The sequence below is a fragment of the Ligilactobacillus sp. ESL1201 genome (assembly GCF_058503265.1).
This window is the reverse complement of record NZ_CP196362.1, coordinates 1,844,267-1,959,609: the sequence shown is the minus strand read 5'-3', so window position 1 is coordinate 1,959,609 and position 115,343 is coordinate 1,844,267. Positions and strand designations below refer to the sequence as shown.

General features: G+C 43.2%; 99 protein-coding genes (2 of these 99 running past the window's edge). 72 read left to right on the top strand and 27 right to left on the bottom strand.

The window, feature by feature from the left end; genetic code table 11:
- Both ACSYSK_RS09430 and ACSYSK_RS09425 read left to right on the top strand, forming a co-directional pair.
- A protein-coding gene (locus ACSYSK_RS09430; RefSeq protein WP_491714885.1) for a hypothetical protein crosses the window boundary here: on the top strand, positions 1 to 925 show its 3' portion. Its footprint begins 179 nt before the window's first position; the window shows 925 of its 1,104 coding nt (coding positions 180-1,104); its start codon lies beyond the left edge, outside the window; its stop codon occupies positions 923 to 925.
- Positions 909 to 1,742, top strand: coding sequence for an alpha/beta hydrolase (locus ACSYSK_RS09425; protein WP_491714884.1), 834 nt, complete (start codon positions 909 to 911; stop codon positions 1,740 to 1,742). The genes ACSYSK_RS09430 and ACSYSK_RS09425 overlap by 17 nt, the downstream gene beginning before the upstream one ends.
- A gap of 128 nt (positions 1,743 to 1,870) precedes the next feature.
- Here ACSYSK_RS09425 and ACSYSK_RS09420 read toward each other — a convergent pair whose 3' ends face one another.
- The 3 genes from ACSYSK_RS09420 to ACSYSK_RS09410 form a co-directional block, all read right to left on the bottom strand.
- Entirely contained in the window at positions 1,871 to 3,226 is a 1,356-nt protein-coding gene (locus ACSYSK_RS09420; protein ID WP_491714883.1) for an amino acid permease, read from the bottom strand.
- Between the two features lie 128 nt (positions 3,227 to 3,354).
- Positions 3,355 to 4,686: an amino acid permease gene (locus ACSYSK_RS09415; protein ID WP_491714882.1), complete on the bottom strand. Its 1,332-nt coding sequence runs from the start codon at positions 4,684 to 4,686 to the stop codon at positions 3,355 to 3,357.
- A 235-nt stretch (positions 4,687 to 4,921) separates the two neighbouring features.
- Complete coding sequence (locus tag ACSYSK_RS09410; protein WP_491714881.1) at positions 4,922 to 6,289, bottom strand: amino acid permease; 1,368 nt, start codon at positions 6,287 to 6,289, stop codon at positions 4,922 to 4,924.
- Between the two features lie 526 nt (positions 6,290 to 6,815).
- Between ACSYSK_RS09410 and glpK the strand changes: the two genes are divergently transcribed.
- From glpK to ACSYSK_RS09385, 5 genes are all read left to right on the top strand, one after another.
- Positions 6,816 to 8,312 carry a glycerol kinase GlpK gene (gene glpK, locus ACSYSK_RS09405; RefSeq protein ID WP_491714880.1) on the top strand — a complete coding sequence of 499 codons (1,497 nt, stop codon included), beginning with the start codon at positions 6,816 to 6,818 and terminating at the stop codon, positions 8,310 to 8,312.
- Between the two features lie 218 nt (positions 8,313 to 8,530).
- Positions 8,531 to 9,922 (top strand): glycoside hydrolase family 1 protein, encoded by a 1,392-nt coding sequence (locus tag ACSYSK_RS09400; protein WP_491714879.1) that lies wholly within the window; start codon positions 8,531 to 8,533, stop codon positions 9,920 to 9,922.
- A gap of 12 nt (positions 9,923 to 9,934) precedes the next feature.
- On the top strand, positions 9,935 to 11,227 hold the full coding sequence (locus ACSYSK_RS09395; protein WP_491714878.1) for a PTS sugar transporter subunit IIC: 1,293 nt from the start codon (positions 9,935 to 9,937) through the stop codon (positions 11,225 to 11,227).
- Positions 11,228 to 11,446: 219 nt separating this feature from the next.
- On the top strand, positions 11,447 to 12,091 hold the full coding sequence (locus ACSYSK_RS09390) for a hypothetical protein (protein WP_491714877.1): 645 nt from the start codon (positions 11,447 to 11,449) through the stop codon (positions 12,089 to 12,091).
- Between the two features lie 75 nt (positions 12,092 to 12,166).
- Entirely contained in the window at positions 12,167 to 13,372 is a 1,206-nt protein-coding gene (locus tag ACSYSK_RS09385) for a multidrug efflux MFS transporter (RefSeq protein WP_491714876.1), read from the top strand.
- A 165-nt stretch (positions 13,373 to 13,537) separates the two neighbouring features.
- On the opposite strand, the gene ACSYSK_RS09380 is transcribed toward ACSYSK_RS09385, so the two are convergent.
- From ACSYSK_RS09380 to asnB, 3 genes are all read right to left on the bottom strand, one after another.
- The gene (locus tag ACSYSK_RS09380) at positions 13,538 to 14,239 is read right to left on the bottom strand and encodes an ABC transporter (RefSeq protein ID WP_491714875.1); all 702 of its coding nucleotides are present in this window, start codon (positions 14,237 to 14,239) and stop codon (positions 13,538 to 13,540) included.
- Between the two features lie 32 nt (positions 14,240 to 14,271).
- Positions 14,272 to 14,910: an ABC transporter ATP-binding protein gene (locus ACSYSK_RS09375; protein ID WP_491714874.1), complete on the bottom strand. Its 639-nt coding sequence runs from the start codon at positions 14,908 to 14,910 to the stop codon at positions 14,272 to 14,274.
- A 781-nt stretch (positions 14,911 to 15,691) separates the two neighbouring features.
- The gene (gene asnB, locus ACSYSK_RS09370) at positions 15,692 to 17,578 is read right to left on the bottom strand and encodes an asparagine synthase (glutamine-hydrolyzing) (protein WP_491715886.1); all 1,887 of its coding nucleotides are present in this window, start codon (positions 17,576 to 17,578) and stop codon (positions 15,692 to 15,694) included.
- A gap of 441 nt (positions 17,579 to 18,019) precedes the next feature.
- Here asnB and ACSYSK_RS09365 point away from each other — a divergent pair, with 441 nt between their 5' ends.
- The 12 genes from ACSYSK_RS09365 to ACSYSK_RS09310 all read left to right on the top strand — a co-directional run bounded on the left by ACSYSK_RS09365 (position 18,020) and on the right by ACSYSK_RS09310 (position 28,877).
- Complete coding sequence (locus ACSYSK_RS09365; protein ID WP_491714873.1) at positions 18,020 to 18,925, top strand: ABC transporter ATP-binding protein; 906 nt, start codon at positions 18,020 to 18,022, stop codon at positions 18,923 to 18,925.
- Entirely contained in the window at positions 18,912 to 19,676 is a 765-nt protein-coding gene (locus ACSYSK_RS09360; protein WP_491714872.1) for an ABC transporter permease, read from the top strand. The genes ACSYSK_RS09365 and ACSYSK_RS09360 overlap by 14 nt, the downstream gene beginning before the upstream one ends.
- Positions 19,666 to 20,790 carry a sensor histidine kinase gene (locus tag ACSYSK_RS09355; protein ID WP_491714871.1) on the top strand — a complete coding sequence of 375 codons (1,125 nt, stop codon included), beginning with the start codon at positions 19,666 to 19,668 and terminating at the stop codon, positions 20,788 to 20,790. Before ACSYSK_RS09360 ends, ACSYSK_RS09355 begins: the two co-directional genes overlap by 11 nt.
- Positions 20,791 to 21,396, top strand: coding sequence for a response regulator transcription factor (locus ACSYSK_RS09350; RefSeq protein WP_491714870.1), 606 nt, complete (start codon positions 20,791 to 20,793; stop codon positions 21,394 to 21,396). It abuts the gene before it with no gap.
- A gap of 490 nt (positions 21,397 to 21,886) precedes the next feature.
- Positions 21,887 to 22,324 carry a CopY/TcrY family copper transport repressor gene (locus ACSYSK_RS09345; RefSeq protein ID WP_491714869.1) on the top strand — a complete coding sequence of 146 codons (438 nt, stop codon included), beginning with the start codon at positions 21,887 to 21,889 and terminating at the stop codon, positions 22,322 to 22,324.
- A 9-nt stretch (positions 22,325 to 22,333) separates the two neighbouring features.
- Positions 22,334 to 22,705, top strand: coding sequence for a cupredoxin domain-containing protein (locus tag ACSYSK_RS09340; protein WP_491714868.1), 372 nt, complete (start codon positions 22,334 to 22,336; stop codon positions 22,703 to 22,705).
- 15 nt (positions 22,706 to 22,720) lie between these two features.
- On the top strand, positions 22,721 to 22,990 hold the full coding sequence (locus ACSYSK_RS09335; protein WP_491714867.1) for a cupredoxin domain-containing protein: 270 nt from the start codon (positions 22,721 to 22,723) through the stop codon (positions 22,988 to 22,990).
- Entirely contained in the window at positions 22,991 to 24,919 is a 1,929-nt protein-coding gene (locus tag ACSYSK_RS09330) for a copper-translocating P-type ATPase (protein ID WP_491714866.1), read from the top strand.
- Positions 24,920 to 25,273: 354 nt separating this feature from the next.
- Positions 25,274 to 27,448, top strand: coding sequence for an anaerobic ribonucleoside-triphosphate reductase (nrdD, locus tag ACSYSK_RS09325; protein ID WP_491714865.1), 2,175 nt, complete (start codon positions 25,274 to 25,276; stop codon positions 27,446 to 27,448).
- Entirely contained in the window at positions 27,441 to 28,112 is a 672-nt protein-coding gene (gene nrdG / locus ACSYSK_RS09320) for an anaerobic ribonucleoside-triphosphate reductase activating protein (RefSeq protein ID WP_491714864.1), read from the top strand. The genes nrdD and nrdG overlap by 8 nt, the downstream gene beginning before the upstream one ends.
- Before the next feature lie 212 nt (positions 28,113 to 28,324).
- Positions 28,325 to 28,636 carry a type II toxin-antitoxin system RelE/ParE family toxin gene (locus ACSYSK_RS09315; RefSeq protein ID WP_491714863.1) on the top strand — a complete coding sequence of 104 codons (312 nt, stop codon included), beginning with the start codon at positions 28,325 to 28,327 and terminating at the stop codon, positions 28,634 to 28,636.
- 127 nt (positions 28,637 to 28,763) lie between these two features.
- On the top strand, positions 28,764 to 28,877 hold the full coding sequence (locus ACSYSK_RS09310; protein WP_491714862.1) for a type II toxin-antitoxin system mRNA interferase toxin, RelE/StbE family: 114 nt from the start codon (positions 28,764 to 28,766) through the stop codon (positions 28,875 to 28,877).
- Positions 28,878 to 28,896: 19 nt separating this feature from the next.
- Here the strand turns inward: ACSYSK_RS09310 and ACSYSK_RS09305 are convergent, their stop codons facing one another.
- Positions 28,897 to 29,811: a metal ABC transporter solute-binding protein, Zn/Mn family gene (locus tag ACSYSK_RS09305; RefSeq protein ID WP_491714861.1), complete on the bottom strand. Its 915-nt coding sequence runs from the start codon at positions 29,809 to 29,811 to the stop codon at positions 28,897 to 28,899.
- Positions 29,812 to 30,066: 255 nt separating this feature from the next.
- Here ACSYSK_RS09305 and ACSYSK_RS09300 point away from each other — a divergent pair, with 255 nt between their 5' ends.
- Together ACSYSK_RS09300 and ACSYSK_RS09295 are read left to right on the top strand one after the other, a co-directional pair.
- Positions 30,067 to 31,041 carry a DUF3644 domain-containing protein gene (locus tag ACSYSK_RS09300; RefSeq protein WP_491714860.1) on the top strand — a complete coding sequence of 325 codons (975 nt, stop codon included), beginning with the start codon at positions 30,067 to 30,069 and terminating at the stop codon, positions 31,039 to 31,041.
- Positions 31,042 to 31,568: 527 nt separating this feature from the next.
- Positions 31,569 to 38,258: a mucin-binding protein gene (locus ACSYSK_RS09295; protein WP_491714859.1), complete on the top strand. Its 6,690-nt coding sequence runs from the start codon at positions 31,569 to 31,571 to the stop codon at positions 38,256 to 38,258.
- 69 nt (positions 38,259 to 38,327) lie between these two features.
- Here ACSYSK_RS09295 and ACSYSK_RS09290 read toward each other — a convergent pair whose 3' ends face one another.
- Both ACSYSK_RS09290 and ACSYSK_RS09285 read right to left on the bottom strand, forming a co-directional pair.
- Entirely contained in the window at positions 38,328 to 38,873 is a 546-nt protein-coding gene (locus tag ACSYSK_RS09290; protein WP_491714858.1) for an ECF transporter S component, read from the bottom strand.
- A complete protein-coding gene (locus ACSYSK_RS09285; RefSeq protein ID WP_491714857.1) occupies positions 38,873 to 39,718 on the bottom strand; it encodes a PfkB family carbohydrate kinase in 846 nt (281 codons plus the stop codon). The genes ACSYSK_RS09290 and ACSYSK_RS09285 overlap by 1 nt, the downstream gene beginning before the upstream one ends.
- Positions 39,719 to 39,911: 193 nt before the next feature.
- Between ACSYSK_RS09285 and ACSYSK_RS09280 the strand changes: the two genes are divergently transcribed.
- The gene (locus ACSYSK_RS09280; protein ID WP_491714856.1) at positions 39,912 to 40,628 is read left to right on the top strand and encodes a hypothetical protein; all 717 of its coding nucleotides are present in this window, start codon (positions 39,912 to 39,914) and stop codon (positions 40,626 to 40,628) included.
- 28 nt (positions 40,629 to 40,656) lie between these two features.
- Here ACSYSK_RS09280 and ACSYSK_RS09275 read toward each other — a convergent pair whose 3' ends face one another.
- Together ACSYSK_RS09275 and ACSYSK_RS09270 are read right to left on the bottom strand one after the other, a co-directional pair.
- Positions 40,657 to 41,502: a YitT family protein gene (locus ACSYSK_RS09275; RefSeq protein ID WP_491714855.1), complete on the bottom strand. Its 846-nt coding sequence runs from the start codon at positions 41,500 to 41,502 to the stop codon at positions 40,657 to 40,659.
- Between the two features lie 408 nt (positions 41,503 to 41,910).
- On the bottom strand, positions 41,911 to 43,191 hold the full coding sequence (locus tag ACSYSK_RS09270; protein WP_491714854.1) for a nucleobase:cation symporter-2 family protein: 1,281 nt from the start codon (positions 43,189 to 43,191) through the stop codon (positions 41,911 to 41,913).
- A 208-nt stretch (positions 43,192 to 43,399) separates the two neighbouring features.
- Between ACSYSK_RS09270 and ACSYSK_RS09265 the strand changes: the two genes are divergently transcribed.
- Complete coding sequence (locus ACSYSK_RS09265) at positions 43,400 to 44,551, top strand: ArgE/DapE family deacylase (RefSeq protein WP_491714853.1); 1,152 nt, start codon at positions 43,400 to 43,402, stop codon at positions 44,549 to 44,551.
- A 203-nt stretch (positions 44,552 to 44,754) separates the two neighbouring features.
- Here the strand turns inward: ACSYSK_RS09265 and ACSYSK_RS09260 are convergent, their stop codons facing one another.
- Both ACSYSK_RS09260 and ACSYSK_RS09255 read right to left on the bottom strand, forming a co-directional pair.
- Complete coding sequence (locus tag ACSYSK_RS09260) at positions 44,755 to 45,672, bottom strand: magnesium transporter CorA family protein (protein WP_491714852.1); 918 nt, start codon at positions 45,670 to 45,672, stop codon at positions 44,755 to 44,757.
- A gap of 160 nt (positions 45,673 to 45,832) precedes the next feature.
- Positions 45,833 to 46,186: an iron-sulfur cluster biosynthesis family protein gene (locus tag ACSYSK_RS09255; RefSeq protein ID WP_491714851.1), complete on the bottom strand. Its 354-nt coding sequence runs from the start codon at positions 46,184 to 46,186 to the stop codon at positions 45,833 to 45,835.
- A gap of 553 nt (positions 46,187 to 46,739) precedes the next feature.
- On the opposite strand from ACSYSK_RS09255, the gene ACSYSK_RS09250 reads away from it, so the two are divergent.
- From ACSYSK_RS09250 to ACSYSK_RS09185, 14 genes are all read left to right on the top strand, one after another.
- Positions 46,740 to 48,200 carry a BglG family transcription antiterminator gene (locus ACSYSK_RS09250; protein WP_491714850.1) on the top strand — a complete coding sequence of 487 codons (1,461 nt, stop codon included), beginning with the start codon at positions 46,740 to 46,742 and terminating at the stop codon, positions 48,198 to 48,200.
- Complete coding sequence (locus ACSYSK_RS09245; RefSeq protein ID WP_491714849.1) at positions 48,193 to 48,600, top strand: hypothetical protein; 408 nt, start codon at positions 48,193 to 48,195, stop codon at positions 48,598 to 48,600. The genes ACSYSK_RS09250 and ACSYSK_RS09245 overlap by 8 nt, the downstream gene beginning before the upstream one ends.
- 13 nt (positions 48,601 to 48,613) lie before the next feature.
- Entirely contained in the window at positions 48,614 to 49,072 is a 459-nt protein-coding gene (locus ACSYSK_RS09240; RefSeq protein ID WP_491714848.1) for a PTS sugar transporter subunit IIA, read from the top strand.
- Between the two features lie 15 nt (positions 49,073 to 49,087).
- The gene (locus ACSYSK_RS09235; protein WP_491714847.1) at positions 49,088 to 49,912 is read left to right on the top strand and encodes a class II fructose-bisphosphate aldolase; all 825 of its coding nucleotides are present in this window, start codon (positions 49,088 to 49,090) and stop codon (positions 49,910 to 49,912) included.
- Between the two features lie 13 nt (positions 49,913 to 49,925).
- Positions 49,926 to 50,609: a triose-phosphate isomerase gene (locus ACSYSK_RS09230; protein WP_491714846.1), complete on the top strand. Its 684-nt coding sequence runs from the start codon at positions 49,926 to 49,928 to the stop codon at positions 50,607 to 50,609.
- Positions 50,609 to 51,127, top strand: a complete 519-nt coding sequence (locus tag ACSYSK_RS09225) for a YjbQ family protein (RefSeq protein WP_491714845.1) — start codon at positions 50,609 to 50,611, stop codon at positions 51,125 to 51,127. Before ACSYSK_RS09230 ends, ACSYSK_RS09225 begins: the two co-directional genes overlap by 1 nt.
- A 29-nt stretch (positions 51,128 to 51,156) precedes the next feature.
- Complete coding sequence (locus tag ACSYSK_RS09220; RefSeq protein ID WP_491714844.1) at positions 51,157 to 52,488, top strand: PTS galactitol transporter subunit IIC; 1,332 nt, start codon at positions 51,157 to 51,159, stop codon at positions 52,486 to 52,488.
- A 23-nt stretch (positions 52,489 to 52,511) separates the two neighbouring features.
- Positions 52,512 to 52,799 carry a PTS sugar transporter subunit IIB gene (locus tag ACSYSK_RS09215; protein ID WP_491714843.1) on the top strand — a complete coding sequence of 96 codons (288 nt, stop codon included), beginning with the start codon at positions 52,512 to 52,514 and terminating at the stop codon, positions 52,797 to 52,799.
- Positions 52,800 to 52,835: 36 nt separating this feature from the next.
- Complete coding sequence (locus ACSYSK_RS09210; RefSeq protein WP_491714842.1) at positions 52,836 to 53,432, top strand: SIS domain-containing protein; 597 nt, start codon at positions 52,836 to 52,838, stop codon at positions 53,430 to 53,432.
- Between the two features lie 28 nt (positions 53,433 to 53,460).
- Positions 53,461 to 54,144: a fructose-6-phosphate aldolase gene (locus ACSYSK_RS09205; RefSeq protein WP_491714841.1), complete on the top strand. Its 684-nt coding sequence runs from the start codon at positions 53,461 to 53,463 to the stop codon at positions 54,142 to 54,144.
- A gap of 211 nt (positions 54,145 to 54,355) precedes the next feature.
- Positions 54,356 to 56,293, top strand: a complete 1,938-nt coding sequence (locus tag ACSYSK_RS09200) for a glycoside-pentoside-hexuronide (GPH):cation symporter (RefSeq protein WP_491714840.1) — start codon at positions 54,356 to 54,358, stop codon at positions 56,291 to 56,293.
- Complete coding sequence (locus tag ACSYSK_RS09195) at positions 56,290 to 58,488, top strand: alpha-galactosidase (protein ID WP_491714839.1); 2,199 nt, start codon at positions 56,290 to 56,292, stop codon at positions 58,486 to 58,488. The genes ACSYSK_RS09200 and ACSYSK_RS09195 overlap by 4 nt, the downstream gene beginning before the upstream one ends.
- Positions 58,489 to 58,846: 358 nt before the next feature.
- Positions 58,847 to 60,049, top strand: a complete 1,203-nt coding sequence (locus ACSYSK_RS09190; RefSeq protein WP_491714838.1) for an MFS transporter — start codon at positions 58,847 to 58,849, stop codon at positions 60,047 to 60,049.
- A 316-nt stretch (positions 60,050 to 60,365) separates the two neighbouring features.
- Positions 60,366 to 61,577, top strand: a complete 1,212-nt coding sequence (locus tag ACSYSK_RS09185) for an IS110 family RNA-guided transposase (protein WP_491714837.1) — start codon at positions 60,366 to 60,368, stop codon at positions 61,575 to 61,577.
- 342 nt (positions 61,578 to 61,919) lie between these two features.
- Here ACSYSK_RS09185 and ACSYSK_RS09180 read toward each other — a convergent pair whose 3' ends face one another.
- Positions 61,920 to 62,099, bottom strand: coding sequence for a transcription repressor (locus tag ACSYSK_RS09180; protein WP_491714836.1), 180 nt, complete (start codon positions 62,097 to 62,099; stop codon positions 61,920 to 61,922).
- A gap of 344 nt (positions 62,100 to 62,443) precedes the next feature.
- Here ACSYSK_RS09180 and cytX point away from each other — a divergent pair, with 344 nt between their 5' ends.
- The 8 genes from cytX (at position 62,444) to ACSYSK_RS09140 (ending at position 71,956) form a co-directional block, all read left to right on the top strand.
- The gene (gene cytX, locus ACSYSK_RS09175) at positions 62,444 to 63,640 is read left to right on the top strand and encodes a putative hydroxymethylpyrimidine transporter CytX (RefSeq protein WP_491714835.1); all 1,197 of its coding nucleotides are present in this window, start codon (positions 62,444 to 62,446) and stop codon (positions 63,638 to 63,640) included.
- A gap of 196 nt (positions 63,641 to 63,836) precedes the next feature.
- A complete protein-coding gene (gene guaD, locus ACSYSK_RS09170; RefSeq protein ID WP_491714834.1) occupies positions 63,837 to 65,192 on the top strand; it encodes a guanine deaminase in 1,356 nt (451 codons plus the stop codon).
- Positions 65,182 to 66,534 (top strand): uracil-xanthine permease family protein, encoded by a 1,353-nt coding sequence (locus tag ACSYSK_RS09165; protein ID WP_491714833.1) that lies wholly within the window; start codon positions 65,182 to 65,184, stop codon positions 66,532 to 66,534. The genes guaD and ACSYSK_RS09165 overlap by 11 nt, the downstream gene beginning before the upstream one ends.
- 456 nt (positions 66,535 to 66,990) lie before the next feature.
- The gene (locus tag ACSYSK_RS09160) at positions 66,991 to 67,740 is read left to right on the top strand and encodes an ABC transporter ATP-binding protein (protein ID WP_491714832.1); all 750 of its coding nucleotides are present in this window, start codon (positions 66,991 to 66,993) and stop codon (positions 67,738 to 67,740) included.
- A gap of 14 nt (positions 67,741 to 67,754) precedes the next feature.
- Positions 67,755 to 68,495, top strand: coding sequence for an ABC transporter permease (locus ACSYSK_RS09155; protein WP_491714831.1), 741 nt, complete (start codon positions 67,755 to 67,757; stop codon positions 68,493 to 68,495).
- Between the two features lie 3 nt (positions 68,496 to 68,498).
- A complete protein-coding gene (locus ACSYSK_RS09150; protein ID WP_491714830.1) occupies positions 68,499 to 69,446 on the top strand; it encodes an ABC transporter permease in 948 nt (315 codons plus the stop codon).
- Between the two features lies 1 nt (position 69,447).
- A complete protein-coding gene (locus tag ACSYSK_RS09145) occupies positions 69,448 to 71,247 on the top strand; it encodes an MFS transporter (protein ID WP_491714829.1) in 1,800 nt (599 codons plus the stop codon).
- A 73-nt stretch (positions 71,248 to 71,320) separates the two neighbouring features.
- On the top strand, positions 71,321 to 71,956 hold the full coding sequence (locus ACSYSK_RS09140) for a TetR/AcrR family transcriptional regulator (protein WP_491714828.1): 636 nt from the start codon (positions 71,321 to 71,323) through the stop codon (positions 71,954 to 71,956).
- Positions 71,957 to 71,994: 38 nt separating this feature from the next.
- Here the strand turns inward: ACSYSK_RS09140 and ACSYSK_RS09135 are convergent, their stop codons facing one another.
- Positions 71,995 to 72,963 (bottom strand): AEC family transporter, encoded by a 969-nt coding sequence (locus ACSYSK_RS09135; RefSeq protein WP_491714827.1) that lies wholly within the window; start codon positions 72,961 to 72,963, stop codon positions 71,995 to 71,997.
- A 369-nt stretch (positions 72,964 to 73,332) separates the two neighbouring features.
- On the opposite strand from ACSYSK_RS09135, the gene ACSYSK_RS09130 reads away from it, so the two are divergent.
- Positions 73,333 to 74,370, top strand: coding sequence for a PTS sugar transporter subunit IIC (locus ACSYSK_RS09130; RefSeq protein WP_491715885.1), 1,038 nt, complete (start codon positions 73,333 to 73,335; stop codon positions 74,368 to 74,370).
- Positions 74,371 to 74,501: 131 nt separating this feature from the next.
- Here ACSYSK_RS09130 and ACSYSK_RS09125 read toward each other — a convergent pair whose 3' ends face one another.
- The 4 genes from ACSYSK_RS09125 to ACSYSK_RS09110 form a co-directional block, all read right to left on the bottom strand.
- Entirely contained in the window at positions 74,502 to 74,618 is a 117-nt protein-coding gene (locus ACSYSK_RS09125; RefSeq protein WP_491714826.1) for a type II toxin-antitoxin system mRNA interferase toxin, RelE/StbE family, read from the bottom strand.
- Between the two features lie 75 nt (positions 74,619 to 74,693).
- Complete coding sequence (locus ACSYSK_RS09120; RefSeq protein ID WP_491714825.1) at positions 74,694 to 74,969, bottom strand: type II toxin-antitoxin system RelB/DinJ family antitoxin; 276 nt, start codon at positions 74,967 to 74,969, stop codon at positions 74,694 to 74,696.
- Between the two features lie 332 nt (positions 74,970 to 75,301).
- Positions 75,302 to 76,759 (bottom strand): PTS galactitol transporter subunit IIC, encoded by a 1,458-nt coding sequence (locus tag ACSYSK_RS09115; protein ID WP_491714824.1) that lies wholly within the window; start codon positions 76,757 to 76,759, stop codon positions 75,302 to 75,304.
- A gap of 198 nt (positions 76,760 to 76,957) precedes the next feature.
- Positions 76,958 to 77,143, bottom strand: a complete 186-nt coding sequence (locus tag ACSYSK_RS09110; protein ID WP_491714823.1) for a hypothetical protein — start codon at positions 77,141 to 77,143, stop codon at positions 76,958 to 76,960.
- A 107-nt stretch (positions 77,144 to 77,250) separates the two neighbouring features.
- Here ACSYSK_RS09110 and ACSYSK_RS09105 point away from each other — a divergent pair, with 107 nt between their 5' ends.
- From ACSYSK_RS09105 to ACSYSK_RS09095, 3 genes are all read left to right on the top strand, one after another.
- Complete coding sequence (locus ACSYSK_RS09105; protein WP_491714822.1) at positions 77,251 to 77,904, top strand: HXXEE domain-containing protein; 654 nt, start codon at positions 77,251 to 77,253, stop codon at positions 77,902 to 77,904.
- A gap of 99 nt (positions 77,905 to 78,003) precedes the next feature.
- Positions 78,004 to 78,450, top strand: a complete 447-nt coding sequence (locus ACSYSK_RS09100) for a MarR family winged helix-turn-helix transcriptional regulator (RefSeq protein ID WP_491714821.1) — start codon at positions 78,004 to 78,006, stop codon at positions 78,448 to 78,450.
- 46 nt (positions 78,451 to 78,496) lie between these two features.
- Entirely contained in the window at positions 78,497 to 78,739 is a 243-nt protein-coding gene (locus ACSYSK_RS09095; protein ID WP_491714820.1) for a hypothetical protein, read from the top strand.
- Here ACSYSK_RS09095 and ACSYSK_RS09090 read toward each other — a convergent pair whose 3' ends face one another.
- The 3 genes from ACSYSK_RS09090 to map are packed head-to-tail and all read right to left on the bottom strand — an operon-like array spanning position 78,740 to position 82,649.
- Positions 78,740 to 79,852: a DUF2325 domain-containing protein gene (locus ACSYSK_RS09090; protein WP_491714819.1), complete on the bottom strand. Its 1,113-nt coding sequence runs from the start codon at positions 79,850 to 79,852 to the stop codon at positions 78,740 to 78,742.
- 34 nt (positions 79,853 to 79,886) lie between these two features.
- Positions 79,887 to 81,821, bottom strand: coding sequence for a GTP-binding protein (locus tag ACSYSK_RS09085; RefSeq protein ID WP_491714818.1), 1,935 nt, complete (start codon positions 81,819 to 81,821; stop codon positions 79,887 to 79,889).
- Between the two features lie 30 nt (positions 81,822 to 81,851).
- Positions 81,852 to 82,649, bottom strand: coding sequence for a type I methionyl aminopeptidase (gene map, locus ACSYSK_RS09080; RefSeq protein WP_491714817.1), 798 nt, complete (start codon positions 82,647 to 82,649; stop codon positions 81,852 to 81,854).
- A gap of 140 nt (positions 82,650 to 82,789) precedes the next feature.
- Here map and ACSYSK_RS09075 point away from each other — a divergent pair, with 140 nt between their 5' ends.
- Positions 82,790 to 84,430 carry a peptide ABC transporter substrate-binding protein gene (locus ACSYSK_RS09075; protein WP_491714816.1) on the top strand — a complete coding sequence of 547 codons (1,641 nt, stop codon included), beginning with the start codon at positions 82,790 to 82,792 and terminating at the stop codon, positions 84,428 to 84,430.
- A gap of 459 nt (positions 84,431 to 84,889) precedes the next feature.
- On the opposite strand, the gene ACSYSK_RS09070 is transcribed toward ACSYSK_RS09075, so the two are convergent.
- Positions 84,890 to 85,771: a YitT family protein gene (locus ACSYSK_RS09070; protein WP_491714815.1), complete on the bottom strand. Its 882-nt coding sequence runs from the start codon at positions 85,769 to 85,771 to the stop codon at positions 84,890 to 84,892.
- Positions 85,772 to 85,922: 151 nt separating this feature from the next.
- On the opposite strand from ACSYSK_RS09070, the gene dhaK reads away from it, so the two are divergent.
- The 7 genes from dhaK (at position 85,923) to ACSYSK_RS09035 (ending at position 92,402) form a co-directional block, all read left to right on the top strand.
- Entirely contained in the window at positions 85,923 to 86,918 is a 996-nt protein-coding gene (dhaK, locus tag ACSYSK_RS09065; protein WP_491714814.1) for a dihydroxyacetone kinase subunit DhaK, read from the top strand.
- An 18-nt stretch (positions 86,919 to 86,936) separates the two neighbouring features.
- Complete coding sequence (dhaL, locus tag ACSYSK_RS09060; protein ID WP_491714813.1) at positions 86,937 to 87,521, top strand: dihydroxyacetone kinase subunit DhaL; 585 nt, start codon at positions 86,937 to 86,939, stop codon at positions 87,519 to 87,521.
- Positions 87,518 to 87,886 carry a dihydroxyacetone kinase phosphoryl donor subunit DhaM gene (gene dhaM, locus ACSYSK_RS09055; RefSeq protein WP_491714812.1) on the top strand — a complete coding sequence of 123 codons (369 nt, stop codon included), beginning with the start codon at positions 87,518 to 87,520 and terminating at the stop codon, positions 87,884 to 87,886. Before dhaL ends, dhaM begins: the two co-directional genes overlap by 4 nt.
- Before the next feature lie 545 nt (positions 87,887 to 88,431).
- Positions 88,432 to 90,249: an FAD-dependent oxidoreductase gene (locus tag ACSYSK_RS09050; protein ID WP_491714811.1), complete on the top strand. Its 1,818-nt coding sequence runs from the start codon at positions 88,432 to 88,434 to the stop codon at positions 90,247 to 90,249.
- 150 nt (positions 90,250 to 90,399) lie between these two features.
- Positions 90,400 to 91,089, top strand: a complete 690-nt coding sequence (locus tag ACSYSK_RS09045; protein ID WP_491714810.1) for a Fic family protein — start codon at positions 90,400 to 90,402, stop codon at positions 91,087 to 91,089.
- A 222-nt stretch (positions 91,090 to 91,311) separates the two neighbouring features.
- Complete coding sequence (locus ACSYSK_RS09040; protein ID WP_491714809.1) at positions 91,312 to 91,764, top strand: DUF3290 family protein; 453 nt, start codon at positions 91,312 to 91,314, stop codon at positions 91,762 to 91,764.
- A 2-nt stretch (positions 91,765 to 91,766) separates the two neighbouring features.
- Positions 91,767 to 92,402 (top strand): DUF421 domain-containing protein, encoded by a 636-nt coding sequence (locus tag ACSYSK_RS09035; RefSeq protein WP_491714808.1) that lies wholly within the window; start codon positions 91,767 to 91,769, stop codon positions 92,400 to 92,402.
- 219 nt (positions 92,403 to 92,621) lie between these two features.
- Here ACSYSK_RS09035 and ACSYSK_RS09030 read toward each other — a convergent pair whose 3' ends face one another.
- Positions 92,622 to 93,089 (bottom strand): arginine repressor, encoded by a 468-nt coding sequence (locus ACSYSK_RS09030; protein WP_491714807.1) that lies wholly within the window; start codon positions 93,087 to 93,089, stop codon positions 92,622 to 92,624.
- A gap of 411 nt (positions 93,090 to 93,500) precedes the next feature.
- On the opposite strand from ACSYSK_RS09030, the gene ACSYSK_RS09025 reads away from it, so the two are divergent.
- The 11 genes from ACSYSK_RS09025 (at position 93,501) to ACSYSK_RS08975 (ending at position 107,311) form a co-directional block, all read left to right on the top strand.
- Positions 93,501 to 94,508, top strand: coding sequence for a LacI family DNA-binding transcriptional regulator (locus ACSYSK_RS09025; protein WP_491714806.1), 1,008 nt, complete (start codon positions 93,501 to 93,503; stop codon positions 94,506 to 94,508).
- Between the two features lie 51 nt (positions 94,509 to 94,559).
- Positions 94,560 to 95,978: a tagaturonate reductase gene (locus ACSYSK_RS09020; RefSeq protein WP_491714805.1), complete on the top strand. Its 1,419-nt coding sequence runs from the start codon at positions 94,560 to 94,562 to the stop codon at positions 95,976 to 95,978.
- Positions 95,978 to 97,477 carry a UxaA family hydrolase gene (locus ACSYSK_RS09015; RefSeq protein WP_491714804.1) on the top strand — a complete coding sequence of 500 codons (1,500 nt, stop codon included), beginning with the start codon at positions 95,978 to 95,980 and terminating at the stop codon, positions 97,475 to 97,477. The genes ACSYSK_RS09020 and ACSYSK_RS09015 overlap by 1 nt, the downstream gene beginning before the upstream one ends.
- A 69-nt stretch (positions 97,478 to 97,546) precedes the next feature.
- Positions 97,547 to 98,965 carry a glucuronate isomerase gene (uxaC, locus tag ACSYSK_RS09010; protein WP_491714803.1) on the top strand — a complete coding sequence of 473 codons (1,419 nt, stop codon included), beginning with the start codon at positions 97,547 to 97,549 and terminating at the stop codon, positions 98,963 to 98,965.
- Between the two features lie 253 nt (positions 98,966 to 99,218).
- On the top strand, positions 99,219 to 100,574 hold the full coding sequence (locus tag ACSYSK_RS09005; protein WP_491715884.1) for a glycoside-pentoside-hexuronide (GPH):cation symporter: 1,356 nt from the start codon (positions 99,219 to 99,221) through the stop codon (positions 100,572 to 100,574).
- Positions 100,575 to 100,595: 21 nt separating this feature from the next.
- Positions 100,596 to 101,474, top strand: coding sequence for an aldose 1-epimerase family protein (locus ACSYSK_RS09000; protein ID WP_491714802.1), 879 nt, complete (start codon positions 100,596 to 100,598; stop codon positions 101,472 to 101,474).
- 5 nt (positions 101,475 to 101,479) lie between these two features.
- Complete coding sequence (locus ACSYSK_RS08995) at positions 101,480 to 102,721, top strand: hypothetical protein (RefSeq protein ID WP_491714801.1); 1,242 nt, start codon at positions 101,480 to 101,482, stop codon at positions 102,719 to 102,721.
- A 167-nt stretch (positions 102,722 to 102,888) separates the two neighbouring features.
- Positions 102,889 to 103,344, top strand: coding sequence for a Panacea domain-containing protein (locus tag ACSYSK_RS08990; RefSeq protein WP_491714800.1), 456 nt, complete (start codon positions 102,889 to 102,891; stop codon positions 103,342 to 103,344).
- On the top strand, positions 103,331 to 103,759 hold the full coding sequence (locus ACSYSK_RS08985; RefSeq protein WP_491714799.1) for a hypothetical protein: 429 nt from the start codon (positions 103,331 to 103,333) through the stop codon (positions 103,757 to 103,759). Before ACSYSK_RS08990 ends, ACSYSK_RS08985 begins: the two co-directional genes overlap by 14 nt.
- Positions 103,760 to 104,003: 244 nt before the next feature.
- Entirely contained in the window at positions 104,004 to 106,034 is a 2,031-nt protein-coding gene (locus ACSYSK_RS08980; protein WP_491714798.1) for a right-handed parallel beta-helix repeat-containing protein, read from the top strand.
- Positions 106,035 to 106,069: 35 nt separating this feature from the next.
- Entirely contained in the window at positions 106,070 to 107,311 is a 1,242-nt protein-coding gene (locus tag ACSYSK_RS08975) for an MFS transporter (protein WP_491714797.1), read from the top strand.
- A 93-nt stretch (positions 107,312 to 107,404) separates the two neighbouring features.
- Here ACSYSK_RS08975 and ACSYSK_RS08970 read toward each other — a convergent pair whose 3' ends face one another.
- On the bottom strand, positions 107,405 to 107,614 hold the full coding sequence (locus ACSYSK_RS08970; protein WP_491714796.1) for a hypothetical protein: 210 nt from the start codon (positions 107,612 to 107,614) through the stop codon (positions 107,405 to 107,407).
- 55 nt (positions 107,615 to 107,669) lie between these two features.
- Entirely contained in the window at positions 107,670 to 108,176 is a 507-nt protein-coding gene (locus ACSYSK_RS08965) for a hypothetical protein (protein ID WP_491714795.1), read from the bottom strand.
- A gap of 169 nt (positions 108,177 to 108,345) precedes the next feature.
- On the opposite strand from ACSYSK_RS08965, the gene ACSYSK_RS08960 reads away from it, so the two are divergent.
- From ACSYSK_RS08960 to ACSYSK_RS08945, 4 genes are all read left to right on the top strand, one after another.
- A complete protein-coding gene (locus ACSYSK_RS08960; protein ID WP_491714794.1) occupies positions 108,346 to 109,713 on the top strand; it encodes a sugar porter family MFS transporter in 1,368 nt (455 codons plus the stop codon).
- A gap of 89 nt (positions 109,714 to 109,802) precedes the next feature.
- Positions 109,803 to 111,146 carry a xylose isomerase gene (xylA, locus tag ACSYSK_RS08955; protein WP_491714793.1) on the top strand — a complete coding sequence of 448 codons (1,344 nt, stop codon included), beginning with the start codon at positions 109,803 to 109,805 and terminating at the stop codon, positions 111,144 to 111,146.
- A gap of 120 nt (positions 111,147 to 111,266) precedes the next feature.
- Positions 111,267 to 112,772, top strand: a complete 1,506-nt coding sequence (gene xylB / locus ACSYSK_RS08950) for a xylulokinase (RefSeq protein ID WP_491714792.1) — start codon at positions 111,267 to 111,269, stop codon at positions 112,770 to 112,772.
- A gap of 179 nt (positions 112,773 to 112,951) precedes the next feature.
- Positions 112,952 to 114,130: an ROK family protein gene (locus ACSYSK_RS08945; RefSeq protein WP_491714791.1), complete on the top strand. Its 1,179-nt coding sequence runs from the start codon at positions 112,952 to 112,954 to the stop codon at positions 114,128 to 114,130.
- Positions 114,131 to 114,228: 98 nt separating this feature from the next.
- Here the strand turns inward: ACSYSK_RS08945 and ACSYSK_RS08940 are convergent, their stop codons facing one another.
- Positions 114,229 to 115,343 carry the 3' portion of an MFS transporter gene (locus tag ACSYSK_RS08940; RefSeq protein WP_491714790.1) on the bottom strand. It continues 124 nt past the right edge of the window, so 1,115 of the gene's 1,239 nt are visible here — the last part of the coding sequence; the start codon falls outside the window, past its right edge; it ends in the stop codon at positions 114,229 to 114,231.

Below are 115,343 nucleotides of genomic sequence, written 5' to 3'. Positions count from 1 at the left end.
GTTGACTGCGGCCAGTCGTACTTTAGAAATTTTGGTGTTGCTGCTTTTGGGCTATTTGTTGACCGCTAAATTTAGTGCGCGGCCCCAGGTGATGTTAAATAGCTGTACGGTTTTGATCTTATTGTTTGCCCTGCGCCCGGACCTAGCGACGCCCCGACCGCCGCGTTTGTTGATGGTCGTAGTCCTGAGCTTTTTAGTCGCTCAAATTTTGGGACGGCTGCCGTTTTCTTTTTTGCAACTAGCCGTGGCATTAGCTTTGGGCTTATTTTGGGGGCAAAGCGGCCGGTTTAACCTGCTTAATCAATTGCCCTTTAGCAATCTAAGTCATCTTAATTGGTGGCAGCTGCTGTTATTATCGTTAGCGGTGGGATTATATAATTGGCTGGGGTTAGGTGATCCGTTTGGGATGGTCAAACAGTCATTCAATTCTAAAATGGCGGTCGCTAATCTGACGGCCGCGTTGTCGCACCATAATTTATTTGCGCTACCTTACCCACTAAATATGCATTCACTCTACTTGGGTTACGCTTTTTTGGGGGGCGTGGGGTGCACGTTGGGCTTGTTATTTGCCTTATTGTTATGCCATCAAGATAAAATCGTCTTGCAAAATTTAGTTCCCAGCATGTTTGGCATCGGCTCGCCGTTGTTTTTTCGGTTACCGCTGTTGCTGAATCCGTGGCTGTTGGTGCCGTATTTATGCAGTCCGTTAGTGAGCATGGCAGTCGGGGCGTTTTTGATTAAGTGTAAATTAGCCGCCCCCGCTACTTTCCAGATCTTTACGGGCACGCCGGTCTTTTTGGCTAATTTTTTGGGGACCAACGGCAACTGGGGCGCGCTGTGTGCTACACTGCTGGCGTTAATGTGTACGACATTTTGTTACTTACCTTTCGTTTATTATGAGGTGCGCCATGAAAAAATGGATTAGTGCGTTACTGGTATTGTTTGCGGTGCTGATTTTTCCGGCACAACACGCGATCAAACAAGCGGTCGCCCACGAACGGGTTTTTCACAATTCGACGATGTCGCCGGTGATCTTTGTGCCCGGCAGTTCGGCGACGCAGGAACGTTTTAACGGTTTATTTAAGCAACTTAACCGGACTAAAAATAAGCACAGCGTCTTAAAACTGACTGTCGGTACTGACGGGCGCGTCCACGCCAATGGAACGATCGCGGCTAGAGACCAGCGGCCCTTGATCGTCGTTGCCTTTCGCAACAACAAGGATGGCTACGAAAATATTAAAAAACAAGCGGCGTGGTTGGACACGGCAATGGATTACCTGACGCAAAATTATAATTTCAATAATTTTTGTGCGGTGGGGCATTCCAACGGTGGCCTGATCTGGACGTGGTATTTGGAAAAATACTTTGACGCCAACGACCTGAGTATCAAGGCGCTGATGACGATCGGCACGCCGTATAATTCGCTGGAATCCGATCCTAAAAACCAGACGGCTATTTTTAGAGCGCTGTATCGCGGCCGGGCGAAACTACCGCGCGACTTAACGGTTTATTCGATCGCGGGCACGAAAAACTACGAAAACGACGGGATCGTCCCGTTTGAAAGTGTCGAGGCTGGTAAGTACATTTTTCAAAATAACGTGGCTAAGTACACGCAAACGACGGTTACGGGCGGGCAGAGTGCGCACTCGAACTTGCTGGGTAATCAGCAGGTGACGCGGATGTTACAGGAAAATTTGTTAGCCGGAATGCAATCAGACAAAGTTGCGAAGCAAAGCGACTAACAGTTACGGGCTAGCCTAAACTACTGGATTGGCGAACGCGAGCAGTCTATTACTTATGAAAACAAAAAAAGGGAACTGAAACAAAACAATGGGTTTTGCCTCAGTTCCCTTTTGATTTTAATAATGAACTAGTCTTTTGCGGGCTTATGATACTTGATAAAGTAAACCGCAGTGATCAACGCGATGAAGATGATGCCGATGATCACCGACGTCCGTGTTTCTTTGTTCATGAACATGAAAAAGACGATAATGGCTAAAAAGACCAGTGTGATGTAATTGCTGTAAGGTGAAAATGGCATCTTAAACGGATGTTGTTCCATTTGTTCCTGATTAGCTTGCCGGAAACGGATCTGGCTGATCAAAATGACGGTCCACGGGATCATGCCCGGCAAGATGCTGGCCGAATAAACTGCGACGAAAATCGAGGCGGCTGCCTTGTAAAATAGCGGTAGGATTACGTTTAAAATCACACCGATCAAGATCCCGGCGGAAACGGCGATGACACTGAGTGCGGGCACGCCGCTTTTATTTAACTTGAGAAACTTAGGCGAGATCTGTTTTTCTTGTGCCAGGGTATAAAGCATCCGGCTGGCACTGTAGATGCCCGAGTTTGAACCCGACAAGGCCGCGGTGATCACGACGAAGTTGATCAAACTAGCGGCGATCGGGATCCCTAATTTGGCAAAAGTTTGTACGAACGGCGAACCGACGCTGCCTAATTCATCCCACGGATAAATACAAAGAATTACGAAGATCGCACCGACGTAAAAGATCAAGATCCGCATGATCATCGATTTAATGGCTTTAACTAACGTGTGTTGGGGATCTTCGGTCTCCCCGGCAGACACGCCGATAAATTCCATTCCTTGATACGAGCCGATGACGATCGCGAGCGAGAAAGCAAACCCCTTAAAACCGCCGGTAAAAAAGCCGTGACTCCAGAGGTTACTAATACCTAGCGGGTGCATGTGATTGCCGATGCCAAAAAAGATCATGGCGGCCGAAGCGATGATCATAAAGACGATCGTGAAGACTTTGATAAAGGCAAACCAAAACTCTAACTCACCAAAACTTTTGACCGACACTAAGTTGGCGGCACAAACGATCAGTAAAGCGATCAGTCCTGGGATCCACTGGGGTAAATGCGGCCACCAAAAGGCGAAGTAACTGCCCATAGCGATCATTTCGCTCATCCCCACGACGACCCACTGGAAGACGTTGCTCCACGCGGTCAAAAAGCCAAAGTAAGGATGAATGTATTTAGTTGCGTAATTAGCGAAGGAGCCCGTGGAAGGATCAAGATACAACATCTCGCCCAAGGAGCGCATGATGAGGTATAAAAACAGGCCGGCGATGATATAAGCTAATAATACAGACGGCCCGGTCCACTTGATAGAGGAGTTGGCGCCCATGAATAATCCAACTCCAATAGTTCCACCGATAGCAATCATTTGAACTTGTCGTGCTTTTAATTTTCTGTTCAAATTGAGCCACTCCTTCCAATGATTAATAATAAATTTGTCGTTTGCACAATTACAAACAAGCAGTTCCTTTGATTATAAAGGATTAATTGCCAAAGGTACAGTAATATTATAAAATGATGTTAATTTTCTCATTTTGTTGGTCGGTATAATCCGAATAAGATCACAAAAATTGCCAATGCCAGCAGTAACGCCATCCGGGTGGTCGGGTTAAAAAATACTAACACCAAAATTGCGGCGAAAAATAAAATACTGCAGTAGTCAGTGAGCGGATAACCCGGCATACTAAAGGTTCCCGCCGCGTGGTGGTGGCGCATTTTTAAGTGACATAAAAGTAAGATCAGCCACACTAAAACGAAACTAATGGTAGAGATCGTCGAGATCAACGCAAAAATGCTGGCGGGCATCAGGTAATTTAAAATCACGATCAAAAACAAGACCGCCGTTGAAAAATTCAGCGACGCACCCGGCACGTTTCTGGAATTAAGCCGGGTCAACTTAGCAGGGGCGTTGCCGTTTTTACTCAGCGCGTGTAAGGTGCGGCTGGTGGAAAATAGGCAGCTATTGGTCGCCGATAAAGCCGCGGTCAATACGACGAAATTCAAGATGTCGGCTGCACCGGGAATACCGATCGCCGCAAACACCTGAACGAACGGACTGCTAGTAGCCTTGATCTCTTGCCAAGAATAAACGCTCATGATGGCGATCATTGAACCGACGTAAAATAACCCGATCCGCAGCGGCAAACTGTTGATGGCAGTCGGTAGCGTTTTTTGCGGGTCTTCCGTTTCGCCAGCGGTCAGGCCCACCATTTCGATGCCGACAAAGGCGAAGACGACCATTTGAAATGACTTAAAAAATCCGTTTGCGCCGGTCGCAAAAAAGCCGCCGTGGGACCAAAGATTGGCAAAAGAAGCCGGCTGGTGGGCGATTTTAACGTGAAAAATCACTAATAATAAGCCTAAGGCGATCAAAAAAACGATCGCGGCAACTTTGATCAGCGAAAACCAAGATTCCATTTCTCCGAATAAACGAACGTTGACTTGGTTGAGTAAATATAAGGCACCTAAGATCACTAACGGAGCGACCCATTGCGGTAGATTGGGAAACCAAAAACGAACGTAAATTCCGGTGGCAGTTAAGTCGGCCATCGCGAGGCTGATCCAGCAAAACCAGTACAGCCAGCCGGTCACGAATTCACAGCGGTCACCCAGATAAATTCTGATAAAGTCTAAAAACGAATTTTGCTGCGGGTCGGATAATAGTAGTTCGCCGATCGCCCGCATCATGAAGAAACAAAAAATTCCGACGATCAGGTAGGTCAAGATAATGGCGGGACCAGACGAGCGGATCGCACTCCCCGACCCTAAAAACAGCCCGGTCCCGATCGCACCGCCGATCGCGATCATTTGGACGTGCCGGTTTTGTAATGAACGCGAAAGGTTTTGCTGCGTTTTTTTCATTCAGTGACTCCTCTTTCTAAAGACAGCTAAAAAACGCCCCTAGCATTAAAATGCCAAGGGGCGTTTGCACGCTGTTCCACCCAAGATTTACGGTCAGTTAAACGACCGCCTTTAAAGTCTGATAATGGTTACTAACCAATTGCTTGCCATTTTTACTTGCGGTTTTCAGCGTGTCACCCACATCTCTGTTTTTCTCTTCATTGTACTGTAACTCAGCGAAAATGCAAGTTATTCGTTAGTTTTGCTCAGCAGCAGATTTGCGCTGGTTAAATTTGGTGAAGTAAATTGCTGCTAGTATTAAGAAGAAAATAAAGCCGATAATAACTGACGTGCGCGTTTCTTGGTTTAATAACATGAAAAAGATCACGATCACTAAAAATACCAATGTCAGGTAATTACTAAACGGTGAAAACGGCATTTTAAACGGATGATCCTTCATTTGCGCGGCGTGTTTTTGCCGAAATTTGATCTGGCTAATCAGGATCACGAACCACGGTACCATGCCTGGCAGGATGCTGGCCGAATAGACTGCGACAAAAAGCGATTCTGCTTTTTTGTAAATCAACGGCAAGACGATGTTTAACACAACACCGAGGAAGATACCCACGGCGGTGGCAATTACGCTGTAGTAAGGCACGCCGTTTTTGTTGAGTTTGGTAAATTTGCTGGTCAGTTGTTTTTTATCTGCTAAGGTGTAAAGCATCCGGCTGGCGGAATAAATGCCCGAGTTGGAACCGGAAAGTGCGGCCGTGATCACGACGAAATTGATCAGGCTGGCTGCCAAAGGGATACCGATCTTAGCGAAAGTTTGGACGAACGGTGAGCCGACGTTACTTAACTGATCCCACGGGTAGATACATAAGATGACGAAGATGGCGCCGATGTAAAAGATCAAGATCCGCGCGATCATCGATTTGATGGCACTGACTAACGTGTGTTGCGGATTTTCGGTCTCGCCGGCAGACACGCCGATCAGTTCCATTCCCTGATACGAGCCGATCACGATGGCTAACGAAAAGAAAAATCCCTTAAAACTGCCGGTGAAAAAGCCGTGGCGCCAGAGGTTGGATAACCCCAGCGGATGCATGTGATTGCCGATCCCCAAAAAGATCAAACCAAAGCCAACGAGGATCATTAAAATGATAGTCACGACTTTGATCAGTGCAAACCAAAATTCCATTTCACCGAATGCCTTGACAGAAACTAGGTTAGCCAGACACAAGATCACGATCGCGACTAAGCCCGGGATCCACTGGGGCATGTGGGGCCACCAAAAAGCGAAGTAGCCACCCAGTGCGATCATTTCGCTCATGCCGACGACGACAAACTGAAAAATATTGCTCCAAGCCGTTAGGTAACCGAAAAAAGGATGAATGTATTCGGCGGCATAGTTGGCAAAGGACCCAGTCGAAGGATCAAGGTAGAGCATTTCACCTAAAGAACGCATGATCAAGTAGAGAAAAATTCCGGCGATTGCGTAGGCTAAAAGTACGGACGGCCCGGTCCATTTGATGGAAGAATTAGCTCCCATAAAAAGGCCAACGCCGATCGTGCCGCCCAATGCGATCATTTGAACTTGACGTGATTGTAAATTACGATTCATCAAAAGCACTTCCCCTCAAACTAACGATGTATTCACTAATAAAGAACATCTGTTTATGATTCTAATACATTAGTGGGAGAAAGTACAGGATAAAATGAAAAAAGTTGCGCAACAAGCTGCCAATTTGGTGAGCACGATCAAATTATTACTTATGGATACAAAATAGGACCTGAGGCAAAATTCAGTGTTTTGTCTCAGGCCTTACTAGTTATAATTTGGGGATTTTATAAATATCAAAACGTCAACTGGAGAATGAAGACGAGATGTGATTGATAACATGACAAGTATACTTCAGCTTTTACGAATAATCAAGCTCATTAAATGCTTATCGGTAAATAATTTTACTATTGGTATAGTTTAATAATTACTGTTAATGATTATTAGTTTGTCTTAATTATGATTACCGGACTAATTAAGCATATGTAAGTATAAAGTGACGAGATACTTGTTAAGTTGAATTTGCCAGCACCACTTATTATAATGATGACGCATTGTAAAAATAATTTGTCATGACCGGGAGGATAAGATGACAGCAAAATATATCATGGCAATCGATGAAGGAACTACTAGCACGCGCGCGATCATTTTTAATCACGACGGGCGAGAAGTCGGTGACGGCCAGCGTGAATTTCGGCAATATTTTCCCCATTCAGGCTGGGTCGAACACGATGCCAATGAGATTTGGAATGCGGTACAAGAGACGCTTGCCGATGCGTTGAGTAACGCTAAAATTCAACCCGCGCAAATTCAAGGTATTGGGATCACCAATCAACGGGAGACGACCGTGATCTGGGATAAAAAAACGGGACTGCCGATTTATAACGCGATCGTTTGGCAGTCGCGCCAGACTAATGAAATTGCACAAGAACTACAACAAAACGGTTATGCCAAAATGATCCATCAGAAAACGGGATTGATCGTCGATCCGTATTTTTCGGCGACTAAGATCCGCTGGATCCTCGACCACGTGCAAGGAGCGCAAGAACGGGCTGAACGCGGAGAATTGTTGTTCGGAACGATCGATACCTGGCTGACGTGGAAGCTAACGGGCGGCCAGGTGCACGTGACCGACTATTCGAATGCGTCGCGGACGATGTTATTTAACATTCACCAGTTGGAGTGGGATCAAGACATTTTGCAGTTGCTAAATATCCCGGCTTCGATGCTGCCGCAAGTTAAAGGCAATGCCGAAGTCTATGGCTACACTAAGGAATATAATTTTTACGGTAGTCAGATCCCCATCACGGGAATGGCGGGCGACCAGCAAGCCGCGTTGTTCGGCCAGTTGGCGTTGCAGCGGGGCATGGTGAAAAATACATACGGAACGGGTTCGTTTATCGTGATGAATATCGGCCATACCCCAACGCTGTCACAGAATAATTTATTGACCACGATCGCTTATGAGATCGACGGGCAGGTCAGTTACGCGTTAGAGGGGTCGGTTTTTGTTTCCGGCTCGGCGTTACAGTGGTTGCGTGACGGCATGAAAATGTTGGAAGCTGTGCCGCAATCGGAACAACTAGCTAGGGAGTCGGATAACGACGATGAAGTTTACGTGGTCCCCGCTTTTACGGGGTTGGGTGCGCCGTACTGGGATGCGGCGGCGCGTGGCGCAGTCTTTGGACTGACGCGTGGCACGACTAATAAGGATTTTGTGAAGGCGACGCTGCAGTCGTTAGCGTACCAAACGCGTGATGTGGTCGATACGATGAAGGCAGACACGCAAATCGAAATGCCTTTATTACGCGTTGACGGCGGCGCGGCACGCAATGATTACTTGCTGCAATTTCAGGCCGACTTGTTAAATATGCCGATCGAACGGGCACAAAATTTGGAAACGACGGCACGCGGGGTCGCGTTTTTGGCGGGCTTAGGTTGCGGTTTTTGGCGTGACGTGTCCGAACTAAAAGACATGTTTGCGGCCGGTAAGAGGTTTGTTCCCCAAATGCATGAGGATAGAAGAGAATATTTGTATTCGGGGTGGCAGTTGGCGGTCAAGGCCGCAAGGATGTTTAAAAGGTAGACTGCTTTGTTAAATGAATGATAAAAATCATCAAGGACGATGGGACCGTTAATGCGGTTTCGTGGTCCTTTTTTACGTACTATTGTTTAGCTAAATTCGTATTTTTGCTTTTTGATAACGCTAAAAATGAAATTGTGAGCCAAAAATTATTTTAAAAAGCGAATATAAAGTGTTATATTTGATGTGTTGTACGGAAAAAATAAAAGGAGGAGTTGGCAATGCAAAGGGATTTTTTATGGGGCGGCGCGACTGCAGCTTATCAGTGTGAAGGAGCCTATGACGTTGACGGTAAGGCCGAGTCTATGTGGGATCATTACCTCCACGAGCATCACTTGGAAAATGGCGATGTCGCAAGTGACCATTATCATCGTTACGAAGAAGATATTCGCATGATGAAAGAAGGCGGGCAAAATGCGTACCGTTTTTCGTTGTCATGGCCGCGGATCATTAAAAACCGTGAAGGTGAGATCAATCCTAAGGGGATCGCTTTTTACCGGCGGTTGATCGCTTGTTGTTTAGCCAACGGTATCACGCCTTTCGTGACGCTTTATCACTGGGATCTACCGCAGTACTGGCAAGAAGTTGGTGGTTGGTTAAACAAAGATACCTGTCAGGCATTTGCGCATTACGCCCAGGTTTGTTTTGCTGCTTTTGGCGACCAGGTCAAATTATGGACGACGTTTAATGAGCCTAAATGGTTCACGGTCAACGGTTATCTGATCGGCAATTATCCCCCCGGTGAAAATAACGTGCAGCACACGATCGAATGCGGCTTTAACGTGATGTACGCGAGTGCGCTAGCTGTACGGGTATTTAAACAGCATAATTATCAAGGACAGATCGGGATCGTACATAGTTACTCACCTATCGATGGAATAGATGAGCAGATCGAAACTAAAATTGCGATGCGTAACGCAGACAATTACGCTAACAACTGGATATTAGATACGGCGGCGCTGGGAGAATTTCCTATCGACCTGTGCGCCAAATTAGCCGCAGACTACGACCTTTCGTTTATGAAGCCGGAATTTTTACGGGTGATCAAGGAAAATACCGTCGATTTTTTGGGATTAAATTACTATGCTCGTACCCTAGTTAAGCCGTATACCTCTGGGGAAACTAAGATGGTGTTCAATCACAGCGGGAAAAAAGGGCAAACGCAAATGCGGCTCAAAGGTTGGTTTGAACAGGTGATGGATCCCAATAGCGAGTACACGGAATGGGATACAGAGATCTACCCGCGTGGGTTACAGGAAGGATTATTGCGCGCGGCTGCAAAGTACCAGTTACCGATCTACGTGACGGAAAACGGCGTTGGTTATCACGAAAACGTGGACGTCGCTCAGGTCAACGATGATTACCGGATCTCGTTTATGAACGATCATATCAATGCACTGATGAATGCGCAGGATCAGGGAGCTGATATTCGCGGTTACTTTGCGTGGGCCCCGTTTGACCTTTATTCGTGGATGAACGGTGTGCAAAAACGGTATGGCTTGGTGGCAGTTGATTTTGAGACGCAAAAAAGGACGCCCAAGGCATCTTATTACTGGTTTAAGCAAATAATTGCTACCAATGGCAAGGATATTAAACGCAGGGATTTTGAGTAGGGGGCAAAGAAAATGGGTTTTGCTAAAATAACGGCGAATATTGACAAGTACATCATGCCAGCTGCGACCAAGTTAGCTAAGCAGCGACATTTACAAGCGATTCGTGACACTTTTATGACGATTTTACCGATTACTTTGTTTGGCTCGTTTCCAGTGATCTTAGGTGCCGCGCCGCCGGTAACTAAAAATAGTAACGCATTTTTGCAAATGTGGGCCAGCTTTGCGCAGAATAATTCATTGACCTTAACTTGGCTAAGTACGGTAACGATGAACGCGATGTCGTTTTTTATCTGTATCGGAGTGACTTATTTTCTGTGCGTCCATTACAAAGAAAAACCTCTTTCTCCTATCATGTTAGCTGTGATCGGCTTTTTGATGCTAGTGTTAGACCCAAAAAAATTAGGATTTACCGGCAACATCGCCGATATCAGTTATTGGGACGGACGCGGGATCATCATCGCGTTGGTGATCGCGATTTTTACCGCTGAATCCTATCATGCCATGCGCAAAAGAAATTTCGGGAGGATCCAGATGCCAAAAGGAGTGCCCTCTTCTTTGTCCGAGTCGTTTGCTTCGATGATCCCGGCGGTAATGATCATGGCGGGTTTTGCTGTTATTTTTATTATTTTTCACGCCAACCATACGACCGTCGTTAAGGCATTATACAATGTCTTGTCACCGAGTTTTAAGGCCGCAGATAGCCTTCCCGTGACGATTTTTATGATCGTGTTAGTTCACGTGTTTTGGTTTTTCGGCATTCATGATGCTGCTTTAGCCGGGATTTTGAGTCCGATCCGCGATGGTAACTTATCGATCAACGCAGCTCAGCAGTTGGCGGGACACCAGCTATCACGGATCTTTACGACGCCGTTTTGGACTTACTTCGTGATTATCGGTGGCTGTGGCTCTGTGTTGTCACTAGCTTTGTTGCTGGTTTTTTCTAAGTCTAAACAGTTAAATACCGTTGGCAAAGTAGGGCTGGTCCCGGCATTTTTCGGTATTTCGGAACCGATGATCTTCGGGACACCCTTGATGTTAAACCCGATCTTCTTTTTGCCATTTGTCTTAACGTCGGTCGTTAACGGGACCGTGTCGTATATAATGATGTCTTTAGGAGTGATCAAAAAGACTTTTGCACTATTTTCCTGGCAAATGCCCGCACCGATCGGCGCGTTTTTATCGACGATGGACTGGCGCGCACCAGTATTAGTAATATTTTTGATCGTGTGTGATATGATTTTGTATTACCCGTTTTACAAGGCGTACGAAAGAAATCTATTGAAAATAGAAGCCAGTGATGCTTAGTAGTAACATCAGGGGTTAGGACACGATCGGACAATAGTTTACGAAAACAAAGCAGGGCCGGAGACAAAACGATGTTTGTCACCGCTCCCTGTTTTTGGTTTCCATAAGTAATAGACTTAATCAGTTTGACTCACAGCTTGTTTAATCGTGCTCGAAAACGCTTTTTATTGCAACTTCTTTTGTGCTATGCTAAATGATATTCAAAGGGGGGAAAACGAGGTGCAAAAAAGGACGGCTAAATTACAATATGCATTGTTAACGTTGGCGTTAGTTGTCTCGACGGTCACGGCCGGCGTGACGTTTCATTTCTTACGCGTAGCTCCTAACTATGATCCGGAAGATATCATGACCTTCATGTTTGCCTTTTTTGCCTTTTTTACCCCGTCATTGTTGGCATTATTTTTAGATTTTAAACCGCAACGGCACACGGCATTGAGTTTAATGTGGCTGTTGCTCATCGCAGTGTTGAGCGGCAATTGTTTTTGTTTTGCCCTCGACGTGATCGCAACTTCCAACGTGCTGTACGCTTTTAGCGGCATGTTGCTTTTTACGGTGGCCAATATGATGTTTTCCAACCGAAAAGTGGCGGTACTCATTGGTCTGGCAGCTGGGATAGCAGGCGGGTTGTTCTTGTATCACGTGGGACACGGAAGTAAAGCGAGTTGGATCATCTTATTAGCGGCGGTAATTTTATTTGCGCTGAGTGTAGTGACGCGTGCTGACATGCCCACGGTCAAAAAAGGGCAAGTGTTGCCGACACAATGGCAGAGCGCCGCGGCAGGGGCGTTGGAATTTTACGTGCATTTTTTGCGCTTTTTCACGTTACTGTTTGAGAGCAAGCGGGATATTGATTTCCATTTTTGAAATTGATGAAAATGTTAGTATAATAATAAATGTCAATTAAAATTTCATTGGGTTAAGTGGGAAGAAGCGACCTTCGTGGCAGAAAATCATTATTGGAGACGTAACATGCATATCCTAACTTTCGGTAATCTGATTGCCGGGGTTGGTTTTAGTATGGTGATTCCTTTTTTATCGTTATTTATTAAAACGCTGCAGCATTTTACCAGCGCCCAGCTATCGTTTTGGGCGGGGGCGGTGTACGCAGTCACCTTTATTATTTCGGCGATCTTTTCGCCGATTTGGGGAAAGTTAGCCGACAGACAGGGCAGAAAACCGATCATTTTGCGGGCTTCCTTAGGGATGGCGATCGTGATCGGCTGTATGGCGTTAGTTACAAATGTCTATGAGTTGCTGATCTTGCGGGCACTGCAGGGAATTTTTGCGGGCTACATCAGTAATTCAAACACCCTGGTCGCGACGACGGCTCCTTCCGCTAATGTCGGTCAGGCTTTAGGAGTTTTGACGACGGGAACCGTGATCGGTAACTTGTTAGGGCCGTTATTAGGCGGCGTGATCGCCCAGTCATTTGGTTACCGTTTGCCGTTTTTGATCACGGGGCTCTTGTTACTCAGTGCTTTTTTCCTGTGCTTGTTTTTCGTGAAAGAAGAATTTACGCCGGTCGAAAAAGGTGCCGAGCCTTCGCTAAAAGAGGTTTACCAGCAGCTTAGCGACCCGAAGTTGATCATCGGGATGTGTGTCACGACTTTCTTTATTCAAATGGCCAATAATTCGATCAACCCGATCATCAGTTTGTACGTTCACCAGTTGATGCACGGTAGTGGTAAAGTGGCGTTTATCAGCGGGTTGGTGACCGCGATGCCCGGGATTTCCGGCGCGCTATTGACTTCGCGTCTGGGTTCATTAGGCGACAAGATCGGGACTAAAAAGGTGTTGGTTGGCGGCTTGATTTTTGCGACGCTAGTTTATATTCCGCAATCTTTTGTTACTAATGTGTGGCAGTTGATGGGTCTGCGCTTTTTGGTGGGGATCTCTAATTCTGCGTTGTTGCCGCAGGTTCAAACGATTTTGGCAAAGGATAGTCCGCAGGCAATTTCCGGCCGGGTGTTTGGTTATAACCAGAGTTTCATGTACATCGGTAATTTCACGGGGCCGATGTTGGGCTCGCTAGTTTCCGGTTCGTTGGGTTACGGGATGGTCTTTTTGACGACGGCGATGATCGAATTACTAAACCTGGTGATCGTAACGCGGGTCACCAAGTCTCCTGCACAAAAGGGTGCTTAATGATTTAGTGACCAGAATATTTAGGATGGCTGTACTAAAAGGGTAGCCGAGACCAGTAATTGGTCTTGACTACCCTTTTTGGGTTCTATACTAACAAGCGTTGATGAACAAAAAATGCTTGTTAAGATAGAGCCGTTTAAAAAAATAATTTCTAGTATTTTTAATTTACTTGTTTTTTTTAGGCAACAATAAGAATAAAGGAATAATATTCAATGCAAGTGTTCCAACAAATAAAGCAACATCAGTGGTACCAAAACTACGACTATTTATTAAATCTTGAACAAAATTATTATAGTAATATCCAGGGAAAATCATTTGTAATTTACTAATAATATTAATAAAATTTCCCGTTCCCATTTGTTCGAATGGGACAATGGTCAATGCAGCAAAAATAATAAGGGGAAAGCTAACAGCATCAATCAATTTGAAGTCTAATTTAGCCCCCATAAAGAATCCAATAGCACTAAAGTATAAGCCCATGATCATCAATAAAATAAATTGTACGATTAATGTATTTTCTACTTTAAGATTGAAAAATAAAATTGCTGAAATGAAAACTACCATAAATATCATAGCATTTAAAACTAGTTGAACGATTCCTTGATCCCAAAAAAATTTCTTAATTGAATATTTTGAGAACATAGATTGGAATGTATAAAATTGCGTATTTGATGATATTCTTTTACTAAACGTTGCCAAACTGTTTCCAATAATACCAATAAATGTTGCAATTCCAAGCATTACAATAGGTGAGAGCGTGTTTTGTAAATTATAAAGTAAAAAATACCATATTACAGGAATGAATACGGTAAACATTAAAAAGCGTTTGTTTCTGATAACTTGCTTAAGTTGAATTAGTTTAATCATTATTAGCCTCCAATAACTACATTTCTGTAGAATTATTCAATGGTGTTTCCTTGTTTATGAATGTCAGAAACCTTAACATCAGATAAGATACAGCCATCTTTCAAAATCATTACTCGATTAAAATAATTATCAATTTGATTAAAATCATGCGTAATAATCATAGATGTGTAATTTCTTCCTTTCATCAAAGTCCAAAATTGATCAACTGATTGTAAATCCATTCCAGTAGTTGGTTCATCTAGGAATAACAGTTTTGGTTGATTTACTTGACTAATAAGAAGTGAAAGTCTTCGTTTTTGTCCACCAGAAAGAGAACTCACGAAATTATTACCAGCACCCTGTAAATCAACGTCTGATAATAGACGGTTTATATCACCGTTTTTTAAACCACACATATTTAATTTTAGCTTCACCAATTCTTGAACTTTTAAATCATCAATTAGAATATCTTCTTGAGGCATCATTCCTACTTCTGTATTAAAATTCAAATCGGTTTTGATTTCTCCATTATTTGGTTTATCTAAGCCAGCTAACACATTGAATAAAGTTGTTTTTCCAGCACCATTACTTCCTAATAATGCCACATTATCTCCTTTATTGAGAGTAAATGATACCCCCTTTAAAACTTCTTTATTCTTATATTTCTTATGAATATCTGTAACCTGTAACATATTATTTTGCTCCTTATTAAATTGGTGTTTCCTCGATATATTCTGTTAATTAGTATCTTAGGGTAATATTGGACAGACTTTTTCTACAACTATCCAATCGACTTTTTGCAGATAATCAGTTATTACATCAAAAGATAATGAAGAGTTATAGTTTGATATATATAGGATTTTCAAATTTATTCGTAAATTGCAAGAATAAGTTAGCCACTTATAGAAAAGTTGACTAGTCAAGAATTTCACGAATCATTAATTCATTTTTTAAGCGGTTTGTTGGTGGCGCGCGGAGCCCAGTTCTTTTTGAAAAGCTTCAGCTGGAGTTTGATAATTTAATAATCTGCGCGGCAAGTGATTGAGTCTGTTTTATTCTGACTCCTAAGTCAAATGAAGAATTTGCCAAAGAACTCGGCCCGACAAGCGCAGGCGAAAAACATGCTAAGCGAGAAAACCAGTCACTGGTTATCGCGTTTGGCATGTTGGAATATTCACTTTTAACCTGTAGTTTTTATTTTATAGTTTAATGCACTTGATTTCATAATTGCGCTCCGCAAGGCAACAGTTTTGATCTAGCTACGACCAACAAAAGTCTAAAAGCGACTTTTTGTTGGTCTAGGCTAGCTCGCAACTGCTGAACGACTTGACCCGCAGCTTTTCATAATTGCGCTCCAGCTGGCAGCCGCTTACGTTTAACTACGCTAAAAAGCAAAGCCAAATTCAGGCTTTACTTTCCAGCTAGGTTAATCCTCAGCAGCTAAGCACCAGCTTCCGCAGCTTGATTCATAGCTTATCCTTTTTTCACCGGTCTGTCCGGTACTTCTACTTTTGCCCCATCTTCTGGGAAGTAGACTTGGTACCATAAAATGAAAGTATAGATCGTAAAGATCTTTTGCATACTTGATTTACCGTTAACGTGTGCCTGCAAAATCTTCAGTAACTCGTCGGTATTAAAGAATTTCTCAGCTACCGCCGAAGTGAAAGCTCGTTCGATGCGCTTGCGGTACTTATCCTCACTGATCCAAGATGCGACCGGTGACGGGAAGCCCATCTTTTCTTTTTCGGCGACTTCGTTAGGTACTTCGTTAGCCGCTGCCGCCCGAAATGCTGCCTTAGTTTCCTTACCGCTGACCCGGGTAGCAACGGGCATCTTAGCGGCGTAGGCAGCGACTTCTTTATCGACTAGCGGGGTCCGAACTTCCAACGAATTGGCCATGCTCATGCGGTCGGCTTTATGCAAGATGTCGTAAGGCAGCCAGGTGTTGATGTCAAAATATTGCATCTGAGTGATCTCGTCTTTACCCGTGACGTCACTAAAGAAGTGTTGGGTATAAGCGCCGCTGTCCCGGTTATTTTCGGGATGCTTCATGATCTTGCTTCTCTCATGGTAATTGAAGACATAGTTCACGCGGTAATAGCGTTCGCTTAGTGGCTGCGCGCCACGTACTAGGAAGCGTTGCCCGTGAAAACGCGGGCGGTCAACGACCATTTTACTGAGCCAGTTGCGGATCGCGCGGGGAACGTATTTTTGGTAGCGGGTAAATGGCCCGGCTTCCAGATAAGTGTTATAGCCCCCGAAAAATTCATCGGCACCTTCGCCGGAAAGTGCGACTTTAACGTGCTTGCTGGTCTCTTCTGACAGGTAAAACAGTTGCATTGCCGACGGGTTGGAGAGCGGTTCGTCCATGTAATACATAATAGTAGGCAAAATATCGAAGTAATCGTCGCCGTTCATCGTGATCGGCGTATTTTGCTGGTCGATTTTTTGTGAGAAACGCTGCGCCCAGTCGATCTCGCTGTACTTAGAATTGTTAAACCCTAGAGTAAACGACTGGATAGGTTGTTGTTTGGCGGCTTCATTTAGCACAAAACTAGAATCGACACCGCTGGACAAGAAACTGCCAACTTCCACGTCTGCGATCAAATGTTTTTTAACGGACTGGTCGACGATCTCGGTGATCTCCGGCGCGTCTTTGGCGATTGTTTGCTGATCGTCGATCTGGTCGTAGCTAAATTTAAAGTAGCGGTGAGTTTCAGTTTGCCCGCTTGCTATTTTATGGATAAAGTAATGACCGGGTTCGAGTTTATAAACGTTTTTAAACATCGTGTCTTTGGAAGGAATAAACTCGAAGCTCAGTTGGATCGCTAAGAGGTCCTCGTTAAATTCCTTGACAAAATTGGGATGATCTAAAAAGGCCTTGATCTCGGAGCCCCACATGAAGGTTTGGTGATCATCGTAATAGTAAAGCGGCTTGATGCCGAAATGATCGCGGGCCCCGAAGATCTCTTGTTTTTGTCGGTCGTAAATTACGAAGGCAAACATGCCGCGGAGTTTTTGTAAGAGTTCGGGACCCCAAGCGTCATAGCCGTGTAATAAGACTTCGGAATCGACTTCTGTGGTAAATTGATAACCTAAATTTTGTAATTGTTTTTTGAGTTCTTTGTAATTGTAGATTTCGCCGTTAAACGTCAGGATGCTAGACACTGAGGCGTTTTGCATCGGTTGTTGCCCGTGATTTAAATCGATGATCGACAACCGCCGAAAACCCATGGAGACGTGCTCGTCTTGGTAATAGCCTTCGTCGTCGGGACCGCGGTGTTTGATTCGGTTAGCCATGTCGACGATTGTTTGTTTATTAGTGTTTGGTTGATTGATGAAGCCAACAAAACCACACATAAATTTCACTACCTTCACTATAAATTCTTTTTTAGTACCCCTAATTATGCATGCAAAGGGGGTAAAAAAGCAAGCTGCACAGCTAAGCGATTAGCAGTCGTGGACTAAGTGGCACTGAACGGCAAATCCTGCATTTGGATTTGTCGTGAGGTGTCCTTAGGACCTAGACTGCTGCTTAGCGGAGCGCGATTAAGTCCAAGTTGTGAGGCAAGTCGGGAGCAACCGAGGATTAGCCTAATATCACCATTAAGCCTGAACTTGGCTTGGTGGTGATATGTAGCTAAACGCAGGGTGCTGACTTGTTGAGCGCAATTAGACAATTTACACTAATGGCACTTACCGAGCACAATTCCCATTCCATGACATTTGTCATCTTTTTTGGTGGCAAAGGCAACTGTGGGAAGGCCCGCCTTTTTTGTAAGCTAATAACGAGGAGGGTCAATGATGAAATCAATTATTGAAATTCAAAACTTGAACTTTGCTTACCGGCCACATACTAAGGAAGTTTTGCGCGGGGTGAACCTGACGGTCAAACCGGGACAGATCATCGGTTTGTTGGGCGAAAATGGCGCGGGTAAATCGACGCTATTAAAGTTACTTTTAGGTTTACTGCCCCAAACTAGCGGACAAATAAGTGTGTTGGGCCAAAAGCCGACTAACGTTATTTGCCGCCAAGAAATTGGTGTGATGTTTCAAAATGACCTAACACTAAGAAACATTCGGGTAGCCGAGTTGCTTGCAGAAACGGCGTGTCATTATCAACATCCCTTAGCCGTGAAACAGTTATTGCAAGATTTAGGTTTAGCACAATTGAAAAGGAGCTTTTTATCAGACTTGTCGGGCGGACAGCGCCGTACCGTTTCACTGGCCGTGGCGTTGGTGGGGGACCCGCAAATTTTATTACTGGACGAACCAACCGTAGGAATGGATGTTAATGTCCGGCAACAATTTTGGCAAATGATCACCAAATTACAACAACGAGGAAAAACGATGGTGATCACCAGTCATTATTTAGACGAGATCCAGGCGATTGCGTCGCGTTTATTAGTGTTGGTGCACGGCAAGTTGTCGTTTGACGGCACGTTAGCTCAACTGCAACGCAGATATAACTCGACGACGGTGAAGTTTGTGTCGGATTTATCCGCCAGTCAGCTTCAACGAATCACGGGGCTCAAGTTTCAGACTAAAGGCAAGCAATTTTCTTGTCAAACGGCCGCGCCGGTATTAGTTTTACGCAAATTACTAGCTCAAGTGACTGATATCCGTGAACTCAGCGTTTTCCCGCCTGATCTAGAACAACTTTTTGTGACGCTAACTAAGGAGGATGAAGTCAATGCGGCTCTTTAAACAACAGGTAAAATTCGACTTATTACGCTTGATTGGACGTAACTTATCTTTTTTATTCTTTTCGTTACTGCTGCCAGCGGGATTTTACCTGTTATTTACGAAGGTATTTTCGTTTGGCACACCCGCGGAAATGGCGCAAGTAAAACTCGATTATATGGGCAGCATGATCGTTTATAGTATCTTGATCAGCGCGTTGTACAGTGTCGCGGAAATTTTACACGGCGACAGACAACAAGGGTTGCAGTTGCACATGACTTTACTACCCCACGGTCGGAGCTGTTATTACGCATCGCTATTGCTGTGTATGGAGATCATGGACCTACTGAGCGTCTTAGTGATCGGCGGGTTAGCGCTGGTTGTCAATAACGTTACTTTAACTGTCAGCCAAGCATTGTTGGTGATCTTACTGTTGATAGTGGGACAAATTTCGTTTTTATTGGTCGGTGTGGCAATTTCTTACGTGAAAAACGGGCAAACTATCGGTGTGGTCAGTAATTTGCTGATGTTTCCCAGTGCGATCATGAGCGGACTGTGGGTACCATTTGAATTTTTACCGCACTGGATCCGGCTGATCGGGCGTTACCTGCCGCCGTATTATTTAAACCAGCTCATGAGTGCAATTTTACATCAGCGTACCATGGCCGCTAGCGCTTGTTTAGGACTTGTCAGTTGGACTGTAATTTTTGCTTTATTGGTCTGGTTTTTGTGGTATTATCAAAATAAAAAAGGAGGCAGTGTGAGTGTGGCATAAATTGCTACATATCGACCGCTTTTGGCGTTTTTTTGCGACTTATATCTGGCTGTTGTACTTGCCGTTTACCATATTGAATTACCTACCAGTCACTAAACCGACGGACGTTTTGTGGCTCGTGTTATGCGTTTTGTTTTTACTATTTTACGTGTTAGGCTCAGAAGATTTTAGTAAACGTTGGCGCAGTTGGGCATTAGTGTGCGAGTTGTTGCTTACTTTTGCCTTTGCTTTTTTTCAGTTTAACTTTTACATGCTGATGTTTACCGCGTGGCATTCGTTTTTTTCTTTGGTACTGGTCAATTTAAAAAGGTACTACCAATTTTTGTTTGCTTATTATTTTTTGCTGCTACTAGCAGCCGCCCATTTTGGATATTCGATCACGCATTTATCTTTAGGAATGATCAGCGTGATGGCGACTGCGCTGGTCATTGATGTGGTGACACCGCTGGTTTTATTTTTATTGCAGGGATCGTTTAATCGGCGTCAACAGTTGCTGGAACTGAGCACGACTAATAATCGTTTGGAAAATAGCATTCGCCAAAAAGAGCGGGACCGGATCGCCCGTGACCTCCACGATTCACTAGGACAGTCGCTATCATTGATCACGATCAAAGCGCAGTTAGCTAAGAAACTACTGGTCAAAAAACCGGAGCAAGTCGTGGCGCAATTAGATGATATCGAACAGGCTAGTCGCAATAATTTACAGTTGATGCGCCAGGTCATCGATGATATGCAGCAACTGACGATCAGTGAGGCGTTATTAAAGCAGGGTAAAAATTTGACGGCGGCTAAGATCGCTTTGGTGACTAACGGCGAACAAGAAGCTTACGATTGGTCGCAAAAAGCACAGCAAGTTGTCGGTTTCGTTTTAGTGGAAGCAATTACCAACGTGGTACGTTACGCCCACGCGCAAAAAGTGACGGTTGTTTTTAGCCAAACAGCGACAAAATACCAAGTAATGATCACAGACGACGGGCACGCGGCGCAATTAGAACGCGTGGGTGGCCACGGAATCGCGGGAATGAAAGCCCGCGTAGCGCAAGCCAACGGAACGTTTGCGATCAGTAGCAAGTTTGGTACCCAAATCGAGCTCACTTTGCCTAAAGGAGAATAAATGATCACATTATACTTAGCGGAAGATCAAAGTATGTTAAATTCAGCGTTAGTGCAATTATTGGAATTAGAAGATGATCTGCACGTGGTCGGCAGTAGCCAAGACGGCCAGCAGGCTTACCAACAGATCAAACAATTACGTCCCCAAGTCGCGGTGTTGGACATTGAAATGCCCCATTTGAGTGGCTTAGAGATCGCTGCTAAATTGCACGCGCAAGCTTTACCAGTCAAAGTGGTGATCCTAACCGTGTTTGCCCAGCAAGCATATTTTGAAGCGGCGGTTGCGGCTCAGGTGGCAGGTTACTTATTAAAGGACAGCCCCAGCGCGGAACTGATCACGACGATCCACCGGGTGATGCAAGGAGAAACTGTGTATGCGCCGGAGTTGGTGGTGAATATGTTGCGTGCGGAACATAATCCACTGACTAAAAGAGAGGTAGAAGTATTACAAAAAGTACAGCAAGGAGCAACTGCAAAGCAGATCGCAGCGCAGTTATTTTTGGCGCCGGGTACGGTCCGCAACTATTTGTCGGCGATCTTTAGCAAACTAGGAGTTCATAGCAGGATAGAGGCGCTGAGGGTAGCGGAAAAAAATAAGTGGATATAACAAGCTGCGAAGCTAAGCGGTTAGTAGTCGTGGACTAAGTGGCACTGAACGGCAAATCCCGCACTTGGATTTGTCGTGAGGTGTCCTTAGGACCTAGACTGCTGCTTGACGGAGCGCAATTATGAAAAGCTGCGGAGCCAGGCGTTCAGCAGTTGCGAGCTAGCCTAGTCCAGTAATAAGGCGCATTTGGACTTGTTGTTCGTAGCTAGACATAGGTTGCTGGCTTGATGAGCGCGATTAAGTCCAAGCTGCGGAGCCAAGCGGTTAGCAGTCGTGGACTAAGTGGCAGTGAAAGATAAATCCTGTACTTGGATTTGGCTTTCACTGTCCTTAGGACCTAGACTGCTGCTTAGCGGAGCGCAATTATACAAGCTGTGGAAGCTGGCGTTTAGCCACCATAATGGTGTTTTTTTTATTATCGTGGTTGACAAATGTAAATCTAATGTTAGAATGATGTTGATTACAAATGTAAACAAAGGGTGGTGAGGGAGTGCAGACTGCAAGCGCCGAGATCACTGCAGCGGAGTGGCAAGTTATGCGTGTTGTGTGGACTAAAGGACAGGTCAGTAGCGAGGAAGTCAGTGAGTTGTTGCAAGATAAATGGTCGGCTTCGACGGTCAAAACTTTACTGCGTCGTTTAGTGGCTAAAAAAGTTTTGCAGACGACTAAAAACGGCCGTAAGTTTATCTACCGCGCGTGCATCGATGAAAAAGAAGCGATGCAACGGTTGGTAACGACGGTTTTCTCACAGCTGTGTGCAACTAAAAAGGGAAGTGTGCTGGCGGATTTGGTGCGCCAAGTGACGTTGAGTCAAGCAGATATTGCTGAACTACAACGGATTTTAACGGCTAAAGCGCAAACGGCGCCGACTCAAGTTGCTTGTGATTGCCTGACCACTGCACGGTGTTGCTGTCACCAAAATAGTTAGGAGGCTGTTATGATTAAAATCATTGTTTTACTGCTCGGACTGGTGCTGATCGCTTTTATCGTTTGGTGGTTTTTCGGTAAGCATGACGTTGAGGTCCAACGAGCCGCAGTGACACAAAACGAACAGAGCGTCGACATTCAAGTTAAGGGTGGCTATTCACCCGAACAGGTAGTGTTACGACAAGGGGTACCGGCGACGCTGAATTTTACCCGCACGGATCCGTCGAGTTGTTTGGACCGGGTCGTGTTTGCGGATTTTGGCATTAACCGTGCTTTGCCCCAAAATCAAACCGAACACATTAAGATCGACACCTCTAAACCCGGTGAATATGGTTGGGCGTGTGGCATGGATATGTTTCACGGTAAAGTGATCATTAAATAATGGGGAGGAATTAAAATGAATACAACACAACAAGCAAAAGTGACGGTGGCAGGAGGCTACGAGCCAGAAGTAGTGGAGTTGAAGGCAGGAGTTCCTACGGAATTGACCTTTACGCGGACTAACGAACAGGGCTGTTTAGATGTCGTTCATTCTCACGAACTGGGATTTGAAACCGAGTTGCCGCTCAACCAGCCGCAGACAGTTAAATTGCAGGCTTTAACGCCGGGCAAGTATGATTTTAGTTGCGGGATGGACATGTTTCACGGCACGATCGAGGTTAAATAGATGAAAATTACGACGCGCTTTTGGCTGTCGTTAGTTTTAGCGTTGCCCATGTTACTGGAAATGATCTTGCACCCGCTATTTGGTTGGATGCTGCCAGGGGGTAAGTGGACGATGTTTGTGCTCACTACGATCGTAATGGTACTGTCAGCGCGGCCGTTTATCACAAGCGCGTGGGCGGCGTTTACCAAACATCACGCTAATATGGACACCTTGGTGGCGCTAGGAACGGGCACGGCCTATCTTTATAGCGTGTATGCGCTGTTGGCCGCCAAGGAAGTCTTTTTTGAAAGTGCTGCTTTTGTGATTGCGTTTGTTTTATTAGGACAGGTGCTGGAAGAAAAGATGCGCAATAACGCCGCAGGTGCACTGACTAAATTGTTGGACTTACAGGCTAAAGAAGCGGAAGTTCAGCGGGGAACGGAATTTGTCAAGGTTCCCGTTGATCAAATCGCGGTCGGCGATCTGATCCGGGTCAAACCGGGAGAAAAAATCGCTGTCGATGGGGTCGTTACGAGTGGAACGTCGAGCGTTGACGAGGCGATGGTCACCGGGGAAAGTTTGCCGGTCACTAAAACTACCGGTGCTACCGTGATCGGGTCTACGATCAACCAGACGGGGACTTTTGTTTTTCAGGCCCAAAAAATCGGCAAAGACACGATGTTAGCGCAGATCGTCGACTTGGTCGGTAAAGCACAAAACAGTCACGCGCCGATCCAAAAATTAACGGATAAGGTAGCCGACGTTTTCGTGCCGGCAGTCGTGATCTTGGCCATTTTGACGTTTTTAGTCTGGTACGTTGCATTGGGTGCCAGTGTGGTCAAGGCTTTGTTATTTGCGGTCTCGGTTTTAGTGATCGCTTGTCCGTGTGCCTTGGGACTAGCGACGCCTACTGCTTTGATGGTCGGAACTAATTTAGGTGCTAAGATGGGAATTTTAATCAAAGACGGGACAGTTTTAGAAGCCGCTAACGATGTTCAAACGGTCGTATTTGATAAGACCGGAACGCTGACTAAGGGGACCCCGCAAGTTACTGATGTGGTCGGCCCCAAAGATGAGGTATTGAGTTTAGCGGCCAGCTTAGAGGCTAATTCGGAACATCCGTTAGCCGCAGCGATTATGACGCGGGCCCAGGAATTGCAGTTAGAACTGCAGTCGGTAACGGATTTTCAGGCGCACGAAGGTCAGGGCGTGACCGGCAAAATTGCGGGCCAGGCAGTTTTTGTCGGTAGGTCTGATGCGGAAATGAATGCAGAGCTGAAAACTAAGTTAGTAAAGCTGCAGGCCGCGGCTAAAACGGTGGTCTTGGTGGGTAAAAATGAACAGGTCATTGGCTTGATCGCCATTCAAGATGAGCCTAAAGAAAACGCGGCAGCTGCACTGACGGCTTTGAAAAAGCGGGGCCTGAAAACCGTGATGCTGACTGGCGATAATCAGCGGGTAGCGGCTACGATCGGCAAGCAAGTTGGGATCGAACGCGTGATCGCGCAAGTGTTACCGGCGGATAAAGCCGCACAGATCGAAAAGTTACAACAGGATGGTAAGGTAGCGTTTGTCGGTGACGGGATCAACGACGCACCGGCATTGACTACGGCAGACGTCGGGATCGCGATGGGTTCCGGCACGGACGTAGCTTTAGAGTCCGGAGGGATCGTGTTGGTCAAAAACGACCTGATGGATGTTTACCGGGCACTAGAGTTGAGTAGAAAAACGTTTAATCGTATCAAATTGAATTTATTTTGGGCGTTTATCTACAATATTTTGGGCATCCCGGTGGCGGCCGGGGTATTTGCGGGCTTCGGACTGGTGTTAAGTCCGGCGCTGGCAGGACTAGCGATGGCGTTTAGTTCGCTGTCGGTGGTCACGAGCTCGGTGCTACTAGGAAAAAACAAGCTGCGGAAAGCGGCGCTTAACAGTCGAGGACTAGCCTAGGTCAGCAATAAGTCGGTTTAGGACTTGTTGTTGACCGTAGCTAGACACAGACTGTTGCCGCTTGGAGCGCAATTAGACAAGCTGTGAGGCAAGCCGCTTAGCAGTCGTGGACTAAGGGCACGGCGAAACAAATCCTGTACTTGGATTTGATTTGACGTGTGCTTAGGACCCTAGACTGCTGGCTTGCCGAGCGCAATTAAGCAAGTTGTGGAGCGACCCGCTTAACAGTCGCGAGTTAGTCTAACTGATGTTTAGTTGATAAAGTTTACTGTATACACCATATATAGTAAATTTTATTTTTTAATTTCCACATATTGTATTTAGGCGCTAACTGCACTACAATGGTGGGTGGAAATGGCGGTGTTAAAAATGGAAGCAACGAGTGTTGAAACTAAAAAGGTGCGGGCCGATTTTCCCGCGGAGGTCAGTAAACGTGATGGCGCAGTTTTGCCATTTCACAGCTATAAGTTAATGTACATACTGGAAAAATTAGGATTGGCAGCCGTGAGTGCTGAATTGTTGGCGGCTTTTAAATGGGAGGATCGTCAGCAAGTGACGACCGCGCAGATCGCCCAGCAATTCGTGACGGTTTTACAAAATGCCGGCTATGACAAAGAGGCGCGGCAATTTCAAGAGTACCGCAAACAAGACGAACAGCGCTGGCAAGAACAGACTGATCCGAGTTTGCGGTTGCAGCGCCTGCAGGGTAAGGACCCGACGTTAGTCAACGAAAATGCTAACAAGGATAGCGACGTTTTTAACACGCAACGTGACCTGACTGCGGGTGCCGTGGGGAAAACTCTGGGATTAAAGATGATGCCAGAACACATCGCTAAGGCTCATTTACGCGGCGACATTCACTATCACGACTTGGATTACACGCCGTGGAGTCCGATGACTAATTGTTGTCTGATCGATTTTAAAGAAATGCTGACCAATGGTTTTCAAATCGGTAACGCGGCGGTAGAAAGCCCGCATTCGATTCAAACTGCGACGGCTCAAATGGCCCAGATTATCGCAAACGTTGCTTCCAGCCAGTACGGTGGTTGTTCGGCAGACCGGGTCGACGAAGTGCTAGAGCCATTTGCACGCAAAAATTACGATAAGCATTTGGTTGAAGCGGCCGAACTGACGGAAAAAAAGGACAAACAGGAACGCTACGCGCAAAAACGAACTAAAAAAGATATTTACGATGCGATGCAGGCCTTAGAATACGAGATCAACACCCTGTTTTCTTCACAGGGACAAACGCCGTTTACGACACTCGGGTTTGGTCTAGGGACTTCATGGATCTGCCGCGAGATTCAAAAGGCAATTTTACAGATCCGGATTCAGGGCTTAGGCAAAGAAAAACGGACTGCGATTTTTCCTAAGCTGGTATTTACCCTGAAAAAGGGACTGAATTTAGCGCCGACAGACCCGAATTACGACATTAAAGAGCTGGCCGTCGAGTGTGCGACTAAACGGATGTACCCCGATATTTTGATGTACGACAAGATCAAAGAGATCACAGGCAGTTTTAAGGCGCCGATGGGTTGCCGCTCGTTTTTGCAGGGTTGGCGGGATGAAAATGGTCACGAAGTCAATGCGGGACGGATGAACTTAGGCGTCGTGACCGTCAACTTACCGCGGATCGCCTTGGAATCTCACGGCGACCAACAGCTTTTCTGGCAGATCTTTGCCGAAAAAATGCAACTCGCTAAGGACGCGTTGGAATTTAAGGTTCGAAGAGTGCTGGATGCAACGCCTAAAAATGCGCCGATTCTGTATCAGTACGGTGCGTTTGGCAAGCGCTTGGCTGAAGACGGCGACATCAACAGCTTATTTAAAAACGAGCGGGCGACAGTTTCGCTGGGATATATCGGTTTATACGAAGTCGGGACGGTCTTTTACGGGCCTAACTGGGAACACGACGAACAGGCGCACGAATTTACCCTGAGCATTGTGCGCGAAATGGCCACTAAGTGTCAGGAATGGTCGCAAGAAACGGGCTATCACTTCAGCGTCTATTCCACGCCCAGCGAGTCGTTGACCGACCGGTTCTGTCGTTTGGACACGCAAAAATTTGGTAAGATCAAAGACATCACTGCTAAAGAGTACTATACCAATAGTTTTCATTACGACGTGCGCAAACACCCGACGCCGTTTGAAAAGTTGTCGTTTGAAATGGACTACCCTAAATATGCCGCTGGCGGGTTTATCCATTACTGTGAGTACCCGAACTTGCGCCAAAATCCGAAGGCGCTGGAAGCAGTCTGGGATTGGGCCTATGATAAGGTGGGTTATTTGGGAACTAATACGCCAATCGACCACTGTTATCAGTGTGGTTTTCAGGGAGAATTTAAGGCGACGGCTCGTGGGTTTGAATGTCCGACTTGCGGCAATCACGACCCGCGAACCTGTGATTGCGTCAAGAGAACATGTGGTTATTTAGGTAACCCGTTGCGCCGGCCGATGGTCCACGGCAGACACGCGGAAATTGCGGCGCGGGTCAAGCACATGCAGCCCAGCGATGTTGCCGATGAATGATAAAATTAGGATCAACATCAAAGGAAAAGTAGATTTTGTGGCGCCGGAACGGTTACATCCCAAGGATACTAAGCCCAAAAAAGCACACAAACGCCGGCGGCAACCTAAAAATCCCGCACCAAAAGAATGGCTGGCGCGGGACTTATCGCAAAAATATATTGCTTCGTACAAACCGTTTAACTTCGTCGATGGTGAGGGAGTACGCTGTAGTTTGTACGTGAGCGGTTGTTTATTTGCCTGTCCGGGTTGTTACAATAAAGCCGCGCAGAATTTTACCTACGGGCAGCCTTACACGCAGGAATTAGAAGACCAGATCATTGCCGATCTCGGGCAAAGTTACTGTCAGGGACTGACTTTGTTGGGGGGAGAACCATTTTTAAACACCCCCGTGTGCTTGCAGTTGGTTCGGCGAGTACGCCGCGAGTTCGGGCACACTAAAGACATTTGGTCGTGGTCGGGCTACACGTGGGAGGAATTGCAACAAGAGTCGACCGACAAATTGGCACTGCTGCAAATGCTGGATATTTTAGTCGATGGTCGTTTTATTGAAGAACAAAAGGACTTGACACTTCAGTTTCGGGGCAGCGCTAATCAGCGGATCATCGACGTGCCACGATCGTTAGCCCAAAACCGCATCGTGTTATGGGAAAAGTTGTTGCATTAGCTTGGATGTAAGTGTGAATTAGTATTATCAACTGAGGAAAGGCCGGTTCGCCGGTCGCTAGTCGAGGTATTGCCGAAAACTAGTTGTAAGGGGACTGGAACAAAATGGAGTTTTGTTCCAGTCCCCATTTTTGTTTAATAGACTGATCGTGCTCCCAAAAGTAGCAGCTTGCGCCTAGCAAAGTTTTGGAAAATATGGCTGGGGAAAATCAGATGTACGAAATTAGGTACTCGGCAACGTTTCAGCGCTCACTGGAGGATACTATTTACTATTGGCAAACTAAGCTCAAATTGTCAGACAAGAAGATCAGTAAGTTTGTTTTTGATATTTATCAAAGCATGTTGTCATTAAAAAAATATCCATGCTTGGCTCCCGACGTAGCAGATCAGTATGGCTTTAATCAATCAACATATCGGGTGACTATCGGAAATAGCTATGCTTTTTTCTATCGGGTCGATCAAAAGTCTAAGGTCATTGAGATCAGTGCGTTATTTAGCACCGGTCGGATGAAAGTTGATTTTTAAAAAAGAAATTGGGGCAGACTACTGCTGGCACAGTTGAATCTTTTGCGACAGCTGCTGATTGGAAAGCCGATTTATTAAATTATGTACACGATAAAGCAGACTAAACAATTTAAAAAATCAGTCAGGTGTGCGTGAGCTGCATTTGGAAGCGGATTGGCTTCTTGCGTATCAAATTTTAGAACAAGATTTAATATTGTATTTAGTTGATACGGGTTTTCACGCGCAGATGTTCGGAATGTAATTATGAGATGCCAATGCAATTATTGTTTGTGCACGATCCGTAATAAATCCTTGTATTGACCACTCATCCATTCCCGGTAGTTTTTGTGGGCCGGTAAGGTTTCCGTAACTTTAAGGACGGGGACGTGGTGTTTGCGTGCTAGTTTCACTAAATTGGTGACAGTCTGGTCGCTGACTTGTTGATTGACGACTAAAAAGGCAACTTGGTGGTGCTTGATCCCCCTTTGCATCGCGCCGATCGTTTTAGGGGTGGGGTCGGTTTCTTGCTCGATAGCGCGCTCGAATTGTTTGTTTCCCACCGCAAAGCCAGCTGCGTTAAGTGCGTAATCGAAAACGGGTTCCGAGACGTAAACTTTCTTGTTTTTCATCTGGGCACTGGCTTTTTTGACTTGCGCGATTTGCTGCTCGATCGGTTTTAAAGAAGAGATGTATTTTTGCGCGTTATCCTTAAAATATTTTTTGTTTTGCGGCTGGAGCTTGCCTAATTTAGTGGCTAAGTCAGATGCCAATCGTGGCATCGTCGCCGGATCATACCACAGGTGGGGATTATCCCCGCTTTTTTTGTGCATTAAATCTTCACCGACTTCGATATCAGTGGCGTGTTGGTTGTTGTTTTTCACTAATTTGCTCATCCAGCTATCGTATCCTACGCCGTTAGCGATCGTAACCTGCGCGTCGGCTACGTTTTTAGCTACATTGGTAGTTGGATCGTAATCGTGCGGATCAGTGCTGGGATTGTTAATGATCGAAGTCACGGTCCCTTTGTTACCAACAACGGCTTTAGCCACTTCGCCGTAAAAATCCGTCGTGGCGGTAATTTTGATTTTTTTAGTGGTAGTGGTCGTTTTAGCCGTAGATGAACAACTAACAGTTGCGATACTAAAGACACTGATCAGTATAGTTAATAAAAAGGATGTACTTTTTTTAAGTGACATTAAGTCGGCCTCCTGTGGGTGAACGGACACGCAAAGCAAATTATTGATACTCTGATTTCCAGAATAACATGATTTAGTGAAAAAACAAAAGTAGCAACGCTGGGAGCTGTTTTTTGAGTGATGATAAAAAACAATATATTTTATTGTATAGGGTGTTACAAAGTAGTTTAATGTTAAAAAAGGGAGTATTAAAGTTTAGTTGTTGCAATTACTGATTCATAAGTTGTTGATGTAGTAGTATTTAAGGAGAAAAATATGGAAAATACTGTAAAAAGACTAGTGGATAAAAGTATTGAAGCTTTTATCGTGGGAATTGAAATTTACAATAAACCTACGATCAAATATCGAATTGAAGGGTTCAGTTTTTTTATATGTAATGCTTGGGAATTGATGTTGAAAGCTAGAATGCTTAATCAAGGAGATAGTATCTATTATAAAGATAGTCCTGATAGAACTCTAAGTCTTGTAGAAGTTGTAAGAAAAATATATCCTGATAAAAACACTAAGCTCAGGATAAACTTAGAAAAAATAATCGATTTAAGAAATATTAGTACTCACTTTATAACCGAAGATTATGAAGCTAAGTATGTTCCCTTATTCCAAGCTTGTGTGTTAAATTTTATCGAACAAATCATGAGGTTTCATAAGGTTGATATTACAGAATATATCCCACAAAATTTTTTAACTATAGCAGCAAGTTATGAACCACTAACCAACGAACAAATAAAATTAAAATATCCACCGGAAATTGCCGAAAAATTTATTAAACAGGCTAATGAAATTGATGTTTTGAGTAAAGAATATAACTCTGATAAATTTGCAATCAATATTAGACAAAATTTACGTATCACTAAGAAAAAAGACGAGGCCGATTTTTCGATAGCAATCGATAAAAATTCAAAGAACCATGCAGCTATCATCAAAGAATTAAAAGATCCATCTGATACTCATAAATATTCTTACAACAATGTTGTTACCGTTGTGAGCGAACGGCTGAAGAAAAAGAATATCACTATAGATTATGAAAAGGGATTTAACCGCTATGTTTTGAACCTAATAATTGAGTTTTATGATGTTAAGAACAATAGAAAATATTCTTATATGCATGTTATTGGTAATCAAAATAGTTATACGTATTCACAGGAGTTTATCGAATTTATAGTCAACGAAATAAAAAAAGATCCCTATAATTTTGTAAAAAGTCTCGAAAAATCCCAAAAAAATAGATAACCCCAGGCACATAGGAATGCTCAGTGCGTTAATGCACTTACCCCATTATGGGACCCAGCGTTTATCCTTCTCAAGTTATCTAATTACTATTATACTTAATACATTTTATATGTAAATGATTTTGCTAAACTATTTTTTATATAAATCTGTTAGAGTACATTTGAAATAGTTTGTACATTGATACGATCAATTTGACTTAATGGGCTGAGACAAAATTCGTCTCGGCTTTTTTGTCGTGAGTGGGAGCTGGTAGTTAGGCTTGGCGGTTTTGACGTTCGTTTCCGGAATTTTAGTAGTGCTGCAAAGAAAATATGACTTTTAACGACGCGCTCACTGCTTCCACACAAGACAAAGTCAACCTGTTGCTGGATAACAGGTTGACCGCGAGTTTGCGCCGTTTATTTTAAAAAATTAATAACCTGGAATCGTTTACTAATTGGCAATTTACGACTATGATAAAGGTGGTTAGTCATATAAGTTTTTTCTTATTAATGTAGTTGGCAGAGTTAATGGTGGGAGGTAATTCAATGCCATACGGAGAAAGAAAGTTACATTACAAAATGTACAAAGCCGGCAAGCGCTGGGTCTTTGCGGCCATGGCGACGGTGGCGTTTTTTGCTGGAGGCGTGATGCTGCAGACGACTAACGTACATGCAGATGAAACCACTGAACAGCAACAAACCGAACAAGTCGCACCGCCGCAAACTCGCGCAGCTCCGGCGCCGACGCAAACGGACACGACGCCAGAAACACCACAAGCAACTGACGCCCAAGCAACAACTACCACGCAGCCGGCTGCACCGGAGCAAACTCCGGCTGCGACGACCGCACAGTCTGCGGCAACACAACCAGAACAAACAGTGACACAGCCGGACCAAACGGTGGCACCAAACGAGCAACAACAGGTAGCACAGCCACAACAAGAGCTGCCGCAAGCAACACAGCCGCGGCTCAGCACGTTTGGTGCGGACAATTCATGGCTACTGCGCCAAAATCCGCAACAACCGCAGCAACAACAGATTTCGTTTAGGGATATTGCTGATGAGGCAGGGGTTAAGGATGTTGATAAAAATAACTTCTTGGATTTCTTTGAGTTAGATGGTTCGGCGACTTACGATCAAAATACTGGTATCATAACTTTCACGCCTGACGAACGAAATCAGGTTGGTAGTTTTACGCTGAAACATAAAATCAGTATGGGCGCAGATTTTAGTTTACATGGTTCCGTCAATCTGGGTAATAAAACTAGTTCGTGGGGCGGTGCTGATGGGATCGGCTTTGCCTTGCATACCGGTAATGCCGACGATGTCGGTGAGTTCGGCGGTAACCTCGGGATCGGTGGGTTGATGAACGCCGTCGGTTTCAAACTTGATACCTTTCATAATGATAGATCAGATCCCGATGAGACTAGCGATGACGCGACGACTCAATTTGGCTGGGAAGAAGATCCGACTTACGTTTCTGGCGGTTATCTATATAATTTAGATCCGTTTGGTGGTTTCTTGACTACCAGCTATCAGCAAGTTGCGGGTAAGGATAGTAAGGGTAACCCTGCTAGTTTTGATCGTTGGTGGGCTTCGTTAGATAAGGATTCTAGCGGACAAGTTGTCATGGGCCAAAATGGGGTACAAGGTATTAGTGGTAATAACCTCAATAATCAGATGCACGCATTTAATGTTGATTATGATGGAACTAGTCATATTTTAACGATTACATTTGATAATGATGGGACTTTAATGACTTGGACTAAAACGTTAAGTAACGATCAAGCTAAAAACCCGTATTCATTGATGATGGCGGCTTCGACGGGGTGGAACACCAATTTACAACAATTTAGAATTGATAGTTTTACTTATACGCAGGCACCGTCGATTAACGTTAAATATGTGGATCAAAATGGTAATGAACTAACTAAACAGGCTGTTCAATATGGTCAGAGTGGTGCCGTTGTGAATGGTACTTTTAGTACAACCCCTGCTGACATCCCAGGTTACCAATTGGTAGAACGACCTACTAGTGAAAGTGGTTTTTTAGGTACCCAGGATCAGACGTTAACTTACGTGTATGAACCTATTCCTGATTCTCATGATTTAATTTTGGCTACTGCTGCTAATCCTGGTACCCCTGGACAACAAATTCCGGGGGCTAATGCCGGAGTTGTATGGCCTGTAGGTACGGATAAAGCATCTTTGCAACGAACCATCACTCAGACTATTAGGTATGTTAATAAAGATAATCATAATGAGCAAGTTGCTGATCCGGTCGGGCAAACTATTACTTATAATTTAGTAGCAGTTGTTAACAAAAAGACAGGTCAAATTGTCGGCTATAGTTTAAATGGTGATGGACGTCCGGATGATGCTAATGGTGATGGCGCTGTTAATAAAGATGACAAAAATTCCGCTTGGGTGGCGCTTAATGATGAAAATACATTTGATGCAGTGGTTTCACCGGATTTACGTGCTGATAAATGGATCAATGCTAGTCAATATCAGGTAGCACAATCTCAAACTATTGCCGTAGATCCAACAGATGGTGTGCTTAAGTATAAAAATACTGATCAAAGTGGCAATGTAACGTATGATAATATTCCAGATGGAGACTTGAATATTATTATTACTTATCAAAAAGCCGGTAGTATCATTCCCGTTAACGCGCAAAGACCAGGAGATCCTGGAAATCCATTTCCTGGGGCACCAGCTGGGATTAACTGGCCAGCGGGGACTGATAAGGATAGTCTGACAAAGGTTGTTACCCGTACAATTGAGTATAGGAATAATCAAGGTGCAACATTTGGGAGATTAACGCAAGAAGTCACATATCATCGCACGGCATTAGTAGAATATGGTGATGGAAATCTGCCACGTATCATTGGTTATGACACTAATGGTGATGGAGTAGTTGATACCACTGATGGTGATCAAGCTTGGGTACCTGATGATGGACAAACCTGGGAAGCAGTTCCTTCCCCTGATCTATCTGGTAAGGGGTATACTGATCCTCACGTTACTGATGATGGTAATGGAAATAATACAGGAACTACTGATGTTAGTTCTGAGAATGTTTTATACAATTCTCCTAACAAGACGGTAGTAGTTGAGTATAATAGATTGAATATGAGCCAAACTGTACCGGTAATTGTTAATAGTTCAGGACAGGTTGTTACAGGAGACGGTAGTAGTACTTCCGTTAGTGAAGGAAGGGCTATTCCGGGGTCAACGACAAATGCTAACTGGCCATCTGGATTAACCAATCAGGATTTAACGAAGACTGTGACTCGGACTATTCATTATGTTAGTCGAGATAACTCATCATTAGGTTTATCGCCGGTTTCTGAAGATGTTACCTTTAATTTGGTAGCAATCGTTGATAAGGAAAGTGGCCAGATCATTGGTTATGATACTGATGGTGATGGCAAACCGGACGATACTAATGGCGATGGGATAGCTAGTGTAGGGGATAAAGACACTGCTTGGATCCCAGGTGCTAACGGTGAAAGTTTCAAAGAAGTTAATTCACCGACTGTACAACACTATGTGGTTGATTACATGCAGCGTGCGGTCCAACAGCAACTAGCAAAACCAGATGATGATCCTAACACAGATGTTTATGTTTATTATGATCCAATTGATACTAATAATGTAGTCTTTGTTACACCGGATATGAATGTAAGTGCAGGTGATTCAATAGGTTTGCCACATGATGCGAAATATCCAAATGGTGTCACTCAGAATGATTTGCGAAAGGCTGTAACCCGAACCATTCACTATGTTTATAATGATGGAGCTGAGCACCAACTCCAAAATGATAAAGTTCAAACAGTTACCTATGATTTAACTGCACTTGTTAATCAAAATACCGGTGCATTGATTGGCTATAGTATAGACGGTAGCGGACAGGTTGATACAACTGATTTAGCTGTTGCTTGGGAAATGATGAATAAGAGTCAGATTTATCAGGATAATAATGGAATGAACGCGACGGTAGTTTCACCTCCTGAATTAGAATATAATAATATCAAATATTATGATCCTGATATTACGGTAGTACCAATGACTATCGCTGATACAGATCAGCCGATAGAAATTACTGTAACGTATCAACTAAAACCGACGACAATTAATATTACAGGGCACACAAGTACGGATGTTGAAGTGGTTTCTGCTAGTGATAATATCACGCCGGGTTCTGGAATTGTAGGTAGTAATAGCCCATACCCTGATGAAGTAGATAAGGATAATTTAACCAGTACCGCTACCCGGAAGATCGTCTATCGTAACCGTGAGGGTAGTTGGATCGGTGAACCGGTCGAACAGAAGGTAGATTATAATATCGTGGCTTTGGTGAATAAAAATACGGGTGCTTTTATTGGTTATGGTTATGATGCAAATCACAATGGTACTATTGAAGATACAAATGATGAATTTTTTACTGTTACTAACGCTAACGCTCGGGACGCTGCTTTTACTAAAGCGGCTACAACTGATCCAAAATCTTTTACCGAGGTTGTTTCTCCTAACTGGCGTGATCGCGGCTATAATGCCCCTAATAGGCCACAGATAGACGAGTCTGTTGCTCATGTTGGTGATCAGATAACGGAGTATGTTACCTACTCACCTGACGATAATTCGGGGTTAGCACAGATCCCCGTACTTGCTGATAATCATTATACAGTTGGAGACCATATTCCAGGAGCTCCTGACGACGCGGTTTGGCCGGAAGAAATTAAGAATTTGCAGGAAACTTATCGTCGTGCTATTCGCTATTTAGACCATCAGGGTAATAAACTAGCTGATGAAAACAATCAGGAAGTCACTTATAATTTGGTAGCCATTGTTGATCGTAAGACAGGGCATTTCTTAGGTTATGATACCAACCGTGATGGAGTAGAGGATACTAAGGATCGAGATGCCGCACTTCAAGCTATTGATGGAGCTGATTATTTTGCTGAAGCCATTTCACCAACTACGCCAAGTAATTCAACTGTTCCTAATATAGCCGACTATACACCGGATCAGGCTAAGGTAGAAAAACAACTTGCCAACACGTTGACTAATGGTAATTTAGTGATTGTGCGTTATGCTAAGAATCCACAAACAGGACAAGAAGCAGTTACAGGATCAAATAATTTAACAACAAGTACGCCGATTCCTGGAGGCAGTGCTAATTATCCTGTAGAAGTGACAGGAGATAATTTACGAGTTACCTATACCCAAACTGTAAAGCACACGGATGAAGTGGGTAATTCAATAGGTGTTGCTGATACTCAGCAAAGTGTCGATTATGATTTGACTGGTATAGTTGATACAGCAACTGGTGAATTTTTAGGTTATGATACGAATGGTGATGGCGAAGCAGATACTCAGGATAAAGAAGCTGCTATTAAGGCTATGCACTTACAGTACTTCCAAGGTCAAGTATTAACACCTGTCAAAGTGGGAACTAACACCTATTTTCCTGATCCTCAGTTAGCAGCAATTGATACTTGCCCGGCTACAAAAGATGATGTGATCACTGTGAAGTATTATCAAGTAGCTATACCAAGTCCAATAACCGTTGATGGTCAACAACATGCTGTTATTGCGGCTACGGCTGGTGATAATTATCACACTAATGCGCCGATTGAATCATCAACAAATCCTACGAAACCGACATGGTCACGGCAAGCTACTCCGGATAATTTACAACAGACGGTTACGCGGACGATTTATTATCGTGATACAGATGGTAATTCAATTGCTACTCCGATGACTCAGGCTCATACGTACTATTTCATCGCATTGTTTGATAGTTTTAATGGAATGTTTTTAGGTTACGACTTGAATAATGATGGTGTAATTGATGATCAGGATGCTAAAACAAGAGATGAGGCTCTGAATAAAATTGAGGCCCAAGACTTCGCGGAAGTTCCAGCGCCAGATATACCAGGGTATGTACCTTCTAAATTTAGTAGTGTTAAGAAGAGTGCAGATCCTAATAAGGTGGCTGTATTCGATCAAATTTTGTACTTTAATCCAGCAAATTTAGTTTCTACGACTGGCGGGGCAACAGGTCTTATCCCGGGGTCAATTTATAACTATCCATTACAAGCAACCCCGAATAATTTAACAGTACCAGTTTGGCGTAGGGTTAATTATGTGGATGAAAGTGGTAATCGATTACTAAATACTACAACACAAACCGTAACTTATCAGTTAACAGGAGTTGTTGATAAAACAAATGGTACTTTTGTTGGTTATGATGTTGACGGAGATGGAATTCCTGATACGGATGACCGGATTACTGCATTGGCGGCACTCAATGGAATTCAAAATTTTGCTAGTGAATCGGTACCAGATATTCCAGGATATACTCCGGACCAGCTGCAAACACCAATGACACCAGCTATGTTGACTCAAGCTAACTCACCTGTGAACATCGTGTACACAAAGGATAATGTTGTAGCACCACCGGACAGTGACGGTAACGTGATCATTGTCGATGGTGACGACAATATCGTGCCGGGACAGCCGATCGATCCAAGCCAGCCAAACGGTCCGACATGGCCGCAAGGAACGGCGCAAAGTGATCTGCACAAACAGGCTAGCCGTACGATTCGTTTCCAAGACGGACAAGGCCATGATTTACGTGACCCAATCGTGCAAACGGTCGATTATCAGATTCGCGCGGTCATCGAACTAACGGATGGCACGTTGTTAGGCTACGATACCGACGGTGATGGCCAGATCGATGCGCAGTCACTGGAAGAAGCGTGGAACAAAGTCGATGGTACTAAGAGCTTCCCAGCAGTCGATGCACCAGATTTGGCGGCACTAGGTTACGTTGATCCTAGTCAAGCAAGCGTGGCCGCAGCTCCTGCCAAAGCCGGGGCTAACGAAATGGTGGTCATTAACTACCGCAACGCACAAGGTGCTCCGGGTCAAGGCAATAATGGCGTGGGGCCAGCAGATGGTACCTCAGACGCGGGTAATGGCGCCGGAATGTCTGGGCCAGCAGATGGTGCTTCAGGCGTAGGTAACGGCGCCGGGATGGCCGGGCCGAACGGTACTTTAGGCAATGGTCAGGCAGATCCGAATGCTGCTAACGCTAACAACAAATTGCCAGAAACGGGTGCTAACACGCAACAAGCTAAGAAGACGGCAGCTTTAGGCTGGACGTTAGTTGGATTAGCTTTGAGCCTGTTTGGACTCGGGATCAAGAAACGGCGTCAGGATTAAAAACACTGCTAATTAAATAGCGAGACGCAAAAAAGTCGCAACGAGAATTTTTCGTTGCGGCTTTTTTGTTTATTTTTTTAAATTAAAAATCTTGCGAATGGCGAAGTATAAAATCGGGGTGATGATGGCTGTTGAAAGTGAATTGACCACCGTTGCCGGGAGGCTCAAAAACGAAGCGACCAGCGCGGCCTTAAAGACTGTGCCCGCCATCAATGCTTCGACGATCGAAACGCAGTAGGTGGTGACGATTTTGGTGGCACCCGCGATAATAGCAATGATAATAATGGCTTTTTTACTATCTTGATAATGAAAAAGTTTAAAAACTCCCGTGATGACGCAAGCGACGACTACGACTTCGAGCATTGTTAGCCAAGACGTGGCCGCGTAGCCGTTGAGAATGTCAAAGCCTCCCAGGCCGATGATCCCGGCGATCATGCCGTTGCGTAGTCCTAAAAATAAAATGGCGACGGCAGTCAGGGTGTTGCCGAAATGGATGAAAGGCCGGCCGACCATGGCGGGGATCGGGATGCGCAAAAGTGAGATCCCAATATAGATGATAGCTGCAAACAGCCCGGTCAAAACTAGAGCACGTAACGAATTTTTTTCAGAACGCATTATTTCTCCTCCTTGTTGGTAATCGCGGCGATAAAAGCTGGTAGCGCGCCGGCGTAATTAACGCCTAAACGCGGATCACGGTCAGGGGCGCGTTGCTTGATCGCGGTAGCAACCAGAGTCATTGCCGCTTGCGTCGCCGTTTTTAACGAACACTGATGCAGCAATCCGGCTAGTAACGCGGCGGCAAAGAGATCGCCCGTGCCAAAGAAATTACCGGCTAACCGGGGACGACTGACACGCCAGATATTAGCTGCACCGTCGCTGGTTCCAACGACACTGACTTGATCTGCGCTCGTGATCCCGGTGATAACGATTTGTTGTAGGCTAAACCGCGTGGCTAATTGTTGGATGGCAGTGTGCGCGCCGGCAATTCCCTGTTTCAGTAGTGCGGGTTTATCTAACAATAAACTAGCTTCCGTTAAGTTAGGCGTGATCAGCGTGGCGGCTGGTAAAATTGCTCGCAGAGCCGCGACGTAATGACGGTTAAACCCGCGATAAAGCCGGCCATTGTCACCGAACACGGGGTCGAGTAAAAATAAGGTGCCGTTCGTGACGAATTGCGGCAGTAATTTTTGCCACTGGTTAAGGGCGTTAGTGCCTAAATAACCGAGATACAATGCCCGAAATTGTAGTTCTAACTGTTGCCAGTGGGACGCAATGTGCGGGAGTTGGTCGCTCAAATCCAAATTGGTATTAGCGCCAAAGCCTCCGGTGTGAGTCGATAGTAAGGCGGTGGGCAACACGCTGACGTCTAAGCCGCTGGCGCTGAGCAAAGGGAGCGCGGCCGTTAGCGAGACTTGCCCGGTGCAGGAAAGGTCCTGACTGAGTAAAACATCTAGTTTCACGTGAAACACCTTCTTTGTTAGTAAGTGTAAATTAAAAATAGCCGTGCTTTTAGTCCACGACTACTAACCGTTTTATCGCGCAGCTTGAAAATAGTATAACATGGTCTTTAATTTAACAGAGATAATTGCTTTTAAATTTTAAAAAATGTATTCTTAATACGATCATTGTAAATTAATCTAAGAAGGTTACCAAATGCAAAAAAAATATCAGTTATTAATTACTTTAGTAGGGACAGCGGCACTACTAGCGGGCTGTTCGTCCAACAACGCCAAGCCAACCGCGACCGCACCTAAAACGACTAAGCAAACAGCGGGCAGGAAAGCCCCAACTGCTCAGACGGGTATGAACAATGACAGTAGTTCATCGTTGAGCGGGACGCAAGCAGCCAACATTACCGCTGATGACGGTTTTAAAAAAGTGAATTTTCCCGCTAATATGCAGGGAACATGGTACGGTTATGATCCCGACACCCAAAGTATCAAGGCGATTTCTTTTAGCGGTAACCGGTGGAGCATGGACGGACAAGATAGGTTCGCTTATGACGGTCAAGTTCGTACTAGCGAGGACCGCGACGCGTTAAATAATGCCGGCCAGCTTAACGACCAGCAACAAAAACGGGCCGATAATTGGGTAGCCCAAAGTGAGATCAAAGCTCCAGCCGGCTTTTTCGGTCAAAAAGACCAGCGCACCCGAGTAATAGACCTTCGTGGCTGGTACCAAAGTGCGGGTGACGGCACGTATTTTTACGTACTCAACGAAGACGTCAACGGCACCCAAGTTCCAGTTTTGACGCAGGCGCAGGGAGCAGAAGTCTGGGCCCAAGCGCACTATTACCAAACAAAACAGCTGGCACAACAACAAAAAGATGCGCAGTACCCGACGGACAGAACACAAGAAAATACTAAGTAGCAAGTTCTAGGCTTTATACGCACCGCATTTATTTGAGCAGGCTTAATTCGTTGCCCGCGACGCTGTGGACTTTTTCAATTACGATCAGGGCTTTGGCATCGAGTTGTTCTATCAGGGGGAACAACTGTTTGGCTTGTTTGGCCGTGCAAATAATGTAGATCATCGGACGCTGTTGTCCGCTGTAATAGCCGTGCGTGTGGATCATCGTGATCCCTTGCTGTAATTTGTGCGACAGGGTGGCGGTCATTTCGTCAACGTTAGTCGTAATGATCTTGATGGAATATTTCAGGCCGAACAAATCATTATAGACGTTTAAAATAATGGCGGAGATCACCAGTTCGATCACGGTTAAAAACATATTTTCTAGGCCGATGATAAAACCGGAAGGGATGGCGACTAGCAGGTCACAGGCTAACATCGCTGACCCCGTTGGGATGCCTAAATATTTATTGGCGATCGAAGCGATGATCGTGCTCCCGGCGATCGTACCGTGTGCCTGGTAGATAATACCGACCGCGATGCCCATCAATGCACCGGCCACTAAAGCGGCGATGATCGTTTGGTGTGTGTGGTAATTGATCAGTGGCGGAATTTTGAGAAAAAGCGAGATCCACGCTACGCACCATAGTGAATATAAGATAGTTTGCCGGTCTAAAGTTTTGAGTCCGATCAGCAACAGGATGCCGTTTAAGACGAAATTGGTTAGTGCTGGTGCAATATGTAAAGTGTAAAAGCCAATCGCAGTCAAGCCGGTCACCCCGCCTTCGCCGATATGATGGGGGAGTAAAAAATCGGTGACGGCGATCGAGTAGATAAAAGCACCACCGATGATCAGTAGGCAATTGCGCAGTAAAGTTAGTTTAGTTGATTTCATGACCAATTCTCCTTTGGGTTGCAGTAAGCCTATTATAACCTAGAATATGAGTAAATTAATAAGAAGTTGGGACAAAAAGTGCTTAGCAGGCGAGCACTAGCCTAGTTTTAAAGTAAAACTCGAACTTTGGTTTTATTTTAAAACGTAGCTAGGCGCAAACTGCTGCTTTTTGGAGCACGATCAGTCTATGTACTTTACAGAAACTAAAAATGGGACCGGGACAAAAAATACTTTTGTCTTGGCCCCTTTTATATATGGTTTGTTTTTAGCTAGTCCTCGCCTGTTAAACGCGTTGCTCCACCGCTTGATTTAATTGCGCTGCGCAGACCAGCAGTCTAGGTCCTAAGGACACTAAACAACAAATCCAAGCGCAGGATTTGTCATTTAGTGCCACTTAGTCCACGACTACTAAGCGGTCTGCTTCGCCGCTTGTGGTATTAAATTTAGTATTACCGCCGTAAAGCTGCCGACCACCATGCCGTTTCCTAGGATCGTTTGGACTTGCTGGGGTAAAAATTGCAGCAATTGCGGCTGAGTAGTGACACCTAAGCCCACCCCTAATGAGACCGCGATGATCAACAGGTTGCGTGAATTGAGTTCTACGTTGGTTAAAATTTTGATTCCTTGCGCGGCTACCATACCGAACATTACTAACATGGCTCCCCCCAAAACGGAGGAAGGGATTAGAGTCGCTAAGGCGCCAAATTTAGGGATCAAGCCTAAAATAATCAGTAGAGTAGCTGAATAATACACGGGCCGTAATTTGGTGATACCCGACAGGGAAACGATCCCGACGTTTTGGGAAAAAGTTGAGTAGGGAAAAGTATTGAAGATCCCACCTAAGACAGCCGCTAAGCCTTCTGCCCGGTAACCGCGCTTGAGGTCGTCTTCGCTGAGACATTGTCCGGTCACGTCAGCCAACGCAAAATAAACGCCGGTCGACTCGATCATACACGTGACCGCGGCCAGCAGCATCGTGAGGATCGCCGACCATTCAAAATGGGGGACACCAAAGTAAAAAGGAAGTGGCACCTGAAACCAGTGTGCTTGACTGACGGGGGCAAAACCGACCTGGCCTAATAAAATAGCTGCCAAGGTGCCACACAGGATTCCAATCAGCACGGCGATCTGACGCAAAAATCCTCTGCCCCAGATGTTGACGGCGACGATCACCAGCGCGGTGCCGAATCCTAATGCTAAATTTAGCGGCGTGCCGTAATTTTTAGCGGTCGTGTCGCCGCCACCCAAATTTTGTAAGGCAACGGGAATTAAGGTCAGTCCGATCAAGGTGATCAACGAGCCGGTCACGACGGGAGGAAAGAAGCGCCGTAGTTTGGCGAATAATCCCGCGATTAAAAAGATGAAGACCCCGGCCGCTAAGATCCCGCCGTACATATAGACCCAGCCGTAGTTTTTGCCGATCATTTGGAGTGGAGCCACGTATTCGACGGCACAACCTAGGACAACGGGAAGCCCGATGCCAGTCCACGGTGTTTTCTTTAACTGGAGCCAAGTCGCGACCCCGCACATCAAGATGTCGGTTGCGACCAGGTACGTCATCTGTGCGCTATTAAAGCGTAACGCGCCGCCGATCAGCAACGGCACGAGGATGTCACCGGAATACATCGCTAGTAAATGCTGTAACCCTAATAATAAATTTTTCAGGACAGAATGCTGGACATTATTCATGACTTTCCTCCTTATAATTCGTATTTACATCTTATTGATGATTAATTTAACACTTTAACTTTCTTTAATCAATTAAATTACGAACTAAATGGTGAAGATTAATTTGAATGGCCGGAAATTTTAGTAAAAATAAGTACCACTACTAGTGACATTGACGAATATTAGGGTGAAATTTATACTGGGGTTAATAATAAGTAGGAGGAAGACAATGGAACGTAAACGCAAGCTGGAAATTTTGGCCCAATTGATCGCGATCCGCTCAGTCAACGGCAATGAAAGCCAAGTCGCGGACTACATAACTTCACTATTTGCACCGTACGGTAAAAAGGTAGCTATCAAACGCGTTACCTACGCGCCGGGCAGGGATAATCTGGTAGTTACTATCGGTGCGGGAGAAAAAATGCTGGGATTGTCGGGGCACGAAGACGTGGTCGCCGCTGATGACGTCAAAGATTGGCACGGCGATCCGTTTCAGGCACGAATCCAAGATGGCAAATTATACGGCCGGGGTGCAACGGACATGAAGGGCGGCTTAGCGGCGCTGCTGATCACGATGTTGGAATTTTTGGAAAAAGAGGATGTCCCTGGCAAGATCCGTCTGTTGGCGACGGTCGGCGAAGAAACTGGTGAGTACGGCGCCGCGCAGCTGACTAAGGCGGGGTATGCCGATGATTTAGCGGGGTTGGTGATCGCCGAGCCGGGAAATGAAATGAATGAGGTCGGCGTTTCTTCCAAGGGCGTGATCGACTACACCGTAACCGCACAGGGTAAGGCGGTGCACAGCTCGACGCCGGAACAAGGAATCAATGCACTCGATCATCTGGTTGATTTTGCCGTGCAGGTCAAACAAGTAATGCAAAAATTCGACCAAGTCGATCCCGTTTTGGGCAAATTGACTCACGTTCAAAGTGTGTTTCACGCCGGTGAGCAGGTCAATAGTGTGCCAGCTAGGGCTTTTATCAGGGGAAATATCCGCACGATCCCGGCCTATCCCAACAAAGTGGTCTTTGCGGCGCTAGACGATTTGGTAGCGCGTTTGAACCGGCAGCCGGACTATGATTTAAGCATTGAATATAGTTTTCCGGAAGAAGCGGTGGCTGGAGACGCACAGGCGCCGTTGGTCAAATTGGCCCAAGAAGTGCACGAGAAAATGTACGGTACGCCGCTAAAAGCGGTCGGGAAAACTGGTGCTAGTGACGGCTCGGAATTTTTGCACGCCAAGGGAGACTTCGCGATCATTCAGGTCGGCCCGGGAAATGAAACGGAACACCAAAGTGACGAAAATATCGACATCGAAGTCTTCTTACAGGCGGTAGTTTTTTACAAGGAACTGATCACCGCGTTTTTTGCGCAGAAGTAGTTTTTTGGTTGCGCTCGATAAAGATGGAACTCAAATAGGGACTGAGACAAAACTCTGTTTTGTTCCAGCCCCATTTTTTAGTGTTTCTATTAGTCGCGCTCCGAAAAGCCAGCACTCTGCGGCTAGCTACGTCGCTGTTAAATTGCTAAGACCGCAATTTGACACCGTCTAGGCTAGTCCTTTTACATTTTAGTTATGTCCATTCACAGTTTGTGGCGGACGTGCAGCATTGTTAGCAGTAATGCGATGATGATCGCGATCAAAAAGACGATCCCTAGCCACGCCCACGAGAGGTGAGAACCAGGCAAACTGACGTTCATACCGTAAAAACCAGTCAGTACGCTGGGCACGCTCAAAGAAAGTGACCAGACAGTTAAGATTTTCATCGTGTTGTTTAAGTTGTTATTGGCTAGGGTGTTAAAAGTGTCTGAGATCCGGTCCACGATTTTAGATTCGGTTTCGATGATTCGCTGGGCCTGTTCCGCTTCGATCACGACGTCTTCTAGCATCCCAGTTTTGGCGTCGCGGTTGGTCAGATCATTGATAAAAAAGTTGGTGCGCGGCAAGCGATTTAACATGTTCAAATTGAGCTCGATCGCACTAGAAAAATACGACAGAGTTTGCTGCAAGTATGAGATCGCCACCAGATCGTTATTTTTGATCTTGGCACTTAGTTTTTCGTCCAGTAAATTACGCTGCCGGGTAATGTTGTGCAGGATCGGCAAGTAACGGTCCATGAGAGAAAACATCGACCGAAAAACCAACGTTCCCGTTGTGAGTGGGTCGTACTTGAGCAAGTTGGCCTCGATGATCCGCTCGAAGTACGGTTCTTCTCCTTGATTAAAGGTGAAGATGTGGCCTCGGTTGATCAAAAAACTAACGGGCCGGGTGATGTAGCGCAATTTTTCTTGGTTTAAGACGTGTGGGATCTGGATGATAAATAAGTGTTGTTCGTTGTCGGCGTCATAGACGTAATTGGGACTTTCATCTTGGTCGGTAATGTAGTCGATCGTGTCTTGTTGTAAGCCGTATTTTTCTTTTAGCTGGAGGATCTCTTCACCCGTGAGTGCGCTAGTCTGGACGAGAGTAACTCCTAGCGAAATATGTTTTTCTTCGATCATAGTTTCACCTTCAGTACAATTATAAGTATAAAGCACAATTTTGAGACCGGAAAGTGGCGCTGGTTAGCGAGGCAAACAGCACGTCAGTTAGTGAATTAGAGTTGGTACTCTATGTAATAGCGGTCAGGTGAAATAGTTCACGCTACCGCTATGATTTCACTTAGCGTAAATCATTTATCGGTACGTTATTCATGATCAGCCCGCGGTGAGCTCCGCTTAAAATCAGCGTGCCATTATCCGCCAGTTTGAGTTTCAATTGTTCATCGAGATATTCGGCAGAGTAATCTTTGATCCAAAAAGACCCCGCAGATGTTGGTAACTCGGTGTTAAAGTCATGGTGATCGCTTTGTTGGTTGATGATAGTTAGGTTGAAGTTGATGTCTAAGGTACAACTAGCCTCATCGTTAGCGTATGTGCCGACGCCGTCATTAAAATTTAACAGGATCATGGCGTTGTGATCGTCGATATAAGGTTGCAATTTAGCTTGTGCTGATGATTCAATTTGTAAAAACATGTTAGTTTCCCCCTACTTTTAATATTATTAGCAAATGAACCACTTAAATTGTAACACTTTAACGGCTTGCCTCGCAGCTTGAAGCTGGCAGACTAGGCTAGTCCTCGCCTGCTAGGCGCCAGCTTTCGCAGCTTGATTTAATTGCGCTCCAGCTGGCAGCAGGTTGTGTCTAGCTACGGACAACAACAAGTCCTAACCCGACTTATTGCTGTCCTAGGCTAGTCCTCACCTGCTAAGCACCAGCTTTCGCAGCTTGATAAAAACAAAAGGAACTAAGACAAGATGTCTCAGTTCCTTTTATGTAGAAAATGTATGGCGCTTGGGATATAGAGCGAGTACTATCTCCCAAGGCGAATAGCGAACTATTAATAGCCCTCAGGGGTGTATACTAGCACAAAATTTAACATTTGTTAAGTAATAAGAATGAAAAAAGGTTCAAAAAATGAAATTTATTACTAGTCTTTTAAAGGGTGTCCGTTGAAATGGACAGCTAATTAAATGTAGTAAGCAGATATAATATTAAACTAGTAATTGAAGAAAGGATGAATTGAGCATGGAGAGCACAGTAAGTGATTTAGAAATAATTAATTTTTTGAATAATCAAGATACTTATGTTAGTGCTGTCCAAATAGCCAAAGAATTTAGTGTTTCTACTAAGACGATATATCGGCGCATCAACAAGATCAATCATAAGCAACAAGAAAAATTAATTAAGGCGGAAAAAGGCAAGGGCTATAGAATTATTGCTAATAATTTAGGTGAGCTGCGACCAAATCGTACTGATTTATGGGATGCTGATCCCCAAATTAGAAGGAAAAATGTGTTACTGAAATTATTGTTTAATTCTCCGCAGTTATTAAGTATCAGTTTTTTATTTGAGGGTGAATATATTAGCGATTCAACCGTCAATGCTGATTTAGCTAAGATCAAATTGATCCTAAAAGATTTTAACTTAAATTTGGTGCAAAAAAACAAGCGAGTGGCTGTTGTGGGTAAAGAAGATAATATCCGTGAAACAATCAATAATTTTTTACGCTACGACAAGGGAAATTCGGCGACCGTTCCAATAGCAGGAATTACCAGAATAGACGCCAAGTTTATTCAAGAACAAATCAACATGATTCAAAATTTGAGTCAAGCAGAAATTCCTTATCCTTATAATATTAACATTTATTCTCATATCTATATCTTGATTCAAAGAGTAAGGAAAAAATCAACTCGTTCAAGTGACGTTTACAGTGACTCAGTTGCAGTTTCGGCATTAGAAATTAAGCGGCATCCCGATCTTTACCGCATTTCTAAAATGGTGATTGAAAATATTAGTAAGTATATCGTACGACCAATGCCTGATTTTGAGGTTGATTATCTTTTTAGGTACCTCCTCTCGTCAAGAATGATTGGGCAAGACGAAAAAGCAGAGCAAGGGCACCTTTATTCTTCGCTGGTTAAAAATTATACGAAAACGTTGATTACCAAAGTTAAAAAGCAAATTAGTGTAGATATTAATGAAAACGCTTTAAACGATGACTTGATCAGACATATTGGTCCGATGATCAACCGAATTGAAAATAATATTTCCGTGGAAAATGATTTATTAACGCAGATCAAATATGAATATCGTGAATTATACGATTTGATCAAAGCAAAATGTCGGGAAACATCGGATGAATTACAAGTCCATACGATTTCAGATAACGAGGTTGGTTTTATCACGCTATACTTCGCTAAAAATATTGAGATGCTCAAGCACGAATATCACGTATGGCTGGTTTGTGCGAGCGGGGTTGGTACTTCAGAGTTATTGAAAGTTAAAATCCAGCATGAATTTCACAATGTGATCGTTGATAAAGTAATGTCATCATTTGATGAGAAATTATATCAAAAAAAGACACAAGTTGATTTGATAATAACTACCGTAAAATTAACACAAAAAGTGACTACTAAAAGTATCGTTATTAGCGCGTTGTTGAACGAAAAAGATAAAAAGAAAATTAGGAGTGCTTTGTATGGTTAAGGTAAGTGAAGGCTACGCTTTTTCAACGAGTGATGCTGATATTCTGACGATTGCTGTAGGGTACATTCAGCAAATTTATCCTGATTTTTCGCGTGCATACATTGTAGGAGCAATCAATAAAAGAGAGCAGATGGGAAATACCTATGTTGGGAATAGCACCATTATTTTACATGTGATTAGTACCAAGATCGTTGATGAATTTGCTTTATATCTATTTTTAGCAGAAAAAAAAGAATGGCTTTCTCAGTATGAGCAGCAATGTTATGCGGTGGATAAAATCATCGTTTTGTGTGTTGATCCGCAGCAAAGCACCCATGAATTTGCCCATTTTAAAAATATGTTGAAATCAAGAAGAGGTGATCTTCCGATAGCAAAGGCAAATTGGATCTATCAGTTATGAAGGGGTGATTATTTTGTATTTAGGTCAGGAATTATTCAGTGAAAGAGCAATTTTAATTAACCAAAGGGTAGGTGATAGACAAGAAGCATTAACCAAAATTGCAAACGTGTTAAAGGACAAAGGAGTGGTAAACGAACAATTTTTACCCGCTATCTTAAAAAGAGAACAGAACTATCCGACGGGATTAGCTTTAGAAAGTGGAATCGGAGTTGCTATTCCTCACACAGATTCCGATAAAGTATTGGCGAATCAGGTAGGATTCATGTCGCTTGCGGTTCCGGTAGAGTTTAAACAAATGGGCGATGATAAACAAATTGTTGCCGTTACGGCTATCTTTGTTTTGTGTTTGAAATCTCCTAATGAGCAGTTAGGAATGTTACAGAATTTAATGAAGATGTTTTCTGATAGTGAGGTGATGCAAAAAGTAATAGGTGTGAAAGAACAGAAGGATTTGTTGAATATTTTTAGTTAGGGGAGGTTTGGTAAAATGTTAGTTCCTGCAACAGAAATTTTAACGCAAGCGCGCCGCGGCGGCTTTGCGATCCCACATTTTAATTTTTGGGATAGTAATTCACTGCGAGCGGAGTTAGCGGCGGCACAAAATAAAGGGTTGCCGGTTATGATCGCGTGGGCTCAAAGCCATGGTGATGAGATCTCCCTCGATGATGCGGTAGCTTTAGGGCAGTACTTTGGCTCACGAGCACAGGTCCCGGTAGTTTTACACCTTGATCACGGAATGGATCCGGACTTGGTCAAATACGGGGCCGCACACGGATTTACCTCGGTGATGATCGACGCTTCGGCGGAAAAATACGAAGACAATGTGCGCATTACCAGCGATGTTGTTGAATATGCGCACCGTTTAGGGGTGAGCGTCGAAGCCGAGATCGGACACGTTGGTAGAAATGCGACCGCGGATAGCACGGTTTACACCGAAGTGGACGCCGCAATCGATTTTGTAAAAGCGACCGCCGTAGATTCGTTGGCAGTTTCGGTTGGCACGTCTCACGGTGTTTACCAAGAGGGCACGCCAAAATTGAATTTTGCGCGGATCGCGCAACTAAAAGAAGCGGTGTCGGTACCATTAGTTTGTCACGGCGGTTCTTCTTCGGGCGATGACAATTTAGCCCGTGCGGCACACGAAGGCATAGCCAAAGTTAATATTTTTACCGACTTGGCAAACGCAGCCTTGCGGGTCAGCCGACAGAATTTTACTTCCGAACTGGAACTGTCGGCGGCGCAAAGGAAGAGCGTACAAGAGTTAGCAGAGCACTATTATGACGTTTTTGGTACGAACAAATATTGCTATTGATGGAGGAAATTAAATGGTACGCAAACCTTTTTTTATGGTTAATCCTAAGTCGTATTTATTTGGTGCGGATGCACTGAAAATGGCTCAAATTGCTGATTGTTTGGCACAAAAATATCAAATTGACATAATGTTTACCGGGCAATTGATCGACTTACCTGCGATTGCTGCTCAAACGAAGCACTTAATTTTGACAGCTCAACATATGGATCCGTTAACTCTGGGACGTGGGATGGGTCACGTTTTGCCCGAAGCGTTGAAAAATGCAGGGGTACAAGCTGTGGTTTTAAATCACGCGGAAAATCAGTTAACACTAGGAGTGTTAGATGCCACAATTAAGCGTGCAAGAGAAGTTGGAATTAGTAGTATTGTCTGTGGTGATACCGTCGAGCAATGCAAAGCGATTGCTCAACTTCACCCCGACATTATGATTTGTGAACCAACCAGTTTAATTGGTAGTGGAAATATTAGTGATGATGCTTACATTACAAATACGCTGGCAGCTGTTAAGGAAATCGACGAGCGAATTTTAGTGATCGAGGCGGCAGGAGTTAAAACCGGTGCGGATGTTGCGCAAATTCTTAAATTAGGTGCTGATGGAACGGGTGGCACTAGCGGCATTATTAATGCACCAAATTGGAAAGATAAGTTGGTGGAGATGTTAACTCCAATGGCAGAGTACAAGAAGGGACAGATGTAATGGAAGTTTACCAAGATATAGTTAAAGTAAAAACGCAGGCAAGAGTAACATATTGTAATATTACTGATCAAGTAAAAAAAATCGTTCAAGAAAGTAATATTAAAAATGGAATTTGCGTTATTCAGACTGCGCACACTACTTGTTCTGTTATTTTTGAAGAATATGTACATGATCATGATTTTAATGGTGATGAGTTCTTACAAAGCGATTTGAATCGTATCTTAGACCAAATCATTCCACGAGAATATACGGAAAATACTAATTACCGTTATCCAGGGCCACAGCACGTTAAATTTTTAGAAGAGCTATCTCAAAAAGATGCGAATTATCCCAACGAAAAAAATACGATTTTAAATGGCGATGCACATATCAAAGGTTCGCTATTTGGTGGTAATCAAACGTTTGGAATTAAACAAGGAACATTGCTGACCGGCACAGTGGGATATTTATACTTTGTTGATTGGGATCAAAATCGAGCAAGGAACCGGCAGTGTAACGTCATTATTGTCGGTGAGTAAGCTTAAAAACAAAGAAAGAAGGGAGCAAAATGTTAAATGCTTTACAAACAGTTGTTAACTGGGGAGCTCCGGTAATTTTGCCAATTATTATTGTAATCTTTGCATTGATCTTAGGGGCCGGTTTTAGAAAATCGTTTACGGCCGGATTAACTGTGGGGATCGGCTTTATTGGTTTAAATTTAATTACGGGATTGTTAGGAGATACGTTGGGTAAGGCTGCTCAAATTATGGTCAAACGTTTTGGTTTATCATTAACTACTTTGGATATTGGCTGGCCGGCAGCTTCAGCTATTTCATATGGTACTATTTTGGGGATTTCTGCAATTCCGATTGGTGTTGCTCTCGATTTAGTATTATTGCTTTTTGGCTTAACTAAAACACTTAACGTTGATATTTGGAATTTTTGGCACGCAGCTTTTATTGGGGGACTGATTTATGGAGTTTCAGGCAGTTTTCCGTTAGCAGTATTTTCAATGATCGCTTACCAAACGATGCTTTATTTCTTGGGAGATTTAAGTGCTCCAACGCTAAATGAATACTACCATTTTCCTAATATTACTTTTCCGCACGGAACTTCGTTACCAGGTTATTTGTTTGCCATGCCTTTGAATTGGATCTTCGATCGGATCCCTGGTTTTAATAAATTAAAGGCCAATCCGGAAGCTATTCAAAAAAGATTTGGTATTTTTGGTGAGACTTCAGTTATGGGTTTGATCATTGGTTTAGTAGTCGGGATCCTTGCAGGTTACGATGTTGGTAAGACGCTGAACTTAGGGGTGCAAACGGCAGCTATTATGGTGCTATTGCCGAGAATGGTTTCGGTGTTAATGGAAGGACTAACTCCCGTTTCCGATGCTGCTAACAAGTTTATTAAAAAACGTTTTCCAGGACACGAATTATATATTGGAATGGATTCAGCTTTAGCAGTTGGTGATCAGGCTGTGTTGGCTTCTTCTTTGTTAATGATTCCGATCACTCTTTTATTGGCTGTTGTTCTTCCCGGAAATAAAACACTACCATTTGGTGATTTTGCTACTATCCCCTTTGCTGTTTGCTTGATGGTGCCTTTGTTTAAAGGAAATATTGTTCGTTCAGTCGTGGGTGGTTCGATTTATATGACAACTATTTTGTATATTACCTCTTGGTCTGCACCATTAGTAACAAAGATGGCACAAGCTGCAAACTTCAATATTGGACATGCTCCAAGTATCACGTCTTTAGTTGAAGGTGGTTTATGGCCGACGCTGATCTTTGTTTTAGGAGCAAAATTCTTACCGTGGATCATCTCGGCAATCGTATTGTTAATTTCTTTGGGCGGGCTGTTTTATTTAAATAAGCGAAAAAAATCAGTGACTGAATAAAAAGCAAAGAAAGGTGAGTAAAAATGAAAAAAATTTTGGTAATGTGTGGCACAGGGATTGCTACTTCTACTGTGGTAGCGAATAAAGTACAGGAATATTTAACTGATAAAGGATTAGGCCAAAATGTCAATATTACCCATGCAAGTATCAGTGATAAGCTTAATACTTTAGATGAATATGACATCATTTTAACTACGACGGTAGTTCCCGATAATATTAAAGATCGGGTAATTTCGGCAGTACCGATCTTAACGGGTGTTGGTGCAGATAAAATTTACGAGGAAGTAGCTCAGAAGGTACAAGAAAATTAGTAATTTCAATTATAAAAAGTCAGGAGGATCGTAATTTTGGAAAAGCAAGAATTTAAAAAAATATTGGAAAAAGAAGCAAACACTATTAAGTACGTGGCCGATCATATTGACTATGAGCAACTAGAACAAACGTTTAATTTATTAAAAAATTGTCAAGGTAAAATTATTATATCGGGTGCAGGAACTTCTGGCATGGGTGCGAAAAAAATTGCTCATACTTTGAACGTAGTCGAAGCTCCAGCACTATATCTGTCTCCCGCAGATGCACCGCACGGGGGAGTTGGCGTGGTAACCGATAAGGATGTCGCAGTTTTGATCTCTAAAGGAGGAGAAACTAAAGAAATCGACCAGTTAGTTGATTTGGTAAAACCACGTGGCGCGAAGATCATTGGTGTGACTGAAAAGAAAAATTCATACCTGGGAAGAAATTCTGATATTGTATTGCAAGTAATTATCGATCAAGAAGCTGATGACTTTAAATTGATTGCAACGTCCAGCACATTAACGGTAATGTCGGTCTTTGACTCAATTGCAATTTTAATTGCACGGGAGAATCATTTTTCTAAAGCAGATTTTTTAAGTGTTCATCCTGGTGGAGAAGTGGGTAAAAAATTACGAGAGGCTGAAAAATAGTTGCTTGAAACTAAGAGGTGATTAGCCGATGGAATTTTTATTAGATACAAGTAATATTGCACAAATAGAAAAGTACATGAAAGTCATTCCTTTAAGTGGAGTAACAACGAATCCGACGATCGTTAAAAACGGGGGTAAAGTTGATTTTTATGAACATATGAGAAAAATTCACCAGATTTTAGGACCGCAAAGAAGATTTCATGTTCAAGTAGTTGGAACCACTACAGACGAAATTTTGGCGGATGCCCATGCTATTCAAGAAAAAATCGGTACCGATGTTTACGTTAAAGTTCCAACGACCGAAGAAGGATTGGCAGCGATGAAAGTGTTGAAAAAAGAAGGTATTAGAATCACCGCTACGGCGATCTATACGGAATTTCAAGGATATTTAGCAATTGCAGCCGGAGCAAACTATATTGCCCCATATTATAATAGAATGGTCAATATGAATATTGATTCTGGTGCAGTGATTGCTAATTTTGCCCGACAAATCAAGGTTACTGGTGCTACAACCAAAATAGTAGCAGCTAGTTTTCATACCGTGCAGCAAGTGAATGATGCACTTGAAAACGGTGCTGACGAAGTGACAATGGGCCCCGCTATTTTAGAAACGGGTTTAGGCCTTTCCGTAATTTCTGCTGCAGTTGCTGATTTTACTAAGGACTGGCAATCAATATTCGGAGACACAACTATCGCTTCTTTAAAACAGTGATCACAATTTTAAACGTATGAGGGTGGGACGAAAATTAATACCTACCCTTTTTTGTTGTTTTTAATTTGATATCATCTCAGAATGAAAAAAGGTTCAAAAAATGATCTCTATTTTTTCATGTGAATATAAGAGTTTGACAAATCCAACTGATAACGCTTTAATAAAGGATGTATTATCATTTAATCAATATTCAGGAAAGGGAATATAGGACATGGAAGAAGCAAAGCAAAAGGGCAGTGTGCTGACATCGCGTCTTTCTTACGCGTTTGGTGCGTTTGGACACGATATGTTTTACGGCACGCTGTCAACTTATTTTATTATTTTTGTGACGTCACACTTATTTAACTCAGGGAATGCGGCGCGTAATGACCGGATGATTTTGTACATCACTACGATCATTGCAGTACTGCGGATCGTTGAGTTGGTGATCGATCCGTTTATCGGTAACATGATCGACCGGACGCATACGCGTTTTGGTCAGTTTAAACCCTGGGTGGTTTCCGGTGGGATCATCAGTGGCGTGATTTTAGCTATTTTATTTACCAACATGGGTGGGCTGAGTTATTCTAACCCAATTTTATACCTAGTGATTTTTGCTATTTTATACATTACGATGGATATTTTTTATTCGTTTAAAGACGTTGGTTTTTGGTCGATGGTGCCAGCGCTATCGTTGAATTCGCAGGAACGCGAACGGACTTCAACTTTTGCCCGTGTCGGTTCGACCGCAGGTGCCGGGATCGTTGGCGTGATCGTGATGCCACTGGTCTTATTCTTTTCGCTTAACAAAAATGGTGGCACCGGGGATTCCCGCGGTTGGTTTTGGTTTGCCGCGGTTGTCGCTGCGATCTCGATCATCAGTGCTTTAGTAGTCGGCGTCGGGACTCACGAAATTGATTCCGATATTCGTAAAAATAAAAAGCAAACGACGGGCTTCAAACAAATTTTTGGTGCCCTGTTGAAAAATGACCAGTTGATGTGGATCGCTTTGACTTACGGGATCTACGCAATCGGCATCAATATTTTAAACTCGCTGGAACTTTACTACTTTACCTTTATCATGGGGCAAGCAGCTAAGTTTTCGATTTTTCAAATCTTAAACACGATCATCAGTTTAGTGACCGTGACACTGTTTCCGAGTTTGGCTGATAAATTTCACCGCAAGAAGTTATTCGGTATCTGTATCGGTATTATGTTAGCCGGGATCGCACTATATACTGTTTCTGGTAAATCGTTGGTCTTGGTGCTGATCTCTGCTGAAATGTTCCAAGTACCGCAGGCTTTGATTTTCTTAGTAGTGTTAATGATCATCACCGATTGCGTGGAATACGGCCAGTTGAAGTTAGGCCACAGAAACGAATCGTTGACCCTATCGATCCGGCCACTGTTGGACAAATTAGGCGGTGCGATCTCTAACGGTGCCGTTGGTCAAATCGCCGTGATCGCTGGGATGTCAGGTGGCGCAACGGCTGCTTCCGTCACTCCGCAGGGACGGTTGATCTTCAAGATCTTGATGTTTGCTTTGCCAGCAGTTTTGATGTTGATCGCTTCGTTTATTTTCTGGAAAAAGATCTTTTTGACCGAAGAAAAACACGCCGAGATCGTCGACGAGTTGGAGAAAACATGGGGTAAATCTGCGACTACTGAACCAACTACCTTAGCGGGAGAAGTTAATATCACTACCCCGATTTCCGGAACGATGGTTGAATTATCTCAGGTCAGTGACCCGACTTTTGCTCAGGGACAAATGGGGCAAGGATTTGCCGTTAAACCGACTGACGGGCGCGTATGTGCACCGTTTGATGGGACGATCAAGCAGTTATTGTCGACCAGACATTCGGTCGGCATCGTCGGTGACAACGGAATTTCGTTGTTGATCCATATCGGGATCGGTACGGTCAAAATGAACGGCACGGGCTTTGTTTCTTACGTTGAACAGGGTCAAAGAGTTACTAAGGGGACTGAGCTGATCGAATTCTGGGATCCGGCTATTCAAAAAGCGGGCTTAGACGATACCGTGTTAGTGACGATCACTAATTCGGCAGAATTTGGCACGGTCACACCGTTAGTTCAACCGGGAACGGAAATGACCGTAGGCACGACTGCTGCATTACAGGTTAGTCATACCACTGAGGAGGAAAATAATTGAGTCAGTTAATTACGTTTGACGCGCAACAACAGGTTTTTCACTTAACGAACGGGCAGATTTCTTACCTGATCGGCATCGATGATGGTGGGTATTTGAGCCACTTATATTTTGGCACGGCCGTTAAAAATTATCACGGTCAGTTGCGTTACCCGCGCCGTGACCGGGGATTGAACGCTAATTTACCGGGCTCACTGGACCGAACTTATTCGTTGGGGCAATTGACGCGCGAATATAGTACTAAAGGTGATGGTGATTTCCGCACCCCGGCAGCCGTGTTACGTTTTGAAAATGGCGCTCGTTCGGGCTTTTTTACCTACGATCATCATCAAATTACGGCGGGTAAACCGCGCTTGGCTGGTTTGCCGGCATCTTATGTCAATGACGACGACGAGGCCCAGACGCTAGTGATCACTCTAAAAGATGAATTTAGCAAAGTTGAACTGGAATTACAGTACACGATTTACCGTGAGCGAGACGTGATCACCCGTGCGACTAAAGTGATCAACGCTAGTCAAGAAACGGTTCACGTAGAAAAAATTGCGTCGCTGCAATTGGATTACAGCCAACGAGACCTGGATGTGATTTCGCTACCCGGAGCCCATGAAAATGAGCGCAACATTCAACGCGAACGGGTAGGCTATGGCACGCGGACCTTTTCTAGTGTTCGTGGTGCCAGCAGCGCACATATGAATAGCTTTGTAGCATTGTGTGACCCGCAAACTACGGAGTTTAGCGGTGACGTTTATGGTTTTAACTTTGTTTACTCCGGCAATCACGAATTTCAGATTCAAAAAGATTCTTATGACCAAACGCGCATCACGGTGGGGATCAACGAAGAGCAGTTTGACTGGAAACTAACTGCGGGAGAACAGTTTCAGACTCCCGAGGTACTGCTGACTTACAGTACCCATGGATTTAACGAAATGAGCCAAACTTACCATCACCTGATCCGTGAACGGGTGACGCGCGGGAAGTTCCAGTACAAGGAACGGCCGATCGTGGTCAATAACTGGGAAGCAACGTTCTTTGATTTTGACGATGCCAAATTACAAACGATCGTCGACGAGGCTAAAAAAGCTGGTATTGAGATGTTCGTACTTGACGACGGTTGGTTTGGCCACCGTGACGATGACAACAGTTCATTAGGTGACTGGCAAGTACTAGAGCGTAAATTTCCGCACGGGTTACAGCACTTTATCGACTACGTTCATGGCCAAGGGCTGAAATTTGGTATTTGGTTTGAACCGGAAATGATTTCGTTTGATTCGGACTTATACCGCGACCATCCCGATTATTTATTACAGGTCCCTGACAGAAAGCCGAGCCCATGCCGTAATCAGTACGTATTAGATATGGGCAGAAAAGAGGTACGGCAAAATATCCAGCAACAAATGGAAGCTATTTTGAACAACAATACGATCGATTACATCAAGTGGGACATGAACCGCAGCATTACCGATGTGTATTCGACGGCGTTGCCAGCCGACCAACAGGGTGAAGTCATGCACCGTTACATTTTAGGGGTGTATGAATTATTGGAAAACCTGACTAGCGAGTACCCGGATATTTTGTGGGAAGGTTGTTCTAGCGGCGGTAATCGTTTCGATGCCGGTTTTGCCTATTATATGCCACAGTCATGGACTAGTGACAATACCGATGCCGTTGCCCGCATGAAAATTCAGTACGGCACGTCTTTGGCCTATCCGATCTCTAATATGACGGCGCACGTTTCAGTCAGTCCTAACCAACAGACGGGCAGGTTTACGCCGTTACAAACGCGAGCAATGGTAGCGATGAGCGGGGTCTTTGGTTACGAATTGGACTTGACGCAAATGAAAGATGACGAAAAAGCCCTATTAGGCAAACAAGTTGCTTTGTACAAAGAGATCCGGCCGTTGGTGCAGTTCGGCGACTTCACCCGCCTACTCAGTCCGTTTACCTCTAATCGTTGTGCGTGGATCTTTGTTGATCCGCAGCAAAATGAAGCGGTCGCCTTTTCCTTTAAGGTTTTGGCGGAGGCACAACCGGCGTTTGAAACGTTGCGCTTTGCCGGACTCGACCCGCAGAAAAATTACCAGGATCTGGCTACCAAGAAGGTGTATGGTGGCGACGAACTGATGAATCTGGGGATTTACGAAAAAGACGAACAACAAGATTTCAGCGCGCACATGTATCGTTTTAAGGCGGTTAAATAGACAAGCTGTGCAAGCTGGCGATTAGCCGCTAAGGATTAACCTAGCAAGACGACCAAGTCGAACTTGACTTGGTTGGATTGCGTAGTTAAACGTAGGCGGCTGCCAGCTGGAGCGCAATTAAGATCACGCTTGTAAAACAAGTTAAATTTATGATGTTACCAAAAGGAACGAGGAGATTTTGGCCTCGCTCCTTTTTGCGTTAATCAATAAAACTATTAGACAAACTCATCATACTCTCGTATTGTTAATTAAGGGAATTTGGCTTTAAGCGGTTGTTGATTTTGATGTAGTAGTAATTATTTTTGTTACTGGGCGTGTGTGATTTAGCATGGCTGTTTTGATGCAAGGGGTATTTATAATGAAGAAAAGTAATTATACATTGGCGGCCGTGGCGATCTATTTGAATTTTGCGGTAATGGGGATCGTTAATATTATCATTTCTCAGTACAGTTCATGGTTTAGCAATTCCTGGAACACCGGGGTCAAAGGGGTATCTTTGGTCTTGTCGCTGGTCGGTGTGGGGCGGATCGTGACGATCTTATTTGCTGGTGTGATCTCTGACAGGATCGGACGGGCAAAAACGATCCTAATTGCTCTGGTAGCTAACATTATCTTCCTACTGGGGATCGGCTTTGCACACAGTTTAGTTATTGCTTGTTGTGCGGCACTGTTTTTTGGTGTCACTAATTCGTTTGTTGATGCGGGGAGTTATCCTGCTATCACGGAGGCTTTCCCTAAGCGTTCAGCTACTATGAGCTCGTTGTTAAAAGCAGCAATGTCAAGCGCGCAGTTTTTGTTTCCGTTTTGGGTAGCCAGCGTTCATAATGCCCGGGTAACTGTGATACTTGTTGTTGCAATTTTAGTGATCGACGTTGTTTTAACAGCAGTTGCTAAGTTTGCACCGCTGGGAGACGACCAGGCAGGTACCGCGGGTCTACAAGCAGGTGAAACTCAGTCAACTGCAGTGCAAGAACAGGCTGTTAAGCCTCAAATGGCGGTTGATGGGGTGTTGTTGATCATGCTTGGCTTTACTATTTGCTTTACCTTTTACGTTTTTTCACAGTATGTACCACAATTTGGCAGTCTCGTAGTGGGAGCAAGTGATGTCGCCGCTAAAATTTTAGTTTCTTGGTACGCAATGGCTTCGATGATCTCGGTATTTTTAACGGCAGTTTTAGTTACTAAATTCCATCCGTTGTTACTCACGTTTATTTACACGCTGATCTCGTTTATTGCCTTACTAGCGCTGGTACTTGTGCCGTCGTTGCTGGTTGCTCGTATCGTTAGTTTGGTAATCGGCTTTTTTGCCGCCGGTGGGATCTGGCAGTTGGGACTGTCGGTTTTGACGGAGTATTTTCCTAAGGGACGTGGTAAAATCACGAGTTATTACAGTGCCATGGCTGCGTTAACTTATTTTTTGGGACCGTTGGTATCTAGTGTGCTGCTCCAAGATACGGCTAGCAGTGTTGTACGAGTCTTTGGAGTAACTACTGCGGTTGCGTGTGTCTCGGTGATTGCTTCTGGAATATTAGTTGTCCGGCAAAGAAAGTATCAGTTCTGAGTAATGAGGTTAGGTGATTAGCTGCTGTTAAGAAAGTGATTTCGTTAGAAAAATGGAGTTGGGACAAAACATTCTAAGATTAGTGGTAGAGAATTAACTCGACGGAGTTTTTTCTCTACCACTTTTTCTTGGTGTTAAAGTGGTGGTGAAGTTGACAAGTCGTAAAACAGATAGGCGCATAACGTCGTGGACAAAACAGGCAACTTCATCCTTGCTGATTAAAAATCTGTTCGAAGAATGTGGGACACTTGATGTCGTGTAGTGAAAAGTAGATTGATCAGGAAGATGGAAGCAAACTTCAAGAAAGGTGATTAAAATGCAAGTCGTCTTTGGAATTGATGTTAGTAGTCGAACATCTAATGTAGCTATTGGTATCGCTGGACAAATAGTTCAACAATATCAAATCAGTAATGATCGCTGTGGTTTAATGAAATTATTGGAAGATCTTCGTTCATGTCATCAACCAGAAATTATTTTTGAGGCCACTGGGATCTACTCACGTCGCTTACAGTCTTTTTTTCAGGATTACGGTTATTCTTACACTAGGTTAAATCCATTAGCGGCTAAAAAACAGTTAGACAGTTTACGCCATCGTAAAACTGATCAACTAGATGCGCTTAACTTAGCTAAGTCGCAATTTATATTAAAGCGAATAGCTGACTACCAACAGCTTCCGGTTTACACAGAACTCAAGGATCTCAGTCGTTTCTATCAAGAAATCAATAACGATTTAGTGCGTGCCAAAAACCGCCTACACCGGATATTACAATTGACTTTCCCAGAAATCGAAGGGTTACTTAGTACCACCAATGGTCCGCTATATTGGAATTTAGTTAGCCGCTTTCCTAGTAGTTATGCAGTTACTAAATGTTCGCTTGCGGAAGTAACTAGCGGCGTTGAAAATTCACTGACTAAGACAACATCACGAATTCAAGTCACAAAAGTTACTACAAAATTGGTACAGCTTGCGCGCCAAAGTTACCCGGCGGTACCGCAAGGATCTAGTACGATCCAACAGGTCAGTTATTGGGCACAACAATTAAAGCAATTAAATCAACAAAAACGGAAAATCATTAAACAAATGAGTCAAATGGCAGCTGCATTACCGGAATACGAGATCTTACTATCTATTCCAGGGATTGGAGAAAGTACCGCTAATTTAATAATAGCCGAATTAGGTGATATCAGACGTTTTAGTTCATCTAATCAAATTAACGCTTTTATTGGAATTGATCTCCGCCATTATGAATCTGGAAAATATCTAGCGGCTGAATCAATCAGTAAACGGGGTAATCCGTACGCACGTAAAGTTTTTTACCAAGTAATTATGAACATGATCGCCACCAGCACCAAAAATGGTAGTCAAAATCATATTGCCGATTATTACCAAAGAAAAAAGCGATCTGGTCGGCCACACATGACCAAGAAGATCGCTATTGCATCAATACATCGTCTGATTAGGACGATATATCACCTAGTAGTTAAAAATCAAAAGTATGTCTATTATTCGACGTCAAAGCGCCCATAGGATACTTTTTAATTATATTCTATATCATAACACCTTTAAAAAAATTAATAAAATTAGGTGTCTATTTGTTGTACTCTCAAAAAGGTAATTAAGACAAATTACGGATTGAATTCAGTAAATTTACTGGTTAATTTTAAAAATATTGGTAGGAAAATCCCAATAAAGTAGCAGTTTGTACTTGACTAATCGTAGAAAACTTTGTTTTGTTCCAGCCCCATTTTTGTTTTTTGTAAGTAATAGACTTAATCGTGTTCGTCAAGCCAGCAGTCTAGGTCCTAAGGACACCGACCGCTAACCGGCTTGACTCTCACTTGTTTAGCGGTCATGAATTATTTTAGTATTTTAAGCTAAAAAGGTCTCGATAGAAACATCCAAATAGCGTGCTACCAAGACTAATTGGTTACAAGGAGCAGACTGATTCCAAGTACGCACGCAACCTTGAGGTAAGCCGAGGGCGTTTTCAAGGTGAGTGATAGAAATATTTTTACTAGCTGCTAGAGCAGCAATCGTTGCGGCAATCACGGCGTCATCTCCCTTGGAGCTGAATGAAACCTCCACTTCTAGTATAGTATAAAGCGTTTTATTTGCAAAATAAAATTAGGATTCTTAAGTAAAATGAAAGCAAATTTCTGCTTGTAAGTTAATGAAAAACATTGTAGACTAACAGTAATTTAATTAAATAGAATCATCGCAAAGGGGAGCCTATTATGGCTGAGAGTGAGTAAATCAGACCCTTGAACCTGTTTTGTTAAGACATGCGGAGGGATTGTGATGAGTGACGGCTAGTAGCACTCTTTTGCGTGATTTTTTACCAGGGTGCTATTTTTTGTGCTCACTTTGATGGTAAATGAAAGGAAGGCTTAAAGGTGGGACAAACTAAGCTAGGAAGTTTATTTTTACTGTGGCTAGGAACGGCGATCTCGATCGCAGAGATCGTGACCGGCACGTTGATCGCTCCGCTAGGTTGGAGCAAGGGGATTTTAGCGATCATCAGCGGTCATTTGATCGGTTGCTTTTTATTTTTACTGCCAGCTGCGTACCTGTCGGCGGTACAAAAAAAGACGGCGATCGCGGTGACCAACAGTGTTTTTGGTAAGTGGGGCGTGACGCTGTTTTCCCTGTTGAATGCCGTGCAACTGGTAGGCTGGACGGCGGTGATGATCGTCAACGCTCAGTTAGCGTTAAACGGGATCACTAACAAACTCTTTCATTATCACAGCGTTGTTTGGATGTCCGTGATCGTGGCTGCTTTGATTATTATTTGGCTGTTGTTTAATCATAAATGGCTGTTTCGGATCAATAACGCGATCGTGTTGCTGCTGGTGGTGGGTATGGCGTTAGTGGCGTGGATCTTTACCACCAAACACTTTGCCGGTGCCGGTCATCTTGGCGGGCAGTTGAGTTTTGGCGCGGCCGTGGAGCTAAACGTCACGATGTCGTTATCGTGGCTGCCGCTGATCGGTGATTATACTTGTCACGGCAATCACCCGCTAAAGGAAAGTTTGGCTAGCGTGACGGGGTATTTTATCGGCGGCTGTGCAATGTTTATGCTGGGGTTATTAGCCGTATTAAAATCCGGACAAAGCGATTTTACCGTAGCGTTGGCTCAAACTAACCTCGGCTTGATCGCGTTATTGATCATCGTTTTTTCGACGGTAACGACGACTTTTATGGACGCGTATTCGGCTGCTACCAACTTGGAAAATCTCTTCCACAAAGGACACGTCAACTTGTGGGCGGTAGGCGTCACGGTAGTTGGCTTGGTATTAGCGTTAGGCGTATCGCTTGATTACTACCAGAGTTTCTTAAATATGATCGGTGCAGTCTTTACTCCTTTATTCGTAGTTTTATTTGTCAGTGCGTTTGTGTTGCAACGACGCTTGAACTTGGCGTGGAATTTTGGTTGGTGGCTGGTCGGCAGCGTTGCTTATTATGGCTTGCAGCGTGTGGATTTTGGTTTAGGAACGACATTTTTGTTAATGTTGGTTTTGCTGGTCGGTGTGTGGTTGACGGGCTTGTTTGCTAAAAAATACCCGCTAATGTTAGGACAGAACAATCAGTAAAAACCGAACATTAAATTTTAACAGCAAAGAGGCTGGAACAAAGCAAAGTTTTGTTCTAGTCTCTTTTTTGTCAGCTTAAATTCACAAAAATGGTCATTTTTTAATTTTACCCTGTTAAAATCCATAAAAGCTGTTACAATAAAAATATGAATGATAATTATTTTTTACTAAAAATAGTTCGCTTATGGAGGTGAATATGCAATTTGCTAAAGTGATCCAAGGTTCGTTTTACTCACCAGTCACCCCAGACCAAGTGCACTACCAACAAGACGGCTTGATCTGTATTGATGATAACGGGGTGATCGCTGCAATTTTGTCACCGGGTGATCCGCAGTACCAGGAAGTGTTGCGGCAGGCTAAACAAGACGAGACTTTACGCTCTTTAGCCGCTAACCAAGTCTTGTTACCGGGATTGGTCGATCTTCATATTCATGCACCTCAGTGGCCTAACGCGGGAGTTGCTTTGGACCGCCCGTTAGCGGAGTGGTTAAATACTTATACTTTTCCGCTAGAGGCTAAGTACCAAGACCGGCAATTCGCACAAATGGTTTATGAGGATCTGGTACAGGAATTATTAGCTCACGGAACTACGACGGCGTTGTATTTTGGCTCAGTTCATAATCAGGGAAATTTAGCGTTGGCAAAGGCGTGTTTGAAATACCACCAGCGAGGTCTGATAGGTAAAGTGGTGATGGACGATCCCCAGCAAACTCCCGCTAACTACTGTGATGAAAGTGCGGCTAGTGCTTTGCAAGCGACAGAAGAATTGATTATAGCGATCCAGAAGTTAAACCAAACTGCGCAAGTAAAATTAACGCCGGTGATCACCCCGCGCTTTTTGCCTAGCTGTACCCCCGCGGCCTTGGCGGGATTAGGTGAACTGGCACGGCAGTATGATCTGCCGGTCCAATCCCACTGTAGTGAGAGCGATTGGGAAAATAATTACGCGTTAGAAAATTACCACCAGCGCGATGCGGCTGTTTTAGATCAGTACGGTTTGTTGACGGAAAGGTCGGTGATGGCGCACGGTACTTTACTAAATAAAGATGACCTGCGTCTATTTCACCAAAGAGGCGTTGCCATCGCGCATTGTCCGCTTTCTAATGTTTATTTTGGTAATGCGATCTTAGCTGCGCGCCCGCTATTAGCCGCCCACATTAAAATGGGACTGGGAACCGATATTTCTGGTGGCTATTCGCCTAGCCTATACCAAAATATGCAACAAGCAGTATTGTCATCGCACCAACGTCACGAAGGAGTTGATGGCAGTTTAGCGCCTGACCGGCGGGGAACCAATGAGGAATTTTTAACACTGAAAAATGCTTTTTACTTGGCGACCGTTGGTGGGGCACAGGCATTACACCTACCAGTAGGTCAAATTAAAGTTGGCTGTTATGCTGACTTACAGGTAATAGAACAAAGTTGGCGTGATTTTACGCCGCTAGATCCGGATTTGCGTTTGGAAAAATTACTGTACTTAACGACTAAAAACGATATTAAACAGGTGTTGGTTCAAGGAATCGCGGTAAAGGAGAGCACAGATGAAAAATAATGGTGAATTATTATACGGACCGGAAGATCAGATACCAGCATGGCAAGCTGTTTTACTGGGATTGCAACATGTGTTAGCAATGGACGTTTACGTGCCGCCACTGATCATTGCCGGCATGTTGGCGTTAGGTGCAGTGCAAAAAGCCGCGTTTTTACAAGTTGCTTTTTTAGCTTGCGGGTTAGGGACCTTATTACAAAGTGGACTGTTATTGAAAATGCCGATGTCACAGGGACCGTCCTATGTTCCGGTCGGTGCGATCGCTGGGGTTTATTTTGCTAACGGTGCGACTCACGGTGGCATGGCAACGGTGTTGGGGTCTTGCGTGGTCGGTTCGGTACTGTTACTTATTTTGGGTTGGAGCGGCTATTACCAAAAAATCGTGAATAAATTAGTTCCGAGTATAGTTGGGGGAACGATCATTGCTTGTGTCGGGTTGTCACTGTTGCCCTCCGCACTGAACGATAATATTTTTCAGGCTGCAGGCAATATTAACCAAAATATCCTGTTAGCAACTATTACTATGGGATCGTTATTACTAGCTATTATTCTGAGTAATTTTTTCCCTGGTTTAAGTAAGGTGTTAAAGTCGGGGTCGATCGTAATTGCGTTGTTGCTTGGGATGTTAGCCGCCAATGCGTTGCACCTAGTAGACTGGTCACTGATTGCAAAAACGGCATGGTTTTCTTGGCCCCACTTTACTATTTTTCATTATGGGGTTCGTTTTTCGGGGATGGCGATTTTAACTTTTATAATTATCTATATCGTGCTAACGACTGAAACTACCGGAACTTGGTTTGCGATGAGTGCGGTCACCGGGGAAAAATTATCTGTGAAACAGTGGAATCGGGGCTTGATCGGAGAGGGACTTAGCTGTTTATTAGCGGCTTTGCTAGGAAGTACACCGATGACGGGTTATTCTACCAATGCAGGTATTGTATCGATCACTGGGGTCGCTAGCCGTCGAGTTTTTATGGCGGTTGGTACGTGGTTTGTGATTTTAGGTTTTAGTGGTAAACTGGCTGCATTTTTAACGGCGATCCCAGCCGCGGTGATCGGTGGGATTTTTGCGATGATCTGTGTTATTATCATGCTCAACGGACTCAAAACGGTTCGTACGTTTACGGGAAATGATATTTATGTAGTCGGGGTGCCTTTGGTGTTGACGTTAGCGTTGATCTTAGTGCCGGCAAAAGTAATTTCTGCCGCTCCCCAATTTCTCCGGTATTTTCTCCAGTCTCCAATCACGATTGCAGCACTGGCAGCGATCGTACTCAACTTAATATTAAACTGGCACCCGCATTTTAGTACGCGCTTGTTAGCAAAATTAAATATGATGAAATAATAAAAAATTTAAGGTTATGATGTTTAGCGACAAAAGTAAAACTAGGGGAGTTGGGACAAAAAGAGGTTAGCAGTCGAGCACTAGCCTAGTTTCAAAGTAAAACCCGCACTTGGGTTTTATTTTGAAACGTAGCTAGGCGTAAACTGCTGCCTTTTGGAGCACGATCAAACAAGCTGTGAGTCAAGCCGGTTAGCGGTCGTGGACTAAGTGGCACTGACAAGCAAATCCTGTACTTAGATTTGTTTGTCAGTGCCTTTAGGACCTAGACTGCTGGCTTAACGAACGCGATTAAGTCTATTACTTACGAAAAGCAAAAGGGGAACTGGAACAAAACGGAGTTTTGTCCCAGTCCCCTTTTTTGGTCCCAACTCCTAATTTTTCAACGCTTGACAATTTTGCTCTTTGGTTTACAATGTAATCTATATTTACGATGTAAACTAAAGGAGGAAAAATTAAGTGGATGTTTTACGGGTAAGCGGTGTTTCAAAAACATACAAAAATGGTAAAAAAGCTGTGAATAATTTAAGCTTCAGCGTTCAAAAAGGGGAAATTCTAGGCTTTTTAGGTCCTAATGGTGCGGGAAAAAGTACGACGATCAGTATCATTGCTACTTTGCTTAAAGCAGATTCAGGAACGATTAACTACTTTGACGATAGCAGTCTTAGTGATAAACAAATCAAATGTAAATTAGGAGTGGTGCCACAAGACATTGCACTCTATGAAGATCTATCCGCTTATAAAAATGTCAAATTTTTTGCGGCATTATATGGGGTCAAACGAAATTTGCTTGAGCAAAAGGTCAAACAGGCACTGATCAAAGTAGGTTTACTCGAACGCAAAGACGACTTGCCAAGCAGTTTTTCGGGTGGGATGAAGCGGCGGTTAAACATTGCCTGTGCAATCGCGCATGAGCCAGAATTGATTATTTTTGATGAGCCAACGGTTGGGATCGATCCGCAATCGCGCAACCATATTTTAATGGCAATTAAAGACATGCGTGCTAACGGGGCGACAATTATTTATACGACGCACTACATGGAAGAGGTTCAGGCAATTTGTGACCGGATCATTATTATGGATAGCGGCCAAATTTTACTCAACGATACTTTAGCTAATATTTTAAGAAATGATATCGGAGCTAAAACTGGTAATCATAATTTGGAAGATGTTTTTTTATCACTTACCGGCAAAAAGCTACGTGACTAAAGAGGGAAAATGAAATGTTAATTATCATGAAGCAAGATTTACGAAACTTGCTGAAGAATAAACCGATTATGTCTTATTTAATTTTGTATCCGCCGTTGCTGATCATCTTAATGGGTTTTGTCTGCGGTGGGATGTTTGCTGGCGATGTCTTAACTTCTTACGACTACTACGGCGTGACGATGCTGATTTACTTATCCCTAGCAACGACGATTATTCTGCCAGAAATGTTGTTTGGTAGTCACGTTAAATTAGCGAATCGGCGCATTATTTATCTGCCGATTGCCCGCAGCAAGGTTTACTCGGCTAAATTGTTGGTAGCGATCAGTTTGTCTTATTTAATTTTGGCAATTTACCTAATTTTATTTAACGTTACGGGATTGGTTAACTTTGGTGGCAGGCAGATTGGCTGCATTTTGCTGCTCGACTTAGCCCTTGTTGCTTTTTCGATTACCTTAGGTGGCGCTTTTTGTGTCCTGATTAAAAGCGAGGATTTAGCAACTAAGTTGTTAAATATCTTGATTAATATTTTTGCTGTTCTATCGGGATTATTTTTTCCAATGACGATTTTGGGAAAAAAGGCAGCACAGCTAGCTAGTCTGTCTCCTGTCGCTAAAGTTACCACTAGTTTTTTTGGCGTAATTTACGATCATAATTTGGGACAGGTGACTGGTACAATAGCAATTTTACTGGCTTGTTCCTTGATATTTTTACTGATTATTCACGTGTTGTACAGACCAGAACAGTTTAAGGAGTAGCAAATGATAATTTTAAAAAATAATTTTTCCAGCTTTTGGCAACAGAAAAGCTACGTGCTATTAACTCTTCTTGTTTTGCTGGCAATGACAATTGCGGCTGCATATTTTGTGACTATGAAAACGCCACAAGCCGAGGTGGGAGTGCGTCCAAGTGCCACAGAATTATTGGCGGCAAAGCTTAATTCGAAAAAGATCACCTTTAAAAAGGTGAGCAAAGACGATCATTATTATCAAAATCTGCTGACAGGTAAGTATGATGCTTATGTTACTAAGAGTAACGGTCAGTACCACGTAACGACGGTTCGTAAAACGAATTTAAAAAAGCAGCTCACCGCCGTTTTGAATCAGAAAAAAACTCACAGAAATGCAGGAAAAGCCAAGCAGACATTTAAAATGCTGTTTAGTATTTTGTCCTTGAGCATGATGATGCTGGCAATCATGTTGACGAAATTTTATTTCGTTGAGCGTAACGGCCTAGCTCAGCGTATTTTCCTTAGTGGAACAGGAACTGGTTCGTATATTATCCAAAACCTATTATTTAACTTTTTAGTTTTATTAATTACGGGGAGTTTAAGTGTGACAATTGTTTTGCCGTTATTTGGGATCGAATTGTCACCGGTATTATTTGGTGGAATTCTTCTCAGTTCACTGGTTTCTGCGTCGTTTGGTTTAATGCTAGCGACTTTGACTGCTAATAATGAGGGAACGCTCGGGATTGGAACCATGTTGATCGCACTGACGACGCTACTTTCTGGTGTCTTTTTTCCGGTCAAAAAAGGCTCAATTCAAGCTAGCATTCAATATTGGTTGCCGCAGCATTATTTGGCACAAATCGGTAAGTATTTAGATGGCAGCAAAGAAATTTCGCTAGCAATAGTAATGATATTAGGTTATACAATTGCGTTTGCGGTAATTGCTGTAGTGGCACAAAAAAGGAGGATGGCACGTTAAAATGACAAAGACGAAGCAAATTATTAGTTTTATGGGGCTAACGATTGCAATGTTTGTTGGAACGCTCGACAGCACGATCGTTAACATTGCTTTACCCAAAATCATGAATCAGTTTAATACCAGCTTGAACGATACGAGTTGGGTGACAACGATTTATACGCTGGCGCTGGCTGTCTTTATGATCACTGGTTCCAAATTAGCGGATCAATATGGTAGAAAAAAAGTAATGCTAGTGGGATTAACTATTTTTGGCGGCTTTTCTGCAGCTTGTATGTTTGCCCCCAATTTGTTAGCTTTAATTGTTTTTCGCTTTTTCCAAGGGATCGGTGGCGCAATTATCACCCCAATCGTTTTACCAATGGGGATCGAGCTTTTTGGTAAAGAAAATACTTCTAAGATTTCCAGTGTGGTCGGTGCGATCACGGCATTAGCTGCTGCAAGTGGCCCCCCAATTGGTGGGATCATCATTCAGGTAAGTTCATGGCGGTTAGTTTTTGGTATCAATGTTCCCCTAGCACTTTTGGCATTAGTGATCATCGCAGTTCTTGTCGCTGAATCTTATGACGATACTTTAAGTGGTGGAATAGATTGGCTGGGGATGTTAGCTTTAACGGTTTCTTTAGGCGCAATTACTTTTGGGCTGCTCGAAGGCAGGCAATTTGGTTGGACTTCACCGGTAATTATTTCTGCGTTAGTAGTCGGCATTTTAGCGTTAGTTGCCTTCTATTTGATTGAAAAACGAGTTGCTTCACCCCTAATTGAACTATCTTTATTAAAAGAAAAAACGTTGACGGCTTCGGGTTTAGTTTATTTGGTAACGGGTTTTTCCCTAGTTTGTCCGATGTTGATCATCAATTACTTTTTGCAAGACGTTTTGAATTACAGCGCGCTGCATGCGGCATTTATTATTATTCCGGTTTCGTTGACCGTGATGGTTGCAATGCCGCTGGGAACTAAGATCTTGGACGCAATGGGTGCGAGGTTAATTACCTTGATGGGGCTTTTTTTGATTGCATGTAGTTTGGTATTACTATCGTTAGTTAAGACGAATACCCCGACTGCAGTAATCGTTGTTTTCTTAATCGTTAATGGTTTTGGTTTCGGCTTTTCGTCGGTTTCACTAGTCGCTTCAGTTAAGTATCTGCCTAAAGCTAAAACGGGGATCGGGTCGGGAATCGTCAACGCATTACGCCAAATCGGCACATGTTTGGGTGTGGCGCTGTTGGTGACGGTTTTGAATAATAACGTCAGTAATGCCAAAACAAAACTGAAGACTAATTCGATTCAAACGGTCAAACAGCATCGTTTGTCTCCGCAGGTTAAAGCCATAGCCATTGGTGATATTAACGCAATTTTTACTGGGAAAAATAGTAAGGTAAGTATTAAGTCCATGACGAAAAATATTAAAACTGTCGCCAAACAAACGACGGATCTGCCTAGACCTAACGGCAAGAATTCACTCGGCAAGTTATATCGGGCGCAGGAACGATTAGCAGCTGGCAACGAAAAATTGGCAGCGAGTCTGAGCCGATTTAATGGCGGTATTAACGAGCCGCTGCTGAGTAAGGCAGTAAAACCTTTAAGTGCGGGAGTAAGCAAACTTACTGCGGGTCAGGCTAAAGTTTTGACGGCGATTAAATTGTTAGCACAAAAACAGGAATTACGAGCAGTCCTGAATACTATTAACAAACAAAAAAACCAACAGCTGACGACTGCTTTTAGCAAAACTTATTTATTAGCAGCTATTATCGTTTTTTTATGTTTGCCGCTGACGTGGTGGACCGATTACGACCAAAAGTAGGATTTTCTTTTGCTAACGGTGCATTTTTACGGTATATTTTTCTTAATTAGGTTTAAGAAAAGGGATAATTAAATTGACTGCAAGACCAACCAAAGAAACGTTAAGTAGTTCGTATATTTTACAAGTAGCATTAAATTTACTCGATCAAGTTGGGCTGGAAAAATTTTCAATGCGGAAACTTGGCGATCGGCTGGGGGTCTCGGCGATGGCAGTTTACCGTTATTTTCCCAATCAAAAAGACCTGTTTGATAACTTAGTCGAACAAGTGTGGCAAAGTGTTTTAACGGTTAAACTTGACCAAGATTTAGACTGGCAAAAACAAATAACTGAGTTGATGCTTCATTTACGCCAAGTGTTGGCGCAGCACCCAAACATTTTGCCGTTGATCTCGACTCGACCGATCGTGACGGATAAAGAATTTGTCTTAGTCGATCAGCTTTTAGCTAATTTTGTTAAAGTTGGACTAAAAATTAAGCCAACGACGGTTTTCTTAATTAACTCGTTGACTTTTTATACTATTGGTTTTGTGTGGGATGAAGCTGTCGGTAACGAAAATACGAATCTTGACGTCGCAGCACTTAATAACTTTCAGTCCAAATCGGTTGCTTTTCAAAAGTTTATGCAGCCGCTACGAGCAGCCGCTAATCAATTTAGTGCTGATGAGCAATTTTTAATGGGGATCAATGCGATTTTAGCTGGTTGGAAATAAAAGCGGCGTTTTTGTGCGCAGCCTTTGACCATAAATTCCTATAGCAGCAACATCACTACTACCACGGCAAACGGAAAGACAAAAACGCTTTCCGTTAAAATACGGGTAGCAAACGCCACGTCTAACTGTGCGCGTTTGGCGATCATCGGTAAAACCGTCATCATCGGAGTGACTGATTGGATCAGCAGCGTCGCAGTCATCATTTTCGGTAAAACAAACCACCCTAAATGCTGATTGAGCATTAAAACTAGCAACATCATCACAGGAGAGATCACGAATTTGCCCACCTGTGCGATCAAATCGTAACTGCGGATCTTGAGTTGTGCTAGTTGCGTTCGTTCTAGTTGCAGCCCTAAAAATAAGAGGGAAAGTGGCGTTACCGTGCCTGCGATGTAATTACAAGACTGGTATAAAAAATCCTGTGGCGGTAATTTGATCCCCGCAAAAAAGAATACTAGTCCGACGATAAAACCCCACATCGGCATCGGCAGCATTTTAATGATCTTGCTTAGTATTCCACCCTTACTGATATTGGTGACGCCGCCGTCTTTGTACATTAAATTGACCCCAATGCCCCACGTTGAGATCGTGTTGGCGATAAAATACGAGAGAAAATAAGGCAAACTGCTGCTACCAAATAAGGCTAAGTTCAGTGGCATCCCGACAAATAAAGTGTTGGCGTTGATATAGCCGTTGATAAAACTGCTATTTTTATCTTTTGGTAAGTGAAGTCCCTTGCCGGTCAATTGCGCTAAAAATAAGCATAAAATGATGGCGACTAATGAAAGCGCGGCGCCGATCAGTAGCAGTTTAAAATTGCCGCGTGTCAGGTACTTTTGAGTCGCGATAAAGATCGAAATTGGTAAAGCGACATTGACCACGAAAGTCGAGATGTCGTTCATAAAATTAGGGCTAAAGATCTGGCTTTTACCTAACAGCCAGCCGAGTGCGATGATCAAGATGATGATCATCACGCTATTTAACGAGACCAAAAAAGTTGCTAACATGTTTTTCTTCCTTTGTTTTTTTGTTGTATTTATTTTACAGCAAATAGAGCAACTTACCAAACTAGATTAAAATTTGGTGAGTTATTTTTAAAAATTTGCTTGCAATTAACTGAGATAGCTCGTATGATATAAAGTAAATTCAGGTCAGGAGGGCTTAAAGATGACAAAAATCGTAAACAATCACACCAATGCTGCGTACTACTATTTTTATCAATACTTTAAGACCTGATCTGTTTTCCAAAATTACAGTTAATTTTGGCTACACAGGTCTTTTCGTATTTTGGTAGACTGTGTAGCACAAGTAAAGCCTGCACGGTCACACGTGCAGGCTTTTTTGCGTCATCATTGAGGAGGGTACATATTATGGATATTAAAAAAAGCAGTAGACAGGTTTTGTGGGACACATTAAACGGGCTATCGGTCGGGATCGTCGTCGCACTGATCCCCGGAGTTTTAGTCAGTTTAGTCGTTAAGTTGTTATTACCGGTCGCGCCTAGCTTGAGCGGGGCGATTTCATTTCTGACGGGGATCGCTACCATTTTAATGCCGGCGATCTGCGGCGCTTGTGTCGGAATGACCGCTAAGTTGACGCCCATTCAAACTTCTTCGTTAGCTCTCGCGGCAATGTGTGGCGCGGGCAACATCACGATGCAACACCAACAACTGATCGCTAAGGGCAGCGGCGACGTGATCAATATTGCTATTACCATTATGATTGCTTACGCTTTGATTTTACTGCTCGGTAAAAAGCTAAAGGCCTACACTATTTTATTGGTGCCATTAGTCGTGACGCTTGTCGGCGGGGGGATCGGACAATTGACACTGCCGTACGTGCGGATGATCACGACCGAAATCGGCATTGGCATCGCTCATTTAATGGACTTACAGCCACTTTTGATGGGGGTGGTGATCGGGATCGTTTTTGCATTACTGATCGTTTCGCCGCTATCATCAGTTGGCATCGCCACGGCTATCAGCATTAGCGGTACTGCTGCGGGTTGTGCTAACTTAGGTATCACGGCAGCATCATTTGCGTTAGCAATTTATGGCTGGCGGGTCAATTCGGTCGGGACTTCACTTGCTCATTTCCTCGGCTCACCTAAAATGCAGATGGCTAACCTACTGGCTCACCCACAAAATTTCTTACCGTTGATCGTCAATGCAGGCATTATGGGCGGGATCGGTGCAATCTGTCAGATCCAAGGCACGGCGGCGAGCGCCGGCTTTGGTTTTTCCGGACTGGTAGGCCCGGCGATCGCGCTGGCAGGATTATCGTTCACGCCGTTAAATTGGGGACTGATCATTTTAGTTTACTTAGTATTGCCGATCGCATTGGGATTGGTTAGCAACTGGCTGTGTCGTAACCGCGTCTTCAAGGAACAAGATTTCGCGCTGGAATTCAACTAAAATATGTGAGTATCAACCTAATTAAAAAGCAAAGCCTGAAACTGGGTTTTGTTTTTTAGCTTAAAATAAATCATCATGTGATCTGGTACGAACTAACGTTAAAATTATTAGAGTATTCTCGATTTTATAAATCAACAGCCAATTTTTTCAATGTGTAATTCCCTGTAACCTTGCCATTCACCTTTTAGTGCATGATCATGGTATTTACGTTTTAATTTACCGAGATCATAGTTTAAAAGGTCATTCAAAACTAACTCGAATTATCAATATTATGATGCTTTTTAATTATTTTTTTAAAATCTCGTTTAAATGTCGGGGTACGTTCAATTTTCATTTGTTAGATCCGCCATTAATTCAGCAATATTATTAAATTGCTTTAAATTACCACTAGTGGCTTCTTTACGAGCCTGAATGTTTTTAGAAGTGACCCGCTGTGGGCGAAATGGTAAGCCGTTATTGGCAAGACTTTGTTTGAAAAATAAATTAACGGCAGTCGATAAGTCTAATCCTAAATCTCCGTATAATTTTTTCAGCTCATTTTTTTCTTTTTTATCAATTCTCATCGTAAAAACCGTTTTTTCGTTTGCTTTTAAAGCCATAAAAATCACCTCTTGGTTATTATATAACAATGTCTAAACATTGTCTTTATAAGTAGCTGATATTGTACTAGAAAATAGATGGACTAAGTGGCACCAACAAGCAAATCCTGTATTTGGATTGTTTTGTTACCTAGACCGCTGGCCTGAAAAACGCGATTAAGTCTATCACTTACGGAAAATAAAAATAGGGGCTGGAACAACAGAGTTTTGTCTCAGCCTCTTCTTTTTAATTTGGATACAATTCGGTGCGAACTAATATTAGGATTATTAAGGCATCTTTAATCTGCTAAATTAACAGCTAATTTTTTCGTCATGATAAAAACCTCCTATATTTAATTGTCGTAGGTAATTTTGTCTTTGCTGCCACTGAAGCCAGCATTTTTTTCTGACATTTTTTTGAGATAAGTCCAAATTTGTTCCCGTTTGGTGCGTAAGAAGTACAAAGAAACTAGATAAATAACAATAGTCAGTCCGATCCAGAGCGGATTTTTTGAGATCCAAGCCGCGAAGATCAGCGCATTTAACGGCCGCGCCATCAAGTTGAAACTAGTGATCAACACGATCCCTGCCGGTAAAGCAACGCCGTAATGCGAAACTGCACCGGTATAGATCTGTCCCAACCAGCTACTTGCGTACAGTCCGAGACTGAACCAAATGATTCCGTTGCAGATGACTTTTAAAATATTACCGCGAGTAACGGCGACGATCGATTCGACCATAAATGGGATCGAAATCAAGTCAACGATCGGTAAGGTTTTGTTGCCCGGTAGGATAAATGCAATCAGTACCATGATCGGGATCAAGATCACACCTGCGATGATCGTTGCGGGTTCACCGTAACCAACTCCATCGTCAACTGCTAAGAACCACCGTTTCTGATCGGCGATTTGATCGTCTTCAGCCGTTGCATCTGGCTTAGTTTTGCGCTGTTTATCGATTTCTTCGGCTAGAGGTGAAAAGGCTTTAGAGAAAACATCGGTAACTAGCGGGAAGATAGTCATTACGGCGGAAAGTTCGATGGCAAAAGTTAAGATTTGCCCCCAAGCACTGAGGGTACCGAGTGATTTGAGATTGCCCAAGATGCCGACGATCACGCCTAAGATCGCACCTAGTGTCGTTGGTTCACCGAAAGCCCCAAGTTTATTTTTAAAATAGTCGGGAGTCATTTTGATTTTGTTAAGACCAATCATATTCCACAATGGATCCAGTAAAATCGCCGGTAAGGCCTGCTCCATATTGTGAATGGAACATACGGTTGCGTTTTTAACGCCGTAATAATCGGACCAGCGATCGGCTTGGATTTCTGCTAACACTAGGGTATAAAGCAACATGAAAATTGATAATCCTAAGGAAAGCCAGAAGTTGTGGGTCACAAAGTAAGCCAGTGTGCCCCAGATCATGAAGCCGAAGTTATTCCAAAGATTAGATGGCATGAAGACCTTGGTAACTTTAAAGACGAACAGTAATAATTCCAGCAATAACCCGAAGACGAAGAAACTTAAGCCAACGGTCGAACCAAACGAGGCCAAAGAACCAGCCTGCCAGCCAATATCGACGATCGGCAAGTGGATCCCCGTATTATTGACCATTTGTTTGATCACCTTAGTAACAACTGGAGTAAACGCGGAAATAATCCAAGTAAAACCGGTCAGGCCAACGCCCGCATAAAAAGCACTCATCATCGCGGTTTTAGGACGAACACGCAGGCATAAGGCAACGATAAAAATCATAATTGGCACAACGACTGCTGCCCCAAAGGTCTGAAAAATCTTGTTAACGAGCTCTAACATAAAAACTCTCCTTTAAATAAATGTTGTGCCTAATTTTCTACTGAAGGTATTAATATTACCCACATTCATTTTTAAATGTCTAGTACCAAGCATTTTGGTATTAACAAGTATTAGCTATCGTAAGTACGGCAAAGGTGTGTATTCCAAGGATCATGTATCTGTTTTGTCTCAAGTTTTTTGTCTCAACTCCTCAATTTTTTATACTGAGTTTAGGTGAGTTAAAATTATTTTTGCTTGGTTTTTCATTTCACGCGGACTTTCTTGTAAAACATTGGTGATCCATAGTGTGAGCATTGCGTGCATGCCACCGGTGGCGAAGGCTTTTTTAGTTTGGCTGATCTGTCGTTTGCGATAATGTTTTTTAACGTTCCCATTTTTGTTCATTTGTGCAATTAACTCCTTGAAGGATAGTAATAGTGTTTTATTTTGAGTATAGTAATTACAGTAAAGATAACAATTGTAACTTTTATTATCAATAAGGGGAGATTAAAATGAATTTTTATCGTCATCATTGGTATGATGTGGGGTTAATAATTTTTGTACTATTAACTTTTTACATGATTTTTGTGGGAGTATATCAACTGACGTCCATCCAGGTAATTTTAATGGCTAATTTCATGGCGTTGCTACTGCACCAATTCGAAGAATATCGTTTGCCGGGTGGAGCGGCAATTGTGATCAACCGGGTGTTATACGGTGAAAAGAAAAATTACCGTCGTTTTCCAGGTAATGTTCAAAGTAGTATGGTGGTTAACCTGCTAGCATATATTTTTTATCTAGCGGCAGTTTTTTTACCACATTTGATTTGGCTGGGATTAGCACAAAGTTTTTTTGGCTTTATCCAAGTCTTAGGTCATGGAGTAATGTTTAACGTGCGGATGAAACGTTGGTATAATCCGGGAATGTTAACTGCAGTGGGCCTTCATTTGCCCCTAGGTATTTACTATTTAGTTTATGTGACGCACCATCACCTAGTGACGGGGGGAGACTATTTAGGTGGTATTATCGCTACGATCGTCGCAGTAATATTAACCATTCCCGTTCCGATCCTACTTTATCGTAATGAAAATAGTCCGTATGAGTTTACGATGGAAGAAGCCAAACGGTTTAACGTAATTGACAAAATGAAAGAGAAGGGACTTTGAGTTGAAAAATAAAGAATATAAAAAATTTACGACTGTAGTATTTGAATTTGACGATTAGGCAATAAATATAGTAAGCTACACATTTAGGGAGGGATACTAATGAAAGAAGAAATTGGAGCACGGATCGGCCCACAGATTAAAATCGCTAATACGCTGATCGAAAAGGAGTTGAACAACCGTGTTTCGTCCTTGTTAAATGATTTAACGGGTCCGCAGATCACCCTGCTAGTTTATCTCTACGAAACGCAAGACAGGGTGGTTACGCAAAAAGAAGTTGCACAGTGTTTCGTGTTGAGTCACCCGACGATTCGCGGCATCGTTAAACGATTGGAAAATAATGGCTTATTGGAGTTGGCGCCACTTCCCAGCGATGCGCGGCAAGTGGTGTTGAAGTTATCGGCTCAAGGGCAAAACTTGATCGCCACACATATCCAAGAGATTTACGCAGTAATGAATGACGTCAATCACCGGATCGTGGCCCACTTATCCGTTGAGCAGCAAAAACAATTAAGTGTAATTTTAGCGCAGATCATTCACAACTTTTAATTTGCGTGGCTAAAAAATGTAGCTTGCTACAAAAATGAAGGAAAAAATGGAAAATAACAGGCAATCAATTACGGGTACTCAACGTGCGTGGATGATGGCAGTCTTACTTTTCGGTTCGTTTGGCACTGCGCTGGTGATGCTCGTGATCACACTAGCTAGTTTGACGGCAAAAAACCCCAATGTCGGCTTGATTGCCGGTTATCGCTGGGGTTTTGTACTGATGACATTTCTAGCAGTGCTCGGTTTAGGATTTTCCTTTTTGCTACCGACTGAGCAAGAAAATGACTGATTATTTAGTTGGAGGTAGTTTCTTTTTCATCAAACTGAGTCGCCGCACCAATGCCACGCCGCCGATGTTTTTGGTGTAGCTAACGACCTTGGAGTATTTTTTGCAGGTGTCTTTGGCTAAATGCATGGCTTTGTGACTGATACTTTGGGTATAAACGACGACCAGGTCGGCCTTGCGGATCTGTGCGACTATCGTATCCTGGGGTTCATCTCCACTTAAGTAGTTAAATTGCCCCTCACGCTCGGTAATTTCGGCTGCCGAATTTTTGTGCAGGTTTTTGTTAGTTCCGCCGATAGTCAGGATCTTTAATCCCCGTAAGATTGGTTTAACTCGCGGTCTTTTTGGGGCTGGCTGAGTATTTTTCTTTTTGACCGTTTTAGTGGTCTTGGGCATTGGTAATTCAGAAACGTTATATTTCCAAATGACCCGGCCGTTGAGCGGCGTGTCCGGCTCGTAAGCATAGTCGATCACGTCGCCTTTTTTGATGTGAAAGCGCAAGACATCGGCGTTATTTAGCAAAATCTTGATGGGTAAACTTTCGCCCGCGGTTTTAGTTTCAAAATAAAGTTGGCGCAATTCCTCGTTGTATAAAACGATTGCCATGGAAGCGATGGTCCTGACGTTTTGGTGTTTAGGATCGGCTGTGATCAGCTTATAACTGTACTCTTGCTTTTGTTTGTTAGAAGAGAGCGGCTTTTGCGCGGTTGCTTGAACGAAGTCACCCTGATGTAAGTCAAGGTCGCGAATCACTTTTTCTGGAACGTAAATATTTTCTTTGCGGTGAATGAGACCGCCCCGTAGCCGTTGTTGAAAATACCCCTTGATAATGGTGTGGTCGTGATTGACGCTTTCATGAAAATTAAGGCTGGGCTTGCTTATTTTTTCAGGTTGTTTCTTAGGCGTTTTAACCGGGGTAATTTCTGGTGTCTGTTCTTTGGTGGTGTTCTTAGCGGTTGGTTTAGGTTGATAGAAACTAGCTTTATCGATTGCCGCCAAGATGTTTAATTGGCTTTTAATACTATCGCTGGTACTTTGAATGTTTTCACTCGTTAAAGCGTCAACGAATTGTTTGATTTCATTTTTGACGGCTTGTAGTAACTCATCTTTTGCCAAAAAAGCCCCTCCTTTTATGATTTAGGTTGTTAGTTTATTTTAGTAACGGGTAGTGTGCCATCTGCGGGACTTCTTGCCAAGCGACCGGGTAACCCGCACCGTGCGCACAAAAAACTGAGCCGGGTGGATTGTCCACATCGTGAGTCGGGTGGTAGTCGGCTTGGGCGATCACGTCTTTTGCGTTGTGGCACTCACGGTACCCGGCTAGGCTGTATTCGAGGTGACCTTGACCGTGAGTGTAAGCACGGACTTGTGTGGCGTAGCCTTGCATTTGTTCCACGGGTGCTGTGCCGGTGATCGTTTGCGTTGCTGCATTAGTCGTTGTTAGCGGGGTAAATGTTCCGTGCATTTTTTGAATATCGTTAAGCGCACGGCCAACTTGATTTTGCTCGACCGTCAAGCTAAAACGATACCAAGGTTCGAGTAACTGACAGTGACCTCGTTGCCGCAATTCCATCAGTCCTTGACGTACAGCGCGCCACGTAGCTTCGCGAAAATCACCACCGCTGGTGTGTTTGATATTGTCCTTGCCACCGATCAGCGTGATTTTAACGTCCGTTAGCGGTGCGCCTACCAAAACACCACGCTGCACCTTAGCTTGTAGGCTGTGTAAAATTTGTTGTTGCCAGTGGCGGGCTAAGACTTCTAAAGAACAGTTGCTGGCAAAAGTCAGTCCGCTGCCTTGCGGTGCTGGTTCTAATAGTAGGTGGACTTCCGCGTAGTGACGCAAGGGTTCGAAATGACCGACTCCTTCGCTTTGGGCGGTGATCGTTTCTTGGTAAATGATCCCGCCGGCGTTAAACGTTAGCGTCAGGTCAAATCTTTCTAATAACAGTTGTTGTAAAATTTCCAGTTGTACTTCGCCCATCAGCTGGACCGTAACTTGTTGGAGTTGCGGTTCCCACGAAACGTTAAGCAACGGGTCTTCATCGGCTAGTTGGCGTAAGGCCGCTAAACAGCGCGCTTCGTCTTGTCCCTTAGTGTCTATCGTGTAGTTTAATACCGGCTGCATTAGTGGATGTAGGTCGGGCAGTTTGCCTAGGCCTTGACCGGGGTAGGTATCTGTCAGTCCCGGGATCGTGCAGATCTGTCCGGCATTGACCTGATCAGTAGTAGTGTACTTTTCACCCTGATAAACGCGCAGTTCATTGATTTTTTGCCCCGCAACTAACGGTTGTTTGGGTTGCAACGAACCGCTCATGACGCGTAGCCAAGTCAAGCGTTCACTCTTGGTGTTGTGGGCGATTTTAAACACGCGCCCGCTAAATTGGGGCTGTGTCGATACATAAGACTTACTCCAGCGCGCCAGACCGTCTAGTAACGTGGTGACGCCTGTCAGTTTGAGGGCGGAACCGAAATAGCAAGGAAAAATTTGGCGGGCCGCTATCATATCTTGAATGGTTTTAACTGACAAGGTGCTGTTTTCCAAGTAGGTTGCAAGCACTTGGTCGTCTTGGAGCGCGATTTCTTCTAATAAGGCGGCCGGTAGTTCGTCTTGGTCGCTAAAATCGAGGCACCCAGCTGCTAACTGCACTTTAAGTTGCGCTAATAATTGGCTTGAGTCGACCAGTGCGGTGTCCATTTTGTTGACGAAAATCAGCGTCGGCACGTGGTAAGTCTGCAACAGGTCCCACAGAGTTTTAGTGTAACCCTGTACGCCCGCAGTGGCAGAAATCACCAAGATCGCGTAGTCCAAGACGCTTAACGTTTGTTCGGCTTGAGCTGCGAAATCGACGTGTCCCGGGGTGTCCAACAAGGTGACTGCGAGATCGTGATAAGTGAAGTTAGCCTGGTGTGCAAAAATGGTGATGCCGCGTTTTTTTTCTAAGTGATCTGAATCGAGTAAGGTGTCGCCGTGATCGACGCGTCCCAACTGACGTAACTGGCCGCTTTGGTATAGCAAAGCTTCTGCCAACGTGGTTTTACCGGCATCGACGTGAGCAAAAATTCCAACAACGCTTTCTTTCATGGCTGCACCTCCTTAAGATAAATTTGCAAATTATAATAGATATTTTTGATCGCCCACGGGATCTTGTGACGTTAAAATTTTCGGACCGTCGTTAGTGATCGCGAGGGTATGTTCGAATTGTGCCGAAAAACTACGGTCGGCAGAAACGTAATATTCCCACCCGGTTTCCGGCACGACTTTAGTATCGATCCCCCACGCGCCACCGTAATTGACCATCGGTTCGATCGTGATCACCATGCCGGCTTTTAAGCGCAGGCCGTGATGGGCTTGACCGTAATGATAAATGTCTGGTTCCTCGTGGACGCCGGGGCCGATCCCGTGACCGATCAGTTCGCGCACGTCACCCATGTGATTTTGTGTTTCGACGTATTCTTCGATCGCATGGCCGATGTCGCCGACACGGTTGCCGACCTGAGCTTGCTCGATGCCTAAGTACAGCGCTTTATGGGTGACTGCCAGCAATTTTTGGGCTTCGGCAGTGGGTTCACCGACGATGTAAGTCCAGCCCGAGTCGCTTTGATAACCGTGCCAGTTGACACAAAAATCCACCTTGACGACATCATGATTTTTAAGTTTTAATCCCTTGCGCGGGGTGGCGTGAGCGACTTCTTCGTTGATGCTGATGCACGTGGCGTACTTATAGCCGTCGACACCTTTTTCCGAGGCAGTCGCGCCGTGCGCCGTGATGTAATTATCTACTAATTCTTCGATCTCCCAGGTATCCATTCCAACGTGTAACTTGTCGCGTAACATTAGGTGAGCACCGGCTAAAATAGCGCCGGAATGAGCCATGCCGTGAATTTCTCGTGCTGATTTTAAAGTAATCAATTAAATTCTCCTATCTGTAGTTTACGGGCTTATTATACTTGGCGGCACAGCGATGTACAAATTTTGGCAAATACTTATCTTTAGTAAGCAATGTGTGGTATAATCGGTGAGATCAATTAACTAAGAAGGGAAGAAAAGGGATGAAAAAACGAGTAGCGCAGTTAGTTAAAGTCGCACTTGGCACGTTAATGTTAGTAGGTCTGGCGGCTTGCGGTAAAACGCAAACGAGTGACCAACAAACGAGTAGCAAAGACACGCTAAATCTCAGCACACCTAATGAGATCGCGATCATGGATCCGGCTAAGGCGCAGGAATCAGTTTCACTGACCGAACTTTATCATACTGGTGAAGGACTGTACCGGATGGGAAAAAATGGCAAAACGCAATCGGCACTGGCAAAAAGTTACCAGGTATCTGCTGACGGGCTGACGTATACCTTTAACTTGCGGACTGATGACAAGTGGCAAGATGGGACGCCGGTAACTGCCCAGGATTTTGTTTACGGCTGGCAACGGACCGTTGACCCGCAGACTGCGGCTAGTTATTCTTATTTATTTGATGGCGTTAAAAATTATGACGCGATCCAAAATAAGAAAATGGCTCCGGACCAATTGGGAGTCAGCGCACCTAGCAAAGATAAGTTGGTCGTTACTTTAGCTAAACCGGTGCCGTATTTTAAGAAGCTACTGGCCTTTCCGACCTTCCAACCACAAGAACAAAAGATCGTGGAAAAATATGGCAAAAAATACGGGACAGATAGCAGCAAAATGGCTTATAACGGACCGTTTAAAATGATCAAATGGAATGGCACCAACGAAAAATGGGCGCTGGTCAAAAATAATAATTACTGGGACAAAAAGCACGTTTACCTCAAACAGATCAACCTGCGGGTAGTCAAGAGCCCAGCGACTGGCTATGACTTGTACCAGCAAAATAAATTAGACGCAGTGACATTGGACGGCTCACAGGTTGCTAATTTGAAACACCGTAAGGATTTTAAACTTTATGGTGGCGGAACGATGATGTATTTGCAGTTAAATCAAGCCAAGATTCCGGCACTCAAAAACCTGAAAGTACGCCAAGCATTGTCACAGATCATTGACCGCAAGAATTTAACTGATAAGGTCATTCACGACGGCTCGACGGTTCCTAAGGGATTTGTGTCTACGAAGTTTTACGCTAATCCGCAGACTAAAGCCGACTTTGCCAGCGATGCTTACGTTAAATCCGGTGTTGCTTACGACAAGCAAAACGCGCTGAAACTCTGGCGCCAAGGGATGCAAGAGGTCGGGCAAAAGAAATTACACCTGACAATCTTGGGTGATGACACCGACAGTAGTAAGAAAGTCACCGAATACCTCCAAAGTCAGCTGAGTGAGCTGCCGGGGTTGAAGGTCAGCGTGACTAACGTACCTAAGAATAGCCGGCTAGCACGTTCGAGCAGTGGTAATTTTGATTTAGTAGTTTCCAGTTGGGGGGCTGATTTCGCCGACCCAATCAACTTTTTGAATTTATTAACGGCGGATAATTCTTCCAACGTTGGTAAGTGGCAAAACACGCAGTACGATGATTTGATCGCTAAATCGGGTTCGACTGACGCCAACGACCCACAGCAACGCTATGAAGATTTGGTGGCCGCGCACAAGATCTTAATGCAAGACCAAGGAGTGATCCCGTTGTACCAGCAAGCAACGGCACAACTCTGGAAGACTAACATTCATGGCTATGTTTATAATAGTGCCGGGATGTCACAGGGCTGGAAAGAGTTACAAATTAAATAGATAGGTTAACAAAAGAGAGTTGCGGTAAAAAGCGGCTAGCAGTTGAGCACGATCAAATGAGTGCGCTCAAGGCTACCGCTAATGAAACCAAGAGGAGCTAGGAGAAAATTTAATTTTCTCCTAGCTCCTCTTGGTGTTTTTGTAAACAACAGACTAATTACGCTTTGTTTAAACTCTAGTCCTCAGTTGCTAACCGTCAGCTTCCGCAGCTTGTTTTAATCGCGCTCCGTCAGCCAGCAACTTGTGTCTAGCTACGCCCAACAAAAAATCCAAGTTCAGGCTTTTTCGTTGGTCTAGGCTAGTCCTCAGTTGCCAAGCGGCTGACTTTGCAGCTTGTATTAATTGCGCTCTAGCTGGCAGCAGGTTGTGCCTAACTACATCTGCCAACAAGTCTTAACCCGACTTATTGCCAGCCTAGGTTAGTGCTCACCTGCTAACCGTCAGCTTCCGCAGCTTGTTTCACCGTTTGAATTTCTTCTTACGCAAGTATGTGAATCCTTCCCCGTGCGCCTCATTGACACTAAACGTCGTCAAAAACGCTTGCGGATCCGTTTGATCAACCAGCTGCTTTAACTCGTGCAGCTCGCTTGGCGCTACCGTTACGAATAATGTCGGCCGTTCCTCGTTTGAATATGCCCCCTTGGCTTTTAAAATCGTGACTCCCCGGCTGAGTTCCGTCATGATTTGGCTAGAAATTTCCTGATATTTTAAACTGATGATCAAAACGCCGCGGGCTTCGTAAGAACCGTCGATCGCCGCGTTGACCAAACGAGTTGCGATGTAAGAGTAGATCAAAGTGTAGGCCATGTGCCGCAGATCGATGTAGACCAATGATAGCGAAAGGATCACGACATCGAGCGCTAGTAATGATTGGCCCATTGCCACGCCCTTAAAACGTTCAAACATCTTAGCGATGATGTCAGCGCCTCCGGTCGTGCCCCCAAAACGGTAAACTAATCCTTGTCCGGCGCCCCCACAGATCCCTGCGGCTACCGATGTCAGAAATAAATCGTGGTCGAGGTTGATGTGAAATGGAACGCGCTGCCAGATCCACAAGAAAACAGACAGCATCACCGTGCCGTAAATCGTGTAGATCAAAGCCTGCTTGCCTAAATAACGGTACCCGATCCAAATTAGGGGAATATTTAAAATGATGGTTGAATATGCTGGGTTGAATTTGAATAAGGCTTTTAAGATCAAAGTCACACCACTTAGGCCCCCGTCGGCTAAATGGTTAGCAATATTAAAAAAGACTAGCGAAAAGGCAAAGATCATACAGCCTAAAGCAATCATGATTAAATCGAGGACACGAATTTGTTCATTTTTATCTTTATCGGGCATGGCGTAACTTCCTTTCTGGCAAATGACTGTCTTTATTCTAACAAACGTTAGCGGTGAATAAAATATTTGCGGTTGTGAGCAGATAAATTTGTTATAATGAAAGTAAAATAACAGTTAAATGAATAAAAAATAACGAAAGGACTTGAAGTAAATGAAAAAAATCATTAATGCCCCCCAAGATGTCGTTAGTGAAATGGTCGACGGTTTAGTACGCTCTTATCCCCAGTATTTACGCCAAATCGAGGGCACCGAAGCGGTAGTCAGAAGTGACGAAGACTCAATGAAAGATGTAGTTGGGTTAGTTTCCGGCGGTGGTTCTGGTCACGAGCCGGCTCATGCGGGTTTTGTCGGCAAGGGAATGTTGTCAGCCGCAGTTTTCGGGCAGGTTTTTACTTCGCCAACACCTGATCAGATCTACGAAGCGATCAAAGCTGCTGATCACGGCCGGGGCGTTTTTTTGATCATTAAAAACTATTCGGGCGACGTTATGAACTTTGACATGGCACAGGACTTGGCTCAAGGAGACGACATTGAAACCAAATCGATCGTAGTGGACGACGATATTGCCATCGAAAATAGTTTGTACACGCAAGGCAGACGTGGCGTAGCAGGAACTGTTTTGATGCATAAGATCTTGGGAGCCGCCGCCGCGCAGGGAGCTAGTCTTGATGAGTTAGAGCAGCTGGCTCAGGCGGTGTTACCGCGTTTGAAGACTTTGGGTGTGGCTTTAAGTGCAGCAACTGTGCCGGAAGTCGGGCATCCCGGATTTGAACTGGCAGATGATGAGATCGAATACGGTGTGGGGATTCACAGTGAACCGGGCTATCAACGAGAAAAAATCAAGCCGGCTAAGGACTTGGTCACGGAGTTACTGACAAAAATCGACGGTGAACTGTCCTTAGATCCCGCCAAAAAATACGCGGTATTAGTCAACGGCTTGGGAGCAACTCCTTTGATGGAACAGTATATCTTTAGCCATAACTTGTTAGACCAATTAGCGGCTAAAAACATCCAGCCGGCATTTATGAAGGTCGGAAACTACATGACCTCGTTGGAAATGGCGGGGATCTCGCTGACGATTTTGGAGCTGGCGGACGACAAATGGCTAGAATATTTAAACTATCCGGTCACGACGATCGCCTGGTAAGAAAAGTGAGGGAAAATTATGGCATTAACAACAGAAAATTTACAGGTTTGGCTCAATGATTTTGCAGACAAAATAGAAGCTAATAAGGATTATTTAAGTCAATTGGATACACCGATCGGTGACGGCGATCACGGCAACAACATGGCGCGCGGAATGCAGGGGATCAAGGACGCATTTGCCGCTAAAGCACCGACGGACCTGCCAACGGGACTCAAACAAGTGGCAATGGCGCTGATCAGCAAGGTGGGTGGTGCTTCCGGGCCACTATATGGCACTGCTTTTTTGGAAATGAGTAAGAAAAGCAAGACGACTGCCGATATGAAAGAATTATTACCAGCAGCTTTGGCAGGATTGAAGAAGCGCGGCGGCGCTCAAGTCGGCGATAAGACGATGATCGACGTCTGGGAACCACTGACTAAAGACGTCGTGGCAGATAAGTTGACTACGGCTGAGATCGAGGCCGCGGTAACTAGTACTAAGGATCTGGTGGCTAAAAAAGGCCGGGCTTCCTATTTAGGTGAGCGTTCTAGTGGTCATTTAGATCCGGGTTCGGTTTCCAGTGGTTACTTGTTCACGGCATTACTAGAGGAGGACATCCTATGAGTTTAGGGATTACTTTGGTCTCGCACTCGCCGCAAATCGTTGCTGGATTGGCCGAATTACTCGGTCAGGTCGCTGAAGATGTGCCGTTGACCACGGCGGGAGGTACTGATGATCAACGCATCGGTACCAGCATGGAAAAAATCTTAGCTGCCTTTGAGAGTAATACAGCCACTGAAATTTTAGCGTTTTACGATTTAGGGAGCGCCAAGATGAATTTGGAAATGGCACAAGAAATGACTGCTAAAAAAGTTCACCTGTATGACGTGGCGTTGATCGAGGGTGCGTATACTGCGGCTAGTTTGTTGCAAGCAGACGTTAAGTTAGCGGAAATCGAAAAACAATTGCAGCAGTTAAAAATCAAGTAATTGATAAAATACTACAGAGGGACTGGGACAAAACTCCGTTTTGTTCCAGTCCCCCTTTTGCTTTCCGTAAATAATAGACTTAATCGCGTTCGTCAAGCCAGCAGTCTAGGTCCTAAGGACATTGACAAACAAATCCAAGTACAGGATTTGCTTGTCAGTGCCACTTAGTCTACGACCGCTAACCGGCTTGACTCACAACTTGTTTGATCGTGCTCCAAAAAGCAGCAGTTTGTGCCTAGCTACGTTTCAAAATAAAACCAAAGTTCAGGTTTTACTTTGAAACTAGGCTAGTGCTCGACTGCTAAACGCTTTTTGTCCCAACTCCTCCTTTTTTGTGTAGTTAACATGGACATTTAAGAAATAGTAAAATTTTCATCCTAATTCCGTCTTAATTTAATACTAAAAATGATTACTATCAATGCATTATGACAAATTAATTAAAATAAATTATCAGTTTTAATTTAGATATTAAAATGTTATATTAAACGTGGATGTTTTATCATATAGTTTAAAATTTGATTAATGTAACTGGAAGGAGAAAGGTGATGTCTCGCAGACAAGAAGTTATTGAACAACTCAAGCAAAATGAAGCAGACCTGCTAATAATTGGCGGCGGAATCACTGGTGCTGGGCTCGCCGCGCAGGCTGCTGCTTCGGGTGCCAAGGTTGCTTTAGTAGAGATGCAGGATTTTGCTGCTGGCGCCAGTTCCCATTCGACTAAATTGGTTCACGGCGGGATTCGTTACCTTAAGAGTTTTGACGTTCAGATTGTGAAAGATATCGTGGAACAAAGAGCGATCGTACAGCAGATAGCTCCGCACATTCCGCGGCCACAAGAAATGTTATTGCCGATTTACGATACTCCTAATTCCACTTTTGATATGTACAGTGTCAAAATGGCGATGCACCTTTACGACCAGATCGCCGGGTTGGAAAATACGGCTAACGCCAGTTATACTTTGACCCGTGACCAAGTATTGCAAAGAGTACCTGGTATTAAAAAAGAAGGCCTGCTTGGTGGCGGAGTTTATTTGGATTTCTCTAATAATGATGCGCGCTTAACTATTGAAAATATTAAAACGGCTGAGCAATACGGTGGGTTGATGATAAATTACGCAAAAGTCACGGGCTTTTTGCATGATGATGACCAACGAGTCAACGGTGTAGTTATCCGCGATATGTTAACCGGTAATCAAATTTTGGCGCACGCTAAGTTGATTGTGAATGCTACGGGACCATGGGTCTCTAAAGTATGGCGTAACGATGAACAGGCTGGCCCGGTCAAAGCGATGATCAAACCGACAAAGGGTGTTCATTTAATAGTAGATAGTAGTAAGTTAAGTGTTCCAAGTCCGACTTACGCCGATTCTGGTGCTGGTGATGGGCGGATTATTTTTGTGGTGCCACGTGAAGGAAAAACTTATTTTGGAACGACCGATACGAATTATTTTGGCAATTACGCGCAACCTAAAGTCGAGTTGTCGGATACAGATTACCTGTTGCAAGCAATCAATAAGCTGTTTCCGGACATTCACTTGCAGTTAAAAGACGTGCAGGCAGGGTGGAGTGGCTTGCGTCCATTACTCGATAGTAACCTTGATTCCGATTATAATGGAGGTTCGTCTAATAGCGGTAAGGTAACCGACGCAAGTTTTACCAATTTGATGAACGCTGTCTCGGCATACTCTAAAGGAGAAGTGGGAAGGCGTGACGTTGAAATTGCGATCAGTCGCCTGCAGCCGATCAGTAACGAAAAACTTTTTTCGGATAGCCAGGTTTCGCCCGGTGCGACACTCACGATTGCTGACGACAATTTGGTGACGATTGCTGGGGGTAAGATTACCGATTACCGTTTGATGGCCGAAAAGACCCTAGAATTAGTACGCAAGATGTTGGCTAAACAATTCAACGTGCGTTTGGGGTACGTGGATTCGCGCAAATTACAGCTGTCGGGAGGAGAGTTTGACCCGGGAGCGGGAGCCGTGGAAGAAACGATGAAAGAATACACCCAACTGGCGCTTGAGCGCGGTGTTAGCGAGCAGGATGCCAGTTGGTTAGCCAACTTGTATGGTTCTAATATTAACAAAGTGTTGGCAGCTGCGAAAAAAGCGGCGCCGGGATTGACCTTAGGAGAAACGATGAGCCTGCACTACGCGCTAGCCGATGAGCTGGTGGTGTCGCCGGTCGATTATTTGTTGCGCAGGACTAATTTATTACTGTTTCATGCGGAACAAGTGGAGCTGAAAATTCAAGCCTTTGTCAGTGAAATGGCTAAAGTCCGTGGCTTTGATAAAAAAGAAAAATGGGTCGAACAAACACAACAGGCATACCGCGATAATTGCTTGCTAGATTTGAAAGAATAACAAGGTAAGCTGGGCATCAAAACGATTAGCAAGTGGCGCACGGCTTTTTGTTCCAACTCCTTTTTAGCTGGATCAATTTATGTTTAAGTATCAAAAAGACCACTACTTTCTGTGTTACAATCAAGGTTAAACACAAGGAGGCTGAGATCAGTGGCCGAATTAACCAAATACCCCAATCGCTATCAATTTACGCCAGCAGAAAATCGGCGTTTTGCACGCGCTAATTTTACTAAGTTAGTGCATACTAATGCGCGTTTTGAAGGAGTTAATACCACTTTGCCACAAACGCAAACGATTATGGATGGGATGAGTGTTACTGGGGTGCCGGTTGCAGATATTTTAACGATTGTTAATTTGAAGCGGGGCTGGCAATATGTAGTTAGTCACACACAACCAGTAACACTAGATGCCGAAAAAACGCTTAATAAAATTGTTGCTGCTGAAGACGCGCTAGTACCTGGGGAATTAAGACAGGGTCAAGGTGGAGTTCAGTTGGGTGGTGTTGAATACTTTGAACCACCATTAGTCGATGAACAACAGGAACAAGTTTTTTTACAAAAACTATTCAATTCGCAGAAAACTACTACGGATCAGGCTTTGACGTTGCTGTATCACAATATGCGCCAACAGATTTTTTGGGATGGTAATAAGCGGACGGCTACTTTAGCGGCTAATAAGGTGATGATTGATGGCGGAGCGGGTTTGATTAATGTCCCGCTGGATCGATGGGAACAATGGAATGAATTGTTAGCCGACTTTCACCGGACCAACGAGATGCAAGCTATTAAGGATTGGACCTATTACCATGCGATTCAAGGTTTGGATGTGCGCAAAAGTTAGCTATCTGGGTGTAATCATTTAATCTGGTCAAAGCAGTTGATGTTATTTGTTTTTGAAATAGTTTTAATTAGTATATCGCATTATAATGCAGCATAATAATAGGATCCGGAACAAAGTATTTTGTTTCCGGGCCCTATTTTTTTAGGCGTGGTTAATTCAAAATAATTGCACTTTAGAGATTTTGCACTAGGATAAGGGTAATTTAAAAATGGGAGTGAGCAAATGAAATTTTACACGTACCGTTATTTAGTGGCACAACAGACTAGTTTTTCGACGCTTAAAACGTGGATCATCACTGTATTAGCGGTCATCTTCATTGTTTTACTGATCCATTATGAACGCCATAAGGGCGATATCAAGTATAAAGACCTGGCGGTGATCGCGGCGACGTTACTGTTACTGACGATTGGGTTGCAATATAACAGTTACACTAATTTAAAAACGTCCTCTAAGAAAAACGGACAAGAAGTGGCGGTACTTAAAGATATTGGCAATCAGTTACGCGTGAAACCACAAAAATTGAGCGTCAACGATCCGCAAAATAAAACGGAAGAGTGGCTGGTGAAAAGTCCGCGTGGTTATTACCGGGTAATTTTTAACGGCGATAAGTCCCAGTATGTGTTGGAAAAAATTACTATCAGTAACACACAAAAAATCAAAGTGGAAGGTGAATAAAAATGTTTTCGTATTCAGACATAGCGATCAAGTTGATCATCGGTTTTGTTTTTATTACGTTACTGATCAATTTCACGGGTAAGGGCAATTTGGCCCCCACTTCGTCGTTGGATCAATTACAAAATTATGTACTAGGCGGGATCATCGGCGGGATCTTGTATAATTCGGCGATCACTATCGCACAATACGTGGTGATCTTGTTGATTTGGGGAGCATTGGTCTTGATCACACGTTATTTAAAAACCCACATTCACTTGTTGGGCAAACTGATCGACGGAGAGCCGACGACGATCATTAAGGACGGCAAGTTGCTGGTAGAAAATTGTCTGCGGCTCAATTTACCGGCTAAAGAAGTTGATTTTAAATTACGTTCCGCTGGGGTGATCGACTTACGCGACGTTAAGCGGGCGATCGTCGAGCAAAATGGCAGCATCACGGTGTTAAGCACGGAAGATAAAGACATTCGCTATCCGGTCATTATGGACGGTCGGGTAGATCCAAACGTGTTAGAATTGATGGGTAAAGACGAGGAGTGGTTGAAAACTCAACTGAAAAAACGAGGAGTTGCTAGGATCCAAGACGTTTATATGGCTAAGATCCGTCAGGATCACTGGGAAATAGAAACGTACTCTAAATGATCGACTGTAACCTAAAGAGACTGGAACAAAACTTTGTTTTGTTCCAGTCTCTTTTTGTTTTCCGTAAGTAATAGATTGATCGTGCTCCAAAAAGCAGCAGTTTGTGCCTAGCCTAGTTTCAAAATAAAACCCAAGTTCGGGTTTTACTTTGAAACTAGGCTAGTGCTCGACTGCTAAACGCTTTTTGTCTCAACTCCTCTTTGCTGTCGTTACGTGTAATTATTCTGGCGAATTGATTTGTTTTTGGATCCGGTCATAAACGTCTGTGGCTGCTTCTTCGGTGGGACTGATGATCACTAAGGTGTCGTTCCCGGCTAGTGTTCCTATTATTTTAGGAGTCTCTAAGACGTCAAATAAAGATCCTAAAGAATTAGCATAATTGGAATTTAAGGGGGTATGAATGACATTCAACCAGTGCACCCGCGTAATACTCGAGACGTTTTCGTAAATCGCGTTGCGCAGTTGGGTATACTCCGGATGCGGTTTTTGTTGTGCGATAGTGTAATATTTGCTCCCGTCAGGCCCAGTGTTTTTGAAGAGATTGAGACTTTTGACGTCACGGGAGACCGTAGCTTGAGTGACATGGGTGTCGCTTTTATGCAACTCCGTCAGTAGTTGTTTTTGCGTAGCAATTTTTTGTTTGGTAATGATATTTTTGATTAGTTCTAGGCGTTGTGTTCGTTTCATGCCGCTCGCCTCCGTTAAATAAAATGTACTATTACTTAAATTATAAGGAAATCTGAGGAGAAGTAAAGTATCCTTCGCTAAATGCACGTGCACATCAAAACGCTTTATCCCAGTTTTTGAAAACGCTTAATAAAAAATGATAATTAAGTGATTTTGTTCACATTAATTAAATGAAAACGATTATCATTTAGCGGCAAAATAGGTTGTTGACAACCTATTTTCTTAGAATTAATTTTTTTAACTATTTTTTTGTCACTAAATCGTTGCTACGACGCGGATATTGTTACCGATAGGAAGTGAATAATATTTACTAGAATAGTAAATTAATTGAATAAATCCTTCACTAAGTATTGACATTAATTTTTAATAGAAATATAATGTTCACGTTAACATGAATAGAGGTTCTGCAGAATGGCTACTATTAAAACGATCGCTAAGATGGCGGGGGTGTCTCATACGACAGTTTCCCGTGCGTTGAACGGCGATAGTGCAGTTAAAGAGGACACTAAGAAAAAAATACTGAAAATAGCACAGGAAGTGGGCTATTCTCCCAATATTCAGGCACGTAGCTTGGTGACCAGTAAGCATTATACAATTGGTTTGTTTTTTTCCAGTATTGATATCGGCACGTCGTACAGTTTTTTGACCGAAATGATCCAACGGCTGTATTACCGGCTAGATAAGGAATACTTGCTAACGGTCAACGGCATCGACCAACTAACTAACTATGCCGCGGTAGTTAAGTCTAGGCTGGATGGTGTGATCGTGGTCAGTCAGTCCGATAAAGACGATGAGTTTATCGATTATGTCAAAAATTCCGGAGTGCCACTGTTAGTGATGAACCGGATGTTGTCCAGAAAAGACATTGCTAACGTTGCTTTTGACGAAGCCGCGGGTACGCGCCAACTGGTGGAGTATGCCGTGCGGATGGGTCACCGCAAGTTTGGCATGATCAAAGGAATCGCCGATTTCACCTCGTCGACATTGCGGCGCGATGCTTTTATCGCGTCCGTTCGTAAAAATCACCGGGAGATAGTTGAAAAAGCAGTAGTTCAAGGAGATTATCAAGTTGGTGGCGGTTACCGGGCGATGAAGAGAATTTTATTGTTGGCGGAAACACCTGATTTGGTATTTTGTGGCAACGATGATATGACGATCGGTGCCCTTAAGGCTTGCAGTGAGTTAAACGTCAAGGTCCCAAATGAGATCTCGTTGATTGGCTTCGATGATTCCAACTATGCTCCTTACATTAATCCGGGGCTGACGACCGTCCGGAAACCGATCGATGAGATGACGGAGATCGGTCTTCAGGTTTTCGATCAAATTTTAAATAATCCGGCTTACGTGGCGACACAGCAGGTTGTTGCGCCAGAACTGATCGTGCGCTCTTCGGTCAAAAATCTAGTAGCGACGCCGTAATTTTTTACTAAATGATGTGAACGTGTTCAATTTAACAAAGGGGTTGTGACAATGGAACGATTAAATAATAGTTTTAGAAAAATGAAGCAGTTTCCTACTAAAGTGATCCAGTTTGGCGAAGGAAATTTCTTACGGGCATTTATTGACTGGCAAATTCAACAGATGAATAAGCAAGGCATTTTTGAAGGCGGTGTCAAGATCGTCCAGCCAATCGCTAAGGGTATGACCAAGATGTTGGACGAACAAGATGACTTATACACGGTCTTACTGGAAGGCAAATTAGAAGGTAAGAAGATCCAAGAACATGAAGTGGTCGAAGACATTAACGGCACGATCCGACCGTATGATGATTATCAAAGTTACCTTGATTTAGCTAAAGACGATAATATCCAGTTTATTTTTTCCAATACGACAGAAGCGGGGATCAGTTATGATCCTGATGATAAGTTAACTGACCGGCCACAAAATTCGTACCCGGGTAAATTAACGGCATTATTGTACGAACGCTTTAAGTTAGGTAAAAAAGGATTTCAGATCATCCCTTGTGAGCTGATCAATCATAATGGCAATGAACTGAAGAAAATCGTGCTTCAATACGCCAAAGATTGGGATCTAGGAACTGATTTTGTTAACTGGATCAACGAGGAAAATGATTTTTATGCAACCTTAGTTGACCGGATCGTACCAGGATATCCGCGTGATCGTGCTGCTGATTTGGAAAAAGAATGGGGCTATAAAGATCAAGTGATGGTCAAGGCCGAACCGTTCTTGATTTTTGTGATCGAGGGCGACCAAAAATTAAAGAAATTGCTGCCGCTAAAACAAGCAGGGATCAATGTAGTAGTGACAGACGATATGCAGCCGTACCGTAACCGTAAAGTTTCTTTGTTAAACGGGCCACATACGACAATGTCACCGATCGCCCGGCTGGCAGGGATCGAAACGGTTGGCGAAGTAATGGCAGATAAAGATTTTTATCAGTTTGTTAACGATGAGATGTATGAAGAAATCATTCCGACAGTAGCGTTGCCTAAAGATGAGCTGGCTTCTTATGCAGAAGGAGTTAAGGAACGATTTGAAAATCCATTTGTCAAACACGAATTGTCTTCTATTGCTTTGAATAGTATTTCTAAATTCGAAGCTCGCTTGTTGCCAACGTTTAAACGTTACTATCAAAGTGAAGGTAAATACCCACAACGGATTGCCCTCGCTTTAGCAGCGTACTTAAAAATTTATGCTGGTGATGCTGATTTTGCCCCGAGTGATACGGACGAGATCATGGCAGGCTTTGATAAGATCAAGGGTCAGTCAGATTACTTACATTTGGCTTTAAGCAATTCTGATTTTTGGGGTGAAGATCTGACTCAAATGGCAGGATTAGAGGACTTGATTGCCCATGACATGGAAGTTTTGAATACGAAAGGTGCCCGTCAAGCGGTGCTAAATATTAACGAAAAAGGGGAAGTCTAATGAACAATTTCGTGCTTTTAAACCCGGCAGATTCTGTAGTTGTTGCTTTACGTGATATTGCTACAGGAGAGGTCTTAGAGACACCGCAAGGAAAGATCACTGTCAAAGAAGACGTCAAGCGGGGACACAAAATCGCATTGAAAGATATTGCCAAGGGTGAAAATGTCGTTAAATACGGTTTCCCAATCGGACATGCAACAGAGGATATTGCTCAGGGACACTGGGTACATACCCACAATTTGAAGACTAATTTAAACGACGAACTGACCTATGAATACCAGCCAAAAGAATACATTAATCCTTATGCTGGACTCAAAGATCAACGGACGTTTATGGGTTATAAGAGGGCTAACGGCAAGGTCGGTATCAGAAACGACTTGTACGTGATCCCAACGGTAGGCTGTATCAATCCCTTACTAGACATTGCAGTACAGCAATTTAAGGCCTTGCACCCGGATAATGGCTCTTTTGATAACGTGATCTTACTGAAACATCCGTATGGCTGTTCTCAGTTAGGTGATGATTTCGAACAGACCCGTAAAATTTTGGTGGATGCAACTTTGCAGCCGAATGCGGGTGGAGTTTTACTGTTTGGTTTAGGGTGCGAAAATAATCAGATGTCGGGCATGAAAGAGGAGTTGGAAAAGAGAAATTACGATCCGACCCGAGTCAAGTTCTTGATTGCCCAGGAGGTCGATGATGAATTACAGACAGCCGTTGATCTAATGGAAGAACTCAACGATGCTGCGGCTGACGATGTGCGCACTGAGCAACCGTTGAGCGAACTTAAGATTGGGTTGAAATGTGGCGGCTCGGACGGCTTGTCAGGAGTAACGTCTAATCCATTGTTTGGTCGTTTGTCCGATTTTGTGACGGAACAGGGTGGCTCGACGGTGCTGACGGAGGTTCCCGAGATGTTTGGTGCCGAAACGATTTTAATGTCTCGGGCTGATAACGAGGAAACTTTCCAAAAAATTGTTAGCCTGATCAATAATTTTAAGGAATACTTCAAATCATTTGACCAGCCGATCTACGAAAATCCTTCTCCTGGTAATAAAGCAGGTGGGATCACGACTTTGGAAGATAAATCGTTGGGCTGTACTCAAAAATCGGGGCATTCCCAAGTCAAAGACGTTTTGCAGTACGGCGAAAAGATCCGCAAAGCTGGGTTGTCGTTACTGCAAGCTCCTGGTAATGATCTGGTGTCTTCTTCGGCGGAAGCGTCCGCTGATTGTCAAATGGTGCTGTTTTCGACCGGCAGAGGGACCCCGTTTGCTACCTATGTACCGACGATCAAGGTTTCTTCTAATTCGTATATTGCAGATAAAAAACCGCGTTGGATCGATTTTGATGCCGGCCAGTTGATGAATCAGTCGATGGATGAATTAGCCGAACAATTTATCCAGTTAGTGATCGATACTGCGAGTGGCAAGAAAACTAATAACGAGAAGTACGGGATCCACGGACTCGCGATCTTTAAAGTTGGGGTCACCGAATAACGCAGTAGTTCGGCAAATAAATTTGGGTTTCAAATTTTAAAAACATTTTAAATAAGGAGAGTGAAACTAATGTTTTTGGATCAGGATTTTTTATTGACAACTGATACGGCAAAACACTTATTTCATAAGTATGCCGAAGATATGCCAATAATTGACTATCATTGCCATTTAAACCCGGTCGAGATTTACGAAAATAAAAATTTTGCTAATCTGACCGAAGCTTGGCTGGTATCAGGAACGTACGGTGACCATTATAAGTGGCGCTTGGAACGAACAAATGGCGTGCCTGAAAAATATATTACGGGCGATGCCGATCCTTACGATAAGTTCAAGGCTTGGGCTTATACGATCGAACATTCTGTAGGCAATCCATTATATGAGTGGACACATTTGGAATTAAGACGGTTCTTTGGCATTGAAACGCTATTGAATACTAAGACGGCACCGGCTATCTGGGAAAAAGCCAACGCAATGTTAGCTACGGATGAATTTAAACGCCGTAATCTGATCAAGCGGTTTAATGTGCGGGTAGTCTGCACTACCGATGACCCGATCGATGATTTACATTATCATAAATTGCTTCAATCCGAAAAAGCCTTTAAGACGTTGCCGGCATTTCGTCCTGACAAGATCTTAAATATCACCCGCCCAGGTTATGGTGAATATATTGATAAGTTAGCCGAAGTTTCTGGCGTAGCAATCAATAGTTTTTCCGGGATCGTGGATGCAATTCACCAGCGCTTAGATTTCTTTGCTTCGATGGGTTCGAAGTTAGCTGACCACGCATTAGATACCGTGGAATATGCCGAAGCTTCTGCATCTGAATTGGATGCGATCGTTTCTAAGGCACGCAAGGACAATACTTCGTTGACCGAATTAGAAGTTGCTCAGTACCGGACCGCAATTTTAAAGGCTTTGATGCGCGAATACAGCAAACGCGATTGGACGATGCAATTCCATATCCATGCTTACCGTGATTTGAATACCGGAATGTTCGCTCAAATCGGACCTGATACTGGTTACGATGCTATGAACGACCGTCCGGTGGCCGAGCCAATTGCTAAGTTACTCAAATCGATGGAAGAAGAGGACGCTGTTCCGCGGATCATTTTCTATTCGTTGAATTCCAATGACTGGATGCCGTTAGCAACGATCATGCAGTGCTTCCAAAAGGGTACTAAACAAAAATTACAACTCGGTTCTGGCTGGTGGTTTGATGATACTCGTGAATTTATGCGTAAACAATTAACGGTGATGGCGCAGGAAAGTTGCTTACCTAACTTTGTGGGGATGTTAACTGATTCGCGGAGTTTCTTATCTTGGACCCGGCACGAATATTTCAGAAGAGTTTTATGTGAGTTATTAGGCGAATGGGTTCAACGCGGCCAAGTACCTGATGACGAAGAGATGTTAGGCAAGATGGTACGCGATATTTCCTATAATAATGCTCATGATTGGTTCCATTTCTTTGATGAGACGGATTATTAAACTGGGAAAATTGTAAAGTAGATAAAAGAAAAGAGATATAGGTGAATAACAGCTTATTGTTAATTTATGTGCAAGTATAATAGCTGGTTTAATTGACATGCAAGCTTATATTTCTTTTTTGTTGTACTTAATGTGAAAAATATCACAAATTAAGAGGTGGTTTAAGATGGATCAACCAAATAATGATGTAACTACTGCCACTAAAGATGACACTCTTGTTAATCAGGGGGCCACTGTCAACCATAAAATTCCGATGTTGCAAAAAATCTCTTATGGTTTTGGGGATTTTGGTAATGGTTTTATGTTTGACTTAGGACAAGCATATTTGACTAAGTTCTTTACTGATGTAGCTGGAATTGGTGCCGGCGCCGTGGCGGGAATTTTTGGCTTTACGAAAATTTTTGATGCCTTTATGGATCCTGTTGCTGGTTCAGTAATAGACGGACGTAAGAATATTGGTAAACGTGGTAAATTTAGACCGGTGATGATGATTTCGGCTGTTGTCTTGGGAATTATGACGGTTGTTACTTTTACGATGCCGAATTTGTCCCCTACTGGTAAAATCATTTGGGCTTACGCAACTTATATGACATGGGGCTTGGTTTATTCGTTTACCAATGATCCTTATGGTTCCTTGGCATCTGTAATGAGTCGAAACGTTGAAGATCGAAGTACGATGGCGACAACCCGGCAAGTTGGTTCTGTGGGAGCTCAATTTGTTACTGGGATTGCCTTTATTCCGTTAATGTTGACATTTTCTAGTGAAAGAAAAGGTTATTTTGCAGCTGCAGTAGTGATGGCAGTGATCGGAGTAGTTTCATTTGGGATTTGTTATTTAGGTACTAAGGAAAACGTGCACGTTAACCGCCAAGCTTCTAAAGAGAAAAATGGGTTTAAAGACTACTTAAAAGCCGTCTTCACTAACGGACCGTTATTTGCGTTAATTCTGATGACTGTCTTTACGATTTCTGCAATGAATACTAATAACCAAATGATGGTTTATTTCTGTCAGTATGATTTAGGTCACATTGGTCTGCAGCCGCTGGTTAACGGGATCATGATGGGAACTTCCATTGTAGGTGTCTTTATGATTCCGTTTTTGACCAAACGCTTTGGGAAGAAAAAGACAGCTATGGGTGGTTTTGTCGTTGGGGCAATCGCTAACTTGTTAAACTTTGTGATCCCAACTAATCTATGGTCATTTATCATTTTAGTAACGATCGGCTACACGGGCTTAGCTATTCCTAATGGGATCACTTGGGCATTTGTTTCCGATACGATCGATTATGGCGAATGGCATACAGGAGTACGTAAAGAAGCAATCACTTATGCCGCATTTAACTTTTCTCGTAAATTAGCACAGTCTTTGGCAGCGATTATTTCTGCAGGTGTTTTGGCTGTTACTGGTTATGTTGCTAACGCGCACCAATCAGCTGCTACGTTGATGGGGATCAAAGCTGCGATGACTCTTTACCCAGGCGTGGCATTGATCATGGCGATGATCATTTTATTGTTCTTATATAAATTACCTGATTCTAAATTTGTACAAATTGCTGATGATTTGGACCATGGCAAGTGGGAACATGGTATTATTGGTAAGGACGAATAAAATTATTGGAGGTCTTACTAAATGGAAGAATTACAAAACGAGAATTTCTTAGTGGTGATCGACCGGCACGGTGCGCAGTTAAATCACATTTATAACCGAAAAGAACACTTCGATTACCTGTGGAATAATGATATTTGGCCTAAACATGCGCCGGTATTGTTCCCAGCAATCGGGCGTTCTAATGAAGACGCATACTTATATCAAGGTCAAAGATATGAGATGCCACAACATGGTTTTGTTAGCGAATACGACTTTACCGTGGAAAACAAAACTGACACCCAGTTGGAACTATCTTTGAGTGATAACGAAGAAACTTACAAATTGTATCCGTTTCACTTTAAGTTGACCATCACGTTTACCTTACGCGAAGATGGCTTGCAGCTAGCGTTTGCCGTTGCTAATACCGATAATAAGGAATTATCGTTTTCACTGGGCTCGCACCCGGCATTTAACGTTCCGATTGCAGGAATTGGTGATTTTACCGACTATACGTTGGAATTTACGCCTCAGCCTAACGAATTGAAACAGTTTGAGATCGTTAAGACACCTAACCCTTATCGTAACGGTAAGGTTAAGGATATCCCAGGATTTGACGGTAAATTGCAGTTGAATTACCCGGTATTTGAAGATGGGCTGATCATTATTGAAAACAAAGGCCTGACTAAAATTAAATTAACTTCTCCTAAGACCAACCATTCAATTGCATTATCCTTGGATGATTTCCGCTACGTCACGTTATGGACCAAAGAAGGCGCACAGGCTCCGTTTTTGTGTATTGAACCTTTCAACGGGCTGCCGGATGTGAGTGGTGATTTAAGGGACATCCTGAAAAAGGAAGACAATCTACTCTTGGACGCTGGTCAGACTAAACAAATGAAATATCAAATCACTCTGGAGTAGAGACGATGCGAAGTACAGAGATGGAAATTTACTCGGGAGAAGTACTTGATATTTTACACACGATCGATTTGGATCGTTTGTATCCGTTGATCCGCTGTGAACTTAGTTTGAAAAAAGGGTTGGACGTTACCCGATTGAAACGGGCAGTGGCGTTAGTTGGTAAGATTTTGCCAGAACTCTTTGCTTACTATCGTTTGCAGGATAATTCTTTTGTGATTCCTGATCGTGATGTTAATCGGGTAGTGATATTACAACGCCAAAAGCAAGAAGATCAGCGGCCCCAGATCGATGTTTTACAAGGTACACAAATGAAGATCATCGTGACTCCTAATTGGGAGAGTGGGCAGCAAAAAATTGTTTTTTGGTGTAGTCATATTTTAATGGATGGTGCGGGTTTCAAAGAATTTTTGTACTTGTTGGCTGATTGTTACAATCGCGGAGCTGAGGCGATCCAAGGCGTTGAGAACCATAATAGTTTAACGCAGATCCGCCGGTTACTGCAAAATTTTCAGCCGGTAACGACAACTGGCGATCACCCCCGTGAGCCGTTGTTTTTACCGGAGCTAGTTAAAAATGAAGAGCAAAAATACCGGATAGGTAGTCTACGTTTGACTGTGGAGGAGACAGCTGAAGTGGTAGATACTGCCCATCACCTAGAAGTAACTGTCAATGACTTGTTAATGGCTAGTTTTGGCCGGGTGGTGCAGCAATACTGCGGTGTAAGTAACTATAGCATGGCTTGTCCTACTGATATGCGCCAGCACTTTACGATCCAGCCGGACGAAAAAACATTATATATGGCCAACTTTACCGCTCGTTATAATCTGATGTTGCCACAAACAGCTGATCTGAGCTTGCGTGAGTTTGCATTACGATTACACCAACATATGAACGACTTAAAAAAGGAAAAGCAATTTTTGCAGTCGATTCAGGAGCTGGTTATGGAGTCTAATACTAAAGGTCCGAAAGAGTTGCGCCAGGTAGTTCAGAAGCACTATCATTTACGCCCAATCGGCTATACTAATTTCGGCGTGATTTCTGCTCAACGGTTAAAGTTTGCCGCCGCTCCCATAGAAAATTTACTATTGACGGGTTCGTTTAGACGAGCACCGATGTTTCAGGTAGCTGCTGCCACTTTTGGTAAACGATTAACCTTAGCCTTTAACATGATTGGGACTATCGCAGAATTTCGCTTGGGAAAAACGATTTTGAATCAAATGAAAGAGGAGATGTTGTTGCTGAAGTAGTTAAAATTGCTATACTTTACTAGTCATGTTTAAGTCATTAAGACCTGTCTTGATAGCAGGGGATTAATGGCTTTTTTTGTTGAATTATTACGAGGGAGAATTGATTGTTAAATTTGTTGTGATATGTGATAATTATAATATAGAAGGGTATTAAAGGAGTGATGGAAATGTTTGATAAAATTAAAATTATCGATTGGTTTTTAGTTAAAAATCGTGCTGAAAGAATGCTTAGCCCCGAAATTGAGGAAATGACACAGTTACGTTTAATGAAATTTCTTTATTTTGCTCAGGGTGTTTATTTAGCACTTTATAACTCTCCTTTATTTGTTGATCGTATTGTTCATGCATATTACGGTCCAATGGTAGAAAGCATTCATCAGGAAAACAGTGGTAAAATAAAAATTGCTGAAAGTTCAGCTTCTCTTCAAAATTTTAAAGAATTAAATCATGATCCTAAGGCTAGTAAAGTTTTGAATGCTGTTTATGACAAGTATGTCGACATGTCAACTTCAGACTTAATTGAATTAACTCACAAGCAAAAACCGTGGCAAGATACTGAAAATGGTGGAGAAATAACTTTTGATAGTTTAGAAGGGTATTTTAAAAAATATGTCATTAGTTAAAAGTTCTGAGAAAATTAATGTTAAAGACTTTACACTTAAGAAATTATCGTTTAATTTTTCTTTTATCAGTAAGAAATATTCGGTAGATGAAAAGAATATTACTGCTAAAATGGGAAGGATGTTGCTTAAAAAAATGTTTCTTGTTTCACAAAGGGATTATGAAGAATTACTTCTTGATGCACAAAATGGAATTGAAACTCTTGCGGAAGAAAAGGTATATGTTGATAAGATGAAAATAAATGCCGAATTTAAATCTTCTGGTAGAGAAAGACAATGTGCTTCACGTTATGCGATATTAAAAACTAGTGATGCAAGATTTATTGGGAAAATAAATCGTAAATCAAAAATTTTTTATGTTTTAGCGATAGATACAGATTACAGTTTATATGATCATGGTAATCGACATTCGAAATAATTTGGTATTTTGAACAGGTTTGAAGGGTGTTAAAAAGCCGGATATTAGCAATAGATTTAGATATGTAAAAAATAAATATTACAACGAAAAAGAGTCAGGAAAGTATCGCTTTGACTCTTTTTTGTTGTAATCAACTGTTGACAGCAAATTCAGAAAGCGCTATTATTTAATCATTAATTGGTTGACAAAACCAACCAATTAATTAAGACAGTTGCTTAAAAACAATTTAGGAGGGTATTTTCTGATGAAGATATATGTTAATGCAAATGCTGCACGTGACGGAAATGGTAAGATGGAGACCCCTTACCGACGGATCAATGATGCTGCTAAGGTAGCTCAAGCTGGTGATGAAGTAATAGTATATCCTGGTATTTATCGCGAATATGTTTCTCCGGTAAATGGTGGTACAAAAGATGCAAGAATTACATATAAAAGTTTAAAACCATTACAAGCAATTATTACTGGGGCGGAAGAAATCAAGAACTGGAATTTGTATAAGGGTAATGTTTGGATGTGTGTAATTGATAATGGAGTATTTGGTACATACAATCCATACACTAATTATGTAATGGGAGATTGGTATTTTGGACCAGTGGATAAACATACTGGTGCTGTTTATATGAATGATTTACAGTTTTATGAGGTTTCTTCTCTTGAAGAGTGTCTTGAAGCCAAAGTTTATGCACGTTCATGGGATAGAAAAAATTCTGTATTTAAATGGTATACGAAACAGGATGAAAATAAGGATCAAACTATTATTTATGCTAATTTTCAGGGGAGTAATCCTAATAAAGAAAAAGTAGAAATTAATGTGCGGCGGGAAGTGTTTATGCCTAAGGAAACAGGCGTTAATTATATTACAGTTAGTGGCTTTAACATTAATAAAGCTGCTACAACGTGGGCACCTCCCGCTTCTTATCAAGACGGGATGATTGGGCCTCACTGGTCAAGAAATTGGATCATAGAAGATTGCGAGATCAGTCATAGTCGCTGTGCCGGTATTTCACTGGGGAAATATCGAGATCCCGCTAACGATCAGTACTTTACTTACAAACACGTCAAGAGTCCTACTCAAATGGAAAGAGATGCAGTTTGTCGGGGACAATATCATGGATGGTTAAAAGAAAATATTGGGCATCATATTGTTCGACGCTGCAATATTCACCATTGTGAACAAGATGGAATAGTTGGTCGTCAAGGTGGGGTCTTTAGTTTAATTGAGGATAATCATATTCACCATATTAATAATATGCAAGAATTAGCCGGTGCTGAAATTGCTGGTATTAAAATGCATGCAGCAATTGATGTAATTATTCGGCGGAATCATATTCATAATTGCACCATGGGAATTTGGACTGATTGGGAAGCACAAGGAACTCGAATAACGCAAAATTTATTAGACCATAATTACGCTCCAGCTGGTACGGCTAAGCGAATTAATGGTGCTATGCAAAGTCAAGATATATTCGTGGAAGTCGGTCATGGTCCTACTTTAATTGATAATAATTTAATGTTGTCAAAAGCCTCACTAAGACTTGCAACACAAGGAGTAGCTTGTGTTCATAATTTAATGTTAGGTTCGATAACATCTATTGGCAGTAACACAAGTTTCTTTGTCGATGGTGAAAACCAACCTAGATTTACACCATATCATTTTCCGCACAGAACAGAAGTAGCTGGATTTATGACGATCCTTCATGGGGATGACAGATTCTATAACAATATTTTTGTTCAGAATTGGCCAGTACAGCAAAAAGAGCAAGAAGAATTAGTCGATCGTGAGCCGGAAGATACTGAGCAAGTGGGAACTAATGGTTTTGACGAATATCCAACATATAAAGAATGGAAATCTCAGTTTGAATACTTGGATGGGAAAATTGCTAAAGAAACAGATATGGATGATTTAGTAAAAGCGCATTTTGGTCACTTACCAATTTGGGCTGCCGGCAACGTCTATTTTAATGGGGCTAAAGCTTGGAAAAAGGAAAAAGATAACTTAATTGTAGAGGATAAAGTGTTTGTAAAACTTGAATCAAAAAATAATCAAGTTTCACTTCAAACTAACTTGTACGACTTCATTGAAAATTATTCTGAAAATATTATTACGACCGACGTGTTGGGAGAGGCTTTTGAACCCGAACAACGTTATGAAATGCCGGATGGTTCGGATATTATTTTTAATTACGACTATTTTGGTAATCATCGTGGTGTGGTAACGATCCCAGGACCCTTTGCCCAGGGTGAAGATTCTAGAAATATGCTATGGCGGGATTAAATTTTATTTGAGTGGTAAGTTAAAGAGGAAAGAGCATGGAAGTTGTGAAAAATAATGATGGTGGAAATACTTTTCCATATAGATTAGGTTTTGGTATATTTTTTGGTTTAGTAGGCTGGTTAGTCCCTTACATGGGAATTAATACCACTTTATTGCCTGCTAAAATTCAACAAATTGCCCCGAGTGAAAAGGTTCAGATTGTGGCTTTACTTTCGACAATAGCAATGATTGTTGCAACAATCGCTAATATTATAGAAGGAGCACTTTCCGATCGAACGGTTAGCAGGTGGGGGAAACGTAACCCGTGGATTGTTTTAGGGATGATCAGTACTTTACTGTGTTTTTACTTTCTAACAAACGTAACAACAATAAAGGGACTGATTCTTAATTGGTCTATCTATCAGGTTGCGCTGAATATGATGGTTGCTCCATTGGTAGCTTTTATTGCTGATAAAGCTCCGGAAAAATATCGTGGAAGTATTTCTGCTTTTTATGGTGTTGGTAATAATATCGGTGGGCCGTTAGGAACAATGATAGCTTCAAATTATATTACTAAAGTTGGTAGTGGTATTTATGTTTTTATGGTACTTGAAGTAATTTGTACCATTATCGGCTTACTGCTTATTGGTGATGGAAGTAATAAAGATGAAAAAGTAAAGAAACTTCACGGTTCAGAATTTATCGAAGCATTTACTTTTCCTATCCATGGGGATATTAAAGATTTTTATCTAGCTGTTTTTGGTAAATTGTTATTCGTTTCTGCACAATCGATAATCAACGGTTACCAATTGTATATATTTACCGACTATATTAAGCTATCCTCGAATCAAGCTACTCATAGTTTGTCGGTGATGTCAATGTTGTTATTAATAACAGGGGTTTTGTTTGGCATAATTGGAGGCTTTTTAGCAGATAAATTTCATAGTTTAAAATTGTTAGTGGCACTTTCAACGGTTGTCATGGGAATTGGAATCATAATTCCTGGTCTTACTCCAGCTGCCTGGACGATGTTTGTGTATGCGACTTTGAGTGGGGCTGCAATGGGAATGTATAATTCGGTTGATCAAGCTTTGAATGTTACTGTTTTGCCGAATCCAAATAATTCTGCAAAAGATTTAGGTATTGTAAACCTTGCAAACTCTTTAGGCCAGGTTTTTGGACCGATTGTGGCATCTGTGATTGTTAATATGTCGGGTTATAGATTGATTTTTCCTGCAGCAGGAATAATGTGTTTGTTAGGAGCTACTCTAGTATTGATGATCAAGAAAGTTAAGTAAACTATATTTTGTTTGTTAACTCAGAATTGGTAAATATTGAATAAAAAAATCAGCGAGATGTCCAAGATAATAACTGACATTCTCACTGATTTTTTAATGACTGAATTCATTATTTTTTATAGCTGATATTTTTAAATTGTCAGTTTTGGTTGGAAAAGTATCTGCTATTGTTTTTTGAACGTCTTCTGGACTATAAAATTTCTGTTCAGTGCCGAGAAAGAATCCGGGTTTTTCTGAATTGAATTCGATCTTCATGTCTAGTGCTGCTGCTGCTTGCTTTAATTTATTTTGATCAATTTTCAATTACTAGCACCTCCATTGTTTCAAAATCAATTACTTGTTGATTAAATATGCTTAACTATTGGCCGTGATTAACTAAATCTAATAAGTGCGTGCTGTATTTATAATTAGTAAAAGTGTATTTAACTGCGTCCATTTCGCTGTATTTCATGAAAAGATCAATAATAATACAACGAATTTGGTTTGGATCAGAGACATTATGAATTGCTACGTTTAGTCCAGATTTACAAAATATAGAACGATAAAAATCTTTTAAAAGATATTGTCCTTCCTCTGTATCTAAGTCTAATAATTTTCCGTGTTCAATGGTAGCCCGACAAACTATAACAACTTTTTCATTAACACGACTACCCTTTTTGAATGTTAATTTAGCGGTATTTTCTGCCCACCACTCAGCTTTTTTTAAATCATTAATAAAAAAGTAAGCACCATTTCCTAACCAATGATCTGACCGCTTGTGAATTTTAAAGTGTTGCTCTTTTTTTATTTTTTGCCAGTAATCCATGATCGTTCCGTGAAAAAGAATGTAGGTAGATTTAACTTTGATTAAGTCAACTATATTCATATACTAATTCCTTAGTTAAGTTGTAGTTACATTTATCATAACTGTTATGCTTTTTGTTGGCAAGCAATGAGTAGGATTTATCTCAATTTATTGAAATCGTTTTCCGTTAGTTCTATAATAGTTAGTATTATAAACCAACTTATTAATATTAACAAAGAGGGTTATTATAATGAAGCGAATTTCAACTGGCTTTATTTATTTTTTTGGTGCGTTAGGTGGACTTTTATTTGGTTATGATACGGGGGTAATTTCTGGCGCGATCCTGTTCATTCAAAAACAGTTGAGCTTAAATTCTTGGCAGCAGGGTTGGGTCGTGAGCGCCGTTTTAGCGGGAGCAATTATTGGTGCCGTTGTGATCGGGCCGTCGTCAGACCGGTTTGGCCGGCGGAAATTACTCTTGCTTTCTGCTATTATTTTCTTCATTGGTGCGTTAGGTTCGGCTTTTTCTCCCGAATTTTGGACGTTGATCATTTCCCGGATCATTTTGGGGACGGCCGTTGGTGCGGCTTCAGCGTTGATCCCGACTTATTTAGCTGAATTAGCTCCCGCACAAAAAAGAGGCACGATCTCCAGTTTATTTCAGTTGATGGTCATGACGGGGATCTTGATCGCTTACATTACTAACTATTCTTTTTCAGGACTATATACTGGCTGGCGTTGGATGCTGGGGTTTGCTGCTTTGCCAGCTACGATCCTCTTTTTGGGTGGCTTAATGTTGCCTGAAAGTCCGCGCTTTTTGGTTAAAATTAACCAGGAACAACAAGCAGAACAGGTTTTGATGAACACTAATAAAGGTGATAAGACTGCTGTCAAAAAGGAATTGGATAATATTCACTTAACAGCTAACATTAAGAGTGGTGGCTGGCGTGAACTTTTTGGACAAATGGTGCGGCCGGCTTTGGTCATGGGAGTTGGACTGGCAATTTTGCAACAGATCATGGGTTGTAATACCGTTTTGTACTATGCGCCAACGATTTTTACCGACGTGGGTTTTGGAGTTTCAGCTGCGTTATTAGCGCATATCGGGATCGGAATTTTCAACGTGATCGTAACGGCAGTCGCAGTAATTATCATGGATAAGATCGACCGCAAAACGATGCTTAATATCGGTTCTGTCGGAATGGGGATCTCTCTTTTCGTGATGAGTTTTGCGATGAAATTTTCCGGAAAATCGCAGGCTGCTGCCGTTATTTGTGTTTTGGCTTTAACGATTTACATTGCCTTTTTCTCGGGCACTTGGGGTCCAATTATGTGGTTGACGATCGGTGAGGCTTTCCCACTCAACATTCGTGGGTTAGGCAACTCCTTCGCTAGTGCGATGGACTGGGCGGCTAACTTATTAGTTTCCCTGACTTTTCCTTCATTACTCGATTATTTTGGAACTGGCAGTCTGTTTTTAGGCTACGGCGTCATTTGCTTTATCGCCGTCTGGTTCGTTCATAAGTATGTCTTTGAAACGCGCAATCGTAGCTTGGAAGAAATCGAAGCAATGCTGCGTTATCGCAATGATAAGATCGTTAAACATTACAAACAATAAGAGCTTGACTATTACTGGTAAAAGAGTTATTCTTTTCTTGTGATAAGTTGGTTTATAATACGAACTAAATTGAACGAGGAGGTTTTTCCATGAGCTACTGGAATGTTGATAAAATTAAATATATTGGGCACAAAAATAATTTAAAGTCAGGGTTAGGATTCCAATACTATAATCCGGATGAAATGATCGCTGGCAAAAAAATGCGCGATTGGCTGCGTTTTTCCGTCGCTTACTGGCATACTTTCGACCAGCGTTTAGTCGATCCATTTGGCGATGGTACGGCTATTCGTCCTTACGATAAATACACGGATCCGATGGACAACGCCTTAGCTAAAGTCGATGCTGCCTTTGAGTTTTACGATAAACTAGGCGTTGATTTCTTGGCGTTCCATGACCGGGATCTAGCTCCTGAAGGTGACACTTTAAGGGAAACGAACAAGAATTTAGACAAGATCGTCGATAAAATCGTCGAATACCAAAAGACGACAGGCATGAAGGTGTTATGGAATACCGCTAACATGTTCAATAATCCGCGTTTCGTTGCCGGTGCTGCTACTTCACCTTATGCCGATATTTTTGCTTATTCTGCTGCTCAATTAAAGCATAGCTTAGAGATTGGCAAGCGTGTCGGTTCAGAAAATTACGTGTTCTGGGGTGGCCGTGAAGGTTACGAATCACTGTGGAATACTGATACTAAAAAAGAGCAAGAACATATTGCTAAATTCTTCCATATGGCTAAAGACTATGCTAATGAGATCGGCTTTAAGGCACAAATGTTGTTAGAGCCTAAGCCAAAGGAACCGACGACTCATCAGTATGATTTTGACGCCGCAACGACGATTGCGTTTATGAAGGAATATGACTTAGACAAGGACTTCAAGTTAAACTTGGAGGGTAATCACGCCAACTTGGCCGGGCATACTTACCAACATGAAATTCGGGTAGCTCGTGATGCCGGCATGTTAGGCTCTTTGGACGCTAACCAAGGCGACAAGTTACTAGGCTGGGATATCGATGAATATCCTTCTAACTTGTACGAAACGGTAGCTGCGATGTATGAAGTCGTAGAAAATGGCGGCATCGGTCCGTGCGGCGGCTTGAATTTCGATTCTAAGCCACGGCGTTCATCATTTGAAGCTAATGATCTATTCTACGGCCATATCGTCGGCATGGATAGTTTTGCTGCTGGGTTGCGCGTTGCCGTTAAAATGAAGGAAGATAAGGTCTTAGAAGACTTAGTTGCTGATCGTTACAGTTCATACAACAGTGGTATCGGTGCCCAGATCGAAAACGGAACGGCCGATTACAAGAGTTTGGAAGCTTATATCATTGATAAGCCACAAGCAGAATTAAGAGCTGCCACATCGTCTGATCACTTAGAGCAGATCAAAGACACGATCAACCATTACATTATTGATACGTTGAGTAAGTAAAATAAGCTGTGAAGCCAAGCGCTTAGTAAGTTTGGTGGACTGTTATTTACGAAGACACGAAAGGGGGTCAGGGCAATTAGTTTTGTCCCGGCCTCTTTATTTTATGGGAGGTAATTTTAAATGACACAGTGTGTGTTAGGGATCGACTTGGGAACTAGTGCTGTCAAAATTTCTGCGGTTTCCAAGCAAGGCGAAGTAGTTGCACAAGCTAGTTATGATTTTAAGATCAATCACCCCCACCCAGGTTACAGTGAACAGGAGCCGGAGCAGTGGGTAAAAGGAACGCAAGTGGCACTTAAAGAGTTGCTCAAGGATCCGGCGGTGACTGCTGACGAAATCAGCGGGTTAAGTTTTTCCGGTCAGATGCACGGATTAGTTTTACTCGATGAGCAAATGCAAGTTTTGCGGCCGGCTATTTTGTGGGACGATACTAGAACTACTAAACAGTGTCGCGAGATTACCGCTCAGATGGGGCAGCGTTTTATCGATATCACTTATAATAAACCGCTCGAAGGCTACACTTTGCCGAAATTACTGTGGGTACAAGAAAATGAACCGGAAATTTGGCGTCAGGAACGCAGCTTTTTACTGCCAAAGGATTATTTGAGATACCGGTTAACTGGGCAAGTGGCGACCGAGTTTTCTGATGCTACGGGAACGGCGATGTTAGACGCGCAAAAGCAATGCTGGAGCGAAGAAATTTGTACGGCGTTCAACATTTCCTTGAGCATGTGTCCGCCGATCGTCCGTTCTATTGATTTCACGGGAAATGTTACCGCTGAATTTGCCCGGGCAACGGGCTTATCAGAGAATACTAAAACTTTTGCGGGGGCTGCCGATAACGCGTCTGGTGCAATTGGAGCTGGTATTTTACAACCTAACATGGTGTTATCGAGTTTAGGAACTTCGGGCGTGGTTTTAAAGTATGAAAAAGAAAAAATTAACTACCAGGGGGTTTTACAGTTCGAAGATCACGGGATCCCAGATTCTTACTATTCGATGGGAGTAACGTTGTCGGCGGGGGATTCACTCAACTGGTTTAAGCGCACTTTTTGTCCGGAGGAAAGCTTTGACCAAGTCGTCGCTGCTGCTGGAACTTCGGCAGTTGGGGCCCACGGCTTGTTGTTTACTCCTTATTTGGTGGGCGAGCGTGCTCCTTACGCAGATTCCGCGATCCGCGGTAGTTTCATCGGAGTGGACAGTATGCACCAAAAAGGTGATTTTGTTCGTGCGGTCCTAGAAGGGATCATCTTTAGTTTTAAGGACCTGATGAATATTTACGAACAACATGATAGTGATTTTGATACCGTCATTTCGATCGGCGGTGGGGCTAAGAGTGAATTGTGGCTGCAGATTCAGGCCGATATTTTTAACAAGAAGGTAGTCTGTTTGCAAAATGAACAGGGGCCGGGAATGGGCGCCGCAATGATCGCCGCGGTTGGTGCGGGCTGGTTTTCAGACTTTGCCCAGTGTACCGCCCAGTTTGTTCATTTGGCTAAGGAATACCAGCCAATTGCAGCAAACGTAGTTAAATATCACCGCTTGCACCAGATTTACCAGCAGGTGTACTTAAATACGCGCAAGATGAGTCAGGAATTACTAGATTTCAGAAAGAGTTGTGAGTAAAACGAGCCGCGCAAGCTGATGGTCGATCAGCGAAAATTAAGTAAGCTAAACTTAAAAAGAGGAAAGCTAAGGCAAGGCAGTATTTTGTCCTAGGTCCTCTCTTTTTTTGTCATTTCGCGGTCGTGACAGCTGATTTTAAAAAGTTGTATAATTAAACAAACTGAAAAAGAGGGTACGGTATGGGTAAAATAGCTAGTCGCGAGTCTTTTCACCAAAATAATATCAACCGGGTGTTGCAACAGGTCATCAATTACGCCCCAATTTCTAGAATTGAAATTGCCCGTAACTTAAAGATGAATAAATCGTCGATCACGGCGCTTTACAATGAGATCGAGCAAAAAGGGTATTTGAAAGAGATCGGCAATGGTTCTGCGTCTAAAAACGGGGGCCGCAAACCAGTTTTAGTGGCATTAAATGAAAAATACGGCTATACGATCAGCGTAGATTTGGGTTACCGCCACTTACATTTGATGGTGAATTACTTAAACGGAAAAGTAATTGAACAGCAACGGATCAGTATTAGTGTGCATGACATTAAACGGGTAATAACGATCGTCGACCGCAAAATAGCCGGGATCATTGAAAACGAAACTGAAACCAGTAACGGCTTACTGGGGATCGCTTTTTCAATCCACGGGGTGGTCTTTGAAAATCAGATCATTAAGTCACCATTTTTGGATATGCAAGGAATCGATTTAGCTGCCCGCTATGAGAAAAAATACCAAGTACCGGTGATTTTGGAAAACGAAGCGAACTTGTCGGCCGTTTACGAAAGAGATTTCAATTGTGCTAAAAACGAAGACAATATTTTGTGTGTTAGCATTCATAAGGGGATCGGCGCGGGGATCATCTTGAATCGGCGGTTATATCACGGATTGAAGGGAGCCGCTGGTGAAATTGGCAGTTCGCTGATGTTTACCACCGATTTGCCACAAAATCAGTACCAGTACGATAAGGTTGAAAATTATTGCTCGGAAGATGCGATCATCGATGCGGTTAAGGAGCAAAAACAGGTTGCAACTCTGGATCGCAGTGGCTTAGAAGAACTGTTGCAAAAACGGGATCCGGCTGTGCAACAAGACATCGATATTTTTATCACCTCGATTTCACGCATCATTTTTAACACCGCAGTGGCTTTTGCACCGGAAAAAATCTTCATTAACTCCCCTTTGATGGAAGACGTACCGCTAATTTTTAAGGCAATCAAAGCGACAACTAGCGAACTAGGGATGATCCCGCCGCTTTACATGACGGAACACTCTAATTACGCCGTTTTATTAGGAGCGTGTTCGTTGATCACGCACCATGTGTTAGGTTTAGATCATTATGATTTGGTATTTAATGCCAAACTAGCTTAGCCTCAATTTGTTATTTACGAATACTAAAAGAAGGATCGCAGACAAAATGGCATCTTGTCTGCGGTCCTTCTTTCTTATCAGCTGTATTAAATAACAGCCTATTTTTTAACTGATTTGATACTTAAAATTGCAATTCCGCCGATCAATGAGAAGATAAATGAAACAAAAAAGATAGCTGATAAGTTGAACCAAGAAATGACTGCCGCGGCGATGACGGGGGCCAGTGCTTGGGTGATCGTATTGCCTAAATTATAGATTCCTAAAAAGAATGCCACCCGATTTTGGTCGGGAATGACTTCGAGGTTGAGCAGATTATCTAGTGAATTCCATAGTCCCATTCCGAGGCCGGCACATAGTGAATAGATAATGATCCCTGTAGTGTTTCTGACCGCAAATAAGGTAATGGCGCCGATTGCGAGAAAAATCGTCGATAAGCCTACCGGGATCTTTAAAATTTTGAGTTTGTCCGAAAGAGGTCCGGCGGTAAAGCCCATCAGGACTCCTAAGATCACCATGATGGTGTTGACTAACTGAATGGAAGACTGAGTTTGTGCTCCGCGGTGTAAGAAATCGGTCATGATGTATAGGATATAACCGGTAATCGCAAAATTACCAATTCCTTGGAAAAATTTACCGATCAAACCTAAATAATAGTCGCGGCCGACCGACCATCCGGGAAAAATGGCTTTGATGGTACTAAGAGAAAAGTGGTGTTTTTCTTTTTTAGCGACGACGATCTCTTCGTCTAAGTTGGACGGTTCGTGTACGATGATAGTGGCAATCGTTGATCCTACAAAAGTAAAGATCCCAAAAATGATGAATCCGAGCTGGCAACGGCTTAAAAACATTGCGCCAACGATATTAAAAGCATTGTTACCTAAAGCCATTCCTAAACCGCCGTACGCAGAAGAAGCGGTCCCTTTTCCTTTTTCGGGAGCTAAATCAAGCCAAGCAACCATCGGGGCCACGATCGTGTTTAAAGCAACTTGTCCTAATATCCAAATGATTAACAAGTAAGGAATGTTAGTGGCAAAAGAAGCGAGGATCATTAGTACCATAAAGGCAAAGGAGCCGCCGACGATCCACGGAGCACGTTTGCCCCATTTCGATCTAGTGCGGTCCGATAATGCACCGGCGACCATGTTAGAAATTGCGGCTGCAATCATGCCACAAGTTGAAAACAAAGCGACTAAGTTGACTTTATTGGCTGCAT

Excerpts from the sequence above, each read along its gene's own strand:
- ACSYSK_RS09025 (WP_491714806.1), top strand. The coding sequence starts at position 93,501 with ATGGCTACTATTAAAACGATCGCTAAGATGGCGGGGGTGTCTCATACG.
- ACSYSK_RS09035 (WP_491714808.1), top strand. The coding sequence starts at position 91,767 with ATGTTTTCGTATTCAGACATAGCGATCAAGTTGATCATCGGTTTTGTT.
- ACSYSK_RS09360 (WP_491714872.1), top strand. The coding sequence starts at position 18,912 with ATGCGGCTCTTTAAACAACAGGTAAAATTCGACTTATTACGCTTGATT.
- dhaM (WP_491714812.1), top strand. The coding sequence starts at position 87,518 with ATGAGTTTAGGGATTACTTTGGTCTCGCACTCGCCGCAAATCGTTGCT.
- ACSYSK_RS09225 (WP_491714845.1), top strand. The coding sequence starts at position 50,609 with ATGGAAGTTTACCAAGATATAGTTAAAGTAAAAACGCAGGCAAGAGTA.
- ACSYSK_RS09235 (WP_491714847.1), top strand. The coding sequence starts at position 49,088 with ATGTTAGTTCCTGCAACAGAAATTTTAACGCAAGCGCGCCGCGGCGGC.
- ACSYSK_RS08980 (WP_491714798.1), top strand. The coding sequence starts at position 104,004 with ATGAAGATATATGTTAATGCAAATGCTGCACGTGACGGAAATGGTAAG.
- ACSYSK_RS08975 (WP_491714797.1), top strand. The coding sequence starts at position 106,070 with ATGGAAGTTGTGAAAAATAATGATGGTGGAAATACTTTTCCATATAGA.
- ACSYSK_RS09295 (WP_491714859.1), top strand. The coding sequence starts at position 31,569 with ATGCCATACGGAGAAAGAAAGTTACATTACAAAATGTACAAAGCCGGC.
- ACSYSK_RS09315 (WP_491714863.1), top strand. The coding sequence starts at position 28,325 with ATGTACGAAATTAGGTACTCGGCAACGTTTCAGCGCTCACTGGAGGAT.
- ACSYSK_RS09365 (WP_491714873.1), top strand. The coding sequence starts at position 18,020 with ATGATGAAATCAATTATTGAAATTCAAAACTTGAACTTTGCTTACCGG.
- xylA (WP_491714793.1), top strand. The coding sequence starts at position 109,803 with ATGAGCTACTGGAATGTTGATAAAATTAAATATATTGGGCACAAAAAT.
- ACSYSK_RS09425 (WP_491714884.1), top strand. The coding sequence starts at position 909 with ATGAAAAAATGGATTAGTGCGTTACTGGTATTGTTTGCGGTGCTGATT.
- ACSYSK_RS09340 (WP_491714868.1), top strand. The coding sequence starts at position 22,334 with ATGATTAAAATCATTGTTTTACTGCTCGGACTGGTGCTGATCGCTTTT.
- ACSYSK_RS09200 (WP_491714840.1), top strand. The coding sequence starts at position 54,356 with ATGGAAGAAGCAAAGCAAAAGGGCAGTGTGCTGACATCGCGTCTTTCT.
- ACSYSK_RS09280 (WP_491714856.1), top strand. The coding sequence starts at position 39,912 with ATGCAAAAAAAATATCAGTTATTAATTACTTTAGTAGGGACAGCGGCA.
- ACSYSK_RS09165 (WP_491714833.1), top strand. The coding sequence starts at position 65,182 with ATGAAAAATAATGGTGAATTATTATACGGACCGGAAGATCAGATACCA.
- ACSYSK_RS08965 (WP_491714795.1), bottom strand. The coding sequence starts at position 108,176 with ATGAATATAGTTGACTTAATCAAAGTTAAATCTACCTACATTCTTTTT.
- asnB (WP_491715886.1), bottom strand. The coding sequence starts at position 17,578 with ATGTGTGGTTTTGTTGGCTTCATCAATCAACCAAACACTAATAAACAA.
- ACSYSK_RS09155 (WP_491714831.1), top strand. The coding sequence starts at position 67,755 with ATGTTAATTATCATGAAGCAAGATTTACGAAACTTGCTGAAGAATAAA.
- ACSYSK_RS09330 (WP_491714866.1), top strand. The coding sequence starts at position 22,991 with ATGAAAATTACGACGCGCTTTTGGCTGTCGTTAGTTTTAGCGTTGCCC.
- ACSYSK_RS09305 (WP_491714861.1), bottom strand. The coding sequence starts at position 29,811 with ATGTCACTTAAAAAAAGTACATCCTTTTTATTAACTATACTGATCAGT.
- ACSYSK_RS09040 (WP_491714809.1), top strand. The coding sequence starts at position 91,312 with ATGAAATTTTACACGTACCGTTATTTAGTGGCACAACAGACTAGTTTT.
- ACSYSK_RS09050 (WP_491714811.1), top strand. The coding sequence starts at position 88,432 with ATGTCTCGCAGACAAGAAGTTATTGAACAACTCAAGCAAAATGAAGCA.
- ACSYSK_RS09270 (WP_491714854.1), bottom strand. The coding sequence starts at position 43,191 with ATGAATAATGTCCAGCATTCTGTCCTGAAAAATTTATTATTAGGGTTA.
- ACSYSK_RS09375 (WP_491714874.1), bottom strand. The coding sequence starts at position 14,910 with ATGTTACAGGTTACAGATATTCATAAGAAATATAAGAATAAAGAAGTT.
- ACSYSK_RS09100 (WP_491714821.1), top strand. The coding sequence starts at position 78,004 with ATGAAAGAAGAAATTGGAGCACGGATCGGCCCACAGATTAAAATCGCT.
- ACSYSK_RS09190 (WP_491714838.1), top strand. The coding sequence starts at position 58,847 with ATGAAGAAAAGTAATTATACATTGGCGGCCGTGGCGATCTATTTGAAT.
- ACSYSK_RS09410 (WP_491714881.1), bottom strand. The coding sequence starts at position 6,289 with ATGAATCGTAATTTACAATCACGTCAAGTTCAAATGATCGCATTGGGC.
- ACSYSK_RS09145 (WP_491714829.1), top strand. The coding sequence starts at position 69,448 with ATGACAAAGACGAAGCAAATTATTAGTTTTATGGGGCTAACGATTGCA.
- ACSYSK_RS09005 (WP_491715884.1), top strand. The coding sequence starts at position 99,219 with ATGTTGCAAAAAATCTCTTATGGTTTTGGGGATTTTGGTAATGGTTTT.
- ACSYSK_RS09300 (WP_491714860.1), top strand. The coding sequence starts at position 30,067 with ATGGAAAATACTGTAAAAAGACTAGTGGATAAAAGTATTGAAGCTTTT.
- ACSYSK_RS08960 (WP_491714794.1), top strand. The coding sequence starts at position 108,346 with ATGAAGCGAATTTCAACTGGCTTTATTTATTTTTTTGGTGCGTTAGGT.
- ACSYSK_RS09415 (WP_491714882.1), bottom strand. The coding sequence starts at position 4,686 with ATGAAAAAAACGCAGCAAAACCTTTCGCGTTCATTACAAAACCGGCAC.
- dhaK (WP_491714814.1), top strand. The coding sequence starts at position 85,923 with ATGAAAAAAATCATTAATGCCCCCCAAGATGTCGTTAGTGAAATGGTC.
- ACSYSK_RS09095 (WP_491714820.1), top strand. The coding sequence starts at position 78,497 with ATGGAAAATAACAGGCAATCAATTACGGGTACTCAACGTGCGTGGATG.
- ACSYSK_RS09000 (WP_491714802.1), top strand. The coding sequence starts at position 100,596 with ATGGAAGAATTACAAAACGAGAATTTCTTAGTGGTGATCGACCGGCAC.
- dhaL (WP_491714813.1), top strand. The coding sequence starts at position 86,937 with ATGGCATTAACAACAGAAAATTTACAGGTTTGGCTCAATGATTTTGCA.
- ACSYSK_RS09260 (WP_491714852.1), bottom strand. The coding sequence starts at position 45,672 with ATGATCGAAGAAAAACATATTTCGCTAGGAGTTACTCTCGTCCAGACT.
- ACSYSK_RS09400 (WP_491714879.1), top strand. The coding sequence starts at position 8,531 with ATGCAAAGGGATTTTTTATGGGGCGGCGCGACTGCAGCTTATCAGTGT.
- ACSYSK_RS09290 (WP_491714858.1), bottom strand. The coding sequence starts at position 38,873 with ATGCGTTCTGAAAAAAATTCGTTACGTGCTCTAGTTTTGACCGGGCTG.
- ACSYSK_RS09230 (WP_491714846.1), top strand. The coding sequence starts at position 49,926 with ATGGTACGCAAACCTTTTTTTATGGTTAATCCTAAGTCGTATTTATTT.
- ACSYSK_RS09020 (WP_491714805.1), top strand. The coding sequence starts at position 94,560 with ATGGAACGATTAAATAATAGTTTTAGAAAAATGAAGCAGTTTCCTACT.
- ACSYSK_RS09015 (WP_491714804.1), top strand. The coding sequence starts at position 95,978 with ATGAACAATTTCGTGCTTTTAAACCCGGCAGATTCTGTAGTTGTTGCT.
- ACSYSK_RS09265 (WP_491714853.1), top strand. The coding sequence starts at position 43,400 with ATGGAACGTAAACGCAAGCTGGAAATTTTGGCCCAATTGATCGCGATC.
- ACSYSK_RS09110 (WP_491714823.1), bottom strand. The coding sequence starts at position 77,143 with ATGAACAAAAATGGGAACGTTAAAAAACATTATCGCAAACGACAGATC.
- ACSYSK_RS09335 (WP_491714867.1), top strand. The coding sequence starts at position 22,721 with ATGAATACAACACAACAAGCAAAAGTGACGGTGGCAGGAGGCTACGAG.
- guaD (WP_491714834.1), top strand. The coding sequence starts at position 63,837 with ATGCAATTTGCTAAAGTGATCCAAGGTTCGTTTTACTCACCAGTCACC.
- ACSYSK_RS09255 (WP_491714851.1), bottom strand. The coding sequence starts at position 46,186 with ATGTTTTTACAAATTGAATCATCAGCACAAGCTAAATTGCAACCTTAT.
- ACSYSK_RS09205 (WP_491714841.1), top strand. The coding sequence starts at position 53,461 with ATGGAATTTTTATTAGATACAAGTAATATTGCACAAATAGAAAAGTAC.
- ACSYSK_RS09245 (WP_491714849.1), top strand. The coding sequence starts at position 48,193 with ATGGTTAAGGTAAGTGAAGGCTACGCTTTTTCAACGAGTGATGCTGAT.
- ACSYSK_RS09030 (WP_491714807.1), bottom strand. The coding sequence starts at position 93,089 with ATGAAACGAACACAACGCCTAGAACTAATCAAAAATATCATTACCAAA.
- glpK (WP_491714880.1), top strand. The coding sequence starts at position 6,816 with ATGACAGCAAAATATATCATGGCAATCGATGAAGGAACTACTAGCACG.
- ACSYSK_RS09395 (WP_491714878.1), top strand. The coding sequence starts at position 9,935 with ATGGGTTTTGCTAAAATAACGGCGAATATTGACAAGTACATCATGCCA.
- ACSYSK_RS09075 (WP_491714816.1), top strand. The coding sequence starts at position 82,790 with ATGAAAAAACGAGTAGCGCAGTTAGTTAAAGTCGCACTTGGCACGTTA.
- ACSYSK_RS09250 (WP_491714850.1), top strand. The coding sequence starts at position 46,740 with ATGGAGAGCACAGTAAGTGATTTAGAAATAATTAATTTTTTGAATAAT.
- ACSYSK_RS09085 (WP_491714818.1), bottom strand. The coding sequence starts at position 81,821 with ATGAAAGAAAGCGTTGTTGGAATTTTTGCTCACGTCGATGCCGGTAAA.
- ACSYSK_RS09150 (WP_491714830.1), top strand. The coding sequence starts at position 68,499 with ATGATAATTTTAAAAAATAATTTTTCCAGCTTTTGGCAACAGAAAAGC.
- ACSYSK_RS09350 (WP_491714870.1), top strand. The coding sequence starts at position 20,791 with ATGATCACATTATACTTAGCGGAAGATCAAAGTATGTTAAATTCAGCG.
- ACSYSK_RS09185 (WP_491714837.1), top strand. The coding sequence starts at position 60,366 with ATGCAAGTCGTCTTTGGAATTGATGTTAGTAGTCGAACATCTAATGTA.
- nrdD (WP_491714865.1), top strand. The coding sequence starts at position 25,274 with ATGGCGGTGTTAAAAATGGAAGCAACGAGTGTTGAAACTAAAAAGGTG.
- nrdG (WP_491714864.1), top strand. The coding sequence starts at position 27,441 with ATGAATGATAAAATTAGGATCAACATCAAAGGAAAAGTAGATTTTGTG.
- ACSYSK_RS09135 (WP_491714827.1), bottom strand. The coding sequence starts at position 72,963 with ATGTTAGCAACTTTTTTGGTCTCGTTAAATAGCGTGATGATCATCATC.
- ACSYSK_RS09275 (WP_491714855.1), bottom strand. The coding sequence starts at position 41,502 with ATGAAATCAACTAAACTAACTTTACTGCGCAATTGCCTACTGATCATC.
- ACSYSK_RS09220 (WP_491714844.1), top strand. The coding sequence starts at position 51,157 with ATGTTAAATGCTTTACAAACAGTTGTTAACTGGGGAGCTCCGGTAATT.
- ACSYSK_RS09380 (WP_491714875.1), bottom strand. The coding sequence starts at position 14,239 with ATGATTAAACTAATTCAACTTAAGCAAGTTATCAGAAACAAACGCTTT.
- uxaC (WP_491714803.1), top strand. The coding sequence starts at position 97,547 with ATGTTTTTGGATCAGGATTTTTTATTGACAACTGATACGGCAAAACAC.
- xylB (WP_491714792.1), top strand. The coding sequence starts at position 111,267 with ATGACACAGTGTGTGTTAGGGATCGACTTGGGAACTAGTGCTGTCAAA.
- ACSYSK_RS08985 (WP_491714799.1), top strand. The coding sequence starts at position 103,331 with ATGTCATTAGTTAAAAGTTCTGAGAAAATTAATGTTAAAGACTTTACA.
- ACSYSK_RS08990 (WP_491714800.1), top strand. The coding sequence starts at position 102,889 with ATGTTTGATAAAATTAAAATTATCGATTGGTTTTTAGTTAAAAATCGT.
- ACSYSK_RS09070 (WP_491714815.1), bottom strand. The coding sequence starts at position 85,771 with ATGCCCGATAAAGATAAAAATGAACAAATTCGTGTCCTCGATTTAATC.
- ACSYSK_RS09120 (WP_491714825.1), bottom strand. The coding sequence starts at position 74,969 with ATGGCTTTAAAAGCAAACGAAAAAACGGTTTTTACGATGAGAATTGAT.
- ACSYSK_RS08945 (WP_491714791.1), top strand. The coding sequence starts at position 112,952 with ATGGGTAAAATAGCTAGTCGCGAGTCTTTTCACCAAAATAATATCAAC.
- ACSYSK_RS08995 (WP_491714801.1), top strand. The coding sequence starts at position 101,480 with ATGCGAAGTACAGAGATGGAAATTTACTCGGGAGAAGTACTTGATATT.
- ACSYSK_RS09105 (WP_491714822.1), top strand. The coding sequence starts at position 77,251 with ATGAATTTTTATCGTCATCATTGGTATGATGTGGGGTTAATAATTTTT.
- ACSYSK_RS09115 (WP_491714824.1), bottom strand. The coding sequence starts at position 76,759 with ATGTTAGAGCTCGTTAACAAGATTTTTCAGACCTTTGGGGCAGCAGTC.
- ACSYSK_RS09215 (WP_491714843.1), top strand. The coding sequence starts at position 52,512 with ATGAAAAAAATTTTGGTAATGTGTGGCACAGGGATTGCTACTTCTACT.